This is a genomic window from Salmonella sp. NW38 (genome assembly GCF_051807745.1).
Classification (GTDB): Bacteria; Pseudomonadota; Gammaproteobacteria; order Enterobacterales; family Enterobacteriaceae; genus Salmonella; species Salmonella enterica.
Map to the genome: position 1 here is coordinate 1 of NZ_JAMMTO010000002.1, position 114,006 is coordinate 114,006.

The window sequence follows — 114,006 nt, forward strand, 5'->3', positions numbered from 1 at the left end:
GCGGGAATAGCTCAGTTGGTAGAGCACGACCTTGCCAAGGTCGGGGTCGCGAGTTCGAGTCTCGTTTCCCGCTCCAATTCTTATCTACAGTGAAATTATCCACAACGAATATCGCGTTGGGGCACGTTTTGTTCCGCTTTCGTCAGATCCTTGTAAACAGACTTATCCACAGGACGGCCCATTACTCCTGGAATGCAAAAAATCATACCTGACGCGTAGAATTTCTATAATTTACTGAAAAGTATAGAAAAAATAAGATTTCAAAACGTTAGCGTTATTGTCTGTTCCTTTTTTCCCTCTTGAATCGCAATGTGTTTTTATTTTTATACACAGCCTGTGAATAATTCAGGCATCGCGCACCAGCCCTTTTTCAATCACCCTGACCAGACGCTGTTTTTTCGGTAGCTGCACTTCAATGATGCAGGCGTTGCGCTTTTCAATTTGTTGCGCAATCGCCCATTCGATATGCTCATCAAGAAGTGGATGCTCACCCTTGCGGCTTTCCAGCGCCGTAATGACGGCATTACTCCACGGCGCATTCCCCAGCGCGACGGCAACATTGCGCAGCCAGCGTAAATGGCCAATGCGCCGAATCGCAGAACCTTCAGTGACTTTCAGAAACTGCGCTTCGCTCCAGCTAAACAACTCAAGCAAATCTGGGTTATGCAGCGCCTTGCGTGGGCTAAAATCTGCTTCGTCGGTCAACTGAGAGTAACGATTCCACGGACAGATAAGCTGGCAGTCATCGCAGCCGTAAATACGGTTGCCTATCAGTGGGCGAAATGCTTCCGGAATAGCGCCTTCCAGCTCAATGGTGAGATAAGAAATACAGCGCCGCGCGTCCACCGTATACGGTTCGACAATCGCCCCGGTCGGGCAAATGGTCATACAGGCGACGCATTTGCCGCAACCTTCCTCGACCGGCTGGTCGACCGGCAGCGGTAAATCAATCAACAATTCCCCCAGGAAAAAGAATGAGCCTGCCTCCCGATTAAGGATAAGTGAGTGCTTACCCGTCCAGCCAAGTCCGGCTTTTTCCGCTAATGGGCGTTCAAGAATAGGCGCAGAGTCGACAAACGGTCTAAAATTCAGCGAACCGCAGTACTGTTGGATCTGCTCGCCCAGTTTTTTAAGGCGGCTGCGTAACAGCTTGTGATAATCACGCCCCAGCGCATATCGGCTAACGTAGCCCAGCGTGGGATCCTTCAACGTACTGGCAAACGCGGCGTTGGCGGGCAGATAGTTCATGCGCACGCTGATGACACGTAGCGTACCGGGTAAGAGTTCATGAGGCCGGGCGCGCATCATACCGTGGCGCGCCATCCATGCCATCTCGCCGTGGTATTGTTTGTCCAGCCACGCCTGCAGCGCAGGTTCGGATGCGCGCAGATCGGTATCAGTAATACCGACCTGCTGAAAGCCCAGCTCCAGCCCCCACTGCTTAATATTTTGCGCTAACTGATTGAGATCGAGGGGCTTTGACATGATGGACCATAACATGAAGAAAAACCCTGTAAGTATACCACACTCCATTTGGCCCGCCGATGACATCAAACGGCTGGAACGCGATGCGGCGGATGCCTTCGGACTCACACTCTATGAATTGATGCTGCGCGCTGGCGACGCGGCATTTCGGGTAGCCCGTGACAGTTATCCTGACACCCGACACTGGCTGGTGTTGTGTGGTCATGGCAACAACGGCGGCGATGGTTACGTCGTGGCGCGACTAGCGCAAGCGGCGGGCATTAGCGTAACGTTGCTGGCGCAGGAGAGCGACAAACCGTTGCCTGAAGAAGCGGCGCAGGCGCGCGATGCCTGGCTGAATGCCGGCGGCATTATCCATGCTGCCGATATTATCTGGCCGGAAGCGACGGATCTAATTATCGACGCGCTGCTTGGCACCGGTATAGCCCAGGCGCCGCGCGACCCGGTAGCCGGTCTGATTGAACAGGCGAACGCCCATCCTGCGCCGGTTGTCGCCGTCGATATCCCGTCAGGCCTGCTGGCGCAAACGGGCGCCACGCCTGGCGCGGTGATAAGCGCCGCGCATACGGTCACGTTTATCGCCCTGAAACCAGGCCTGCTGACCGGCAAAGCGCGTGACGTTACCGGCATATTGCATTATGACGCGTTGGGACTGGAAGGCTGGCTGGCGAGCCAGACGCCGCCGCTCCGGCGTTTTGACGCGACGCAGTTGGGGCAATGGCTAACGCCGCGTCGACCGACCTCGCATAAGGGCGATCATGGTCGTCTGGCGATTATTGGCGGCGACCAGGGAACAGCGGGCGCAATTCGGATGGCTGGCGAGGCGGCGCTGCGTACGGGGGCTGGGTTGGTCAGAGTTCTGACTCGCGGTGAAAACATCGCGCCGTTGCTGACGGCCCGCCCGGAACTGATGGTACATGAACTCACGCCTCAGTCGCTGGAAGAGAGCCTGACCTGGGCTGACGTTGTGGTGATCGGCCCGGGGCTTGGGCAGCAGGAATGGGGCAAAAAAGCCTTACAGAAAGTAGAAAACGTCCGTAAACCTATGCTGTGGGATGCGGATGCGTTGAACCTACTGGCAATCAATCCTGATAAACGTCACAATCGCGTGATTACGCCGCATCCGGGAGAGGCTGCCCGCCTGTTAGGATGTTCTGTGGCAGAAATTGAAAGTGATCGCTTACTTTCAGCGCAGCGTCTGGTAAAACGGTATGGAGGCGTGGTCGTGTTAAAAGGCGCAGGAACGATTATCGCCGCTGAACACCACCCTCTGGCTATCATTGACGCTGGTAATGCAGGGATGGCGAGCGGCGGGATGGGCGATGTCCTGTCCGGCATCATCGGCGCATTGCTCGGACAGAAGTTTACCCCGTATGATGCGGCATGTGTGGGATGTGTGGCTCACGGCGCGGCGGCGGACTTACTGGCAGCGCGTTATGGCGCTCGCGGCATGTTGGCGACCGATCTTTTTACTACGCTGCGGCGTATTGTTAACCCTGATGTGATTGACGTAAACCATGATGAATCGAGTAATTCCGCTACCTGACGAACAGGCGACGCTAGACCTGGGGCAACGGGTAGCCAACGCCTGCGATGGCGCGACCGTTATTTATCTGTATGGCGATTTAGGTGCCGGTAAGACGACGTTTAGCCGGGGATTTTTACAGGCGTTAGGCCATAACGGTAATGTAAAAAGCCCCACCTATACGCTGGTAGAGCCTTATGCGCTTGATAACATGATGGTATATCACTTCGACTTATACCGTCTTGCGGACCCGGAGGAGCTGGAGTTTATGGGCATTCGCGATTATTTCGCCAACGACGCCGTTTGTCTGGTGGAGTGGCCGCAACAAGGTAAAGGCGTTCTCCCCGACCCGGACGTCGAAATCCATATTGATTACCAGGCGCAGGGGCGTGAGGCTCGCGTAAGCGCGGTATCCTCATCGGGTCATTCGTTACTGGCGCGTTTAGCCGATTAGCTATAAAGGTGGCGGGATGATTTATCGCATCAAAAATGCCGTAATAGCAGCCTTAATCCTGCTGTGCGCGCAGGCGGGCGCCGCCAGTCTCTCTGATATTCAGGTGTCCAACGGCGAGCAGCAGGCGCGCATTACGCTGAGTTTTATCGGCGAGCCGGAATATGCTTACTCACAGGACGGTAAACGTACCGTGGCGCTGGATATCAGGCAGACCGGCGTGATTCAGGGGCTGCCGCTTCAGTTTAGCGGTAACAATCTGGTGAAAACGATCCGTGCCGGAACGCCGAAAGATGCGCAATCTTTACGGTTGCTTGTCGATCTGACGGAAAATGGTAAAACCGAGGCTGTGAAGCGGCAAAACGGCGGCAACTATACGGTCATTTTCACCATTAATGCCGATGTTCCGCCGCCGCCGCCACCGCCTGTCGTCGCGAAACGGGTTGAAAGCGCGCCCCGCCCGACGGAGCCGGCCCGTAATCCGTTTAAATCTTCTGATGATCGCCTGACCGGCGTAACCAGCAGCAATACCGTTACGCGGCCTGCGGCGCGCGCGTCGGCAGGCGCTGGCGATAAAGTGGTGATTGCTATTGATGCCGGACATGGAGGCCAGGACCCCGGTGCGATAGGCCCGGGCGGTACGCGCGAGAAAAATGTCACCATCGCCATCGCGCGTAAGTTACGCACATTGCTGAATAACGATCCGATGTTTAAAGGCGTGCTGACGCGTGACGGCGACTATTTTATTTCGGTGATGGGGCGGTCTGACGTGGCGCGTAAGCAAAACGCTAACTTCCTTGTCTCTATTCATGCGGATGCCGCGCCAAATCGCGACGCCACCGGCGCCTCCGTCTGGGTATTGTCCAATCGTCGCGCGAACAGCGAAATGGCAAACTGGCTTGAGCAGCATGAGAAGCAATCCGAACTGTTAGGCGGCGCTGGCGATGTGCTGGCGAACAGTCAGTCAGACCCTTACCTGAGCCAGGCGGTACTGGATTTGCAATTCGGTCATTCGCAGCGGGTAGGGTATGATGTGGCGACGAACGTACTAAGCCAACTCGACGGCGTGGGGTCGCTGCATAAACGCCGCCCGGAACACGCTAGCCTGGGCGTGTTGCGTTCGCCGGATATCCCGTCCATTTTGGTGGAGACGGGCTTTATCAGTAATCACGGCGAAGAGCGATTGTTGGCGAGCGACCGCTATCAGCAGCAGATTGCTGACGCTATATACCGGGGGTTGCGTAAGTACTTTGCAGCGCATCCGATCCAGTCTGCGCCGCAGGGCGGCCCAGGCCAGACGGCCAGTACCAACCAGCCTGGCGCCATAACCGCCGCGAATTAAGGAGATTTCATGCCGATTCAGGTTCTGCCGCCGCAGCTTGCGAACCAAATCGCCGCTGGCGAAGTGGTGGAACGCCCTGCGTCGGTTGTTAAAGAGCTGGTAGAGAATAGTCTGGATGCAGGCGCCACCCGCGTTGATATCGACATCGAGCGTGGCGGCGCGAAGCTTATTCGTATTCGCGACAATGGCTGCGGCATTAAAAAAGAGGAGCTGGCGCTGGCGCTGGCCCGTCATGCCACCAGTAAGATCGCCTCGCTTGACGATCTGGAAGCGATTATCAGTCTGGGATTTCGCGGCGAAGCGCTGGCCAGTATCAGTTCGGTCTCGCGTTTGATGCTAACGTCGCGCACGGCGGAGCAGGCGGAAGCCTGGCAGGCGTATGCGGAAGGGCGTGACATGGACGTAACGGTAAAACCCGCCGCGCACCCGGTCGGCACCACCCTGGAAGTTCTGGATCTCTTTTATAATACGCCCGCCCGGCGCAAATTCATGCGTACCGAAAAAACGGAATTTAATCACATCGATGAGATCATCCGTCGTATTGCATTGGCCCGTTTTGACGTCACTTTTAACCTGTCGCACAACGGCAAATTGGTACGGCAGTATCGCGCTGTCGCAAAGGACGGGCAAAAAGAGCGCCGGTTAGGCGCCATCTGCGGCACGCCGTTTCTCGAACAGGCACTGGCGATCGAGTGGCAGCATGGCGATCTGACCCTGCGCGGCTGGGTCGCCGATCCGAATCACACCACCACGGCGTTAACGGAGATCCAGTACTGTTATGTGAATGGCCGCATGATGCGCGACCGCTTGATCAACCATGCCATTCGCCAGGCCTGTGAAGATAAACTGGGCGCGGACCAACAGCCTGCGTTTGTGCTGTATCTGGAGATTGACCCGCATCAGGTGGATGTCAATGTTCATCCCGCCAAGCACGAAGTGCGTTTTCATCAATCCCGGCTGGTGCACGACTTCATCTATCAAGGGGTGCTGAGCGTTCTGCAACAGCAGACGGAAACGACGCTGCCGCTGGAGGAGATTGCGCCAGCGCCGCGGCATGTCCCGGAAAACCGTATCGCCGCGGGGCGCAACCATTTTGCTGTACCCGCCGAGCCAACTGCGGCGCGCGAGCCCGCGACACCGCGTTATTCCGGCGGCGCATCGGGCGGCAACGGCGGGCGTCAGTCCGCAGGTGGTTGGCCGCACGCGCAGCCAGGTTATCAGAAGCAGCAGGGCGAGGTTTATCGCGCGCTTTTACAGACGCCGACGACGAGCCCCGCGCCGGAGCCGGTTGCGCCTGCGCTTGACGGACATAGCCAGAGTTTTGGTCGCGTACTGACGATAGTCGGCGGTGACTGCGCGTTGCTGGAACACGCGGGGACTATCCAGCTCTTGTCGCTGCCGGTTGCGGAGCGTTGGCTGCGTCAGGCGCAGCTTACACCGGGTCAAAGTCCGGTTTGCGCGCAGCCGTTGCTGATTCCGCTGCGTTTAAAAGTGAGCGCCGATGAAAAAGCCGCGCTGCAAAAAGCCCAATCTTTGTTGGGAGAATTGGGTATTGAATTTCAGTCGGATGCGCAGCATGTGACCATTCGGGCGGTGCCTTTACCCTTACGACAACAAAATTTACAAATCTTGATTCCTGAACTGATAGGCTACCTGGCGCAACAGACCACATTTGCAACGGTCAATATTGCACAATGGATAGCGCGTAATGTGCAGAGTGAACATCCGCAGTGGTCGATGGCGCAGGCCATATCGCTGCTGGCGGATGTTGAGCGGCTATGTCCGCAGCTGGTAAAAGCGCCGCCGGGTGGCCTGTTACAACCTGTTGATTTACATTCGGCGATGAACGCCCTGAAGCATGAATGATGTAAGCAAGGCGAGCCTGCCTAAGGCGATATTTTTGATGGGGCCGACGGCCTCCGGCAAAACGGCGCTGGCGATAGAACTGCGTAAAGTTTTGCCAGTAGAGTTGATAAGCGTTGATTCCGCCCTCATTTATCGGGGAATGGATATTGGCACGGCTAAGCCGAATGCCGATGAGCTGAAAGCGGCGCCGCATCGACTGCTGGATATACGCGACCCGTCGCAGGCGTATTCGGCGGCGGATTTTCGCCGCGACGCGTTAGCGCAAATGGCGGAGATCACCGCTGCGGGGCGTATCCCGCTGTTAGTGGGCGGTACCATGCTGTATTTTAAGGCATTGCTGGAAGGGTTATCGCCGCTGCCTTCAGCAGATCCGGAAGTCAGATCCCGGATTGAGCAGCAAGCAGCGGAGCTTGGATGGGAGGCGTTGCATCAGCAACTTCAGGAGATAGATCCGGTTGCCGCCGCGCGAATTCATCCAAATGATCCGCAAAGACTTTCCCGGGCACTGGAAGTTTTTTTCATTTCGGGTAAAACTTTAACGGAGCTAACGCAAACGTCAGGAGACGCGCTACCGTACCAGGTGCATCAGTTCGCTATCGCCCCGGCGAGCCGTGAACTGCTCCATCAGCGCATTGAACTGCGTTTTCATCAGATGTTGGCTTCAGGTTTTGAAGCAGAAGTCCGGGCGCTTTTTGCCCGAGGAGATTTGCATACGGACTTGCCTTCCATCCGTTGTGTGGGATACCGCCAGATGTGGTCATACATTGAGGGCGAAATCTCATATGATGAAATGGTTTATAGAGGTGTTTGCGCCACGAGACAGTTGGCGAAGCGCCAGATGACCTGGTTGCGCGGTTGGGAAGGGGTGCGCTGGCTTGACAGTGAGAATCCCGATCGGGCGCGAAAAGAAGTATTACAGGTTGTTGGTGCTATCGCAGACTGAATGTGTACAATTGAGACGTATCGTGCGCAATTTTTCAGAATCGAAAGGTTCAAAGTACAAATAAGCATATAAGGAAAAGAGAATGGCTAAGGGGCAATCTTTACAAGATCCGTTCCTGAACGCATTGCGTCGGGAACGTGTTCCAGTTTCTATTTATTTGGTGAATGGTATTAAGCTGCAAGGTCAAATCGAGTCCTTTGATCAGTTCGTGATCCTGTTGAAGAACACGGTCAGCCAGATGGTTTATAAGCACGCGATTTCTACTGTTGTCCCGTCTCGCCCGGTTTCCCATCACAGCAACAATGCCGGTGGCGGCGCCAGCAATAACTACCATCACGGTAGCAACGCGCAGGGTTCTACTGCGCAACAGGACAGCGAAGAGACTGAATAAGTTCACGCGCTGTTTATCCATGTCGGGGGCGTCGGATAATCGCCCCCGCTGGTTATTAAGAGGGTTTACGCTTGTTTGACCGTTATGATGCCGGTGAGCAGGCGGTACTGGTACACATCTATTTTTCGCAAGACAAAGATATGGAAGACCTCCAGGAGTTTGAATCTCTGGTCTCTTCCGCCGGTGTCGAAGCAATGCAGGTGATTACCGGTAGCCGTAAAGCACCGCACCCGAAGTACTTTGTAGGTGAAGGTAAGGCAGTTGAAATTGCGGAAGCCGTGAAAGCGACTGGCGCAGCGGTCGTATTGTTTGATCATGCATTGAGTCCAGCCCAGGAGCGAAACCTGGAACGTTTGTGCGAGTGCCGGGTTATCGATCGCACCGGTCTTATCTTAGATATTTTTGCCCAGCGTGCGCGTACCCATGAAGGTAAGTTGCAGGTTGAGCTGGCGCAGCTACGCCATCTGGCTACGCGTCTGGTGCGTGGCTGGACCCACCTTGAACGTCAGAAAGGCGGGATTGGTTTGCGCGGTCCGGGTGAAACCCAGCTCGAAACCGACCGTCGTTTACTGCGTAATCGCATTGTGCAGATTCAGTCGCGCCTGGAGAAAGTTGAGAAGCAACGTGAGCAGGGGCGGCAGTCGCGCATCAAGGCCGACGTTCCGACGGTATCGCTGGTGGGCTATACCAACGCCGGAAAATCCACCCTTTTTAATCAGATCACTGAAGCGCGGGTCTATGCGGCAGATCAGCTATTTGCGACGCTGGACCCCACGTTACGTCGTATTGATGTAGCGGATGTCGGTGAAACCGTTCTGGCGGATACGGTAGGCTTTATCCGCCATTTACCGCACGATCTGGTGGCTGCCTTTAAAGCTACCCTGCAGGAGACGCGTCAGGCGACGCTGCTGCTGCATGTGGTCGATGCGGCGGATGTTCGTGTGCAGGAAAACATCGAGGCGGTAAACACCGTTCTTGAAGAGATTGACGCTCACGAAATCCCCACCTTAATGGTGATGAACAAAATCGATATGCTGGACGACTTTGAACCGCGTATCGACAGAGATGAAGAGAATAAACCCATCCGCGTTTGGCTTTCAGCGCAAAGCGGCGTGGGAATACCACAGCTTTTTCAGGCTTTGACGGAGCGTCTTTCCGGCGAGGTGGCGCAGCATACGCTGCGTTTGCCGCCGCAGGAAGGGCGTCTGAGAAGCCGGTTTTATCAGCTTCAGGCAATAGAAAAAGAGTGGATGGAGGAAGACGGTAGCGTCAGTCTGCAGGTACGAATGCCGATTGTCGACTGGCGTCGCCTCTGTAAACAAGAACCGGCGTTGATCGAATACGTGATCTAGACGCGAAGTCATTCAGGTCGTATTGAGGCGGTAGCTGAGAGAATCTCAGGAGCTCACAACGAAGTGACCTGGGGTAAAAAAGCCGCCACTCAAGACGCAGCCTGAAAGATGATGTCTGTAACGGCGGTTCGTCTGAAGCATGGAGTAATTTCGCCTTATCCTCTGAGGTCGAAAGACAACGGGGATCACCGCATAACAAATATGGAGCACAAACATGGCGTGGAATCAGCCCGGTAATAACGGACAGGACCGCGACCCGTGGGGAAGCAGCAAACCTGGCAGCAACTCTGGGGGAAATGGAAACAAAGGTGGCCGCGATCAGGGACCTCCCGATCTGGATGATATCTTCCGTAAGCTGAGTAAAAAACTCGGTGGTTTTGGGGGCGGTAAAGGCACCGGTTCCGGCGGCGGTAGCTCATCGCAAGGCCCGCGTCCGCAACTGGGAGGCCGTATTGTCGCCATCGCCGCGGCGGCAGTAGTCATTATCTGGGCGGCCAGCGGTTTTTATACCATTAAAGAAGCCGAGCGCGGCGTTGTGACGCGTTTTGGTAAATTCAGCCATCTGGTAGAGCCAGGTCTGAACTGGAAGCCGACATTTATTGACGACGTCACGCCGGTGAACGTCGAAGCGGTGCGCGAACTGGCGGCGTCAGGCGTGATGCTGACGTCTGATGAAAACGTCGTGCGCGTTGAAATGAACGTGCAATACCGCGTCACCGATCCGCAGAAATATCTGTTTAGCGTGACCAGCCCGGACGATAGCCTGCGTCAGGCTACCGACAGCGCCCTGCGCGGGGTTATCGGCAAATACACCATGGACCGCATTCTGACGGAAGGTCGTACCGTTATTCGTAGCGATACCCAACGCGAGCTGGAAGAGACTATCAAACCGTACAACATGGGGATTACCCTGCTGGACGTGAACTTCCAGGCTGCGCGTCCGCCGGAAGAGGTGAAAGCCGCCTTTGACGACGCGATTGCCGCACGTGAAAACGAGCAGCAGTACATTCGTGAAGCGGAAGCGTATACCAACGAAGTTCAGCCGCGCGCCAACGGTCAGGCGCAGCGTATTCTGGAAGAGGCACGCGCCTATAAAACCCAGACTATCCTGGAAGCGCAGGGTGAAGTCGCCCGGTTTGCGAAGATTTTGCCGGAATATAAAGCCGCGCCGCAGATTACACGCGAGCGTCTGTATATTGAAACGATGGAAAAAGTGCTGAGCCATACCCGTAAAGTACTGGTTAACGACAAGAGCGGTAATTTAATGGTGCTGCCGTTAGATCAGATGCTGAAAGGCGGGAATGCGCCGGCGGCAAAGAGCGACAATAGCGCCAGCAACCTGCTGCGCCTGCCGCCGTCCACAAAGTCTAACGCCAGCGGAGCAAGCAACACGTCGTCCTCAAATCAGGGCGATATTATGGACCAACGCCGCGCGAATGCGCAGCGTAACGACTACCAGCGTCAGGGGGAATAACGATGCGTAAGTCAGTTATTGCGATTATCATCATCGTGCTGGTAGTGCTCTACATGTCCGTCTTTGTGGTCAAAGAGGGCGAGCGTGGCATTACGCTGCGTTTTGGTAAAGTTCTGCGTGACGATGAGAACAAACCGCTGGTTTACGCGCCGGGTCTGCACTTTAAGATCCCGTTTATTGAATCAGTGAAAATGCTTGATGCGCGTATCCAGACGATGGATAACCAGGCCGATCGCTTTGTGACTAAAGAGAAGAAAGACCTGATTGTCGACTCCTACATCAAATGGCGTATCAGCGACTTTAGCCGTTACTATCTGGCGACCGGCGGCGGCGATATTTCGCAAGCCGAAGTGCTGTTAAAACGTAAATTCTCGGACCGTTTGCGTTCTGAGATTGGTCGCCTGGACGTAAAAGACATCGTGACCGATTCTCGTGGTCGTCTGACTCTGGAAGTGCGCGACGCGCTGAACTCCGGTTCAGCCGGTACCGATGATGAAGTGGCGACCCCGGCGGCGGATGACGCGATTGCCGAAGCGGCGGAACGCGTCACGGCGGAAACCAAAGGTAAAGTACCGGTCATCAACCCGAACAGTATGGCGGCGTTGGGTATCGAAGTGGTCGATGTGCGTATTAAGCAGATCAACCTGCCGACCGAGGTTTCTGAGGCGATTTACAACCGTATGCGCGCCGAGCGTGAAGCGGTCGCGCGTCGTCATCGCTCACAAGGTCAGGAAGAAGCGGAAAAACTGCGTGCGGCTGCTGACTATGAGGTGACGAAAACTCTGGCGGAAGCCGAGCGTCAGGGGCGTATCATGCGTGGTGAAGGTGATGCTGAAGCCGCGAAGCTGTTTGCCGACGCGTTCAGTCAGGACCCTGATTTCTACGCGTTCATTCGTAGTCTGCGCGCTTACGAGAAGAGCTTCGAAGGTAATCAGGACGTGATGGTACTGAGCCCGGACAGCGATTTCTTCCGCTACATGAAGACACCGAGTTCGACGGCACGCTAAAATAGCGTCAGCAGTTTTAGACCAGCAAAACCACCGCATCCAAAGGATGCCGGTGGTTTTCTTTTATAAGGGCGATAAATGAATTCAACAATCTGGTTGGCGCTTGCTCTGGTATTAGTCCTCGAAGGGCTGGGACCGATGCTGTATCCCGGCGCATGGAAAAAAATGGTTTCGGCACTGGCGCAACTGCCGGAAAATGTTTTACGTCGTTTTGGCGGCGGACTTGTGGTCGCGGGAGTTGTGGTCTACTACATGTTGAGGAAAACGATTGGCTGAGCAAAAAGTGGTCGGATTTGCCGCAGATTGAGTGCAAAAAGTGCTGTATATCTGAAAAAGCGATGGTAGAATCCATTTTTAAGCAAACGGTGATTTTGAAAAATGGGTAACAACGTCGTCGTACTGGGCACCCAATGGGGTGACGAAGGTAAAGGAAAGATCGTCGATCTTCTGACTGAACGGGCTAAATATGTTGTACGCTACCAGGGCGGTCACAACGCAGGCCATACTCTCGTAATCAACGGTGAAAAAACCGTTCTCCATCTTATTCCATCAGGTATTCTTCGCGAGAATGTAACCAGCATCATCGGTAACGGTGTTGTGCTGTCTCCGAGCGCGCTGATGAAAGAGATGAAAGAACTGGAAGACCGTGGCATCCCCGTTCGTGAGCGTCTGCTGCTGTCTGAAGCCTGTCCGCTGATCCTTGATTATCACGTTGCGCTGGATAACGCGCGTGAGAAAGCGCGTGGCGCGAAAGCGATCGGCACCACCGGTCGTGGAATCGGGCCTGCTTATGAAGATAAAGTGGCACGTCGCGGTCTGCGTGTTGGTGACCTTTTCGACAAAGAAACCTTCGCTGAAAAACTGAAAGAAGTGATGGAATATCACAACTTCCAGTTGGTTAACTACTACAAAGTTGAAGCGGTTGATTACCAGAAAGTTCTGGATGATACGATGGCTGTTGCCGACATCCTGACTTCTATGGTTGTTGACGTTTCGGACCTGCTCGACCAGGCGCGTCAGCGTGGCGATTTCGTCATGTTTGAAGGTGCGCAGGGTACCCTGCTGGATATCGACCACGGTACTTATCCGTATGTAACTTCTTCTAACACCACTGCAGGTGGCGTGGCGACCGGTTCCGGCCTGGGCCCGCGTTATGTTGATTACGTTCTGGGTATCCTCAAAGCTTACTCCACTCGTGTAGGTGCAGGTCCGTTCCCGACTGAGCTGTTTGATGAAACCGGCGAGTTCCTCTGCAAGCAGGGTAACGAATACGGCGCCACTACCGGCCGTCGTCGTCGTACCGGCTGGCTGGACACCGTTGCCGTTCGTCGTGCGGTACAGCTGAACTCCCTGTCTGGCTTCTGCCTGACCAAACTGGACGTGCTGGATGGCCTGAAAGAGGTGAAACTCTGCGTGGCTTACCGTATGCCGGATGGTCGCGAAGTGACTACCACTCCGCTGGCAGCTGACGACTGGAAAGGTGTAGAGCCGATTTACGAAACCATGCCGGGCTGGTCTGAATCCACCTTCGGCGTGAAAGATCGTAGCGGTCTGCCGCAGGCGGCACTGAACTACATCAAGCGTATCGAAGAACTGACCGGCGTGCCGATTGATATTATTTCTACCGGCCCCGATCGTACTGAGACGATGATTCTGCGCGATCCGTTCGACGCGTAATTGATGGATGATGCCCGGTAACGCTACGCTTACCGGGTCTATGATGAGTACGCATTTGTTGGCCGGATAAGATGCTTTGCATCACCCTTCGGCTCAAATGCGTCATTGTTCCCCGCTTTTTTCCTTCCTGAACCGAAATAAATTAGCAGCCTGACAGGTGGCTGGTTTATCATCAATACAGATAAGTTATATCCCGTTTTCCCTTTTCCTGAGGTTGATGTGCAGTTAACGAGTTTCACCGATTACGGCTTACGTGCGCTAATCTATATGGCGTCGTTACCAGATGGACGAATGACCAGCATTTCTGAGGTGACAGAAGTCTACGGCGTGTCCCGTAATCATATGGTCAAAATTATCAATCAGCTTAGCCGGGCGGGCTTTGTCACCGCCGTTCGGGGAAAAAATGGCGGTATCCGCCTGGGTAAACCGGCTAATACTATTTGTATTGGCGATGTGGTGCGTGAGCTGGAACCCTTATCACTGGTCAACTGTAGCAGCGAATTTTGCCACATCACCCCTGCCTGTCGTCTGAAACAGGCGCTTTCTAAGGCCGTGCAGAGTTTTCTCAAGGAGCTGGATAACTACACGCTTGCCGATTTGGTTGAAGAGAATCAACCGCTTTATAAATTATTACTGGTGGAGTGAAGTAAACTTCATTAGAGATGACAATGGAGGAACCTCAATGTCACAAGATCCTTTCCAGGAACGCGAAGCAGAAAAATACGCGAATCCTATCCCGAGCCGGGAATTTATCCTCGAACATTTAACGAAACGTGAAAAACCGGCCAGTCGCGAAGAACTGGCCGTAGAACTGAATATTGAAGGCGAAGAGCAGCTTGAAGCCTTGCGTCGCCGCCTGCGCGCGATGGAGCGCGACGGACAACTGGTCTTTACCCGCCGCCAGTGCTATGCGCTGCCGGAACGCCTCGACCTGCTGAAAGGCACCGTGATCGGTCATCGTGATGGTTACGGTTTCTTACGTGTCGAAGGCCGCAAAGACGATTTGTATCTTTCCAGCGAGCAGATGAAAACCTGTATTCATGGCGATCAGGTGCTGGCGCAGCCGCTGGGCGCCGATCGTAAAGGTCGCCGCGAAGCGCGTATCGTCCGTGTACTGGTACCGAAAACCAGTCAGATAGTCGGACGTTATTTCACCGATGCGGGCGTCGGCTTTGTAGTGCCGGACGACAGCCGTCTCAGCTTCGACATTCTTATCCCGCCAGAAGACGTCATGGGCGCGCGGATGGGGTTCGTGGTCGTGGTTGAACTGACCCAACGTCCAACTCGCCGTACTAAAGCGGTAGGGAAAATCGTCGAAGTGCTGGGCGACAATATGGGCACCGGTATGGCGGTTGATATGGCGCTGCGTACCCATGAAATACCTTACATCTGGCCGCAGGCGGTAGAGCAGCAGGTCGCCGGGCTGAAAGAAGAGGTGCCGGAAGAGGCGAAAGTCGGTCGTGTTGATCTGCGTGATTTGCCACTGGTCACTATTGATGGCGAAGATGCCCGTGACTTTGACGACGCGGTTTACTGTGAGAAAAAACGCGGCGGCGGCTGGCGTTTGTGGGTCGCTATTGCTGACGTGAGCTATTATGTACGGCCGCCAACGCCGTTGGATCGCGAGGCGCGCAATCGCGGCACGTCGGTTTACTTCCCGTCACAGGTTGTCCCAATGTTGCCGGAGGTGCTCTCCAACGGCCTGTGTTCGCTAAACCCGCAGGTTGACAGGCTGTGTATGGTCTGTGAAATGACCATCTCGGCGAAAGGTCGGCTGACCGGCTACAAATTCTATGAAGCGGTGATGAGCTCCCATGCGCGTCTGACCTATACCAAAGTCTGGCATATGCTGCAGGGCGATCAGGATCTGCGTGAACAATATGCGCCGCTGGTGAAGCATATTGAAGAGCTGCACAACCTCTACAAAGTGCTGGATAAAGCGCGTGAAGAGCGCGGGGGGATCTCGTTTGAGAGCGAAGAGGCGAAGTTTATCTTTAACGCCGATCGTCGCATTGAGCGTATCGAACAGACCCAGCGTAATGACGCGCATAAGCTTATCGAAGAGTGCATGATCATGGCGAATATCTCGGCGGCGCGCTTTGTCGAAAAAGCTAAAGAGCCGGCGTTATTCCGTATTCATGATAAGCCCACCACCGAAGCGATCACCTCATTCCGCTCCGTACTGGCGGAGCTGGGGTTGGAGCTGCCGGGCGGAAACAAACCGGAACCGCGCGATTATGCCGAACTGCTTGAATCGATTGCCGACCGGCCGGACGCCGAAATGCTGCAAACTATGCTGCTGCGTTCAATGAAGCAAGCGATTTACGATCCGGAAAACCGCGGGCACTTTGGCCTGGCGTTGCAGTCTTATGCGCACTTTACCTCGCCGATTCGCCGCTATCCGGATCTTTCTTTGCACCGCGCCATTAAGTACCTGCTGGCGAAAGAGCAAGGGAACAAGGGCAACACCACAGAAACGGGCGGTTATCACTACTCGATGGAAGAGATGTTGCAGCTCGGCCAGCACTGTTCGATGGCGGAACGCCGCGCTGATGAAGCGACGCGTGATGTCTCCGACTGGCTGAAATGTGACTTTATGCTGGATCAGGTAGGCAACGTCTTTAAGGGCGTGATTGCCAGCGTCACCGGTTTCGGCTTCTTTGTCCGTCTTGATGAACTGTTTATCGATGGGCTGGTACACGTTTCCTCACTGGATAACGATTACTATCGCTTCGATCAGGTAGGGCAACGTCTGATTGGCGAGTCCGGCGGGCAGACATATCGCCTGGGCGACCGGGTCGAGGTACGCGTCGAAGCGGTGAATATGGACGAACGGAAAATTGACTTTAGCCTGATCTCCAGCGAGCGCGCACCGCGTAACGTCGGCAAAACGGCGCGTGAAAAAGCGAAAAAAGGTGAAAGTAAAAACGCCGGTAAACGTCGTCAGGTAGGTAAAAAAGTTAACTTCGAGCCTGATAGCGCCTTCCGCGGCGAGAAAAAAGCGAAGCCGAAAGCAGCGAAGAAAGACGCGAGAAAAGCAAAAAAGCCATCGGCTAAAACGCAGAAAATAGCCGCAGCGACCAAAGCGAAGCGTGCGGCGAAGAAAAAAGCGGCAGAGTGAGCAATACCCTCTTCAAACAGAAGAGGGTGAATTATCTGTAGGCCGGGCAAGCGTAGCGCCCCCGGCAAAACGTAAACAATGAGTACATTAATGAGCGAAATGATTTACGGCATCCACGCAGTGCAGGCCCTGCTGGAGCGCGCCCCTGAACGTTTTCAGGAAGTCTTTATTTTAAAAGGCCGTGAAGATAAACGTCTGTTGCCGCTGATCCACGCCCTTGAGTCCCAGGGCGTGGTTATCCAGCTGGCAAACCGCCAATATCTCGACGAGAAAAGCGACGGTGCCGTGCATCAGGGCATTATCGCTCGCGTGAAACCAGGCCGGCAGTATCAGGAAAACGATCTGCCGGATCTGATCGCATTACACGATCGCCCCTTTTTGTTGATCCTCGATGGCGTCACCGATCCGCATAATCTTGGCGCCTGTTTGCGCAGCGCCGATGCCGCAGGCGTACATGCGGTAATCGTGCCGAAAGACCGCTCCGCGCAACTTAACGCGACGGCGAAGAAAGTCGCCTGCGGCGCAGCGGAAAGCGTGCCGTTGATCCGCGTCACCAACCTGGCGCGCACGATGCGCATGTTGCAGGAAGAGAATATCTGGATTGTCGGGACGGCGGGCGAGGCTGACCATACGCTGTATCAGAGCAAAATGCCTGGCCGCATGGCGCTGGTCATGGGTGCTGAAGGTGAAGGTATGCGTCGTCTGACCCGTGAGCACTGCGATGAGCTGATCAGCATTCCTATGGCCGGTAGCGTGTCGTCGCTGAATGTCTCTGTTGCGACCGGGATTTGTCTGTTTGAAGCCGTTCGCCAGCGCACCTGACGCTAATAGTATTTTTTAAGAAAAAACCATCCATAATCGGATGGTTTTTTTTTATCTTTGGCTGGTAATATATAAAACAAAACCTACCCTGTAATTTCCTTTATTTATAAAAAAGAGATAGAGATAATAATATGGCATGGACTCCACGGACGCTGGCGGATGCATTAAACAACATCGCTGAATTAAATATTGATATAGAAAATAATGAATCTTCATTAATAATAAAAATGAATGATTATGGCGATTTACCACTGGCGGTTTTATTTACCTCGCAACAAATAGTTATCGAGACTTATATCTGTCCGGTAAATACGATTAGAGATACCGCGGAATTTAATCTTTTCTTGCTGAGAAATCAGAAGGTTTTACCGCTGTCTTCGGTCGGTATTACCTAGGTAAAACAGGAGGAATATTATGTCGCTTTTGGCGCGTTGTCGTTAAATTCGTCGCTTGCCGACGTGATGCTGGAAATCACCACGCTTGTAGAAAATGCGTTGGATATCGCTGAAATAACACAAGTCTATTCACAGGAATAATACAGGCGGCTTACATGGGAATTTTAAAAAGTTTGTTCACGTTAGGTAAATCATTCGTTGCTCAGGCAGAAGACGCCATTGATGAAGCACAGGGTGTACGTATGCTGGAGCAGCATATTCGCGACGCAAAAGCCGAGCTGGATAAAGCAGGTAAATCCAGAGTGGATTTATTGGCGCGGGTGAAGCTAAGCCATGACAAGCTGAATGATTTACGTGAGCGTAAAGCCAGCCTTGAAACACGGGCGTTGGCGGCAATGAGTAAGAATGTCGACGCCGCTTTACTCAACGAAGTGGCGGAAGAGATAGCCCGTCTGGAAAATACCATTCTTGCCGAAGAACAGGTGCTGACTAATCTGGAAGCCTCTCGCGATGCGGTGGAGAAGGCCGTAACGGCAACAGGCCAGCGGATTGCGCAGTTTGAGCAGCAACTTGAAGTGGTTAAGGCGACAGAAGCCATGCAGCGCGCCCAGCAGGCGGTGACGACTTCGACCGTCGGAGCCGCGTCGAATGTGTCTACGGCGGCGGAGTCGCTTAAACGTTTACAAACGCGTCAGGCTGAACGCCAGGCCCGGCTGGATGCCGCCGCGCAGCTGGAAAAAGTCGCCGATGGACGCGACCTGGACGAAAAACTGGCGCAGGCCGGTATTGGCGCAACCAATAAAAGCAATGCTCAGGATGTGTTGGCGCGTTTATAGCGTCAACAAGGCGAATAATGCTCTTTACATGGATGGTCAAAACCTGCCAGCGTCATTTGTCCAGACTGACCTGGCCTGTTTATCGGGCAGTATCTGCTTTGTTATCGGTAGCGCGAAAGCGCGCTACCGTGCTGAGCTCGTCGCTTTCATACGAGACGGCACATGAATGCGCGATCTCAAATGGCATTATGCCTAACGACAATCGCATTCTGGCTGAAGAGGTCGCATGGCAAGAGATAGAGGTTCCCCTATGATGCAATTTTTTCAGCGTTTGCTCGGTAAAACAAGCGCGCCAGCGCCGATTCGCGGACCATTAGGACTACATCTTAACGCCGGTTTCACGCTGGATACGCTGGCATTCCGGCTACTGAAGTCGTCGTTGCTGGTAGAGCTACCGGGTGAAAAATACACTGTCGCGGCAGCGAGTCGCATAGATTTAGGCGGCGGCAGTCAGATTTTTCGCTACTACACTTCTGGCGATGAGTTTCTGCAAATTAACACCACTGGCGGCACGGATGTTGACGACATTGATGACATCAAACTCTTTGTATATGAGGAAAGTTTCGGTATTAACGAGGAACGTCACTGGCGTTCAGCCATTGCGCCAGCGGCAATAGGGCCGATGACGCTCAATTGGCAAGAACGGCGCTGGCAGCGCTTTTTTAACCATGAAGAGCCGGGCAATATTGAACCTGTCTACATGCTGGAAAAGGTTGAAAATCAGCAGGCAGAGAAATGGGACGTTCACAATTTTACGATGGGCTTCCAGCGCCAGGTGACGGATGACGCCTGGGAGTATCTTCTATTGAACGGGGAAGAATCATTTAACGAACGCGGTGAGCCTGAATGGGTGTTTTCGCGCGCGCTCGGCGTGGATATCCCGCTCACCTCACTGACGGTTATTAGTTAAGCACATACAGGACAATTATGCATATACTGGACGCATTACTGGCTTTCTGCGCCTATTTTTTTATTGGCGCGGCAATGGTCATCGCATTTCTTTTTATTTACTCAAAGATAACGCCGCATAATGAATGGCAGTTGATAAAAAATAACAATACTGCGGCATCGCTGGCCTTTAGCGGTACGTTGCTGGGCTATGTCATCCCCTTATCCAGCGCGGCGATAAACTCGGTCAGCATCCCGGACTATTTTGCCTGGGGCGGCATTGCGCTGGTGATTCAACTGCTGATTTATGGCTGCGTAAGGTTATACATGCCTACGCTGAGCGAAAAAATTATTCATCACAACGTGGCGGCGGGGCTATTTATGGGAACCGCAGCGCTGGCTGGCGGTATTTTTAACGCTGCCTGTATGACATGGTAACGGAAGATCATGGCAAAAAAACGAAAATCCAGAAGAACATCCGGCGTAGGCCATTCGGCAATAAGACGGATAGCCGAACCGGTTAATCCCTTTGAGCGGCAACGAAATCGCTACACGCCAAAATGCCTGACGCTGGCGATTATGGGCGGAGCGGCCTTTTTTCTCCTGAAAGGGTGCGGTGATGGCGGCAATACTGACAACGACGGCGATGGGACGTTTTACGCCACGGTGAACGACTGTATTGACGATGGCAATAGTGCCAGCGTTTGCGCTGACGGCTGGAATAATGCGAAAACAGAATTTTACGCGAATGTGCCTAAGCAATTGACGCAGGAGAGCTGTCAGTCGCAGTTTGGCGTTTGCTACTTTGATAGCACCGATCGGAGTTGGGTTCCGGTATTAAGCGGCTTTTTGCTCAGCCGCGCGATTCGTCAAAACCGTGACGAACAATACATCTATAGCAGCGGCGGTTCATCTTACGTCTCCCGTCCCGTCTGGCGCACTACGTCCGGCGACTATGCGTGGCGCAGCGGCACAGGGAAAAGCGATACCGCGACCAGCCCTGGTTATACGACACGGAAAGCGTCCACCGTCTCCCGCGGCGGCTATGGCCGTTCTTCCAGCGCCCGCGGGCACTGGGGAGGCTAACCATGCTACGACATAACGTACCGGTACGCCGGGATCTGGATAAGATCGCCTGCGATCACGGTTTTGACTTTCATGTTATCGATAACGAAATTTACTGGGATGAAAGCCGGGCCTACCGTTTTACATTACGGCAAATTGAAGAACAGATCGAAAAACCGACCGCAGAGCTTCATCAGATGTGTCTGGAGGTTGTCGAGCGGGCCGTCCGGGATGAGCAGATCATGCAGCAGTTGGCGATCCCGCCATTGTACTGGGATGTCATCGCCGAAAGTTGGCGCAGCCGCGATCCTTCGCTTTACGGACGGATGGATTTCGTCTGGTGCGGCAAAGATCCAGTTAAATTGCTGGAATACAACGCGGATACGCCGACATCGCTCTATGAATCCTCCTACTTTCAATGGCTATGGCTGGAGGATGCTCGTCGTAGCGGCGCCATTCCGCGTGATGCCGATCAATACAACGCGATACAGGAGCGGCTGATCGCCCGCTTCAGCGAGCTGTACAGTCGGGAACCGCTCTACTTTTGCTGTTGTGAAGATACCGACGAAGATCGTACGACGGTGCTGTACCTTCAGGATTGCGCGCAGCAGGCGGGCCAGGAAACGCGATTTATCTATATTGAAGAACTGGGGCTTGGCGTAGGCGGCGTGCTGACCGATCTGGACGATAACGTGATTCGCCGCGCCTTTAAGCTCTACCCGCTGGAATGGATGATGCGCGACGACAACGGCCCGCTACTGCGAAAACGGCGTGAGCAATGGATTGAGCCATTGTGGAAAAGTATTCTGAGTAACAAAGGGCTGTTGCCGTTATTGTGGCGCTTTTTCCCAGGCCATCCGAATCTGCTGCCGGCCTGGTTTGAGGGCGAAAAATCGCTCGCAGCGCCAGGTGAAAGCAGCGTGCGGAAGCCGATTTATTCACGTGAAGGCGGCAACGTCACGATTTTCGACGAGCGGCAAAATGTTATCGATCATGCCGACGGCGACTACGCTGACGAGCCGATGATTTACCAGGCGTTTCAGCCTTTGCCGCGCTTTGGCGATAGCTATACGCTGATTGGCAGTTGGATCATTGACGATGAAGCCGCCGGGATGGGGATTCGCGAGGACAATACGCTAATTACCAAAGACACTTCCCGTTTCGTCCCACATTATATTGCCGGTTAATCATACTTTTGTGATCTTGCTCCGGCGTCAATGGCGCAGTCATGACCATACTTGACTTCAGCGCCATTGAAGGAGGGAGACACCATGTCCTGGCAAACACATACCGTCTTTAATCAACCTGCTCCGCTCAATAACAGTAACTTATTCCTGTCTGATGGCGCGCTGTGTGAAGCGGTTTCCCGGGAAGGCGCGGGATGGGATAGCGATCTTCTCGCCAGCATTGGCCAACAACTGGGAACGGCGGAATCACTGGAACTGGGTCGTTTGGCGAATGCGTATCCTCCTGAGTTGCTGCGTTACGATCCCCAGGGGCAACGTCTGGATGACGTTCGCTTTCATCCCGCCTGGCACCTGTTGATGCAGGGGCTTTGCGCTAATCGGGTACATAACCTGGCCTGGGAGGAGGAGGCAAGGGCGGGAAGTTTTGTCGCCCGGGCGGCGCGTTTTGTATTACATGCTCAGGTAGAAGCGGGAACACTCTGTCCTGTCACGATGACCTTTGCCGCGACGCCGTTGCTATTGCAGATGCTTCCCGCCACTTTCCATGACTGGCTGGCGCCGCTGCGCAGCGATCGCTACGATTCGCATTTGCTGCCGGGCGGGCAAAAACGGGGCCTGCTCATCGGCATGGGAATGACGGAAAAGCAGGGCGGATCGGACGTACTCAGTAATACGACCCACGCGGAGCGGCTGGCGGATGATTCATATCGGCTGGTGGGACATAAATGGTTTTTCTCTGTGCCGCAAAGTGATGCGCACCTCGTGCTGGCGCAGGCAAAAGGAGGATTATCCTGTTTCTTTGTGCCGCGTTTCCTGCCAGACGGGCAACGGAACTCTGTTCGTCTTGAACGCCTGAAAGATAAACTCGGTAATCGATCTAATGCCAGCGCCGAAGTCGAGTTTCAGGATGCCGTCGGCTGGCGTCTGGGAGAAGAGGGCGACGGGATTCGGCATATCTTAAAGATGGGCGGTATGACGCGTCTTGACTGCGCGCTCGGGAGTCATGGCTTAATGCGGCGTGCGTTTTCAGTCGCGATTTACCATGCTCATCAGCGTCAGGCTTTTGGTAAGCCGCTGATCGAACAACCGTTGATGCGACAAACCTTAAGTCGTATGGCGCTATGCCTGGAGGGGCAGACGGCGCTTTTGTTTCGGCTGGCGCGCGCCTGGGAGCAACGTCGCGAGGCGAAAGAGGCATTATGGGCGCGATTATTCACGCCAGCGGCGAAATTCGCCATCTGTAAGCAGGGAATCCCTTTTGTGGCTGAGGCGATGGAGGTTCTCGGCGGGATGGGGTATTGCGAAGAGAGCGAACTCCCTCGCCTGTACCGTGAAATGCCGGTGAACAGTATCTGGGAAGGTTCCGGCAATATCATGTGTCTGGATGTACTTCGGGTGCTGACAAAACAACACGGCGTCTATGACGTATTGAGTGAAGCTTTTGCGGAAGTCAAAGGTCAGGATCGCCATTACGACCGCGCGGTACGTCAGCTACAGCAACGTTTACGCAAACCGGACGAAGCAATGGGCAGAGAGATTACGCAGCAGCTTTTCCTGCTGGGATGCGGAGCGGAAATGCTGCGTCATGCCTCGCCGCCGCTGGCGCAAGCGTGGTGTCAGATGATGCTGGATACACGCGGCGAAATGCCGCTGCCTGCCCAGGTGCAAAATGATTTACTGTTAAGGGCGACCGGGGGACTGCGGTAACGTTTGGCCTGTGGTACATGCCATCCGGCGCGAGCCACGCGGCATCAGGCATAGAGTATCGCCTGTACGCGCCAGTTATCCGACTGTTGTTCTTCATACATTTGAATAATTCTGTACCAGGACGCACCCTGTTCATCGGCTTTCAGGGCGATAATCCGCTCTACATCCTGTGGGTTTCCTGCAACATTACTGACCGAGATCAGGCCGATTTCATTCAGACCCGTTACGCAGTCAGCACTGGCGAATTCGGCAGACTGTGCCGTCGTACTCACCAGTCCGGCAGAAAGCAGCAGTGAGGATAAGGCAAGTTCTTGTTTCATCGTCAGCTCCTTATTACATACCCCGCATTTAACAGGACGCTCCATCACGGTAAACCTGTTTGTGTATTGTGCACAGGTAAACGCATAGGGACGCAAAGCAATGTAAAACTGACTAAAAATCAATCTACTGTTATTGACGATACAAAATGGCTTGTGAATACCACTGGCCGGTTACAACCGTTTCATCAACCATTAAGATAACGTAATAATCGGCTTTCGCAGCGACGGCTTTCGCTCTGATTTCATCTATAGCATCATCCGGGGAGCCCCGAACCAGCGCGCTTACGGTCCCCATCCGCTGTAGTCCTTGCGTTTGATCGCGACGGATTTCCTGCGGGTGATCGGCGACAGGCGGCGCAGGTTGCGGCGTACCCTGCAGCACGCTACACGCGCTTAATAACAGCGCTGCTATCAATGAAGCAAACCGACGCATAACTCTATCTCGTTTCCTGATAATCATAGTGTAATGCCTTATTGATTTCCCTTTAGGGGGAATGTTCCCGAAGTGTTACCTGTCACGCGATTTTCGAATGAAAACGTTGCGAAAGCGTAACCCAGTTCTCAAACATTATGAATTATTGCGCTATCCATAAACTTGCGTTAAGTATTTCTCCGTGGCATACCGGATAAAAAGGAGAGAATAATGATAGCGATTGAAACACGACAATTAGCCGGAGGCGTCGTACTACATGCCTTTCCGGAAGGGAAACGCGCCGTGTCGCTTCCCTGTGTGGTGTTCTATCATGGCTTCACCTCCTCCAGCCTGGTTTATAGTTATTTTGCCGTTGCCCTGGCACAGGCAGGATTCCGGGTAGTCATGCCGGATGCGCCGGAGCATGGCGCTCGCTTCGGCGGCGACTCACAGGGACGGATACACCGATTCTGGCAGATTCTGCACCAAAACATGCAGGAATTTACGACGTTACGTGCGGCGATTCAGGCGGAAAACTGGCTACTTGACGGGCGGTTGGCGGTGGGCGGCGCATCCATGGGCGGTATGACGGCGCTGGGCATTATGACGCGTCACCGGGAGGTAAAATGCGGGGCCAGTTTAATGGGGTCGGGCTATTTTACCGGGCTTGCCCGGACGCTTTTCCCGCCGTTATCCCCGCAGAACCCGGCACAGCAGGCGGAATTCGACAATATCATTGCGCCGCTACGTGAATGGGAAGTCACACACCAGTTAGAGCGACTGGCCGACAGGCCGCTTCTGTTGTGGCATGGTCAGGAGGATGACGTGGTGCCTGCTATCGAAACCTTCCGGCTCCAGCAGGCACTCGCCGGGGCGAAGCTGGATAAGCATGTGACCTGTTTATGGGCCGCAGGCGTGCGGCATCGCATTACGCCAGAAGCGTTGTCGGCGACGGTAGCGTTTTTCCGACAGCATCTTTAAACGCGGAGTATGCTTACACCCTGGGCTTCAAGCTGTTGCAAAACTTGCGGATTGGCATTTTTGCCGGTAATCAGCATAGCGATCTGATCGGCGCGGCTGAACAGCATTCCCGCGCGCTCGCCAATTTTACTGCTATCGACCAGCGCGACCAGTTTCCCGACGACGCTGAGCATTTTTTGTTCCGCCATGGCGGTTAGCATATCGGTCTTGTACAGGCCATCCGCGGTTAAGCCCTTTCCGCTGGTAAACATCCAGTGGCCAGCATAGAGACTGTTTTCACTTCCCTGCGGGCTCAGGGTAATCGACTGGCTTTTGTTGTACTGACCCCCCATGATAATCACGCTGTCATGCTCTTGATCGATCAGATAATTCGCCAGCGGCAGATAGTTGGTAATGATCTGTACCGGCTTCCCGCACATTTCACGCCCCAGCAGGAAAGCGGTGGAGCCGCAGTTAATCACTACGCTTTCACCCGGGTTCACCAGCTGCGACGCCGCTTTCGCGATGCGTACTTTTTCATCGTGGTTTTGCGCCTGGTGCAGATTCATCGGCGTCCAGCGGGGCCGCTGTTGGGTAATGGCCTCTGCGCCGTTGCGCACTTTTTTAAGTTTCCCGCTTTCGTCGAGCTTGTTGATGTCGCGGCGCGCTGTCGCCGGGGAGATCCCCAGACGCTCAATCACGTTTTCGACGGTAACAAAGCCCAACTGTGCCAGCATATCCAGCAGTATTTGATGTCTTTGTGCTTCAGTCATGAGCTATTCCGATACAAATTGATTTGAAAAGATGATATTTGAAATAGCCTGGAAATACTAAAGTAAATGGAAAAAATGCCGGGTAATCCCGGCATGATATCGACTCACAGGAAGGATTTGAACGGTAGATCGGGTTCAATGGTAAAGCAATCGTCAAACCCACGCGGATAGTGGTATTCGAAATTGTCTTTATCCAGCGGCCAGGTAAACTTGCCGCCAACCTGCCAGATAAACGGTTTAAAACCATACTTCAGGCGATCTTTCTTCATTTCCCATAGCACGCGGATCTCTTGCGGATCGGCCTGGAAGTTCGACCAGATATCGTGATGGAACGGGATCACCACTTTGGTATTCAGCGATTCCGCCATGCGTAAAATATCCGCGCTGGTCATTTTGTCCGTAATACCGCGCGGGTTTTCACCGTAAGAACCGAGCGCGACATCAATTTGATGTTCGTTGCCGTGTTTCGCGTAGTAGTTGGAATAGTGAGAATCGCCGCTGTGATAGAGATTGCCGCCCGGCGTTTTAAACAGATAGTTAACCGCGCGTACATCCATGCCGTCCGGCAGTACGCCAGCGGCTTTCTGATCGGCGGGCAGGGTGATTAATGCGGTACGGTCAAAGGCATCAAGCGCATGAATTTCAATATCTTTCACTTTCACGACATCGCCCGGTTTTACCACGATGCAGCGTTCTTTAGGCACGCCCCAGCCAACCCATAAATCCACGCAGGTCTGCGGGCCGATAAACGGAACATCATCGGCGCAATTCTGCATTACGGCAGCCGCGACATTGACGTCAATGTGATCGTTATGGTCGTGGGTCGCTAGTACGGCGTCAATTTGACGGATAGCGAAAGGATCGAGAACAAACGGCGTGGTGCGCAGGTTAGGCTGTAATTTTTTGACGCCAGCCATACGCTGCATCTGATGGCCGGTTTTCATCAACGGATTACCGTGGCTCTGTTTACCGGTACCGCACCAGAAATCGACGCATACGTTAGTGCCGCCTTCAGATTTTAGCCAGATACCGGTACAGCCCAGCCACCACATAGCGAACGTACCCGGCGCGACCTGCTCTTGCTCAATCTCTTCGTTCAGCCAGCTTCCCCACTCCGGAAACGTGCTCAGAATCCATGATTCACGCGTGATGCTTTGTACTTTACTCATCGCATTTACCTTCATGTTTGTTCAAAATGGTTCAAAACGTGATTTGTTTTGATTAATCCTGACACTATTTTATCAAGAAGGCAATGGGCTATTTTTTGACTTTTGAGTAGAGGAGAACGCAGCCAGAAGAAAATTTAATCTTTTCTGGCGTCATGGCGATGTATTCATCTTTATGATTTTACTTATTTTAATGAAGAAATGAGTTATTTATAAGTAAACCATGTATTAAGTGTGCTAATTATTTGCGCGCTACGTCACATTTAATCAAATTCAATCTTGTTGTGATTACTTTTGAAAATTACAGTGGAGGGACATTATTCTGAGCGCCTGTGACTCAGCAACCTTGTCTACCGGAGATCGTTATGGAGATCCTCTACAACATCTTTACCATTTTTTTTAATCAGGTAATGACCAATGCCCCGCTATTACTGGGTATTGTGACCTGCCTGGGCTATATCCTGCTGCGTAAAAGCGTCAGCGTGATCATCAAAGGGACGATCAAAACCATCATTGGCTTCATGCTGCTACAGGCCGGGTCCGGCATTCTGACCAGCACCTTTAAACCGGTGGTGGCGAAAATGTCTGAGGTTTACGGCATCAACGGCGCGATTTCCGATACCTATGCTTCGATGATGGCAACGATCGAACGGATGGGTGATGCGTATAGTTGGGTAGGCTACGCGGTGTTGCTCGCGCTGGCGCTGAATATTTGTTACGTCTTGTTGCGACGCATTACCGGTATTCGCACCATCATGTTGACCGGGCACATCATGTTCCAGCAGGCGGGGCTGATTGCGGTCTCTTTCTATATCTTCGGCTATTCCATGTGGACCACCATTATCTGCACGGCGATACTGGTTTCCCTGTACTGGGGTATTACCTCCAACATGATGTATAAGCCGACTCAGGAAGTGACCGATGGCTGTGGTTTCTCCATCGGTCACCAGCAGCAGTTTGCTTCCTGGATTGCCTATAAAGTCGCGCCGTTCCTGGGCAAAAAAGAGGAAAGCGTTGAAGACCTCAAACTGCCGGGCTGGCTGAACATTTTCCACGACAACATCGTCTCCACGGCGATTGTAATGACCATCTTCTTTGGTGCCATTCTGCTCTCCTTCGGTATCGACACCGTGCAGGCGATGGCGGGCAAAGTGCACTGGACGGTCTACATCCTGCAAACCGGTTTCTCCTTTGCGGTGGCGATCTTCATCATCACTCAGGGCGTGCGCATGTTTGTGGCAGAACTCTCTGAGGCCTTTAACGGTATCTCCCAGCGTCTGATTCCGGGCGCAGTACTGGCGATTGACTGTGCGGCTATTTATAGCTTCGCGCCGAACGCGGTGGTCTGGGGCTTTATGTGGGGCACCATTGGTCAGCTGATTGCGGTTGGCATCCTGGTTGCCTGCGGCTCCTCGATCCTGATTATTCCTGGCTTTATCCCGATGTTCTTCTCTAACGCCACTATCGGCGTGTTCGCTAACCACTTCGGCGGCTGGCGTGCGGCGCTGAAAATTTGTCTGGTGATGGGGATGATTGAAATCTTTGGTTGCGTCTGGGCGGTGAAACTCACCGGTATGAGTGCCTGGATGGGTATGGCGGACTGGTCGATTCTGGCACCGCCGATGATGCAGGGCTTCTTCTCCCTCGGTATCGCCTTTATGGCCGTCATCATTGTAATTGCACTGGCTTATATGTTCTTCGCTGGCCGCGCACTGCGCGCAGAAGAAGATGCAGAAAAACAACTGGCAGAACAGTCTGCTTAATAAGGAGTTTTGATTATGACCGTACGTATTCTGGCTGTGTGTGGCAACGGACAAGGCAGTTCCATGATCATGAAAATGAAAGTGGACCAGTTTTTAACCCAATCAAACATTGACCACACGGTAAACAGCTGCGCGGTTGGCGAGTACAAAAGCGAGTTGAGCGGCGCGGATATCATCATCGCTTCTACCCATATTGCAGGCGAAATCAGCGTGACCGGCAACAAATATGTGGTTGGCGTGCGCAACATGCTCTCTCCAGCTGACTTCGGCCCGAAACTGCTGGAAGTGATCAAAGAACATTTCCCGCAAGATGTGAAGTAAGGATGCAACATGAAATTACGTGATTCACTGGCGGAGAATAATTCTATCCGCCTGCAGGCTGAAGCGAATACCTGGCAGGAAGCCGTCAAGATCGGCGTCGATTTACTGGTGGCTGCCGACGTGGTGGAGCCGCGCTATTACCAGGCCATTCTCGATGGCGTTGAGCAGTTTGGCCCCTATTTTGTGATTGCCCCCGGCCTGGCGATGCCGCATGGCCGCCCGGAAGAAGGGGTCAAGAAAACCGGTTTTTCTCTGGTGACCCTGAAAAAGCCGCTGGAGTTCAACCACGAAGATAACGATCCGGTGGATATTCTGATCACCATGGCGGCAGTAGACGCCAATACCCATCAGGAAGTAGGCATCATGCAGATCGTTAATCTGTTTGAAGACGAAGCCAATTTTGACCGTTTACGCGCCTGCCGTACCGCGCAGGAAGTCCTGGATCTCATTGACCGCACCAACGCGGCAGCTTAAGAAGGAATTGAATATGTCATTACCAATGTTGCAGGTCGCGCTGGACAACCAGACTATGGATAGCGCCTATGAAACCACCCGCCTGATTGCCGAAGAAGTCGATATCATTGAAGTGGGCACCATTCTGTGCGTGGGCGAAGGCGTGCGCGCCGTTCGCGACCTGAAAGCGCTCTATCCGCACAAAATTGTGCTGGCGGACGCCAAAATTGCCGATGCCGGCAAAATCCTTTCTCGTATGTGCTTCGAAGCCAACGCAGATTGGGTGACCGTGATTTGCTGTGCGGATATCAACACTGCGAAAGGCGCGCTGGATGTGGCAAAAGAGTTTAACGGCGATGTGCAAATCGAGCTGACCGGTTACTGGACCTGGGAACAGGCGCAGCAGTGGCGCGATGCGGGCATTCAGCAAGTGGTTTACCACCGCAGCCGCGACGCGCAGGCCGCAGGCGTGGCGTGGGGTGAAGCGGATATTACTGCGATTAAGCGGCTGTCCGATATGGGCTTTAAAGTGACCGTGACCGGCGGGCTGGCGCTGGAAGACCTGCCGCTGTTCAAAGGCATTCCGATCCATGTCTTTATCGCGGGGCGCAGCATTCGCGATGCCGAATCGCCGGTAGAAGCCGCACGGCAGTTCAAACGCTCCATTGCCCAACTGTGGGGCTAAGGAGCGGCTATGCTGTCGAAACAAATTCCGCTCGGCATCTATGAAAAAGCGCTCCCTGCGGGGGAGTGCTGGCTGGAGCGCCTGCGGCTAGCGAAAACGCTGGGTTTTGACTTCGTTGAAATGTCGGTGGACGAGACCGACGCCCGACTGGCGCGGCTTGACTGGAGCCGCGAGCAGCGTCTGGCGCTGGTGAGCGCGGTTGCTGAAACCGGCGTGCGCGTGCCGTCCATGTGTCTGAGCGCGCATCGTCGTTTTCCGCTCGGTAGCGAAGATGACGCGGTACGGGCGCAGGGGCTGGAGATTATGCGTAAAGCGATTCAGTTTGCGCAGGATGTCGGGATTCGCGTCATTCAACTGGCGGGGTACGACGTTTACTATCAGCAGGCCAACGACGAAACGCGTTGCCGCTTCCGCGATGGGTTAAAAGAGAGCGTTGATATGGCCAGCCGCGCCCAGGTGACGCTGGCGATGGAGATCATGGACTACCCGCTGATGAATTCCATCAGTAAAGCGCTGGGCTATGCTCACTACCTCAATAACCCGTGGTTCCAGCTCTATCCGGATATCGGCAATCTGTCTGCCTGGGATAACGACGTACAGATGGAGCTACAGGCGGGAATCGGGCATATCGTCGCGGTACACGTCAAAGATACTAAACCCGGCGTGTTCAAAAATGTGCCGTTTGGCGAAGGCGTTGTCGATTTCGAACGCTGCTTCGAAACGCTCAAACAGAGTGGCTATTGCGGGCCCTATCTGATTGAGATGTGGAGCGAAACAGCAGAGAACCCGGCGGCAGAGGTAGCGAAAGCGCGTGACTGGGTGAAAGCGCGCATGGCCAGCGCCGGTCTGGTGGAGGCAGCCTAATGCAAAAACTCAAGCAGCAGGTATTTGACGCTAACATGGATTTGCCCCGTTATGGACTGGTGACGTTTACCTGGGGCAACGTCAGCGCTATCGATCGCGAACGCGGGCTGGTGGTAATTAAGCCAAGCGGTGTCGCCTATGAAACCATGCAGGCAGATGACATGGTGGTGGTGGATATGGATGGCAAAGTGGTGGGGGGAGGTTATCGTCCTTCTTCCGATACCGCTACCCATCTGGCGCTGTATCAACGCTATCCGTCGCTTGGCGGCGTCGTTCATACCCACTCCACCCACGCCACGGCATGGGCGCAGGCGGGGATGGCTATTCCAGCGCTCGGCACCACGCACGCGGACTATTTCTTTGGCGATATTCCTTGTACCAGAGCGTTAAGCGAAGAAGAAGTGCAGGGCGAGTACGAGCTGAACACCGGTAAGGTGATTATCGAAACGCTGGGCGAGGTGGAACCGCTGCATACGCCAGGCATTGTCGTGTATCAACACGGGCCGTTCGCCTGGGGGAAAGATGCGCACGATGCGGTACATAACGCGGTCGTCATGGAGGAAGTGGCGCGAATGGCGTGGATTGCGCGCGGTATTAACCCTGGCCTCAACCCCATCGACGATTATCTGATGAACAAGCACTTCATGCGTAAGCATGGCCCGAATGCGTATTACGGGCAGAAGTAAAACAACGCTCCGGGATCCTATCCCTCAGGGATGTAATTGGTCAGATTCCGGAGCTTCTTTCATAACACTCTATAGAATCATACTACTGTGTCTATCAACGGATTGTTTGTTAAAACTGACCCACAGCGGCGTCGGTATGGAGTAGCTGCGTTAATTGGTTTTGCAGCGGGTATTATTTCAGCATTTGTAAAATGGGGCGCGGAAGTTCCTTTACCGCCGCGAACGTTTTCCGGCGGGCGCGATGAGTTTAATCCACCGTATATTTTTTTGCGGGATTATTTAGGCATTGACCCAACACAAACGGTTTATACCTTTTCTGAGCATGTTATTAACCCTGTGATGGTAACTCACATTATCTTTTCGCTGGTGTTCGCAATAGGTTACTGCGTCGTCGCGGAAATTTTCCCGAAAGTTAAATTATGGCAGGGGATACTGGCGGGGCTGATTGTTACGGTTGTCGTGCATGGCATATTCTGCCCGGCGCTGAACTTAACGCCTCCGCTTACACAACTTCCTTTTGACGAGTACGCTTCTGAAATTCTGGGACATGTATTTTGGTTTTGGGTGATTGAATTAATGCGCCGCGATCTGCGAAACCGCATAACGCATGAGCCGGATGCCGAAGTGCCATTAACAACCCGATAAGCGAAAAAAATGCCCCCTGACCAGGGGGCAAAACTATGGCATTTTCCTGATACTAGCGATAAATCTCCGCGCTGGCATGCATGTTGCCGTTACTACCGGGCTCCCGTAACAAAATCGGGTGGTAGTAAGTTGCGCCTCGCGCATCAGTTTCTTCTTTCAGCGCCTGGCGGGCCTCGCTTTCAGTCGCGAAATTATGGTTTATGTAAATCACGCCTAAGCTCTGTATATCGTCCATATTTCTGGCCTGACGATTATCAATTTCAATGGCTGCCATTGTATTTACGCTGAGCAAAAATCCAGCCAGAAGGGGGAAAATACGGAAGAACATAGTGACCTCCTCGGCGGCGGTTGCTGACCTGGCCCTGCCTCCTTTTTTGTGAACCTCTGATGTTATTTTAATCGCTACCAGCAGGAGCGATAGCGACCATTTCTGATGCAGTTGTTCAAAAAATTACCGCATTTCCCGCTGATGCCTGATAAATCGTCAACTCGCTAGCTGTTATGGTGGTTAACAGGTCGGTATCTCATCCTTAATCTTTTACATTTCAGAACTGATCGGCAGGCACATAAATAATCGAACTATTGCCTTGAGTTTCGCCGGGCGTGTCAGTATTATAACGCGTCATTTTTCAGCCGACCTTTAACACGTTCCTTGCCTCCATGGGCCGCGGCTGACCCAGACAGGAGGCTGAATAATCCGTAAGGAGCAATTCGATGCGTCATTACGAAATCGTTTTTATGGTCCATCCTGACCAGAGCGAACAGGTTCCGGGTATGATCGAGCGTTACTCTGCCGCCATCACTGGCGCAGAAGGCAAGATCCACCGTCTGGAAGACTGGGGCCGCCGTCAGCTGGCTTACCCGATCAACAAACTGCACAAAGCGCACTACGTTCTGATGAACGTTGAAGCGCCGCAGGAAGTGATCGATGAGCTGGAAACTACCTTCCGCTTCAACGATGCCGTTATCCGCAGCATGGTTATGCGTACTAAGCACGCTGTTACCGAAGCTTCTCCGATGGTTAAAGCGAAAGACGAGCGCCGTGAGCGTCGCGATGATTTCGCTAACGAAACCGCAGATGATGCTGAAGCTGGGGATTCTGAAGAGTAATTTCTGATGACCAACCGTCTGGCGTTGTCCGGCACCGTGTGCAGGGCCCCCCTTCGAAAGGTCAGTCCATCAGGAATTCCGCATTGCCAGTTCGTGCTTGAGCATCGTTCTGTGCAAGAGGAAGCCGGCTTTCACCGGCAGGCGTGGTGCCAAATGCCCGTTATTGTTAGCGGACACGAAAACCAGGCCATTACTCACAGTATAACGGTCGGCAGCCGCATAACCGTTCAGGGGTTTATCTCTTGCCACAAGGCAAAGAACGGTCTGAGCAAAATGGTTCTGCATGCCGAGCAGATTGAATTGATAGATTCTGGAGACTAGCCATATGGCACGTTATTTCCGTCGTCGCAAGTTCTGCCGTTTCACCGCGGAAGGCGTTCAAGAGATCGACTATAAAGATATCGCTACGCTGAAAAACTACATCACCGAAAGCGGTAAGATTGTCCCAAGCCGTATCACCGGTACCCGTGCAAAATACCAGCGTCAGCTGGCTCGCGCTATCAAACGCGCTCGCTACCTGTCTCTGCTGCCGTACACTGATCGCCATCAGTAATCGGTCACGGTCCATTAATACGACTTTGAGAGGATAAGGTAATGCAAGTTATTCTGCTTGATAAAGTAGCAAACCTGGGTAGCCTGGGTGATCAGGTTAACGTTAAAGCGGGCTATGCTCGTAACTTCCTGGTACCACAGGGTAAAGCTGTTCCGGCTACCAAGAAAAACGTTGAATACTTCGAAGCACGTCGCGCTGAACTGGAAGCTAAACTGGCTGACGTTCTGGCTGCTGCAAATGCACGCGCAGAGAAAATCAACGCCCTGGAAACCGTTACTATCGCGTCTAAAGCAGGCGACGAAGGTAAACTGTTCGGTTCCATCGGTACTCGCGACATCGCTGACGCTGTGACTGCAGCTGGCGTTGACGTGGCTAAGAGCGAAGTTCGTCTGCCGAACGGCGTTCTGCGTACCACTGGCGAACACGAAGTGAACTTCCAGGTTCACAGCGAAGTATTCGCAAAAGTTATCATCAACGTGGTTGCTGAGTAATCAGGCATTCTCGTTTTTGCTAGCAACGAAACGTCGGCCCAGCGCCGACGTTTTGCTTTTTTAACCCCATCGCTTTTCGACTGGCTATCTCCCCCTCTTTTCGCGATAATCAAAAATAAAACATTATTTTAATTTCTTGGTGAAAGAATGGATACCCAACGCCAGGCCTCCCCGTTTGCCCGCAAAAACGTCGTTTATGTGTGTGCCGCATTTTGTTGCCTGCTATGGGGCAGCGCTTATCCAGCCATCAAAAGCGGTTATGACCTCTTTCAGATAGCCACCGACGATATCCCTTCTAAAATTGTTTTTGCTGGTTATCGTTTTTTGTTTGCGGGTGGGTTGCTGCTACTGTTCGCGCTGCTTCAGCGTAAACCGATTGGTCGGTTTCGTCCGCGCCAGTTTGCTCAGTTAACGTTACTGGGGCTGACTCAGACGTCGCTACAATATCTCTTTTTCTATATCGGCCTTGCGTTCACCTCCGGCGTGAAAGGCTCAATCATGAACGCGACAGGCACATTCTTCAGCGTATTGCTGGCGCACTTTATTTATCAGAACGACCGATTGAGCTACAACAAAACGCTCGGCTGTATTCTGGGCTTTGCGGGCGTCATGGTGGTGAACGTCAGCAACGGCCTGGATTTCAGCTTTAATCTGCCGGGAGAAGGCTCCGTGGTGCTGGCGGCGTTTATTCTTTCTGCGGCCACGTTGTATGGCAAACGTCTCTCGCAGACGGTCGATCCGATGGTCATGACTGGCTATCAATTGGGGATTGGCGGTCTGGTACTGGTCATTGGCGGCTACGTTTTTGGCGGTACGCTGACGATACATGGCTTCTCGTCGGTGGCGATTTTAGTCTACCTGACGTTGCTCTCGTCGGTCGCTTTTGCGCTATGGAGCATTTTACTCAAATATAATCGCGTGGGGATGATTGCGCCGTTTAACTTTCTGATCCCGGTTTCCGGCGCGGCTCTTTCGGCTATTTTCCTCGGCGAGAATATTCTGGAGTGGAAATACATGATTGCGCTGGTGCTGGTGTGTTCGGGGATCTGGTGGGTGAATAAGGTGAAGCGGTAATGCTTCACCTGAACGAATAGGGTATAGGCGGGGTAAGGCGTAGCCGGCGTTACTGTGCGCGAATAAAACTGCCGTCAGGCTGACGCGTAAACAGCACCTGTTGGCCGTTATCGCCATCTATCGTTAAACCTGTCACCACCCCGCTGGCATTCTGGCGAATTTTAATCATTTGACCATTTTTGAGATTACTCAGCGGCTTGCCAGCGCCTTCTACCTGCGCCATTGCATAAACGTCTGTTGGGGGCAGTCCGTGGTCACGGAACAGTTGCGCCAGAGTTTTACCAGGCTCTACCCGGTACGAGCGCCACTGTTGACCGATGCCGCTATCCTGCTGGAAAGGCTGCGTTTGCGGCTGGTTTTGTTCTTCCGGCTGGCCTTCCTGGATAGGTTCCGGCGCAACGGGCGCCACCTGATCCGGATCGTTTTGCGGCGCGACCAGTTGCGCCTGAAGCTGGGCCTCCGTCGGCGGCTGTGATTGCGATTGCAGATCCAATTGCGCTTCCCGCGTGACGACAGGCGAGTCGCTGGTCTCGCTGGCGGGCAGCAGGAAACCGATCACCAGCACGATAGCGGCAATGATAATGCCACGACGATGCATAGGCGGCAGCGGCTCCATGATGCGAAAATTATCCGGCGCGTGCCAGATTTTCGCCAGGGTTGGTTTTAATTCAAAGCGCCCGGGCATGGTTTACCTCCTGCTCCGCATCTCGTTCCTTAATCATAGAGTATAGATGGCTAACGTTATGATACTGGTAGTGCTATCCGCTTTCGTGACATCAATACGGATAATCTATTGTTTCTTTTTCCCTGCGATTTGTCATCCTCCCTGAGACAAAGTTTTACCAGAAGAAGCGTGGCTGTTATGCTGCCCGCTACTTTTTTGATATCCGATGAAGGAAAAATAATGGCCACCCCGACTTTTGACACTATTGAAGCGCAAGCGAGCTACGGCATTGGTTTGCAGGTAGGGCAGCAGCTCAGCGAATCCGGTCTTGAAGGGCTGTTGCCTGAAGCGCTGGTTGCAGGCATTGCTGATGCGCTGGAAGGTAAACACCCGGCGGTTCCTGTTGATGTGGTGCATCGTGCGCTGCGTGAAATTCATGAGCGTGCGGACGCGGTGCGTCGTGAGCGTTTCAAAGCGATGGCGGCCGAAGGCGTGAAATACCTGGAAGAAAACCGCGAAAAAGACGGTGTGAACAGTACTGAATCTGGTTTACAGTTCCGCGTTCTGACGCAGGGCGAAGGCGCGATTCCGGCGCGTACCGACCGCGTACGCGTGCATTACACCGGTAAGCTTATTGATGGCACCGTATTTGACAGCTCCGTCGCGCGCGGCGAACCGGCTGAATTCCCGGTAAATGGCGTGATCGCCGGCTGGATTGAAGCGCTGACTCTGATGCCAGTAGGTTCCAAATGGGAACTGACTATCCCACAGGAGCTGGCCTATGGCGAGCGTGGGGCCGGGGCATCTATTCCGCCATTCAGCACCCTGGTGTTTGAGGTGGAACTGCTGGAAATTCTCTAAGCGCTCCGGGTTTGCCGGATGACGGCGTAAACGCCTTATCCGGCAACCCTGACTTCAGCAGATGCCAATATTTTATTTTGCAAATGGCGTCGTTACGTGTATTTTTGTGAGCTAATTCGCATTATCAAAGTGATATAACACTCATTTTAAACATAAAATTAACATTGTATTTGAATCTTAGTATTCATCCCGCCGATTCTTACCTAATATCGATGAGTCCTGATAACAGGATCGTCGTATCATAGACCAAAGGCCGTAGAGCCCGCACAACACAGACAGGTACAGGAAGAAAAACATGGTAGATCAGGTAAAAGTCGCAGCCGACGAACAGGCTCCGGCTGAACAGTCGCTACGGCGCAATCTTACAAACCGTCATATACAGCTTATCGCTATTGGCGGCGCTATTGGTACCGGTCTGTTTATGGGATCGGGTAAAACGATCAGTCTCGCCGGACCGTCGATCATTTTTGTGTATATGATCATCGGTTTTATGCTTTTTTTCGTGATGCGCGCCATGGGGGAATTGCTGCTCTCGAATCTGGAATATAAATCGTTTAGCGATTTTGCTTCCGACCTGCTTGGCCCCTGGGCGGGATATTTCACCGGCTGGACGTACTGGTTTTGCTGGGTAGTGACCGGTATGGCTGACGTGGTGGCGATTACCGCCTACGCGCAGTTCTGGTTTCCCGGCCTTTCCGATTGGGTCGCCTCGCTGGCGGTAGTGATCCTGCTGCTAAGCCTCAACCTCGCCACCGTTAAAATGTTTGGTGAAATGGAATTTTGGTTTGCTATGGTCAAAATCGTCGCCATCGTGGCGTTGATTGTGGTCGGGCTGGTCATGATTGCGATGCACTTTAAATCGCCGACAGGCGTTGAAGCGTCTTTTGCGCATCTGTGGAATGACGGCGGCTGGTTCCCGAAAGGTATTAGCGGGTTCTTTGCCGGTTTCCAGATTGCGGTGTTCGCCTTCGTGGGCATTGAGCTGGTCGGTACTACCGCCGCAGAAACTAAAGATCCGGAAAAATCGCTGCCGCGCGCGATTAACTCAATACCGATCCGTATCATCATGTTCTACGTCTTTGCGCTGATTGTCATTATGTCGGTGACGCCGTGGAGTTCCGTGGTGCCGGATAAGAGCCCGTTTGTTGAGCTGTTTGTACTGGTGGGTCTGCCTGCCGCCGCTAGCGTGATCAACTTTGTTGTGCTGACCTCGGCGGCGTCTTCCGCCAACAGCGGCGTCTTCTCGACCAGCCGTATGCTGTTTGGCCTGGCGCAAGAAGGCGTGGCGCCAAAAGCGTTCGCTAAGCTATCGAAACGCGCGGTACCGGCGAAAGGCCTGACCTTCTCCTGTATCTGCCTGCTGGGCGGCGTGGTTATGCTGATGGTCAACCCGAGCGTGATTGGCGCATTCACCATGATCACTACGGTTTCGGCTATCCTGTTTATGTTTGTCTGGACCATCATTCTGTGTTCATACCTGGTGTACCGCAAAAAGCGTCCCCACTTGCATGAAAAATCCATCTATAAGATGCCGCTCGGTAAGCTGATGTGCTGGGTCTGTATGGCGTTCTTTGCGTTCGTGCTGGTATTACTGACGCTGGAAGACGATACGCGCCAGGCGCTGATCGTGACGCCGCTGTGGTTTATCGCGTTGGGTCTGGGCTGGCTGTTGATAGGTAAGAAACGGATGGCGGGAATGCGTTAATTGTTTTGCCCGGTAGCGCTGGCGCTTACCGGGCTTACAGCGTAGCGTTGATTTGTAGGCCGGATAAGGCGCGGTTTACAGCCGCCACCCGGCAAAATGCCTGGCTGGCGATTATTCCCCGGCCAGCGCGCGTGGGAACAGCACGTTATTCTCCAGGCTGATGTGCTCCATCAGATCATCAATCATCTCATTAATGCCGTTATACATCGCTTTCCAGGTGGTGCAGGCTTCTGGCGGCGGCGTTACATTTTGGGTGACGTGTTTGATGACGTCTACCAGCTCTCCCGCCTCGTCATGCTCGATTTCCATTACGCTTATCGGGCCCGTTGCCTGGCGACCCATACCCTGTTTGATCATGGGGAACAGGATCTGTTCTTCTTTCATCATATGGCTGGAAAGCTCTTCATGCAGCGCGGTGAGATATTTTGTCAGGCCGCGTGGGACGTTTGGCTTATCCGCGTGAACGCGTTCCACTTTGGTTGCCTGCAGGATAAGCTCCGGCAGTTGTTCGCGGTGTCGATCATGATAGCGCACCACGATATGGTCAATAATGTCCGCCAGCGGAACGGCGCGCCAGTCTTTTTCGATGGGCTGTTCAGCCAACTGCGCGAGTTGCGCTTCAATGATGTCAATATCGACGTCGTGACGCGCGGCGGCGCGCGCCAGCGTCTGTTTTCCGCCGCAGCAGTAATCCATATCGTACTGGCGAAACAGCGCCGATGCGCGGGGAATAGAGAGCGCCAGTTCGCCTAAAGGTTGATCGCGATAAGCCATTGCCGTTACCTCATTTGCAATAATATAAGTTGTATTTTAAATGCATCTTTAAGGCGAGGCTATAACTCTTTCGGGGTGCGTATAATTTAAGCCAGGATGAGATTAGCGTTCCGTGACCGGAACGACGGTCGCTTTTTCCGGTTTCGCTCTCACGGCAATGACCACGCCCGCCACCAGGAGCGCAATGCCGCTTAACGTCAGGAATGGCGGGATTTCCTGGCGCAGAATGAAGGTATAGAGCAGTCCCGCCAACGTCTCAAAAACAATCAGCGGCCCTAAAATAACGGTTGGCAATTTTTGGCTGGCGATATTCCAGCACAGCGCGCCCACCCAGGAACACAGCACCGCGATGGCGATCATCAGACCGATAAACAGCGCGGGATGCGGGCCAAAGGGCAGGGTAAATAGCGGTTTCTGGATACTCAGCCACAGACAGACCGCCGCGTAGCCGATTAACGAGACCGGCAGTGTAACCAGCGCCTGCGCCGTTGCCCACATCATGGGATGTTTGTCGGGATTTTCCCGCAGCCAGCGGGCGTTGCGCAGCGCATACCATGCCCAGCACGCTACGGAAATCAGCGCCAGCACAATGCCTGAACCATAGCGCCAGCCGCTAACATCGGATAATCCCTGACTAAGTTCAGCAATATTGACGCACAGCAGGCCAAAACCGATAAGCGCCAGCGCGGGCGCTAAACGCCGCCAGGATAATCTGCCGTCTCGTTGGCTATAGAGAACGTTAGCGAAAAGCGGAATGACGACCGGCAATGTCCCGATGATCATCGTCGACACCGGCGCGCCGGTTCGCTGAATAGCGCTGGCGAGGCAGGCGTAATAGATTACATTGCCCATCAGGGTCAGCGACAGGGCGGTGGACCAATCTTTGCGCGTCAACTGGCGTAACCGCGTGCGGCCTAACCAGGCAATCGGCAGGGCAATCAGCCCCAGCGCCAGATAGCGTCCCATTGACTGTAAGAGGGCCGGGTAATCCGGCACGATTAACGGGCCGACGAAAATCAATCCCCACATTAGCCCTGCCAGCAGGGCGTATAGCACGCCGCTAATCATCAGATTCTCCTCATAAACCGTTCTGTCATTATCAGAGAAGGTCTATGAGGATGCTACATAAATTAACTAAATTTTAACACTTACAGTACGGAGCGAAGGCTTTCTGTGAGCGTCGTCGTCGGGCGACCGATGAGTTTACGCAGCGTATGGCTGTCATCAAACAGGCCGCCTTTCGCCGCGCCAGCGTCAGAATTGGCTAACATATCCGCCAGTCCGTCAGGCAGGCCTGCGCCTTTCAGCGCGGCGGCAAAATCGACTTCACTCAGGTTCTGGTAGACGATTTTTTTTCCGCTCTGATGAGTAAGTTCATCCGCCAACTGGCTTAATGTCCAGGCGTCATCACCCGCCAGTTCGTAGACATTCCCGGCGTGACCCTCTTCACGGATGACGCGCGCGGCGGCGGCGGCATAGTCAGCGCGCATTGCGGAGGCGATTTTCCCTTCTCCCGCTGCGCCAATAAAGACGCCATGCTTCAGCGCGGCAGGGACGCTCGCCAGGTAGTTTTCCGTATACCAGCCGTTACGTAATAGCGTGTGAGGAATACCTGACTCAGCCAGCATTTTTTCCGTTTCAATATGTTCATCGGCGAGCGCCAGCGGCGATTTATCCGCATGTAGCAGGCTGGTATAGGCGATGAATTTCACCTTCGCGGCAATGGCGGCCTGAATGACGTTGCGGTGCTGCGCGGTGCGTTGTCCCACTTCGCTGGATGAAATGAGCAGCAGTTTATCAACGCCCTGTAAGGCGGTGGTCAGCGCGGCTTCGTTAGCGTAATCCGCCTGGCGAACGGCAATCCCGCGCTGACTGAGCGGGGCGGCTTTTTTCGGGTTACGGACGATCGCGACGAGGTGACTGGCGGGCGTCGTTTTTAGCAGGTTTTCAATAACGTGTTGGCCCAGTTGGCCTGTTGCGCCAGTGATAGCAATCATGGTGAACTCCTCAGTGTTGGTCTTGTGTTTTATTACGCTACCACCTAAACTTACTTTTAGTAAGTACGTACAAAAAGGTAAGTATCAATGCGCGCTCATACTCTTTCCCGGCAGTTGCGTGAAGGCAATCTCTTTGCTGAACAGTGCCCGTCCCGTGAGGTGTTAAAACATGTCACCAGTCGCTGGGGCGTACTGATTCTGGTCGCGTTACGCGACGGTACACACCGTTTTAGCGACCTGCGTCGCAAGATGGGAGGCGTGAGTGAAAAGATGCTGGCGCAGTCGTTACAGGCGCTTGAACAGGACGGATTTCTCAACCGGGTGTCATATCCAGTTGTTCCGCCGCATGTGGAGTACAGCCTGACGCCGCTTGGCGAGCAGGTGAGTGATAAAGTCGCCGCGCTGGCGGACTGGATAGAACTGAATTTGCCGCAGGTATTGGCGCAGCGGGACCGTTTATCAGATGGCGGCTAGCGCTTTATTCGGCCTGCCAGTCAGGCCGAATAAACGCAGCGCCATACGGGACACACGTTACTTGCTCAAATCCACCTGATAAATGGCAAAACCAATATCATCGACGGCAACCTTCTTCATCGGATACTGTCCTTTCGCTTTAATGAAGGCAGCGGCTTTATCGCCTGGCGATGTTTCAAAGCGGATATCCAGCGCCGTATTGCTGTGGATTGGCGCCAGACGCCAGTTATTATCCGCCGCCGGATGGATTTCGCCCGCGCGTTTTGACTCTGCGCCAATCCATGCCGCCAGCACGGCGCGATTTTCATCCGGAGACGCAAAGGCGATATGGCTGTCGCCCGTGCCGGCAAACTTGCCGCCGTAAGCGCGATAGTTATTCGTGGCGACCAGGAACGTAGCGTTCGGGTCGACAGGCTTACCGTTAAAGGTCAGGTTTTTAATACGTTCCGCCTGCGGATTCACCATCTGACATTCGCCATCATAGCGGGCGGGCTGTGACACATCGATTTGATAATTCACGCCGTCAATGACATCGAAATTATAGGTGCGAAAGCCATCCCAATTGATCAACGATTGCGGTTTGTTGCTATGAATATCAATCTGATTAAATTGTCCGGCAGAACATTCCAGCCACTCTTTTACCTCCTTGCCGCTGGCTTTCACCACCACCAGCGTATTCGGATAGAGATAAAGATCGGCGGCGTTACGGAAGGTCAACTGGCCTTTTTCCACCTCGACAAAGCTGGCAGGATCGTTCTTACGCCCGCCAACTTTAAACGGCGCGGCGGCGGACAGCACCGGCAGTTTCGCCAGATCCGGATCGCCCTGAATAAAGTGTTCCACATACGCTTTTTGCGCGTTATTCACCACCTGTACGGTAGGATCGTCCTGCACCAGAGCAAGATAACTGTACATATTATCGGCGGATTTACCGATGGGCTTGCTGACAAACTCGCGGGTGGCATCGTGATCGGCTTTCAGAATACCGACCAGCTTACTGTCTTCCGCCGCCAGCGACTTTTTAGCGGCGGCGTCGTAAATAGGCCGCGCTTCCGCTTTCGCCTGCGTAACCTGCCATTTGCCGTTGTCGTTGTTGAGCACCAGATCGACCACTCCCAGATGGTCGCCCCACATGCCAGGCATTACCGCAGGAATGCCGTTAAGCGTACCTTTGGCGATATCCGCGCCTTTGATGTCGGCAAAATCTTTACCGGGGAAGACGGCGTGGGCGTGACCAAACATAATCGCGTCAACGCCGGGAACTTCGCTGAGGTAATAAACCGAGTTTTCCGCCATGCTGTGGTACGGATCGGCAGAAAGGCCTGAGTGAGCAATGACTACCACGATATCTGCGCCTTTCTCGCGCATTTCGGGCACATATTTCCGGGCGGTTTCCGTAATGTCATTGACGGTAACTTTGCCGCTCAGATTCGCTTTATCCCAAATCATGATTTGCGGCGGAACAAAGCCGATATAGCCGATTTTCAGAGTTTGCGGGTGGCCGTCTTTATCAATAACGCTCGTCTCTTTAATCAGATAAGGCGTAAAGAGCGGCTTTTGGGTTTTAACGTCGATAATATTGGCGTTAACATAAGGGAATTTCGCGCCGGCCAGCGCGTTATGCAGATAGTCCAGACCATAATTAAACTCATGGTTGCCGAGGTTTCCAACCGCGTAATCCAGAGTGTTGAGCGCTTTATAGACCGGGTGAACATCACCGTCTTTGAGCCCTTTTGCCGTCATATAATCGCCCAGAGGGCTCCCCTGAATCAGGTCGCCGTTATCCACCAGCACGCTGTTTTTGACTTCATTTCGGGCGGCATGAATCAAACTTGCGGTACGTACCAATCCGAATTTTTCGGTTGCGGTATCCTTGTAATAATCGAAATCCATCATGTTGCTATGTAAATCAGTAGTTTCCATGATACGGAGATCGACGGTGGCCGCATTCACGCTGGCGGCGATCAGCGTAGCCAGAAGCGTTGCACTAAACTTAATCATCAGAGGCACCTTTTAAGAACGCAATAGAAAAGCCGGATAGTGAAAAATAGCGATGATAAACAGTGAAACCCGATATCGTTCCGACCGTCGCCAGAAGAAGGCGAAACCGCCCCATCCGGCCGATTTTTTGCGAGTGTTCACAGAAGGGTGAATCATGCCATGAAAGGTATTATCAAAACCGCAGACGGTATCACAGTTGGCGGAACCCTTAACGATCGGGTATAAGTAAAACAACGAGTTAACGCCCCCGTCATAAAGAGGTGGAGAATGTTAGAACAAGTATGCCAGCTTGCACGGAACGCGGGCGATGCCATTATGCAGGTTTATGATGGAGCCAAACCGATGGAGTACGCCCGCAAGCAGGACGATTCTCCAGTCACTGCGGCGGATATCGCCGCACATACCGTGATTCTCGAAGGGTTACGCACGCTCACGCCGGATATTCCGGTGCTTTCAGAAGAAGATCCGCCTGCCTGGGAAGTGCGCCAGCACTGGCAGCGCTACTGGCTGGTCGATCCGCTCGACGGCACCAAAGAGTTCATCAAGCGCAATGGCGAATTCACGGTCAATATCGCGCTGATTGAGCAGGGCAAACCGGTGTTGGGCGTGGTCTATGCGCCGGTGCTGAAAGTGATGTACTACGCGGCGGAAGGTAAGGCCTGGAAAGAGGAGTGCGGAGTGCGTAAGCAGATTCAGGTCCGGGATGCCCGCCCGCCGCTGGTGGTGATTAGCCGTTCGCATACGGATGATGAACTCACCGAATATCTCCAACAGCTTGGCGAACATCAGACAACTTCTATTGGTTCCTCGCTGAAATTCTGTCTTGTGGCGGAAGGCCAGGCGCAGCTTTACCCCAGATTTGGGCCGACCAGCGTCTGGGACACTGCCGCAGGTCATGCCATTGCCGTTGCAGCCGGGGCGCACGTTCACGACTGGCAGGGAAAAACGCTGGACTATACCCCTCGTGAATCGTTCCTTAACCCCGGCTTCCGGGTGACTATTTACTGAGGAGCTTATGCAGCAGGTCGACCACCTGCTGTACCTCTTGCTGGGTTAACGCGCCATCTTTCACCCATTGAACCCGACCGTCTTTGTCAAGCACAATGACGGCGGACCCCTCTTCTTTTAATTGCCAGGCGTTACGCGCCACGCCATTGCTGTCGACAATAAATTGCGACCACGGATAGAGCTTTTTATTACTTTCTATACTGCTACGCACGAACATACCGGAGCCTGGGATCGCATCATCAGTGTTCACAATTGTGGTCGTCTGGTATCTGTCATGCGGGAGCTTGGCTGATTTAATCGCTTCAATCAGCGTGGCGTTTTTTTCCTTCGCTGACGTTCGACCCGCAATGTGCAGCAGGACGCGCACTTTTCCCGCCAGCTGCGCGCTATTCCAGTTTTTATAACTAAACTCATCTTTATTCAACGTCAGTTCGCCACGATCGGCAATGCCTACCGGCGGCACCCGTTGGTTAACTTCAAGGTTATGCGCACAAGCCATTATGGGGAGTAGCAGACACGACATCGCCAGAATTTTACGTAGGGTCATGGTCATTCCTTCTTTATTTTTTTGCAGGTGATCCGACCACTTTGGGCCGATAGTTAATCATATGTGCGATTGATGCTTTTTCCCGCAAAGGGGATGCCAGTTTGCGGGCGGGCGCACACTTCCTGTGAAAAATGAAGGCATATACTGAGAAAAATGAGCTGATGTTTAGATAATTCTGAATAACTGTAATCAAAAGGTAAATATACTTATGCACACTGGAAACGACGTAGATATGGTCTATAGTCATATGGCATTAAAATTTGCGCCTTAAAACTGTTGGGCCGATTGTGGCACCGCAAGGGCGTAATACTCTGCAGGAGACAACAATGAAAATTTTCCAACGCTACAACCCGCTACAGGTGGCGAAGTACGTGAAGATCCTGTTCCGTGGACGGTTATATATCAAGGATGTTGGCGCTTTTGAGTTCGATAAGGGTAAGATTCTTATCCCAAAAGTGAGAGACAAGCAGCACTTGTCTGTGATGTCTGAAGTTAACCGTCAGGTTATGCGTCTGCAAACTGAGATGGCGTAACCAAAAGTGCTATGCAGTAGGTTAAAAAAGTAAAAAAAACGGCTCCTGAATCAGGAGCCGTTGATGTTTCTGGCAAACGGATTTCAGGCCGCGCTGTCTTCTTTACCTTGCGCATCGGGCAGTTTCGGTGCCGGTACGTTGCTTTTATTGTCGAGACGCGTCACCAGCAACTGATCGATACGGTAGTTGTCGATATCCACCACTTCAAATTTGTAGCCGGAAAACTTCACCGAATCAGTACGTTTTGGAATCTTGCGCAGCATAAACATCATAAAGCCGCCAATGGTTTCATAGTTGCCGGATTGCGGAAACTCATCGATATCCAGCACGCGCATGACGTCGTCAATCGGCGTGCCGCCGTCAACCAGCCAGGAATTTTCATCGCGTGCCACAATTTGCTCTTCCAGTCCCTGGCCGACCAGGTCACCCATTAGCGTGGTCATCACATCGTTCAGCGTAATGATACCGACGACCAGTGCGTATTCATTCATAATGACCGCGAAATCCTCGCCCGCCGTTTTGAAACTTTCCAGCGCCTCAGAAAGGGTCAGCGTATCCGGCACAATCAAGGTATTGCGAATTTGCACGCCGCCATTCAGCGCCATACTTTGGTTCGCCAGCACGCGGTTCAGCAGATCTTTGGAGTCTACATAGCCGATGATGTGGTCGATATCTTCATTACACACCAAAAATTTTGAGTGCGGATGTTCGGCGACCTTTTTCTTCAGGCTTTGCTCGTCTTCGTGCAGATCAAACCAGATGATACTTTCGCGCGGCGTCATGGAAGACGGTACGGTGCGGGATTCAAGTTCAAACACATTTTCAATCAGTTCGTGCTCTTGCTTGCGCAAGACGCCCGCCAGCGCGCCGGCTTCCACCACTGCGTAAATATCATCAGAAGTAATGTCGTCTTTCCGCACCATTGGAATTTTGAACAGGCGGAAGATGTTGTTTGCCATGCCGTTAAACAGCCACACCAGCGGGCGAAAAACGAACAGGCAGAAGCGCATCGGGTTGATGATACGCAAAGCCACAGCTTCTGGCGCAATCATACCGATGCGTTTCGGGGTTAAATCCGCGAACAGGATAAACAGCCCCGTCACCAGCGAGAAAGAGAGAATAAAGCTCAGCTGCTCGGAGAGTTCTGGCGACATATAGTGCGAGAAAAGGGCGGAAAAGGCGGGCGAAAATGCCGCATCGCCGACGATACCGCCAAGAATAGCGACGGCGTTCAGGCCAATTTGCACAACGGTGAAAAACATGCCGGGATTTTCCTGCATTTTCAATACGCGTTGTGCGTTGATACTGCCTTCATCAGCTAATAACTTAAGTTTAATCTTACGTGATGCGGCAAGCGAGATCTCGGAGATGGAGAAGAACGCACTTACAGCGATCAGGCAGAATATAATGAATATACTGTTTAACATATCTTATCCGGCGAAACGCCAGATCCTCGGAAGGGAAGTTTATAAATCCGTGTGGTAACGTTTAATGAAAACCGGCTCGTAGCAGTGAGCCGATAAGTTCAGGGCTAGTATAGCGTAAGCTACTGTAAAGTCGCCAGAGGGTTCATTTTCAACTCCGACAAGTTCCCCCTACGCCAGCGTCGTCACGCGTCAGGCGGCAGGCAAACGCCGATCCCGCCAATCCCACAGTAACCGTATGGATTTTTGTGCAGATACTGTTGGTGTTCATCTTCGGCGTAGTAAAACGGCGTCGCATGGGTGATTTCCGTGGTAATAGGGCGATGGTTTCCGGCGGCGGCCATTGCCGACTGAAAGCGCTCGCGACTGGCGTGAGCAGCGGCACTCTGTTCCGGCGTTAAGGGATAAATCGCAGAACGGTATTGCGTACCGTGATCGTTACCCTGTTGCATCCCCTGCGTTGGATCGTGATTTTCCCAGAAAATCTGTAAAAGCTGCTCATAACGGATAACGGCAGGATCGTACACTATCCGTACCGCTTCGGCATGACCGGTCTGCCCGGAGCAGACTTCCCGGTAGGTTGGATTAGGCGTGTAACCGCCCGCATACCCTGCCGCGGTGCTATATACGCCGGGCAATTGCCAGAATAAACGTTCTACGCCCCAGAAACAGCCCATAGCGAAGTAGGCGATCTCCATCCCGGCAGGGACATTGGTCATAGAGTGTTCATTTACCGCATGCAGAGTGGCGATCGGCATCGGGGTGTTGCGTCCTGGTAACGCATCTGCTTGAGTAACCAGATGTTTTTTATCAAATAAACTCATGAGCTATTCTCCCGAAAGCGTTAATTGGCGTTAAGGTTGTAACGAGACGCATCTTTGCACACAATAACAACATTAATGTATCTGGATTTAACCATAAGAAATATTTGGGCAGTCGTCTGCTTTTCAATCGCAATTGTTGATTTTATGTTAAGCCGCGGAGCGGTAGTGTGATTTTTTCCAGGGGTGGGAATAGGGGATATTCAGGAGAAAATGTGCCACATATCCGTCAGTTATGTTGGGTTAGCTTACTGTGCCTGAGCAGTTCTGCGGTAGCCGCAAATGTTCGTCTGAAAGTCGAAGGGCTATCCGGAGAACTGGAAAAAAACGTTCGCGCACAGCTCTCTACGATTCAGAGCGATGAGGTGACGCCGGATCGGCGCTTTCGCGCCCGAGTTGATGATGCGATTCGCGAAGGGCTTAAAGCGTTAGGCTATTACGAACCCACTATCAAATTCGACTTGCTTCCACCGCCTGCGAAAGGACGGCAGGTATTAATCGCCAGGGTTACGCCCGGCCAGCCGGTGTTGATTGGCGGTACAGAAGTCATTTTACGCGGCGGCGCGCGCACGGACAAAGATTATCTGGCCTTACTGAAAACGCGTCCGGCAATCGGCACGGTGCTGAACCAGGGAGACTATGACAATTTTAAGAAGTCGTTAACCAGCGTGTCGCTACGTAAAGGCTATTTCGACAGCGAATTCGTTAAAAGTCAGTTGGGAATTGCTCTGGGCCGTCATCAGGCGTTTTGGGATATTGATTATGATAGCGGTGAGCGCTATCGCTTCGGACCTGTCACCTTCGAAGGTTCGCAGATTCGTGATGAATATTTACAAAATCTGTTGCCGTTTAAAGAGGGCGATGAGTACGAGTCGAAAGATTTGGCGGAACTAAACCGCCGACTTTCCGCTACCGGATGGTTTAATTCTGTCGTGGTGGCGCCGGAATTTGAGAAATCGCGTAAAACAAAAATTCTGCCGTTAAAAGGCGTGGTATCGCCGCGAACCGAAAACACGATTGAAACTGGGGTGGGGTACTCCACCGACGTCGGGCCGCGCGTGAAAGCGTCGTGGAAAAAACCGTGGATGAACTCCTACGGTCATAGCCTGACCACCAGCACCAGTATTTCTGCGCCGGAACAGGTGCTGGATTTTAGTTATAAAATGCCGCTGCTGAAAAACCCGCTGGAGCAATACTATCTGGTACAGGGCGGTTTTAAACGTACCGATTTGAATGATACGGAGCAGGACTCGACCACGCTTGCCGTGTCGCGTTACTGGGACCTTTCCAGCGGTTGGCAGCGGGCGATTAACCTGCGCTGGAGTTTCGACCACTTTACCCAGGGGAACGTCACCAATACCACCATGCTGTTCTACCCGGGCGTGATGATCAGCCGAACCCGCTCGCGAGGGGGACTGATGCCAACCTGGGGCGATTCGCAGCGCTACTCGGTAGACTATTCGAATACGGCCTGGGGCTCCGATGTGGATTTCTCCGTGCTGCAGGCGCAAAACGTCTGGATTCGGACTTTGTACGATCGCCACCGTTTTGTGATGCGCGCCAATTTGGGCTGGATAGAAACCGGTGATTTCGACAAAGTTCCGCCGGATTTACGTTTCTTCGCCGGGGGCGACCGCAGTATTCGCGGCTATAAATACAAATCTATTTCGCCTAAAGATAGCGACGGCAATCTTAAAGGCGCCTCAAAACTGGCAACCGGATCGCTGGAGTACCAGTATAACGTCACCGGCAAATGGTGGGGGGCAGTGTTTGTCGATAGCGGCGAGGCGGTGAGTGATATTCGCCGTAGCGATTTCAAAACCGGGACCGGGGTCGGCGTGCGCTGGGCGTCGCCGGTTGGGCCTGTCAAACTCGATTTTGCCGTACCGGTCGGCGACAAAGACGAACACGGTTTACAGTTTTATATCGGTCTGGGGCCTGAATTATGAGTTTATGGAAGAAAATAAGCCTCGGCGTGTTGATTTTCATTGTGGTGTTACTGGCGAGCGTTGCGTTTCTGGTCGGGACGACGACGGGGCTGCATCTGGTATTCAGTGCGGCGAACCGCTGGGTGCCGGGGCTGGAGATTGGGCAGGTCACCGGCGGCTGGCGGGACTTATCGTTAAAAAATATCCGCTATGAGCAGCCGGGCGTTGCGGTGAATGCGGGCGAAATTCATCTGGCCGTCGGGCTTGATTGCCTGTGGCGCAGTAGCCTGTGCGTCAATGATCTGGCGCTAAAAGACATTAATGTCGCTATCAACAGCAAAAAAATGCCACCCTCCGAACCGGCGCAAGAAGAGGAAGAAAGCGGACCGCTGAACCTCTCCACCCCCTGGCCCATCACGCTGTCGCGCGTGGCGTTGAATAACATCAATATCAAGATTGATGACACTACCGTTTCGGTGCTGGATTTTACCTCCGGGCTGGCATGGCAGGAGAAAAACCTGACCCTGAAACCGACGCGGCTTCAGGGACTGCTGATCGCTCTGCCGAAGGTCGCTGATGTGGCGCAGGAAGAGGTGGTTGAACCCAAAATCGAGAAACCTCAACCGGATGAAAAGCCGCTTGGCGAAACGCTAAAAGATCTGTTTGCAAAACCGGTAATGCCGGAGATGACCGATGTTCACCTGCCGCTCAATCTGAATATCGAGTCATTTCGCGGCGAGCAGCTACGCATCACCGGCGATACCGATCTGACGGTGCGCACGATGCTGCTTAAAGTCAGCAGTATCGACGGTAATATGAAGCTGGATACTCTGGATATCGACGCCAACCAGGGCACGGTGAAAGCCTCCGGTACGGCGCAGCTCGCCAATAACTGGCCGGTTGATATTACGCTCAACAGTACGCTGAATATCGATCCGCTAAAGGGTGAAAAGATAAAACTCAAGGTCGGCGGCGCGCTACGCGAACAACTGGAGGTCGGGGTGAACCTTTCCGGGCCGATGGATGTCGCGCTTCGCGCCCAGACGCGGCTGGCGGAGGCCGGTTTACCGCTCAATCTTGAAGTCGTCAGCCAACGCATTGCCTGGCCATTGACGGGTGATACCCAGTTTCAGGCTGACGATCTGAAGCTCAAACTGAGCGGTAAGATGACCGACTATACGTTGTCGATGCGAACCGCCGTGAAAGGACAAGATATTCCGCCGGCGACCATCACGCTGGATGCCAAAGGGAATGAGCGGCAGATTAATCTCGATAAACTCACCGTCGCCGCTCTGGAGGGAAAAACCGAACTGAAAGCGCTGGTGGACTGGCAGCAGGCGATTAGCTGGCGTGGCGAACTGACGCTGAATGGCATCAATACCGCTAAAGAGATCCCGGACTGGCCCGCGAAGCTTAACGGCGTCATGAAAACCAAAGGCAGCCTCTACGGCGGCACCTGGCAGATGGATGTCCCGGAGCTCAAGCTGACCGGCAATGTGAAGCAGAACAGCGTTAACGTCAACGGGACGCTAAAGGGCAACAGCTACATGCAGTGGACGATCCCGGGGCTGCACCTTGCGCTGGGCCCAAACAGCGCCGATATAAAAGGCGAGCTTGGCGTTAAGGAGCTGAATCTTGACGCCGCCATCGATGCGCCAGGGCTGGATAATGCGCTGCCAGGGCTGGGCGGCATGGCAAAAGGAATCGTTAAAGTCCGCGGTACGGTAGAAGCGCCGCAGCTGTTGGCGGATATCACCGCCCGCGGCTTGCGCTGGCAGGAGCTGTCTGTCGCCCAGGCGCGCATTGAGGGCGATATTAAATCCACCGATCAGATAGCGGGCCATCTCAACGTTCGCGTAGAGCGGATTTCGCAGCCCGACGTTAACATCAATCTGGTGACGCTTGACGCCAAAGGCAGCGAGAAGCAGCATCAGCTACAGCTCCGTGTTCAGGGAGAGCCGGTATCCGGTCAACTCTCCCTGACAGGCAGTTTTGATCGCGAGGCGGCGCGCTGGAAAGGGACGTTAAGCGACACCCGTTTCCAGACGCCAGTGGGGCCATGGTCGTTGACCCGCGCGATTGCGCTGGACTACCGTAATAAAGAACAGAAAATCAGTATCGGGCCGCATTGTTGGCTGAACCCGAACGCCGAGCTGTGCATCCCGCAAACCATTGATGCGGGCGCCGCAGGACGGGCGGTGGTCAATCTCAACCGCTTTGATCTGGCGATGCTGAAGCCATTTATGCCTGATACCACGCAGGCCAGCGGGGTCTTTAGCGGGAAAGCGGACGTGTCGTGGGACACCACTCAGGAGGGATTGCCGCAGGGGAAGGTCACGCTTTCCGGTCGTAATGTGAAGGTCACGCAGACCGTCAATGACGCGCCGTTACCGGTCGCGTTTGAGACGCTGAACCTCAGCGCCGATCTGCACAATAATCGCGCCGAGTTGGGATGGCTGATTCGCCTGACGAACAATGGTCAATTTGATGGCCAGGTGCAGGTAACCGATCCTCAGGGGCGGCGCAATCTCGGCGGTAACGTCAACATGCGCAATCTCAATCTGGCGATGGTCAATCCTGTCTTTTCGCGCGGCGAAAAAGCGGCGGGAATGTTAAACGCCAGGCTACGTCTGGGCGGCGATGTGCAAAGCCCGCAGTTGTTTGGTCAGTTGCAGCTTAGCGCGCTGGATATTGACGGTAATTTTATGCCGTTTGAGATGCAGCCGAGCCAGCTCACCATGAACTTTAGCGGTACGCGTTCGACGCTCGCCGGTATCGTGCGAACACAACAAGGGCAAATTAACCTGAACGGTAACGCCGACTGGAGCCAGATTGACAACTGGCGCGCGCGGGTGACGGCGAAAGGCAGCCGGGTGCGGATTACCGTTCCGCCGATGGTGCGCCTGGATGTCTCGCCGGATGTGGTCTTTGACGCGACGCCTTCGCTGTTCACGTTGGATGGGCGTGTGGACGTTCCGTGGGCGCGAATTGTGGTGCACGACCTGCCGGAGAGCGCGGTTGGCGTCTCCAGCGATGTGGTTATGCTCAATAATGACCTGCAACCAGAAACGCCGCAGACAGCGTCTATTCCCATCAACAGTAATCTGACGGTCCACGTCGGCAACAACGTGCGCATCGACGCCTTCGGGCTTAAAGCGCGTTTGACCGGCGATTTGAAAGTCGCGCAGGATAAGCAGGGACTGGGGCTGAATGGTCAAATCAATATTCCTGACGGCCGATTCCGCGCCTACGGCCAGGACCTGCTTGTCCGTAAAGGCGAGCTGCTGTTCTCCGGCCCGCCGGATCAGCCGCTGCTCAATATCGAAGCGATCCGTAACCCTGACGCCACCGAAGACGATGTCATTGCGGGCGTGCGTGTCACAGGCACTGCTGATGAACCCAAAGCGGAAATCTTCTCCGATCCGGCGATGCCGCAGGCTGAAGCGCTTTCTTATCTGCTGCGTGGGCAGGGGTTGGACAGCAATCAGAGTGATAGCGCAGCAATGACCTCCATGCTTATTGGTCTGGGGGTTGCGCAAAGTGGTCAGGTTGTGGGTAAAATCGGAGAGACATTCGGTGTAAGTAATCTGGCGCTGGACACGCAAGGGGTGGGCGATTCGTCTCAGGTCGTGGTCAGCGGCTATGTACTGCCGGGTCTACAGGTGAAGTATGGTGTAGGGATATTTGACTCTCTGGCGACGCTCACGTTACGTTATCGCCTGATGCCTAAGCTATATCTGGAAGCAGTGTCTGGCGTAGATCAGGCACTTGATTTGCTCTATCAGTTTGAGTTTTAGCAATGCGAATATTTGTCTATGGCAGTTTACGACAGAAACAAGGCAACAGTCACTGGATGACCAATGCCCAATTGCTTGGCGATTACCGTATCGATAACTACCAGTTGTATAGTCTGGGCCACTATCCAGGCGCAGTTCCGGGAAACGGAGCGGTATACGGTGAAGTTTATCGAATTGATAACGCCACGCTGGCCGAACTTGATGCTTTGCGCACCAGGGGCGGTGAATACGCACGCCAGTTAATCCAGACGCCTTACGGCAGCGCATGGATGTATGTATATCAACGTCCTGTTGATGGGTTAACTCTGATTGAAAGCGGTGACTGGTTAGACAGAAACCAGCCCTGAACTGAACACGCCACCCTCGGGTGGCGTTGTTTTTTACATTCTGGCTGATGGCGCTAGCGCCGGGCATGGTGAGCTCTTATTCTGCCGTAGATCAATAATGACGCGCCGCCCAGGATAACAATGCATCCGAGAACCATAAATCCCTGCATGTAGCTGCCGGTTGTCCGGTAAAAATAGCCGACCATTAGGCCTGCCAGCGTACCGCCGCCGCCGGCGCCGATGCCATTAATAATACCGGAGGCTGGGCCAATCGCATGGGGTTTAACGTTCGACTGGATAATCGACCAGATATTGGGGGTAAAGCTGGCGGCATAATAACCCATCGCCAGGGTAATGAGCGTGATTTTAAATCCCGGCGCATCGACAAATGGCAAGAGAAATAACATTACGCCGGGGATTAGTAGGCCCAGTGAAGCAATAAGTACACGCTTTTGTGTCTTATCACTGATCCATGAGATAGGGATTGCCAGTATAACCGCAGTCAGATAAGGCAGAGAACTGACCAATGCTTTACTGAATCCGGTATAGCCGAGAGAATTGACAACCATGGGGATCCATAACGTAATTCCCCAGAACAACATCCCTTGAGTGATGTAGGTAAAAATAAGGAGTAGGAAAGGGGTTCCGCCCAGCGATTCCAGGGTAAGTTTAGTTTTCTCTGTTGGCGCCGGCGCACGATAATAAGGCGCTTCTTCCTGTTTTTTCAGCATTGTTATATAAAGTGGAACCACAACAAAAATGCCGATCACACCAGTGATAATAAAAACATTTCGCCAACCGAAGGCAGCATCCAGCGGGGACAAAATCATAAATCCCAGGCCTAATGCCAGGAACTGTCCATAATACTGGATAATGCTGTTCGCCTGCGTCCGTTCTTTGTCTGAAAACCAGTCGCTGGCGAAGCGGGACTGCTGCGGCCAATAAATGCCTTCGGTAATGCCAAGCACCAACCGGCAAATCAAAATAACGTACACTGACGAGGTAAATCCGACAAAAACGGTCGCAATCGACCAGATTAGCACCATCAGAATGACTATTTTTTTCGGATCGTATCGCTGGGTAAATACGCCGCCAAAAATATTTGAAAAGGCATAGCCAATAAGAAATATGGTTAATACAATGCTGGCCGTTGCGCCATCAATATTCAGGTCGTGTGTAATCGTAGGTAACGTAACGGAAAGATTAGAACGGTCAAGATAAGCAACAAAAAGGCCGAACATTAATGTCGCGCCGATCCGTAGCCATTTTTGCATTGAGGTCATTTTTCAACTCCGTTTGGCCGCGCGCCAAAATCAATTTGACGAAATAATATCTCACCGGATTTTATGGTCATTTGTGGTACCAGCACATGCGTCCCCGTGAGCGTTTCACCATGAATATCGGCAAATTCAACATGCCTGTTTTTTAATTTAAAGATGGCGATATCGGCAAATGCCCCAGGGGCCAGCGTACCAATTTCTGCTGCCATACCCATTAAAACTGCTGGGGTATGGGTACAGGCGTTAATGACATCGGTAAGCGCGACGCCGAGTGCTAAATATTTCGATAAAATCCATGGTAAGGCGTAAACAGGCCAGGCGAGTTTAGTGATGGTTGAGAGATCGCTACTGATGATATCCGGAAGAAAGCCATTGGCGATGGCCCGGCGTGCCGTGTTCATTGAAAAATGGCTGCGACCATTGGCGGCATCAAATATAACGCCTCTTTCCCTTGCCTGACGGACTTCGGCTAAGACAGCGCCTTCATCAGTAAGAATGGTGCTACCTTTGCCGTGAAACGCATGAGCGATAATATCGCCGTGGCGTAGCAAGGAGACAAGTTCTTTCATGGGAACGACGGGATGAGTCGAGTGTATTGCCACGGGGCACCTTAAATCGTTGGCAATACGAAGGGATTCAGTCAGCGGTTTTAAGCCATATTCAGCAATGTCCTCAGTCTGAACCTTGAGTTTTAATCCCTGAAGAACATTGCGATACTGGCGAAACAGCGCGTGGATCTTATTTTCATCAATATTGTCAGGATCATAATTTTCTTGTGACCAGGTTTGGCCCGGCGGCGACACGGTCAGAAACGCTTTGATTCGAACTTTACTGGCGCAAATCACCGTTCGGTAGAAGGCATCAAAGTTTGCCGTACCGGCAGAACCTGCATCCACGACGGTGGTGACGCCATTCGGCGGCATGTACATATCAGGCCTGACGCCGCCTTCCGTCGCGTCATAAAAAACATGCGCGTGATAATCGATAAGACCGGGAGTGACGATCATGCCGTCGGCATGAATAATCCGGGTCTCCGAAGTTACAGGATATTTATCGGCATCAACGATAATATCGTTAACGATGCGTAAATTGTTAATCTCATTAATATTACGAGCGGGATCGATGATATGTCCACCGGTAATTAATATATCATTTTTCATCATAATCTCTTAAAATAGTAAATAATTATGGCAGCCCTTAAAAATATATTAAAAAGTGTGTTTTGAGCGGATGTTATGTTGGATTAAAAATACAATTATTGGTAGGGAGAGCTTAGGATACCTTATTAAAAAGGTAATCGGGCTTATGCACTAAATAAGAATTTAGCGCTTGCTAATATTTAGGGCGTAAGTCCAGGGGAGTCTGGGGGCATTCACAAAATAATTATTATCTTAAGCTTTTTAGAGAAACCGTGAGCGTATTCAACCCTTTTTAATAAAAAATAAGGTAAAGTCTTATTCATTCCGTGAATGTTAAACTAATAATGATAAAAATTGTGTTCTATTCATTAGCCAATAAAAAGGCCCTCATTACTATGAGAGCCTTTATCTTGACGATTATGTAAAAGCGAACTTATTTCTTCGCTGCGCGCTCGAAGGAGGCAACGATTTCCGCTTTAGCCGCTTCGGCGTTGTCCCAACCGTCAACTTTCACCCATTTGCCTTTTTCGAGATCTTTATAATGCTCGAAGAAATGAGTGATCTGCGCTTTCAGCAGTTCCGGCAGATCGTTCACATCTTTAATGTGATCGTACTCTTTGCTCAGTTTGGTGTGCGGTACGGCAACCAGTTTCGCATCTTCACCGGATTCGTCGGTCATTTTCAGTACGCCAACCGGACGGCAACGGATGACGGCGCCTGGCTGCAGCGGGTACGGCGTCGGGACCAGAACGTCTACCGGGTCGCCGTCCAGAGACAGGGTATGGTTGATGTAACCGTAGTTGCACGGATAGAACATCGCGGTGGACATGAAGCGGTCAACGAACAGCGCGCCGCTCTCTTTGTCAACTTCGTATTTGATCGGATCTGCGTTAGCCGGGATCTCGATAACGACGTAGATATCTTCCGGCAGTTCTTTACCCGCCGGGACGTTGAGTAAGCTCATGTCTGTTTCCTTTGAATTTATGACAAACAAGTGGCGAGTATTATAGCCAACTCACGCCGAAAGTCTTCGCTTGTTTTCGTTTCCGCCTCATCTGGCGCGTCGTTGCGGAGCATGAATGACAAAGGTTAAGAACCGAAAAAATCACGGGCCTGATAAGGCAACGCCGCCATCGGACATGTTATTGCCCAATGGCGGCTTCATGCGTTATTCCGCATGGTGGTAAAGATTACGCGTCCGGGTATTCGCGGATAAAGCGTTCCACATCGTCAACCATATGGCGGTTGCCGACGAAGAACGAGCGGCGCTGGTGAAGGCTTTCCGGAATGATATCCAGAATACGTTCTTTACCATCGCTTGCTTTGCCGCCGGCCTGTTCCGCGAGGAACGCCATCGGGTTGCACTCATACAGCAGACGCAGTTTCCCCTGCGGATGGCTGGCGGTGCTGGGGTAGAGATAGATGCCGCCTTTCAGCAGGTTGCGGTGGAAATCGGCCACCAGAGAGCCAATGTAACGTGAGGTATAAGGGCGACTTGTTGAACTATCCTCTTCCTGGCAGAATTTGATGTACTTCTTCACGCCATTCGGGAATTTAATGTAGTTGCCTTCGTTAATGGAGTAGGTTTTACCCTTTTCCGGGAAACGCATACGTTCCTGGCACAGACAGAACACGCCCAACGACGGATCGTAGGTGAAAGCGTGGACGCCGCAGCCGGTGGTGTAAACCAGCATGGTGGACGAGCCATACACGACATATCCCGCAGCGACCTGTTTGTTGCCGGGTTGCAGGAAATCTTCTTCGGTGACCGGCGTGCCGACGGGCGTCACGCGGCGATAAATCGAGAAAATCGTACCGACAGAGACGTTAACGTCGATGTTAGAAGAGCCATCCAGAGGGTCCATCAGCACCACATATTTCGCGTGTTCGCAGCCTTCAAAGACGACAATTTCGTCCTCTTCTTCCGATGCGATGCCCGCTACAATATCGCGCGCTTTTAGTGCAGCTTTCAGTTTCTCGTTCGCGAACAGATCGAGTTTCTGCTGAACCTCGCCCTGTACGTTCTCAGCACCGCTGGCACCCAGGATATCGACCAGACCGGCCTTATTGATATCGCGGTGGATGATCTTGGCGCCCAATTTTATTGCCGACAGCAAAGCAGTGAGCTCACCGGTAGCCTGAGAGAACTCGTGCTGCTTTTCGACAATAAATTCACCTAACGTTTTCATAACACTTTCCCTGCAATTGATTGGAGTAAAGCGACCGTAACAATCTTAACAAACATTTCAGATGATGCGCTCAGGTGAATCGCGCCAGCAAAGTACAGATTTACCTGAAATGCGTTTCTCACTTGCCAGACATGTGCGTAAAATGGCTCGCAGATAAAAAAAGGATAGTGACGTATGCGCATTCATATTTTGGGAATTTGTGGCACTTTCATGGGGGGGCTGGCGATGCTGGCTCGCTCGCTTGGTCATGAAGTAACGGGTTCGGATGCCAATGTGTATCCGCCGATGAGTACCTTACTTGAGAAGCAAGGCATTGATCTGATCCAGGGTTATGACGCCAGCCAGCTCGATCCGCAGCCGGATCTGGTGATTATCGGCAATGCGATGACGCGCGGGAATCCGTGCGTGGAAGCGGTGCTGGAAAAAAACATTCCCTTTATGTCTGGTCCACAGTGGCTGCATGACTTTGTGTTGCGCGACCGCTGGGTACTGGCGGTCGCCGGTACCCACGGTAAAACCACGACCGCAGGCATGGCGACCTGGATACTGGAAGCGTGCGGGTACAAACCGGGCTTCGTGATCGGCGGCGTACCGGGCAACTTTGAGGTTTCCGCGCGCCTGGGCGAGAGCCCGTTCTTTGTTATCGAAGCGGATGAGTACGACTGCGCGTTCTTTGATAAACGTTCTAAATTTGTGCATTACTGCCCGCGGACGCTGATCCTCAACAACCTTGAGTTTGATCATGCCGACATCTTCGACGATCTGAAAGCGATCCAGAAGCAGTTCCACCATCTGGTGCGCATCGTGCCGGGGCAGGGGCGCATCATCTGGCCGGAAAACGACATCAACCTGAAACAGACCATGGCTCTGGGCTGCTGGAGCGAGCAGGAGCTGGTGGGCGAGCAGGGACACTGGCAGGCGAAGAAGCTGACTACGGATGCTTCCGAGTGGGAAGTGTGGCTGGACGGCGAAAAAGTCGGCGATGTGAAATGGGGCCTGGTCGGCGAGCACAATATGCATAATGGGCTGATGGCGATTGCCGCCGCGCGCCACGTGGGCGTCGCGCCTGCAGAAGCGGCCAGCGCGCTGGGGTCATTTATTAACGCCCGCCGCCGTCTGGAACTGCGCGGCGAAGCGAACGGCGTGACGGTGTATGACGATTTTGCTCATCACCCGACGGCAATTCTGGCCACGCTGGCGGCGCTGCGCGGTAAAGTGGGCGGCACCGCGCGCATTATCGCAGTGCTGGAGCCGCGTTCTAACACGATGAAGATGGGGTTATGCAAGGATGACCTGGCACCGTCGTTAGGGCGTGCGGATGAAGTGTTCCTGCTGCAGCCTCCGCATATTCCGTGGCAAGTGGCGGAAGTCGCCGAAGCCTGCGTACAGCCTGCTCACTGGAGTGGCGATGTCGATACGCTGGCGGAAATGGTGGTGAAAACCGCACAGCCTGGCGATCACATCCTGGTGATGAGCAACGGCGGTTTCGGCGGCATCCATCAGAAATTGCTGGATGGGCTGGCGAAAAAAGCACTGGTTGTGGAGTAAAAAATGCCCGGTGGCGCTGTGCTTACCGGGCCTACAATACGTACATTCCCGTAGGCCGGATAAGGCGCCAGCGCCGCCATCCGGCAGACGCTACCAACGTGTAAAATTACCCTTCGTTTTCCGCCAGCTCGCGCAGATACTGGAAAATCTGACGCGCTGATTTCGGCGGTTTGTTGCCTTCTTTCTCTTTCTTCGCATTGCGGATCAATGAACGAAGCTGTTGACGATCGGCGTGCGGCCACAGGGTCAGTACTTCGGCTACCGCGTCATCGCCTTCGACGATCAGACGATCGCGCAGATGCTCAAGCTTGTGAAACAGCACCACCTGCTGATTATGGCGGTTCTTCAGCTTGTCCAGCGCCTGGCGAATAGGTTCAACGTCGCGTTGGCGCAGCATTTTTCCGATAAGCTGCAACTGGCGGCGGCGTCCTTCCATTTTGATTCGCTGGGCCAGTTCAATGGCGTCGCGCAGATCGGCGTCCAGCGGGATCTTATCCAGCGCGTTTTTCCCCAGATCCACCAGTTCCGCGCCCAGGCGTTTTAATTCCTCGGCATCGCGTTTAATTTCACTTTTACTGACCCAGATAATTTCATCGTCTTCGTCTTCGATGTCATCACCGGGAACGTCGTCGAGCCAGTCTTCGGGCTGCTTTGTCATGTCAGGCTCCTTAAAAAAAGAGGCTAATGTTACCAGTTAAGATGCGCACTGAAAAACGGTTCTCTGTTAGACTTCAGAGAAACTCTCTCTACATTATGGCATTTGCAATGAAAGTAATCTCACAAGTTGAAGCGCAGCGTAAGATTCTGGAAGAAGCAGTTTCGACAGCGCTGGAGTTAGCCTCAGGCAAATCGGATGGGGCGGAAGTCGCCGTCAGCAAGACCACCGGCATTAGCGTCAGCACCCGTTATGGTGAAGTAGAGAATGTCGAATTTAATAGCGACGGCGCGCTGGGCATTACGGTGTATCACCAGAACCGCAAAGGCAGCGCCTCTTCGACGGATTTAAGCCCGCAGGCGATTGCCCGTACCGTGCAGGCCGCGCTGGATATCGCGCGTTACACGTCGCCGGACCCGTGCGCAGGCGTGGCGGACAAAGAACTGCTGGCGTTTGACGCGCCGGATCTGGACTTGTTCCACCCGGCAGAGGTTACGCCAGACGAAGCCATTGAACTGGCCGCGCGTGCGGAACAGGCTTCTCTAAAGGCGGATAAACGCATCACCAATACCGAAGGCGGTAGCTTTAACAGCCATTACGGCATTAAAGTGTTCGGCAACAGCCACGGCATGTTGCAGGGCTATTGCTCCACGCGCCATTCGCTATCAAGCTGCGTCATCGCTGAAGAGAACGGCGATATGGAGCGTGATTACGCTTACACCATCGGTCGGGCAATGGCGGATCTGCAAGCGCCGGAATGGGTCGGGGCCGAGTGCGCGCGCCGTACCTTATCCCGCCTGTCGCCGCGCAAGCTCTCCACCATGAAAGCGCCGGTCATTTTCGCCAATGAAGTGGCGACAGGGCTATTTGGTCATCTGGTCGGGGCGATTGCCGGCGGCGCGGTATACCGTAAATCCACTTTTCTGCTCGACTCGCTGGGCAAACAAATTCTGCCGGAATGGTTAACCATCGAAGAACACCCGCATCTGCTAAAAGGGCTGGCGTCTTCACCGTTCGACAGCGAAGGCGTGCGTACAGAGCGCCGGGACATTGTGAAGGATGGCGTACTGACGCAATGGTTGCTGACCAACTATTCCGCCCGCAAACTGGGGCTGAAAAGTACCGGTCATGCTGGCGGCATTCATAACTGGCGTATCGCCGGGCAGGGGCTGAACTTTGAGCAGTTACTGAAAGAGATGGGCACCGGCCTGGTGGTGACGGAACTGATGGGCCAGGGCGTCAGCGGTATTACCGGCGACTACTCCCGCGGCGCTGCGGGATTCTGGGTTGAAAATGGTGAAATCCAGTACCCGGTAAGTGAAATTACCATTGCCGGTAATTTAAAAGAGATGTGGCGTAATATTGTCACCGTGGGTGATGATATTGAAACGCGCAGTAATATACAGTGCGGTTCGGTATTGTTACCGGAGATGAAAATCGCCGGACAATAATACCCGTCATACTTCAGGCTGCAGGCGCGTTGGCTGCCTGCAACTCGAATTATTCAGGGTATTACACTTATCGTTAATAATAAAAAAGGAAGTGAGCAATGCGTAAAAGCCTGTTAGCTATTCTTGCTGTGTCATCGCTGGTATTCGGTTCGGCTGTTTTTGCTGCCGATCTTGAAGATAATATGGATATTCTCAATGATAACCTGAAAGTTGTTGAGAAAACGGATAGTGCCCCTGAACTGAAAGCGGCATTAACCAAAATGCGCGCGGCCGCGCTGGATGCTCAAAAAGCTACGCCGCCAAAGCTGGAAGATAAAGCGCCGGATAGCCCGGAGATGAAGGATTTTCGTCACGGTTTTGACATTCTGGTCGGCCAAATTGATGGCGCGCTGAAGCTGGCGAACGAAGGTAACGTTAAAGAAGCGAAAGCGGCGGCGGAAGCGCTAAAAACCACCCGCAATACGTATCATAAAAAGTATCGTTAATTTTTGTGGGATGGCGGCTTCGCTTTATCCGCAGGTCGCCATCCGGCAAAATGTAATACCCATCACACTTTCTCACTTTATACGGCAACGTCATTGTTTCGCCATTTCCTCTTTATGCCGCGATAGATCTCACACTTTCCCGGCGATAATTCATTAATGCCGCCTTTTCTGTGGCGCAGATCACCTATCCCACTCGCGTTTCCACTTCGAGGTGGAAAATAACTCGCTACAAACTTTTAACCCTTGCCGCTAGTTTTATCTCATTGCCATTAACGGGGTGAGACGCGTGGATAACGGAGCAGTAAAACACGATGCCGGTGAGCGAATTAACGAACTGGCTGAACAGGTGTTAACGCAGGTGGATGGCCTGCTGGGGAGGCATCACATTGTCCCCAATGCGGTACAGACGCAAATGCTGACCTCGCACGTTCGCGCGATGGCGCACCGGTCAATTACCGGCGAGCCTTTACCGGAAGTCGATGCCAGCTTGTTTGATGAAATCTCAGCCGAATCAATGGCGCTCGCCCGCGAAATCGTGGCGGCGTTTGGCAACCTTCCTGACGAAGAAGCCTGGCTATTATCGGTACATTTTGAAGTCGCGAAAGACAACCTCTAAGGAGCAAAAAATGGAACAGATTACCGTCGTGATTGGCGATCGCCTGGGTAAAGGCCAGAAAGTGGCGGCAGGCGTGGAAAAAGCGGGCGGTCGCGCGGTCGTCGTACCGGGCGTCGCGGCAGACATGAAGCTGGGCGATGTGATGAAAGCGGAAAACGCCACCTTCGGCATTTCATTTTGCGGCAGCGGCGGCGCGGGCGCTATCACCGCGCAAAACAAGCATGGCTACAAAGCCAAATATGGAATGCGGTCAGTGGATGAAGGCGTCACCGCTATCAATGAAGGCTGCAACGTGTTGGGTTTTGGCTTTATGGATAAAGAAGAGCTCGGCGAGCGCCTGGTGCAGGCGTGGCAAAAGAAATACGGCGCCTGATGATGAAAGAGCAATTCACCACCACGGTGAGAGTAAAAGGCAAGGGCGACGCCAAAGCACGCGCCTTTGCCGATGCGCTGAACCATGTTCAGTCGGCGGTGATGAGAGAGTCGCCGTATATCTTACTGCGTATTGAGCCACAGGATGTGCGGATTGTTCAGGCGCATGAGTCGGTGCGTAAAGAGGCCTTTCTGTTTTTCTTTTTGCGCCGGGAACGACGCACTTACAGCGTGGAGCTGGATGTGACCGTCAACGTGACCGCCATCAATCTCGACAGGGTGGATTTCGTCGCGAAACGCTGATTTTTATTAAAAAGGCATAGTTATGTTCCTGATAATACTAATTAAATCGCTCATTATCGGTGCGCTGGTCGGCGTAGGGGTGGGCGCTGGGGCTGCACGCATGTTTCACGCGCCAACCACGCAGGGGATGGGCGCGTTCCGTACGTTGGGCGAACTCAACTCTTGTGAAGGCGACCCGGCATCTCACTTCTCCTTTGGACTGGGTTTCTTCTTTAACGCCTGGGCGTCGTCTGTGGCGGCCGGATCGTTCACCCAGGATGTCGATCACCGCATCATCCCTAACTGGGGCGCGGCGGCGCTAATGATCAAAAACCGTAACGTTGGCGAGACGCTGCACGACCCGAAAAAAATGGCGATCGCCTGCGCCGTCATCGGCATGATCGTCGTGACGTTCCTTAACCTGACCGCCTCATCCGTGCCAGAAGCGCTACAGGTGACAGCGGTTAAGGTGCTGGTACCGGCGGCAAACCTGCTGGTCAACATCGTCATGCCTGTGATCTTCTGGTTAGCGGCGATCGACGCTGGTAAAAAATCGGGCTTCTGGGCCACCGTTTTCGGCGGCGCGGCGCAGCTCATCATGGGGAACGCCGTACCGGGGCTGGTACTGGGTATTTTGATCGGTAAAGGCGTAGAAGAGAGCGGCTGGAACCATGTCACCAAAGTGATGATGGTCGCCATCGTTTTGCTGTTTGTGTTGAGCGGCTTCTTCCGCGGCTTCGACATGAAAATGATCGAGTCTTTCAACATGACGGTACCGAACTGGCTTGAACTGATCCACAACTCGCTCAGCGGCAAATAACGGAGGCCACAATGGAAGAGAATAAAGGTTTTTGGTATGCCGACTGGTCGTTCCCGATCTTTGTTGGCCTGCTCTCCTCCGGCGTTTTCGCCGGGACGCATATGTACTATCTGTACGGTATCGGCGCATTTAACGAAGTCGCTTTTGTGGCGATGTTGAAAGCGGGGATGGATACCGGCGTCTACGGCGCGGTCGCCGCTTTCGGCGCCAGCTTTTTATTTGCCCGCATTATCGAAGGTTCGCTGGTCGGGATTCTGGATATCGGCGGGGCAATTCAGACTGGCGTGGGCTTAGGGGTTCCGGCGTTACTGCTGGGGGCTGGCTTTGTCTTCCCGGTGGCGAACTTTATCGCTTCGCTGATAACCGGTCTGGTGATTGGCCTGGCGATTGGCTACATCATTGTTCTGGCGCGTAAGTTCACCATTAATCAGAGCGACTCCACGTACGGGGCGGACGTCATGATGGGGGCTGGTAACACTTCAGGCCGTTTTCTGGGGCCGTTGATTATCCTCAGCGCCATGACGGCATCGATTCCTATTGGTCTGGGCTCTCTGGTGGGCGCGCTGCTGTTTTATATCTGGCAGAAGCCGATTACCGGCGGCGCGATTTTAGGCGCGATGATCCTCGGTTCCATCTTCCCGATTGCGATTAGCTAACTGTTGATTTGTAGGCCGGATAAGGCGGTTGCGCCGCCATCCGGCAAAGGAGAGAACGATGTTTGATTTACTCCTGCGCCATGCGCGTCTGGTCGATGACACGCTGACTAATATTGCCCTGCAAGATGGCAAAATCGCGGCGTTGGGTGACGTTGATGGCCCGGCGGTGAAAACCATTGACCTGCGCGGCGAGTGTTACGTTAGTGCGGGTTGGATTGATTCGCACGTTCACTGCTACCCGACATCGCCGATTTACCACGACGAACCGGACAGCGTGGGTATTGCCACTGGCGTTACCACAGTGGTGGATGCCGGCAGCACTGGCGCAGATGATATTGATGATTTCTATGCTCTGACCCGTCAGGCGACCACCGAGGTTTATGCGCTGCTGAATGTTTCACGCGTTGGGCTTATTGCCCAAAACGAGCTGGCTAACATGGCCAATATTGACGCCGATGCGGTCCGGCAGGCGGTAAAACGCCACCCGGATTTTATCGTCGGCCTCAAGGCGCGGATGAGCAGCAGCGTGGTAGGCGTTAACGGCATCACGCCGCTGGAACGCGCTAAAGCCATGCAGCAAGAAAACGGCAACCTGCCGCTGATGGTGCATATTGGCAATAACCCGCCGGATCTGGACGAAATAGCGGAGCGTCTGTCGGCGGGCGATATTATTACCCACTGTTACAACGGTAAGCCGAACCGTATTCTGACGCCGGAAGGCGAGCTGCGCGCCTCGGTGACACGAGCGCTGGCGCGCGGCGTGCGTCTGGACGTCGGGCATGGTACCGCCAGCATGAGCTTTGCGGTGGCGAAACACGCCATTAGCCTGGGGATTTTACCGCATACCATCAGTTCCGATATCTACTGCCGTAACCGCATCAATGGCCCGGTGCATTCGCTGGCTAATGTGATGTCGAAATTCCTCGCCATCGGCATGTCGCTGCCGCAGGTCATTGCGTGCGTGACGGCCAATGCCGCCGATAGCCTGAATCTGAAAACCAAAGGTCGTCTTCAGCCTGGTCTGGATGCCGACCTGACCCTCTTTACGCTTAAACGCCAGCCCACCGTGTTGGTAGACGCGGAAAACGACAGCTTACAGGCTGAAGAATTGCTGACGCCGCTTGCCGCGATACGCGCAGGCAAGGGCTATATGACCGAACAGGGGAGCGCGGAACATGCCTTCGATTTTTGAGAAGTATCAATTAAAACAGGTGATTAACGCCTCCGGACGTATGACGGCGCTCGGCGTCTCCACGCCGCGCCCGGAAGTGATAGACGCGGCGATGGCCGGAATGAATCAGTATTTCGAGATGAAAGATCTGGTGAATAAAACCGGTGAGTACATTGCGAAATTGCTGGAAGTGGAAGGGGCGACGGTAGTCTCCTGCGCCAGTGCGGGCCTTGCCCAGTCGGTTGCCGCGGTCCTGGTTCAGGACAGCGACTGGCTGCTGGAAAACCTGCACGTTACACCGATTGAAAATAACGAAATCGTCCTGCCAAAGGGCCACAACGTCAACTTTGGCGCGCCGGTGGGAACGATGGTGGCGCTGGGCGGCGGCAAACTGGTGGAAGCCGGTTACGCCAACGAATGTTCCGCCGCGCAGTTGGCGGCGGCCATTACGCCGCGCACGGCGGCTATTCTCTATATCAAATCTCACCACTGCGTACAGAAAAGTATGCTCAGCGTGGAGCAGGCTGCGGTAGTGGCACGCACGCATAATCTCCCGCTGCTTGTGGACGCGGCGGCGGAAGAAGATTTGCAGTGCTACTACCGCGTGGGCGCAGATCTCGTTATCTATAGCGGCGCGAAAGCGATTGAAGGGCCGACCAGTGGGCTGGTGATTGGTAAAACGCAGTATGTTGAGTGGGTAAAACGTCAGTCAGCGGGCATTGGCCGGGCGATGAAGGTCGGCAAAGAGGGAATTGTTGGCCTGACCTGCGCCATTGAATTGTACCTGCGGGCGCAAAAAGAGAGCGGCGCGGAGATGGTAGAAAAAATGGCGCCCTTTATCGACACGTTGAACACGTTTAACGGCGTTAGCGCCCGTGTGGTGTGGGACAGCGCCGGACGCGACATCGCGCGCACGGAAATTAAGTTTGATGAAGCCGTTACCGGCATCGCCACAGGCGAACTGGTCGACGCGCTGAAGCAAGGGGAATACGCGATTTACTTTCGCGGATACAAAGCCAACGAAGGAATTATTGAAGCGGATGTCCGCAGCGTCGATCGCGCGCAGTTAGCGATTGTGGCGCGTCGTATTGGCGAGGTGATTAATCAGGAGAAACAAGCATGAAACTGACCCCTAACTTTTACCGCGATCGCGTTTGCCTGAACGTACTGGCCGGTTCGAAAGATAACGCCCGGGAAATCTACGCGGCGGCGGAAGGTCATGTGCTGGTTGGCGTGCTCTCCAAAAACTATCCGGATGTGGCAAGCGCAGTCGCGGATATGCGTGAATATGCGGCGCTTATCGATAATGCGCTCTCCGTCGGACTGGGGGCAGGCGATCCTAACCAGTCGGCGATGGTGAGCGAAATCTCGCGTCAGGTACAGCCGCAGCATGTCAACCAGGTGTTTACCGGCGTCGGGACCAGCCGGGCGCTGCTGGGGCAAAATGAGACGGTGGTTAACGGTCTTGTCTCGCCGACCGGCACGCCGGGGCTGGTGAAAATTTCCACCGGCCCGCTAAGCAGCCGCGCGCCGGACGGCATCGTACCCATAGAAACGGCGATTGCGCTACTCAAAGACATGGGCGGCAGCTCCGTTAAATACTTTCCGATGGGAGGACTCACCTGTCGCGACGAGTATAAAGCGGTGGCTGAGGCCTGCGCCCGCCATGATTTCTGGCTGGAACCGACGGGCGGCATCGATCTGGAAAACTTCGCCGAGATTCTGCACATCGCCCTTGATGCAGGTGTAAGCAAAATCATTCCTCACATTTATAGTTCGATTATTGATAAGGTGAGCGGCAACACTCGTGCGGACGATGTGCGTCAGTTACTCGCTATCGTCCGGTCGCGTGTCGGCTAATCATGAGGAGAGAGACGTGCGATTCCCCAACCAACGTTTAGCGCAGCTATTTGCGATGCTGCAAAACGAGACGCTGCCGCAGGACGAACTGGCGCAGCGGTTGTCGGTCTCCACGCGTACCGTTCGGGCGGATATCGCCGCGCTGAACATGTTGCTGACGCCGCATGGCGCGCAATTTACTCTCAGCCGCGGCAACGGGTATCAGCTCAAAATTGATGATCCGGCACGTTATCAATCCCTGCAAACGCAGCAATCCCCCGCCCTGGCGCGCGGTCCGCGCACCAGCCAGGAGCGGATACACTATTTGCTGGCGCGTTTTTTAACCTCCGCCTTCTCGCTGAAGCTGGAGGATTTGGCAGATGAATGGTTTGTCAGCCGTGCGACGCTGCAGAACGACATGGCGGACGTGCGCGAGCATTTGCTGCGTTATCATCTGACGCTGGAAACGCGTCCGCGTCATGGCATGAAACTGTTTGGTGGAGAGATGGCGATTCGCGCCTGTCTGACCGACCTTTTATGGACGCTGGCGCAGCAGGAGCCCTCCCATCCGTTAATTGTTAGTACCACGCTGAACACCGAGGTGTCTCAACGGCTGCAGTCTCTTTTGCCGGATATTTTCTCTCATTGTCAAATCCGCCTGACCGATGAGGGCGAGCTGTTTCTGCGTTTATACTGCGCGGTGGCGGTACGGCGTATTCGCGAGGGGTATCCGTTATCGGAATGCGTGGCGGAGGAGGTCGATGAAAAGGTGCGCCATGCGGCGCATGAAATTGCGGAGCTACTACAACAGCTGGCCGACAAGCCGCTGTCGGAGCCGGAAGTAAGCTGGCTGAAGGTGCATATTGCCGCCCGCCAGGTACAGGAGATTGCCCCCAGCGCCATTAATGCCGATGATGAAGAGGCGCTGGTGCGCTATATCCTCAATTTTATTAATACCCAGTACAACTATAACCTATTGAATGATAAACAGCTTCACGCGGACTTGCTGACCCACATCAAAACGATGATCACCCGCGTGCGCTACCAGATCATGATCCCCAACCCACTACTGGAAAATATTAAGCAGCACTATCCGATGGCGTGGGATATGACATTGGCGGCGATATCGAGTTGGGGAAAATACACGCCGTATACCATTAGCGAAAACGAAATCGGTTTTCTGGTGCTGCATATTGGCGTTGGGCTGGAACGTAGTTACAACATTGGCTACCAGCGGCAGCCGCAGGTACTGCTGGTGTGTGATGCTGGTAATGCGATGGTGCGGATGATTGAAGCGGTACTGGCGCGGAAATACCCGCAGATTGAGATAGCCCGCACTTTGACGCTACGCGACTATGAGGCGCGGGACAGTATTGTGGAGGATTTTGTGATTTCCACGGCGCGGATCGGTGAAAAAGATAAACCGGTCATCATGATCGCGCCCTTTCCTACCGACTATCAATTGGAGCAGATCGGTAAGCTGGTGCTGGTGGACAGAACCCGTCCGTGGATGCTGGATAAATATTTCGATGCCTCGCATTTTCGCATTGTGGAAGGGGAAATAGATCAACAGACGCTGTTTAAAACGCTGTGCGATCAGTTGCATGAGGAAGGCTTTGTTGATGCGGCGTTTCTCGATTCGGTTATTGAACGTGAAGCTATCGTCAGTACGTTATTAGGCGACGGGATTGCCTTGCCACACGCGCTGGGGCTGCTGGCGAAGAAAACGGTGGTTTATACGGTGCTCGCGCCACAGGGGATTGCCTGGGGTGATGAAACGGCGCACGTTATTTTTTTACTCGCCATCAGCAAAAGTGAATATGAAGAGGCGATGGCCATCTACGATATTTTCGTCACTTTCCTGCGCGAACGCGCCATGACGCGCCTCTGCGCATGTCAGAATTTTACGCAATTTAAAACGGTCGCGATGGAGTGCGTGAGTCGTTTTTGAGAGGCGTTATCCAGAATTCGATGTAATGCGAATGTAATGCTAAACTGCATTACACATTCGATTTTACTGGAGGCATAATGGCCACGCTGAACGTCCGTCTGGATGACAAACTCAAAAATGAGGCTTATGCCGTGCTGGAAAAACTGAACATTACTCCAACGGAGGCCGTGCGATTACTGTTCCAGTACGTCGCGGAAACGGGGCGCATGCCAGTGAAAACCGTCACTCTTAGCGACAGTGAGGATGCACTGATTCAGACAGTTCGGGAGAGGCTGTCTAGTCCGCAAAAGGGAATCAAGGTTAGTCTGGATGACTTATGAACTGGAATTCGACCCGAGGGCCTTAAAAGAGTGGCATAAGCTGGGCGATACGGTGAAGGCTCAGCTTAAGAAAAAGTTGGCTGATGTGCTATTGAACCCCAGAATTGACTCTGCCCGTTTAAACGGTCTTCCTGACTGCTATAAAATTAAGCTTAAATCGTCCGGTTATCGTCTGGTGTACCAGGTTCGGGATGACGTTGTGATTGTGTTTGTTGTCGCGGTCGGCAAGCGAGAACATTCAGCCGTCTATCACGATGCAAACAAACGGCTTTAGCGATCAACGCAAATGATGCACTACCTGGTTGCTGCTACCGCGCCAGATAAGCGCCGGGTCTTTCAGATCCTGCACAAATTTGCCATCGACCAGCACGTTGATGAGATCGACCACCTGCATCTGTGCGGCGTTAAGTTCATCGAGCTTGTAGCCGGTCCACACCCAGATATCTTTCCCCGGGCACTCCGCGTGGATACGTTGTACCAGTGTCAGGATATCCGGTACGTTTTGCGGATGCAGCGGATCGCCGCCCGACAGCGAGATCCCCTGACGGTGAATGCGCGTGTCGTTCAGATCGGCAATGATCTTATCTTCCATCTCTTTGGTAAACGGCTGGCCGGAGTTCAGCCGCCAGGTGCTTTTGTTATAGCAGCCAGGGCATTCATGCACGCACCCTGACACAAACAGGGTGCAGCGGGTGCCGGGGCCGTTAACGATGTCTACGGGGTAGTATTGGTGAAAGTTCATGTTTCCTCGTTGCATTTGGCGCTGTAGCGGCGTTGGCCGCTCTTACTTACCCAGGTCACTTACTTATGTAAGCTCCCTGGGATTCGTTCGTTTGCCGCCTTGCTACAACACCAACTGCTTAGAGGAAATTCATGAAATTGGAACTATAGCCAGCGGTTGTAGGCCGGATAAGGTGTTTACACCGCCATCCGGCATTTACGCATTGCAAACGGAGGATTAACCTATCTGCCCATTGCCTAAATGCTTCACGCGGCGCTTCACTTCTTCCTGCTTACCGGCGTTAAACGGGCGTGCGTCCGGGCTGCCTAAATAACCGCACACGCGGCGGGTGACCGAGACGCGCGCGGCGTCGTGGTTGCCGCATTTCGGGCAGGTGAAACCTTTACTGGTACATTCGAACTCGCCGGTAAAGCCGCACTCGTAGCATTCATCGATCGGCGTGTTGGTGCCGTAATACGGTACATGCTGATAGCTGTAATCCCAGACATCTTCCAGCGCCTTCAGGTTGTGCTGAATGTTCGGGTATTCGCCGTAGCAAATGAAACCCCCGTTCGCCAGCGGCGGATACGGCGCTTCGAAATCGATTTTGTCGTACGGGTTAACCTTCTTCTCCACGTCGAGGTGGAAGCTGTTGGTGTAGTAACCTTTATCGGTTACGCCCGGCACCACGCCGAACTCGGCGGTATCCAGACGGCAGAAGCGGTCACAGAGGTTTTCACTTGGCGTGCTGTACAGACTAAAGCCGTAGCCAGTCTCTTCTTTCCACTGATCCACGGCCTGGCGCAGACGTTCCACAATGGCGATACCTTTGGCGCGCAGCTGCTCGCTGTCATAGACATGTTTGTCGCCAAACAGCGCGTTGATGGTCTCATGAATGCCGATGTAGCCCAGAGAGATGGACGCACGACCATTTTTAAAGATTTCAGACACGTCGTCGTCCGCTTTCAGCCGCACGCCGCAGGCGCCTTCCATATACAGGATAGGCGCGACACGGGCTTTCACGCCTTCAAGGCGGGCGATACGGGTCATCAGCGCCTTCCGCGCCAGCGCCAGACGTTCATCCAGCAGTTTCCAGAATGCGGTTTCGTCGCCTTTTGCTTCCAGCGCGATGCGCGGCAGGTTAAGGCTAATCACGCCCAGGTTGTTACGCCCGTCGTGGATCTGCTCGCCGTTTTCGTTCTCCCACACGCCGAGGAAGCTGCGGCAGCCCATTGGCGTTTTGAACGAACCGGTGACTTTGACCACCTGATCGTAGTTGAGGATGTCCGGATACATGCGCTTGCTCGCGCACTCCAGCGCCAGTTGTTTAATGTCGTAGTTCGGATCGCCAAACTTGTGGTTCAAACCGTCGCGGATAGCGAAGACCAGTTTCGGGAACACGGCGGTTTTGCGATTTTTACCCAGACCGGCGATACGGTTACGTAAAATAGACGCCTGGATCAGACGCGACTCCCAACTGGTGCCGAGGCCAAAACCAAAGGTCACGAAAGGCGTCTGGCCGTTAGCGGTGTGCAGCGTGTTAACTTCGTACTCCAGCGACTGGAAGGCGTCGTAGCACTCTTTTTCGGTGCGAGAACGCGCATATCCTTCGGCATCCGGGATCTGCCACTCATCGGCGGTTTTGCGGTGCTTGTTATAGCTTTCGGTGACAAACGGCGCCAGCACTTCGTCGATACGGTTAATGGTGGTGCCGCCATAAATATGGCTGGCGACCTGCGCGATAATCTGCGCGGTAACGGCAGTGGCGGTAGAGATAGATTTTGGCGGTTCGATCTCGGCGTTACCCATCTTAAAGCCCTGGGTCAACATGCCTTTCAGGTCGATCAGCATACAGTTGAACATCGGGAAGAACGGCGAATAGTCGAGATCGTGATAGTGGATATCGCCGCGCTCATGCGCTTGTACTACATCACGCGGCAACAGGTGCTGGCGGGCATAGTGTTTGGCGACAATCCCGGCCAGCAAATCGCGCTGGGTGGGAATGACTTTACTGTCTTTGTTGGCGTTTTCATTGAGCAACGCGGAGTTAGTTTGCTCTACCAGGCCGCGAATTTCCTGGTTCAGACGACCACGCTTTTCACGCTGAATGTCGCGATCGTGACGGTATTCGATGTAGGCGCGGGCAAGCTGTTTGTACGGGCCGGACATCAGTTGGTTTTCAACCGCAGTTTGGATCTCGTTAATATCCACCTGACTGCGTGCGTTCATTTGGCTGCTAACGACTTCTGCGACGGTGGCACAGTAATCTGCGTCATCGACTCCCGCTGCTTTAGCTGCACGTAGAATGGCTTCCTTAATGCGCTCTGATTTGAATGGCACTTTACAGCCATCTCGTTTCATCACATGCGGTGTCATGATCACTCCATATTTGTAAGAACAGGTTATCCACAGAGGCCGGGGAAGCCATAACAGGTTTATTCATCTCTTTTCCAACGACTTCCCGCAATCCTGGCCCAGGTTATCCACAATTCACCTTGTGTCGAGTGAACAGGTGTTGTAGCAATTGTAGTCAATTAATACAACATATTGGGTTGGTGTGCATTTTAAAGTCTATATGTAGTGATTTGCATCAAGGATGTTTGCAATTTTATTGATGTAGAACAAGGTAAAAATCAGAGCGTACAGATGGCGGGCGCTGTAGCGTTTGTAAAAGATAGCAAGAAAAATCTGATTAATTATTCAACAAAAACAGACAGTAACCAGGAGCAACGCCACAGCCCGTGTCAATAGGCCTGTGGCGTTTATCCGTATAAGGACGTCGCGTTAGCGTTGTAACCACCAGATGGCTTCAAATGGGCGGAGCGTCATCGCCGCTGGCTGGCTGGCGACCTCGCCATAATTGTGCAGTAGCGCCTGCCACTGTCCTTTGATATGCGGCGCATGCCACTCCTGACACTGGTCGCTCAGATTGGCGACGACCAGCAGGGTTTGCCCCTGCCACTGGCGGCGATAACACCATACTGATGGGCTATCCGGGAGGAGATCCTGATAATCGCCCCAGATCAGTACAGGCTGGGTTTTACGTAGCGCAATCAGCTTTTGATAGGTGTAAAACACTGAGTTTTTATCGCGTAATGCCGCCGCGACGTTAACCTCCGTATAGTTATCGCACAGGCTTATCCACGGCTCGCCCTGGGTGAAACCGGCGTTTTTACCGTTGTCCCACTGCATCGGCGTGCGGCTGTTGTCGCGGGATTTACTGGCCAGGATAGCCAGTAGTTCGTCGGGGTCGCGTCCGGCGGCGCGTAGCGCGGCAAACATATTATGACTTTCCACGTCGCGATAATCGGTGATGCGGGTAAAGTGTGGGTTGGTCATGCCGATTTCTTCGCCCTGATAGATATAAGGCGTCCCTTGCATACCGTGCAGCGCCATCGCCAGCATTTTCGCGGCTGGAACCCGGTATTCACCCTCGTCGCCAAAGCGGGAAACGATGCGCGGCTGATCGTGATTACACCAGAATAACGCGTTCCAGGCGACGTTATGCATCCCCTGTTGCCAGTGGCGGAACAACGCTTTCAGCGCCACATAATCAGGTTTTGCCAGCGTCCACTTTTCGCCATTCGGGTAATCCACCTTCAGATGATGAAAATTGAAGGTCATCGAGAGTTCGTCGCCGCTAAGCGCGGCATATTGCTGGCAGTTTTCCAGCGTGGTAGAGGACATTTCGCCTACCGTCATCAGATTACGCGGCGTAAAAACGTCACGGTTCATTTCGCGTAAAAACGTATGCGCGCGCGGTCCGTCGGTATAAAAGCGGCGTCCGTCGCCCGTCGGATCGTCAGGAAAATCCTGATCTTTGGCGATCAGGTTCACCACGTCCAGACGCAGGCCATCCACGCCGCGATCGGCCCAGAATTCGCAGACCTTTTTCAGCTCGGCGCGCACGGCGGGATTTTCCCAGTTCAGGTCGGCCTGTTCAGGCGCGAAAAGGTGTAAATAATATTGTTCGCTCTGGCTATGCCAGCGCCAGGCGCTGCCGCCAAATTTGGATTGCCAGTTATTCGGGCAGACCTCCGGCGTGCCATCGCGCCAGATATAAAACTGACGGTATGGACTCTCTTTGTTCAGCGCTTCGCGAAACCAGGCGTGCTGGGTAGAAGTATGGTTAAACACCATATCCAGGATGATACGAATACCGCGTGCTTTCGCCTGCGCGACCAGCTCGTCAAAATCATCCAGCGTGCCGTAGGTCGGGTCGATGGCCGTATAATTTGCGACGTCATAACCGTTATCCACCTGCGGCGAGATATAAAACGGCGTGAGCCAGATGGCATCCACGCCGAGTCGCTGTAGATAGTCAATGTGCTGCGTGACGCCGCGTAAATCGCCGGTGCCGCTGCCGGTCGTGTCCTGAAAACTTTTTGGGTAGATCTGATAAATAACGCCGTTTTGCCACCAGAGGGGAATAGTCATTGTTGTTTCCTGCAAGTGCGTTGGGACGCAACTGCGCCCCGAAGAAGTATTAGACAATTTGTAATGTGCCCTGACGATGCTTACGCTGATAGATAAAGGTGGTCAGAATCACCGGGATCACGATCGCGATAACCATCGCCATGCCGTACACCTGCCAGTAGCGCGGCGGTATAGACAGGATGCCCGGCAGGCCGCCCACGCCGATACCGTTGGCGATGACGCCGTTCAGACCGCAGAGCAGTCCCGCCAGACCAGATCCGATCATCGCGCACAGCATCGGAAAACGATACTTCAGGTTGATACCGTACATCGCCGGTTCGGTTACCCCAAGGTAAGCGGAAATGGCGGCAGGAACGGAGATCTCGCGTTCATTGTGTTTACGGCTGGAGATGATGATGCCCACCACGGCGGAGGCCTGCGCGATATTCGACAGCGCAATCAGCGGCCAGACTGGCGTACCGCCCATGCTCTGGATCATCTGCATATCGATAGCGAGCGTTGTCTGGTGGACGCCGGTAATGACCAACGGGGCATACAGGAAGCCGAACAGCGCCGCGCCTATCGGGGCGAAACTGCCGGTCATCAGATAACGTACCGCAAAGGCCACGCCGTCGCCGATCATACGACCAAAGGGGCCGATAAAGGTGTGGGCGAGAAAGACGGCCAGTATTAACGAACACACCGGGACGACGACCAGGTAGAGATAATCCGGCACGATGCGTTTCAACCGCGTTTCAATAAACCCAAGCGCCAGCCCTGCCAGTAGCGCCGGGATAACCTGCGCCTGGTAGCCCACTTTCTCAATGCTAAATAAGCCGAAGTTCCAGACGTCCGGCGTTTGCTGGCCCAGCAGATACGCATTCATCAACTGCGGCGACACCAGCGTCACGCCGAGCACGATACCAAGAATCGGCGTGCCGCCCACTTTTTTCACCGCCGACCAGCAGATCCCCACCGGCAGATAGAAAAAGATCGCTTCGCCGATCAACCATAAAAAATCATAAAGCGTTTTTAGCGCCGGATGCATCGGCGCCAGCGTTTGGCCGTTGCTCATCGGCACATCGCCGATCACGTTACGAAAGCCTAAGATCAAACCACCGCTGATCAACGCCGGTAGTAGCGGAAAGAAGATCTCCGCGAAGTGGGAAATTAACTGCTCATGCCACTTCATGTTCTGGCGAGCGGCTTTTTTTGCCTGCTCTTTATCAGCATACGCTTTGCCGGTGGTCTCCAGCAGCGCGTTATAGTAATCGCCGACGTCGGTGCCGATCACCACCTGAAACTGTCCGGCGTTGGTGAAACAGCCTTTAACCATCGGTAATTGTTCGATCTCTTTTGGTCTGGCGCTCGCGGGCTGGTGGAGTACAAAGCGCAGGCGAGTAATGCAGTGGCTCACCGTGGCGATGTTGTCGCGCCCGCCGACCAGGTCAACCAGCCGGTCGATATCGGCTTGTTTTACTTTGCTCATCGTAAAGCCTCATGGCAGAGGAGGTATGTTATGGGTTGGCGCAAGAGTATCTCTTCAACGTTGGTTTAAAAATGGGAACGTTCCCGAAACGCAGCGACGATCACAAATTACTCGTGGTATTCCGTTTAATCAGTCACTCAGGCGAGGGTAGAAGGAATGACGATCCGGCGCGGATCGCAGCGGCCATTGATCTGTTCGATCAGCTGCGAAGCCGCCTGCCGTCCGGCTTCAGCATAGCCAGGATCAACAGTGACGATCTCAGGGTGCAGGAATTTTATCAGCGGCGTGTTCCCGACGCTTGCCAGTTGCAGCGTCTCAATACGTTGCTCCTGTAAATACTTACTGGCGCCCAACGCCAGCGTATCGGTGGCGCAGACTAACGCGGTGGTATCCGGCATGATGACGCTTGCCGTATGCTCATAGCCCTGCTTCATGGCAAGACCGGGCAGGGCGGCGACGGGATGAAGTTTATGTTTTTTGCAAAACGCCAGGTATGCGTCATGCCGACGTTTGCCGGTGGTAATATCGCTATGGGGAACGCCCAGAAAGCTAATGTTGCGGTGTCCCTGCTCATACAGCCGCTGCATAAGGATATGAATTGCGCCCTCGTCGTCGTAACAGACGGAGGCAAAACCTTGCGCATCTCTTGCCAGCAGCACCAGTGAGGCTTTCCAGGGGGCGATCAACTCTTCTGTGATGCCGGTAAAGCCAAACAGCACCACGCCATCAATGTTACGTCGTCTGAGCATGCCCAGATGTTCCATTACCAGCGTCGGCGAGAACTGACTTTCCATCATAATAGGGTCGTAGCCCTGTTCATAAAACGCAGGCAGCATGGTTTGAACCGCGAGGTTTTCAGACAACGAATCAAGGCGAGTGACGATAATAGCGACCACTTTATCGCTTTGTCCCCGCATCGCACGGGCGGAGCGGGACGGAGAGAAACCGTGTTGATTCATCACCGCTTCGACACGCTCGCGGGTACGTTCGCTTACGCCGCTTTCATTGTTAAGCACGCGGGAAACGGTTGATTTCCCTACGCCGCTCAGGCGGGCGATGTCTTTGATAGTGAGCCGGTTTTGCATCCTGTTTTCCCGTGGCGTGACGCTGATGGTGATGGTGATAAAAAGAGTAACTTTACTCAAGCGAAGGGCAATGGGCAAAGTCTGGTTTATCGTTGGTTTAATTACGTAACGGTATGATACCGCCATAATTGCCACAAAACTTATGGATTTATGCGTATAATCCACGGCGCAAATCGTTTACTTACCGGAGGCGACATGGACCCTGAACCCACCCCTCTCCCGCGATGGAGAATTTTCCTTTTCCGGTAAGCCTGCCTCTGCTGTCTTACCGGTGTGTAAGACAGTGACACAATAACGTCCCTGTTTTTATTTAAACATTGCTCATCGGGCAAGGCTTTGCCGCGCCTGAAGAATTTTCTGCGCCTGACTTCGGCGCGGAGGGATTACCTATGCTAAAAACCATTACCCGCCAGCTTTTTGCCCGGCTTAATCGTCATTTGCCTTATCGTCTGGTTCACCGCGATCCGCTGCCCGGCGCGCAGACCGCGGTAAATGCGACTATCCCGCCTTCGCTGAGCGAGCGCTGTCTGAAAGTCGCGGCAATGGAGCAGGAGACTCTCTGGCGCGTTTTTGATACGCACCCGGAGGGATTAAACGCCGCCGAGGTAACGCGCGCGCGTGAAAAGCATGGCGAAAACCGCCTTCCAGCCCAGAAACCCTCGCCGTGGTGGGTGCATTTGTGGGTATGTTATCGCAATCCTTTCAACATCTTACTCACGATTCTTGGCGGCATTTCTTATGCCACGGAGGATCTGTTTGCCGCAGGCGTTATCGCCCTGATGGTCGGTATCTCAACGCTGCTGAATTTTGTGCAGGAAGCGCGCTCGACAAAAGCGGCGGACGCGCTAAAAGCGATGGTGAGCAATACCGCTACCGTACTGCGGGTTATTAATGAAAATGGCGAAAACGCCTGGCTGGAATTACCCATCGATCAACTGGTGCCCGGCGATATTATTAAGCTGGCGGCGGGGGATATGATCCCGGCGGATTTACGGATTATCCAGGCGCGCGATCTGTTTGTCGCCCAGGCGTCGCTGACCGGCGAATCTCTGCCAGTCGAGAAAGTCGCCGCGACGCGTGAGCCCCGGCAAAATAACCCGCTTGAGTGCGACACGCTGTGCTTTATGGGGACGAACGTCGTGAGCGGAACGGCGCAGGCCGTGGTGATGGCGACCGGCGCCGACACCTGGTTTGGTCAATTGGCGGGGCGCGTGTCGGAACAAGATAACGAGCAGAACGCTTTCCAGAAAGGAATTAGCCGCGTCAGTATGTTGCTGATCCGCTTTATGCTGGTCATGGCGCCGGTAGTACTGATTATTAATGGTTACACGAAAGGTGACTGGTGGGAAGCGGCGTTATTTGCGCTTTCGGTCGCGGTAGGACTCACCCCGGAAATGTTGCCGATGATCGTCACCTCCACCCTCGCGCGCGGGGCGGTGAAGCTTTCGAAACAGAAAGTTATCGTGAAGCACCTTGACGCGATTCAGAACTTCGGCGCGATGGATATTCTGTGCACCGATAAAACCGGCACTCTGACGCAGGATAAAATTGTGCTGGAGAATCATACGGATATCTCTGGTAAGCCCAGCGAGCATGTACTGCATTGCGCCTGGCTGAACAGCCATTATCAGACCGGTCTAAAAAATTTACTGGATACGGCGGTCCTGGAGGGAGTAGACGAAACCGCCGCGCGTCAGCTCTCCGGACGCTGGCAGAAAATCGATGAGATTCCGTTTGATTTTGAGCGTCGCCGGATGTCGGTGGTGGTCGCCGAAGATTCGAACGTGCATCAACTGGTCTGCAAAGGCGCGTTACAGGAGATCCTGAACGTGTGTACTCAGGTGCGCCACAACGGCGATATTGTGCCGCTGGACGACAATATGCTGCGCCGGGTGAAACGCGTTACCGACACGCTGAACCGTCAGGGGCTACGCGTGGTCGCCGTCGCGACCAAATACCTGCCTGCGCGTGAGGGCGATTACCAGCGTATCGATGAATCTGACCTGATCCTGGAAGGGTATATTGCTTTTCTCGATCCGCCGAAAGAGACCACCGCGCCGGCGCTGAAAGCGCTGAAGGCGAGCGGAATTACGGTGAAAATTCTCACCGGCGACAGCGAGCTGGTAGCGGCGAAAGTTTGCCATGAAGTTGGGCTGGATGCGGGCGATGTCGTTATTGGCAGTGATATTGAAGGGTTAAGCGACGACGCGCTGGCGGCGCTGGCCGCCCGTACGACGTTGTTTGCGCGTCTGACGCCGATGCATAAAGAGCGCATCGTCACTTTACTCAAACGCGAGGGGCATGTGGTCGGTTTTATGGGCGACGGGATTAACGATGCTCCGGCGTTGCGGGCGGCGGATATTGGTATCTCGGTAGATGGCGCGGTGGACATCGCCCGTGAAGCGGCCGATATTATCCTGCTGGAAAAGAGCCTGATGGTGCTGGAAGAAGGCGTCATTGAAGGTCGTCGTACTTTTTCTAATATGTTGAAATATATCAAGATGACGGCCAGCTCAAATTTCGGTAACGTGTTTAGCGTACTGGTGGCGAGCGCCTTTTTGCCGTTCCTGCCAATGCTGCCGCTGCACTTGCTGATTCAAAACCTGCTGTACGATGTATCCCAGGTGGCGATTCCGTTTGATAATGTCGATGAAGAACAAATTCAAAAGCCGCAGCGCTGGAATCCGGCGGATTTGGGGCGCTTTATGGTCTTTTTCGGTCCGATCAGCTCGATTTTCGACATTTTGACCTTTTGTCTGATGTGGTGGGTATTTCATGCGAATACGCCAGAAACGCAAACTTTGTTCCAGTCCGGCTGGTTTGTGGTGGGATTACTGTCGCAAACGCTGATTGTGCATATGATCCGTACCCGTCGTCTGCCGTTTATTCAAAGTCGCGCCGCCTGGCCGCTGATGGCGATGACATTGTTGGTGATGGTGGTGGGAGTCTCGTTGCCGTTTTCGCCGCTGGCGTCTTACCTGCAGTTGCAGGCGCTGCCGTTAAGCTATTTCCCGTGGCTGATTGCCATTCTGGCGGGCTATATGACGTTAACCCAGTTGGTGAAAGGGTTTTACAGCAGACGTTATGGCTGGCAGTAAACACTTTCGTCGGGGATTCGCCAGCGTGCTTAATCCCCGATATCGCTAACCAGGTCAGATGCCCGTAAAGCTCGACAAGTTTAACGCGATCGGCTTTATCTTTAAATTTCAGGGCTTATTCAAGCAACTGTAGAATGCTATATGCAGGCATAAAAAAGAGGAATGTCCAGCTAAGTTTGTAAAATACATTCTCTGCCCCCAATCCGGAACGAGAGGAGGAGATGTCCCACTGCCGGATATGTTTTGCGGATATGCGACGAAAGCGGCGAATATAGCTAACGCAATAAACTAAGTAAGGAGGAATCGCTAAGGCGCCAGTGGGTTTAGGAAACATAAGGGTAAGCAATATGGCTGCGACAATGAAGCATAAAAAGACTATCGTCGCGGTAGATTCTATCTGTTTTAATTCCTGGCGTACGCTTTCAGCATGCTTCTCCTGCCAGCGACGGAGCGTGCTGTTGCTAAATCCATATTCTTCGCACAACGCCTTATTCGGTACGCCGTTTTTCGACTGTTGCAGAAAATCGGCTATTTGTTCCTCGGTAAAACGCGATCTTACCATTGCCGCCTCTCCATGGCTGTTGGTGCCCCGAACCGGGCAAACTTGCGCCGCCCGGCGGGGATGACGTCCGGCGCTTAGCGACGAACAGCGATCGCTTCAATCTCAATTTTCACGTCTTTCGGCAGACGGGCAACTTCCACGCAGGAACGCGCCGGGAAGGTCGCGTTGTGCTCGGTGAAGAAGGCTTCGTAGGTGGCGTTGACGGTCGCGAAATCGTTCAGGTCTTTCACGAATACGGTCGTTTTCACAATGTCGCCTACTTTCAGGCCAGCGGCTTCCACGATAGCTTTAACGTTTTCCAGCGACTGACGTGCCTGAGCGGATACGTCTTCCGCTACGGCACCGGTTTTCGGATCGACCGGGATCTGACCGGAAGTGATTACCATGCTACCCAGGTCAACGCCCTGTACGTATGGGCCGATTGCTGCTGGTGCATTTTCCGTCGCAATAGTTTTGCTCATGATTTCTCCTGAATTACAGCGGTAATAGAATGTCCCCGCTCATTATAGGGAGCCGGGATCTCATAACCAACCCCCATTAGTTGGCCAGCACCACATTATGCGAAAACTCTTTTTCACAGTATTTGCATTTGAGGGCGATATCATTGGCGCGTTTTTTCACTGCAAAGCTGGAGGATACCGGTTCCGCGTGGCTGATGCAGTTGCTGTTCGGGCAAACCAGCACATTATTAATACGCTCCGGCAGGCTGGGACGTGATTTCCCGACTACGTCGTAGTTGTCGATGCGGTTAACGGTGGCCTGCGGCGCGTACAGAGCAAGTTGGTTAACCTGCTCATCGGTGAGGAAGGTGTTTTCTATTTTGATTAAGTCTTTACGCCCCATCTCGCCAGACGGGAGATTCAGACCGATAGTGATTCGCTGATCGGTCTCGGTCAATTTAAACAGACTCAGCAGTTTAAAGCCTACCTGCGCAGGGATATGGTCAATCACGGTGCCGCATTTAATGGCTTCAACCTGCAGTTTGTTATCGTGTGTCATCGCTTTTCTCCCTTACAGACTCAGTTCGCTATTCAGTACCAACGCCAGTAACGCCTGGCGAGCGAAAATACCGTTGCCCGCCTGTTGGAAGTACCAGGCGTGTGGCGTTTTATCCACATCCGTGGTGATTTCATCAATGCGCGGCAGCGGGTGCAGCACTTTCATATTTTCACGCGCGCCGTTCAGGTCGCTGGCGCGCAGAACAAACTGCGCCTTCACATTGGCGTACTCCGACGGATCGAGACGCTCTTTCTGTACGCGAGTCATATAGAGGATGTCGACGTCGGCCATGACCTCTTCAATAGAACCATGCAGGCTCCAGGCCATTCCTTTTTCATCAAGCATATCCAGAATGTACTGCGGCATCGCCAGCGCGTCCGGCGCGATAAAATAAAAACGGTTGCCGCTAAATTTCGCCAGCGCCTGGGTTAGCGAATGCACGGTGCGGCCATATTTCAGATCGCCGACCATCGCGATATGCAGGTTATCCAGACGGCCCTGCGTTTCCTGGATGGTGAACAGATCCAACAGGGTCTGCGTCGGATGCTGGTTCGAACCGTCGCCCGCATTGAGCACCGGCACCTGACCGGAAAACTCCGTCGCCAGACGTGCCGCGCCTTCTTGCGGATGGCGCATCACAATCGCGTCCACGTAAGTGCTAATCACTGAGATCGTGTCGGCTAACGTTTCTCCTTTTTTCCCCAGCGACGTGTTGGCGCTGTCGGAGAAGCCCACTACGCTGGCGCCCAGGCGATGCATTGAAGTTTCAAACGACAGGCGGGTACGCGTGGAGGCTTCGAAAAAGCAGCTGGCGATCACTTTATGTTTCAATAGCTCCGGCTGCGGGTTGGCTTTTAATTTCGCCGCCGTCGCCAGTACCAGATTAAGATCGTCGCGGCTGAGGTCGTTTATGGAAATGATATGTTTTTGATATAGCGGGTTAGCCATGTTTATCTCCTGACGCCTGGGCAAAAAAAAGCCCCTCAATTGAGGGGCTTGGTATTGGTTTTCAACGGAAAGAAAAACGGCAGGCCTGCGTCCTTTTTCAGACGCGGTAAGACAGAATGTCGTACACACTGAACCATGCTTCCTCCCGGCAAATTGTCCGCGATTATACTCAGCTCTGTTTGGGGATCAAGCAATTAATGCATGATTTACTCATCGCAAACGGTTCTTATGAATTTAAATTCATTTTAAGCAAATAATTAATTTGTTTGTGTACCAGCGCCGTGCGCTGAACGACCCGTGGTGCGACCCAGACAATACTGCTACCGGCAACGACGCCGAGAATTTCCGGCAATGCGTGGTAATCCAGAATTCTCGCGACGGCGCGACCATAACCTGCCGCCGTATGGATAAGGATAAATTCGCTATTATGTTCAACGCTGACGACCATTTCGGCTATTGAACGTCCGGCATCCGGCGAAGGACGCCGCTGGGGATTTACGGAATAAATCTTTTGTCCCTTCGTATTTCTGATTTTTATTGCGCCCAGCAGCTTGAGCAGGCGCGAAACCGTAGACTGACTAATACCTTCAAATCCCTCATTTTGTAAATCGCGGCGAATCTCCTCCTGGGACAGGTAACTTTTTTCACTAATCAGGCGCTGACAAACCGCCAGTTGCTGTTGTTCTTTGGCGGAGTAATCATCGTATTCCTTCATAAATGCACCTTATCTTTATTATTGATATCAACGGACTGGCGAAATTCATCACATTTGTCACATTGATTGCGGATCAATCGGGCGGTTTTGCAGGAAAATGAGAAGCCGATCAAAAAAGGTGACGGCGTGCCTGATGGCGCTGTGCTTATCAGTCCTGTCGGATAAGGCGCGTCGCCATCTGGCTCGTTACATCATCGCTCCGATGCTCAGTACCGCCATATTCAGCAATGTCAGGATCAGCAACAGCGGCGCGACCCATTTCAGATAGCGGACATAGGGAACCCGCGCGATTGCCAGACCGCCCATGACCACGGCGGAGGTGGGAGTAACCAGATTCACAATCCCGGAGGCCGACTGGTAGGCGGTTACGACCAAATCCCGTTGTACGTGGGCAAAATCCGCTAACGGCGCCATAATGGGCATCGTCAATACGGCAAGACCGGAAGAGGAGGGCACCAGGAAGGAGAGCAATACTTCCAGCCAGTAGGTTACGTTTATGAAAATGGTGGTAGAGAGGCCGGAAACCAGACTTTCCGCGCTGTGCAAAATGGTGTGGGTAATCATACCGTTATCCATGACCACCACAATGCCGCGCGCGATACCAATAATTAGCGCCACGCCGAGCAAATCCCGCGCGCCGTCGATAAAGGTACTGGTGAACGCTTCCTCACCCATCCGCGTTATCACGCCAACGATAATCGCCGCCGCCAGAAAGACGCCGGAGATTTCCGCCATCCACCAGCCGAGAACCGCCACGCCGTAAATCATCACCGCGAAAGAGGCGGCGAAGATCAGCAGCACCCATTTCCGGGTAGCCGTAAACTCCAGCAGTGTATTGGCGCGATTGCCGAGAAAATGAGCGCGATTTTCCTCCATTTTATCCGCCACGATAGAAAGCTCAGGATGGGCGCGGACTTTGCGCGCATAGCGCATTACCCAAAACACGCACAGTACGTAGCCGACAATTAACAGCAGTACGCGCATCAGCATTCCCTGAGTAAAAGGGATGCCGGCGGCGTTGGCGGCAATGACCGTGGCGAAAGGGTTAATGGTCGAACCGAGCGTGCCTATCCCTGCGCCGAGCAGTACGGTTGCCGCCGCCACTAACGGATCGAAGCGGGCCGCCATCATGACCGGCACCAGCAGCGTGTAGAAGGGCAACGACTCCTCCGCCATGCCATAGATAGTGCCGCCTGCGGCGAACAGCGCCATCAGAATGGGGATCATCCACTCATCTTTGCCGTTGAGTTTGATAGTTACCCGTTCAATACCGGCATCAATCGCCCCCGTTTTATTCACCACCCCCAGAAAGCCGCCGATAATCAAGACAAACAGCGCGACGTCAATGGCGCCGGCGGTGTAGGTTTCGTGGTTATAGAGGCCGTCAATCGGCGCCAGTAAAACAGCGGTAATCCCTTGCGGATGCGCTTCCACGGGGGCATACGTTCCCGCCACCGGCACCTCTTTTCCCAGCGTGGCGTTCATCGCCATTTGGTATTTTCCCGCCGGCACAATCCAGGTCATCACTGCGACCAGGGCAATAAGAATAAACAGGATGGTATAAGCGGTGGGAAATTTAAATTTACCCATGATGTTCTCTCCTGATATCACGGATATGCGCCGCGAGGGCGCATATCCTGTGGGATTAGTCGCCGAGCGTCGCCACCATGACCGCTTTGATGGTGTGCATCCGGTTTTCCGCTTCATCGAAGACTATCGAGCCTGCGGACTCGAACACCTCTTCCGTGACCTCCAGTCCTTTCAGGCCGTAAGCCATTTCGATTTCGCGTCCCACTTTGGTGTGCTCGTTATGGAAGGCGGGCAGGCAGTGCATAAACTTCACATCAGGATTACCGGTAGCGTTTACCACCTGCTGGTTGACCTGATATGGCGTCATCAGACTGACGCGCTCCGCCCAGGCTTCTTTGGGCTCTCCCATCGAGACCCAGACGTCGGTATAGAGGAAATCCACACCGTGAACGCCGTCTTCAACGCTCTCCGTTAAGGTGATACGAGCGCCGGTAACGCTGGCGATTTCCCGGCACTGCGCGACCAGCGCGGCATCAGGCCAGAAGGACTTTGGCGCTATCAGGCGGATATCCATGCCCATCTTCGCCGCGCCCACCATCAGCGAGTTGCCCATGTTGTTGCGCGCGTCGCCCAGGTAGGCGAAGCTCAGTTCCGGCAGCGTTTTACCCGGCGCGTGTTCCAGCATGGTCATCAGATCGGCCAGGATCTGGGTGGGGTGAAATTCATCGGTCAGGCCGTTCCAGACGGGAACGCCCGCGTATTCCCCCAGCTCTTCCACAATGTGTTGACCAAAACCGCGATATTCGATGCCGTCATACATCCGCCCCAGGACGCGAGCAGTATCTTTCATGGACTCTTTATGGCCGATCTGCGAGCCGCTTGGGCCGAGATAAGTCACCTGCGCGCCCTGGTCGAAAGCGGCGACTTCAAACGCGCATCGGGTGCGGGTAGAGGTTTTTTCAAAAATCAGCGCGATGTTTTTGCCGATCAGCGTTTGCTTTTCGCATCCGGCTTTTTTTGCGGCTTTCAGCTCAATAGCCAGATCGATGAGGTGTTGGATTTCCGCCGGGGTGTAGTCAAGCAGCTTCAAAAAGTTACGATTTTTCAGTGAAATAACCATTACAATATCCTTGTTAAAATGAATTGCCTGATGGCGCTGCGCTTATCCGGCCCACGGTTATGCGCGCGCTGTAGGCCGGATAAGGCGGAAGCCGCCATCCGGTAAAAAGCCTTATGCGTCAACGTCGGCGGTTTCACACCGAATCAAAGTACCTTTCTCGCCCGCGAGAATGGCTTGCCCATCCGCCAGCGAGCCGATTCCGGCAATGCCGCGGCAATGGCTGACAAACTCAGCGCAGGCGGTCACTTTCGGGCCCATCGAACCGGCGTCGAACTGCATTTCACGAAGCAGCTCCGGCGTAACTTGCGCCAGCGGGCGTTGGGTGGGCTTACCCCAGTCGAGATACACCGCGTCGGCATCGGTCAGAATGAGCAGCGCGTCGGCGTGAATTTGGCTGGCAAGCAGGGCGGCGGACAGATCTTTGTCGATCACCGCCTCGATACCGTGGTAGCCATCGGCTTTTTCCACGACCGGCACACCGCCGCCGCCGTTACAGATAACCAGGTGATCGCGGCTAATCAGCGCGCGGATGGCATCGTTTTCCACAATGCGTTTCGGCTGCGGGGAGGGCACAACGCGGCGGAAGGCGTTACCGTCGGCTTTGAATACCCAGCCCTTTTCTGCCTGTAACGCACGGGCCTGCGCTTCGTCGTAAATCGGTCCGATATATTTGGTTGGATTGAGGAATGCCGGGTCGTTGGCATCGACTTCGACCTGGGTGAGCAGGACGCTGATTTCACGCTCCGGCAGATGATTCTTCAGCGCCTGTTGCAGCATGTAGCCAATCATGCCCTGGCTTTCCGCACCGAGAATATCGAGCGGGTAGGGCGTAACGTTAGCGTAGGCGCTATTTTGTAGCGCCAGCAGTCCTACCTGTGGGCCGTTGCCGTGCACTAACACCACGCGCCATTGCCGGGTAAGCTGGGCGATGGTTCTGGCCGCCAGTTCGATATTTTTACGCTGAATATCAGCCTCCAGCGGTTCGCCGCGTTTGAGCAGCGCATTGCCGCCCAGCGCGACGACCAGTGTGCGTTTGTTTTCCATAACGTCTCCTTTAAATACCATCGCGTTCCAGTGGACAGCTCATGCAGCGTGCGCCCCCGCGCCCGCGACCCAGTTCATCGCCGGGAATGGGAAGGACGGTAATGCCGGCTTTGTCGTATTTTTCGTTGGTCCAGATGTTGCGCTCATAGCCCACCACCACGCCGGGACGCAGGGTGAGCACGTTATTGGCGTCATTCCACTGTTCGCGCTCAGCTTCAAATGCGTCGCCGCCAGTGGTGATTAAGCGCACCTGATCGATGCCAAGCGCTTTTTCAAGAGCATGAACCAGCGTGCTCTCCTGGGTTCGTTTCAGACCGCCGCGTCCGTCTGGCGTCAGCGTCCAGCACTGAACGTCCGGGCGAACGACTTCCGGATAGACGGAGAAGGTGTCGATATCAATGTGGGTCATGACGGTGTCAAGGTGCATACAGGAGCGATGTTTTGGCAGTTCAACGGCAATGACGCGTTCCGCCTGACGATGTTTAAACAATGCCTGCGCCAGGAACTCGACACCCTGCGGCGTAGTACGTTCAGACATACCGATCAACACCGCGCCGCGGCCAATCACCAGCACATCGCCGCCCTCTAAAGTGGCGTGGTCGTAATTAATGTCCTCGTCGCCGAAATATTTAATGAAATCACCGCCTGCGAATTGAGGATGCCAGCGATAAATAGCACGTAAATTATTCGTTTCACGTTGGCGTGCAGGTTTTGCCATGGGGTTAATTGAGACGCCGTTATATATCCAGCAGGACGTGTCACGGGTAAATAGGTGATTCGGTAATGGCTTCATAATAAAGTCATTAATATCGTGAGTATCGACCACCATATTTTTTATGGAGGCGGGGATTTCACCGTAAGTTAAACCGCCGCTTAAATGGCGAGCCAGTTCACGGTGCGGCATATCCGCCAGCCAGGCGCGAATATCTGCGGCAAAGGTGGGCCCAAGGCGATAATCGGAAATTTGCGTGTCCAGTAGCCAGGCTTTAGCGTCAGCCACATCCAGCGTTTGGGTGAGCAGGTCGGTTAACAGCAACACTTCTATCCCTTGCTGGCGCAGCGTGTTGGCAAAAATGTCATGCTCTTCGCCAGCGCGCTCTACGGATAATACATCGTCAAAAAGTAATTCCTGACAATTTGAAGGGGTAAGTCTTTTTAGGCTGAGATTGGGACGATGCAACATTACGCTGCGTAATTGACCAATTTCAGAACCGACAAAATGCTTTTCCATCATTATACCTTTTACATAATTTCAAGAATAAAGAAGGAGTGGCTGCAAATATTTAGCGTGCTTGCAGTCGCGGCGTTTCAGTTAAATTCGGGAGCAATGATTGAATTTTATTTGGGTTGTTAATGTGATGAGATTCACATCAATCAAGGAGTGCTATTTTTCTTATTTAATATATGAGCCGGGTCAGAGAAATTCAAAAAACAATAAGGCATTAAATGAATTACTACGCAGCTATATGGTTTGTTATTTTTTTATTGTTAATTATTTGTTTGTTGTATTGAATTATATTTAAATCTTAACTAATTGAAAATAAAGTGATTATTTTTAAGTGTTGCATAACTATGCGTGAAGGGGATTTTATTATCGGAGATATTTAAATAATTTAAAAATAACTATGGATAGAGAAGTCATTTATGCGGGGAGAGCGAATTGTGATCGCTAAAACGTTTTTATGTTAACGCCTTTAATATCAAAGGGTTGTTAGTGATGGCGGTTTGGCGCCGCTGGGGTTTATGCATAGGTACTGCATAAAGTTGGGCGAACTATTAACAATATATAAACACCGCTGGCGATAAACATGCGCTGGCGCAAAATCGATGAGAGTAAGGGTAGTATGGCAGCCATTTTTCTCGTATAAAGAGAAAAATAAAACGCTGTTTTAACTAAGGGGATGCGATGATTATTGGCAATATTGAACATCTGGAGGCCTGGCTGCCGACGGCGTTACGGCAGGCGATTGAGCACGTCAATGCGCATGTCACGGCAACGACCGCGCCAGGTAAGTATGACATTGACGGCGACAGGCTGTTTTATATGATTTCTGAAAATATGACGGAGCCGGGCGAATCGCGCAGCGCAGAGTATCACGCCCGTTATCTTGATATTCAGATTGTGCTACAAGGTCAGGAAGGGATGGCATTCAGTACCCGGCCTGCAGGAACGCCGCACACGGACTGGCTGACGGATAAAGACATTGCATTTTTACCGACGAGCGTCGACGAGAAAACCGTCGTCCTGAACGAAGGCGACTTTGTGGTGTTTTATCCCGGCGAAGTGCATAAGCCCCTGTGCGCGGTGGGAGAACCGGCGCGGGTACGTAAAGCGGTTGTGAAAATGCTGATGGCGTAATATTTTGTTCGGATGGCGGCGCCTGCACGTTGCGATTTTGTAGGCCAACCGCCATCCGGCATCATAACGACATTATTTAGACAGCGTCGCTACCATTACTGCTTTGATGGTATGCATTCGGTTTTCCGCTTCATCAAAGACAATGCTGGCCGCAGACTCAAAAACCTCGTCGGTCACTTCCATCCCGCCATGTAAACCGTACTCTTCGGCCATTTTTTTGCCAAGCGTGGTTTCGTCATCATGGAACGCAGGCAGACAATGCAGGAACTTAACCTGCGGATTGCCGGTTAACGCCATCATCTGGCTGTTGACCTGATAATCACGCAGCAGGGCAATACGCTCCGCCCATTTCTCTTTGGGTTCGCCCATAGAGACCCAAACATCGGTATAGATAAAATCCGCGCCTTTTACGCCCGAGGCGATATCTTCGGTCAGGGTGATGGCGCCACCGTTCTTTTTCGCCATGGCGCTGCACTCCGCCACTAACGCGGCTTGCGGCCAGCAGGCTTTTGGCGCGACCAGACGGAGATCCAATCCTGTTAACGCGGCGGCTTCCAGCATGGAGTTACCCATGTTATTACGCGCGTCTCCGGCATAGACCAACGTCATCTCGTTAAAGGCTTTACCCGGCAGATGTTCCTGCATGGTGAGCAGATCCGCCAGTAATTGCGTTGGGTGATACTCATCGGTTAAACCGTTCCATACCGGCACACCGGAATATTCAGCCAGCGTTTCGACGATCTCCTGGCCATATCCTCGATACTGAATACCGTCAAACATCCGGCCCAGGACGCGGGCAGTATCTTTGATGGACTCTTTATGGCCGATCTGGCTCCCGCTGGAGCCCAGGTACGTCACGCGCGCCCCCTGATCGTATGCGGCAACTTCGAAAGAGCATCGTGTCCGGGTCGAGTCTTTTTCGAAGATGAGCGCAATATTTTTACCCACCAGCTTTTGTTCTTCTTTACCGTTTTTCTTATCGGCTTTCAGTTTGGCGGCAAGCTGCAACAGAGCAGTGAGTTCGCTGGCGGTGAAATCAAGTAACTTTAAAAAAGGTTTTTGGTAAAACGTAGACATACTTCCCTCACATGGCTTAGGCCTCTCATTGAATTAAAATTCACTTTATATGGATGATTATTCATTTGCAACCCTGTTTGATAAAACTTTTCTCGATAAGGTGGAGGCAACGTCGGCGGTATGTGACAATAAGAGTATCGGCAGGACATCTATGAGGAACGAGCTATGGCAAACCCGGAATTACTGGAAGAGCAGCGTGAAGAAACGCGGTTAATTATTGAAGAGTTACTTGAGGACGGCAGCGATCCGGATGCGCTGTACACTATCGAGCATCACCTTTCCGCTGACGATTTCGAAACGTTGGAAAAAGCCGCGGTAGAAGCCTTTAAACTCGGCTATGAAGTGACGGAGCCGGAAGAGCTGGAAGTGGAAGAGGGCGATACGGTTATTTGTTGCGACATCCTCAGCGAGTGCGCGTTGAACGCCGAACTCATCGACGCTCAGGTTGAGCAACTGATGAACCTGGCGGAAAAATATGATGTTGAATACGACGGCTGGGGAACCTATTTCGAAGACCCTAATGGCGAAGAGGGTGACGACGACGATTATGTCGATGAAGATGACGACGGCGTGCGTCACTAAAGCTGTATAGTATGACGGTACGGCAGCGTCTGCTGTCGTATTTTTTTAACAGGTTACGTATGAATTACCCGCAAATACTCTCTCCGGTGCTTAATTTCCTGCATTGCCCGACGCCGCAGGCGTGGATTGTCCAGGCCCGCGATCCGCAAAATCTTCCTCTTCTGCTTACCGATCACTTGATCTGCGAACTGAAGGCTGCGCAAACCGCGTTGCTGTTGGTGCGTAAATATGTCGCTGATAAATCGGGCGCCGACGCGCTGCTCGCCTGGCTGCAACCTTACGAGGCGTTCGCGTTTCGTCAGGGGCCGGAGCCGGATTTTGTTGCCCTGCATAGACAGATTAGCAAAAGCGCCATGCCGCAAACTGATGACCCCTGGGGACGTCAGCTTATCGACCGTATGGTGTTATTGATTAAAGAGGAGTTGCACCATTTTTGGCAGGTACGCGAGGTTATGCAGGCCAGAAACATTCCTTATGTGAAAATCACCGCCAGCCGCTACGCGAAAGGAATGTTGAAAGCGGTACGCACGCACGAACCGCTCACCTTAATTGATAAGCTGATTTGCGGGGCGTATATCGAAGCCCGCTCCTGCGAACGTTTTGCCGCTCTGGCGCCCTGGCTGGATGAGGATTTACAGACGTTTTATCTCTCGCTTCTGCGCTCCGAAGCGCGGCATTATCAGGATTACCTGGCGCTGGCGCAGCAGATTTCCACCGAGGACATTTCTGCGCGCGTGCGCTATTTTGGCGACGTGGAAGCTGACCTTATCTTGTCGCCAGACCGCGAGTTTCGTTTTCATAGCGGCGTGCCAGCCGCCGGATAAAGGGTAAAATTAAAGATTAGCGTTTTTATCTTTTACGCTGTCGCCACCTGCGTGGTCATCCGCCCGACATCAAACTGCTGGCGAGCAGAAAAAGTCATTTTCATGATATTCTGTCCTGAGTAAAGCCTGCCCTGCGGCAGGCAAAAAGAACTCACTCAGTGTTATATTCCCGAAAGGTGACCTTGAACAATGCCATTTTTGCATCATCACTACGGGTTCTTGTGTTGAAATACTTACTGTTTCACGCCTTTTGACGCTTCAGAGCAGGTCTTGCCAACAAAGGTTTGTTTAATTTTGTTGATGGAGGTTGTTTTATTACCTCCTGCATCGACATCCGATTTCATGGTCATCGCAAATTCTGTATCGCTTATTTTCGTCGTTTCTACAATAGAGTGCGATTTGACATCAGGATTATTACAGACAGTCTCATTGATCAGTTTGGTATCCGTACTTTCTACAAATGTTGTCGTGCAACCGCCTGCACTGGTAGAAAAACCCTTCACCATTTTTTTAGAATCTCCAGACATTTTAGGGGTATAACACATAAGCGTCGCTATGCCCGAATTTTTTTCATCCATTAATACTTCTTTTGTATCTGGATTGATGGTGCGCATTTCTATATTTTCCATTTTCCATTCGCCGGGCTGTATATCTAATGCATATACATTAGAGATACTAATAAACATAGCGGGGAAAACAATTGCTGATAATAGGCGTTTCATTTATAACTTCCTTGAATAATAAGTGATTCCCGGATAACAGGATGTTTCCGGGATTACTTATATCAGCAAAAATAATACCTGGCGAGGATAAATAAACGCCTGATTTTCAGAGATCCTTTAACATCCTCACTTCGCAATCGACATGTCCGGTGCAGCCGAGCGGTTCGCTAATATGTTCAAATCCTAAACGTTCGTATAGCGCAATCGCCTCGCGTAAAAAAGCCGTTGTTTCCAGATAGCAGCGTTTAAAACCCTGTTCACGGGCATGATCCAGCGCCATCAGCGCCAGCTTTTTCGCCAGTCCCTGACCACGAATCACCGGTAAAAAATACATTTTTTGCAGTTCACAAATGTCTGGTTCGCTACAGGATAACGGCGCCACGCCGCCGCCGCCCACCACACAACCGTTTTGCTCTACCACCCAGTAGGCCGCGCCCGGTTGGCTATAAACCTGATACAGTTCATCCAGATTGGGGTCGGCAACGGTATAACCTTTATCGGCGGTAAGTCCGTATTCCGCTGAAACCTGACGGATGACACGGGCAATAGCGGCATTGTCGGCGGTAGTGATTCGGCGCACCGTGAGCGTTGGCGAGGCGACATTATTCATAATATGGCTCAATTTTTAAAATTTATTTATAGATTACTTTAATACCACCGTCTTGAGTCACGCGCAAGGAGATCCTGAATCAGACAAAATAAAAGGCGGAAAAATTAAACAAAAATAGTATCGTAGTCAAATCAGTAACAATTTACTGGTTTTTATTATTAATTCTAATAGATTGTAATTCAGGGATATGATTCATGAATAACGTTATCAGTAGTAAAGATAACCATAATCACACGTTGGTGTTTACAGGCAAGGGCGGAAAGTATTTTGTTATTTGCCTTGTGAATTTCTTGTTGACGTGTATCACGTTGGGAATCTATGCGCCGTGGGCGATGGTGAAATGTCGACGTTATATTTATACTAATATGACGCTAAACAATCAGCCTTTTGCTTACAAAGCCACGGGCGGCGCATTATTTATTAGTGTGTTGTTAGTTTTTATTATTTATATTGTTAGCCTCTCTCTTATTGAACACGGTCATCCCGGTCTCGGTTTTACGCTATTCGGCTTATTAATTGCGATTATTCCTTTTATGGCGGTGAAAGGATTACAGTATCAGGCGATGATGACTTCGCTTAATGGCGTACATTTTGGATTCCAGTGTTCCATGCGGCGCGCCTGGTGGTACATGTTCGCTCTCCCGGTACTCCTGATGGTGGCGCTTTATATTGTTCTTTATATTATCTCACTGGTAACCATCGCCGTCGGCGGTTTAGTGTTCAATATCGTTTTTCTCGGTTTGCTGGCTATTATTGGGATAGGGGTCATTAACGGTATTACCTACAGCAAATGGATGACCTTGTTTGGCAATGGCGCAAACTTTGGCATTCATCGTTTCTCGATTCAGGTTAATGTTAAAACGTGCATCAGAGGGTGCGTGTTGGCAATGTTGACCCTTTTCCCTTTTGCTGTCGTGATTGGTTATCTAATCGCGCCGGTGTTCACCGACATGATTCTTTTGAGTATGATGGGGAATGCGCAGGCAGGAGGGGCGCTTATTCTGCAATATTATGGCCAGATAATGGCATGTTATTTCCTCTATTTTCTCGCGATTATGGTGGTAACCAGTTACTTATATGTGGCGTTACGCAACCTGTTTTTAAACAATTTGTCACTGGCGAACGATTCGATTCGTTTTCATTCCTCTGTCACTGCACACGGTATGCTGTGGCGGTTACTGGTGGTGTTTGTGATTTCCGGCGTGACGTTAGGGCTGGCTTATCCGTGGTTGAAAATTTGGCTGGTGAGCTGGCTGGCGCAGAATACACAGGTCCAGGGCGATCTGGATTCGCTTGAGTTAACCAATGATGAGAAGCCGCTGGAAAACAGTCTGCTAATGTGGATTTCTCGTGGCATCATGCCTTACTTCCCGTTTATCTGATGTAAAAAGGCCGACGTTTACGTCGGCCCATAATTCATGTTGTCGGATGGCGGCGTGAATGCCTTATCCGGCCTACCGATCGCGCCATGTCAATAAGCGAACGTGTAGGCCTGGTAAGCGAAGCGCCATCAGGCTTTCAGATTACAGCGCGCTAATAACCGCCTGCTGCTCAATCAGCTTCGCTTTCGCTTCTGCGTAACCGTCCAGCTTCTCACGCTCTTTGGCAATGACCGCTTCCGGCGCGCGGGCAACGAAACCTTCGTTGGACAGTTTGCCTTCGATACGGGCAATCTCGCCTTCGATTTTCGCCACTTCTTTCGCCAGACGCGCCAGCTCATCTTCTTTGTTGATGAGGCCAGCCATCGGGATCAGCAGTTCGGCGCCGTCGATGATTTTGGTCACGGAAACCGGGCCTTTGTCATCGGCTGGCAGCACGGTGATGCTTTCCAGACGCGCCAGGGTTTGCAGGAAGCTACGGTTGTCGTTAACACGACGAACGGCTTCTTCACTACAGCCGCGCAGCAGCAGTTCCAGCGGTTTGCCCGGGGCGATGTTCATTTCCGCACGAATGTTACGTACTGCGACGATCGCCTGCTTCAGCCACTCGGTATCGGCCAACGCGGCTTCATCCACCTGTGCGGCGTTATATTCCGGGAACGGCTGCAGCATGATGGTGTCGGCGGTAATGCCACAGATAACCTTCACGCGCTGCCAGATGGTTTCGGTAATGAACGGGATGATAGGATGCGCCAGGCGCAGCAGACCTTCCAGAACGGTGACCAGCGTATGGCGGGTGCCGCGCAGTTCAGACTCGGAACCCCCGGTCATTACCGGCTTGGTCAGCTCCAGATACCAGTCGCAGAACTGGTTCCAGGTGAATTCATACAGAATGCCCGCGGCGATATCGAAGCGGAAGCTGTCCAGCGCGTCGCGGTAGGCTTTAACGGTCTGGTTGAATTCCGCCAGGATCCAGCGGTCCGCCAGCGACAGCGTCATTTCGCCGCCGTTGAAGCCGCAATCCTGCTCTTCGGTGTTCATCAGCACAAAGCGGCTGGCGTTCCACAGCTTGTTACAGAAGTTACGATAACCTTCCAGACGCTTCATATCCCAGTTGATATCGCGGCCGGTCGAAGCCAGTGCCGCCAGGGTAAAGCGCAGGGCGTCGGTGCCGTGCGGCTCGATGCCATTCGGGAACTGCTTCTCGGTACGCTTGCGAATTTTCTCCGCCATCTGCGGCTGCATCATGTTGCCGGTGCGTTTTTCCAGCAGTTCCGGCAGGGAGATGCCGTCCACCATATCCAGCGGGTCGATAACGTTACCCTTGGATTTGGACATCTTCTGGCCTTCGTCGTCGCGAATCAGACCGGTCATATAGACGGTATGGAACGGCACCTGCGGCTTGCCGTTTTCATCTTTGATGAAGTGCATGGTCATCATGATCATGCGGGCAATCCAGAAGAAGATGATATCGAAGCCGGACACCATCACGCTGGTGGGGTGGAACTGACGCAGGGCGTCGGTGTTTTCCGGCCAGCCGAGGGTGGAGAAAGTCCACAGCGCGGAGGAGAACCAGGTATCGAGAACGTCTTCGTCCTGACGAAGCTGAACGTCGGCACCAAGGTTGTTTTCCTGACGCACTTCGTCTTCTGTACGGCCAACGTAGACGTTGCCGTCGTTGTCATACCATGCCGGGATACGGTGACCCCACCACAGTTGACGAGAGATACACCAGTCCTGGATATCACGCATCCAGGAGAAGTACATGTTTTCGTACTGCTTCGGCACGAACTGAATGTCGCCGTTTTCAACCGCTTCCACCGCCGGTTTCGCCAGCACGTCTGCACGCACATACCACTGGTCGGTTAGCATCGGTTCGATAACCACGCCGCCACGGTCGCCGTAAGGGACGGTCAGGTCGTGCGGTTTAATTTCTTCCAGCAGGCCCAGCGCGTCAACGGCAGCAACGACTGCTTTACGGGCAGCAAAGCGTTCCAGCTTCTGGAACTCAGCCGGAATCTCGCTGGAATAAACGTCAGACTCTTCACCTTTGGTATCGAACACTTCCGCGCTTTCGCGGATGTCGCCGTCAAAGGTCAGGATGTTGATCATCGGCAAGGCGTGACGTTTCCCGACTTCGTAGTCATTAAAGTCGTGCGCCGGGGTGATCTTCACGCAGCCGGTGCCTTTTTCCATATCGGCATGTTCGTCGCCAACGATTGGAATGCGGCGGTTAACCAGCGGCAGAATAACGAATTTGCCAATCAGATCTTTATAACGCGGATCTTCCGGGTTCACGGCCACGCCGGTATCGCCCAGTACGGTTTCCGGACGGGTGGTGGCGACGACCAGGTAATCTTTACCGTCTGCGGTTTTCGCGCCATCGGCCAGCGGATAGCGGATGTGCCACATCGAGCCTTTGGACTCGCGGTTTTCCACTTCCAGGTCAGAGATGGCGGTGCGCAGCTTCGGGTCCCAGTTCACCAGGCGTTTGCCACGGTAAATCAGGTCTTCTTTGTACAGGCGGACAAAGACTTCTTTCACGGCATTGGAAAGGCCTTCGTCCATGGTGAAGCGCTCGCGCTCCCAGTCAACGGAGTTGCCGAGACGGCGCATCTGACGGGTAATGGTGCCGCCGGATTCCGTTTTCCACTGCCAGATTTTGTCGATAAACGCATCGCGGCCGTAGTCGTGACGGGTTTTACCTTCTTCAGCGGCAATCTTGCGCTCAACCACCATCTGGGTTGCGATCCCGGCGTGGTCGGTGCCGACCTGCCACAGGGTGTTTTTACCCTGCATACGCTGGTAACGGATCATGGTATCCATGATGGTTTGCTGGAAAGCATGTCCCATATGCAAACTGCCGGTGACGTTCGGCGGCGGGATCATGATGCAGAAGGACTCTTTGCTTTCGTCGCCGTTAGGCTTGAAATAGCCCTGCTTTTCCCAGTGCTCGTAAAGCGGCTGTTCGATATCTTGGGGGTTATATGTCTTTTCCATTATTTCCAGGTTGCCGTATTCAGGTTAAAACCAGCCACGCGGTAGGCTTTGTAGCGTTCGCGCGCCAGTTGTTTCAAAGTTTCTTCGTAAGGGACGAAGTCTACCACTTCTGTGAAAGCGGTGGCAAAATCTGCAAAGCTTGTACGCAGGCTGATTAAAATATCGCGCGGGCTGCTGTTGCGTTTTTGCGGCCAGGCAATTTCAACCGGCGCGCCGCCGCGTGGGCCTTCGCCTGCCAGATTGTGCGGGACAAAACTTTCCGCCGGTCTTGCCCACAGCGCTTCATCCAGCCGAATGGCCTGCTTCTCATCTTCGCAGGCGATCAGCACGCGCTTGCCGGCGCGCCAACGTTCTGCGGCAATTTCACACACCAGTTGTTCAACGGCGCTTAAACCATTGACGGTAGTGTCATTATCCAGAAGATAGAACGTCGCATTTTTCATATATGGGGCTTCTTGTGGTGGATTTAAATGCGTTGCCATGATGCCTCCCGTAGGCCGGATAAGCGCAGCGCCATCCGGCAAAACGCCTGATGGCGGCGCTAATGCGCCTTATCAGGCCTACGGGGTAATCTCAAACTTACTCTTCGCCGTTAAAGCCCGCGCGATTGAGCAGGAACTGCGACAGCAGCGCTACCGGACGCCCCGTCGCGCCTTTCGCTTTGCCGGAACGCCATGCGGTACCCGCGATATCCAGGTGCGCCCAGTTATATTTACGGGTAAAGCGCGACAGGAAGCAGCCCGCGGTGATAGCACCACCAGGACGGCCGCCGATGTTAGCCATATCCGCAAAGTTGGACTCCAGTTGTTCCTGGAACTCATCGCCCAGCGGCAGACGCCACGCGCGGTCGCCCGCCTGCTCGGACGCGCCGATCAGCTCATGCGCCAGCGGGTTATGGTTCGACATCAGACCGGTAATGTGATGGCCCAGCGCAATCACGCAGGCCCCGGTTAGCGTCGCCACGTCGATAACCGCTTCCGGTTCGAAGCGCTCAACGTAGGTTAGCACGTCGCACAAAACCAGACGGCCTTCGGCGTCGGTGTTCAGGACTTCAACGGTTTGACCAGACATGGTGGTCAGCACGTCGCCCGGACGATACGCGCGTCCGCCCGGCATGTTTTCACAGCCCGCCAGCACGCCGATAACGTTAATCGGTAGCTGAAGCTCGGCAACCATACGCATCACGCCGTAAACCGCCGCTGCGCCGCACATGTCGTACTTCATCTCGTCCATCCCTTCAGATGGCTTGATGGAGATGCCGCCGGAGTCGAAGGTCAGGCCTTTACCCACCAGCACGATCGGGCGCGCGTCTTCGGATGGATTGCCCTTGTACTCAATCACCGACATCAGCGATTCATTCTGCGAACCGTGGCCGACCGCCAGATAAGCGTTCATACCCAGTTCGCGCATTTGCTGTTCGCCGATTACGCGGGTGATGACATTTTTGCTGTAGCTGTCGGCCAACTGGCGCGCCTGTGACGCCAGGTAGGCGGCGTTACAGATATTGGGCGGCATGTTGCCGAGATCTTTCGCTGCCTTAATCCCGGCGGCGATGGCCAGACCGTGCTGAATGGCGCGTTCGCCGCTGGTGAGCTCACGGCGGGTCGGCACATTAAAGACCATCTTACGTAGCGGGCGGCGCGGCTCGCTCTTGTTGGTCTTGAGTTGATCAAAGCTATAAAGCGTCTCTTTGGCCGTTTCGACGGCCTGACGCACTTTCCAGTAGTTGTTGCGGCCTTTGACGTGCAGTTCGGTCAGGAAACAGACGGCTTCCATCGAACCGGTATCATTCAGAGTATTTATCGTTTTCTGAATAACCTGCTTATACTGACGTTCATCAAGCTCGCGCTCTTTGCCGCAACCAATGAGGAGGATTCGCTCGGAAAGAACGTTAGGAACATGGTGCAGCAACAGAGTCTGCCCCGGTTTTCCTTCCAGTTCGCCGCGACGCAGCAATGCGCTGATGTATCCGTCGCTAATTTTGTCGAGCTGTTCTGCAATCGGAGAAAGGCGACGCGGTTCAAAGACGCCCACGACAATGCAGGCACTCCGCTGTTTCTCCGGGCTACCGCTTTTTACACTGAACTCCATGCACTATGCTCCTGAATCTTAAAGACAACAGTGGTGGCTACAGCTATACTCGTCGTCTTTCAAGTTGCAGATGCGTTGGCTGCGCCTGCTCACCCCTGTCGCTTACCTGATGTAAGCTCCGGGGCTCCACAGTCTTGCCGCCTGCCTGCAACTCGAAATCCATTAGAGTATAGAAATTGAAAGCTTTCGTAACTCATATCCGCTGTTGCGGTGACTTCGTGTTAATCTTAACGTTATTACGGCATTGGCACGTCAGAACAAGTTCTGAGAGGTGAATCCGCTGAGTATAATGATCTTAGCGATGATTTCGACGACTCAAGAGAATAAATGACGTTTAAGCCATGAAACAAGCTAAATTCCAGCAAAAAAATGGGTTTTTACGGGCGTATTTAAAGTGATAATCATAAGATATCTGGTGCGGGAGACGCTCAAAAGCCAGCTGGCGATACTCTTCATCTTACTTTTGATCTTCTTTTGTCAAAAGTTAGTGAGGATTCTCGGCGCGGCGGTTGACGGCGATATTCCCGCAAATCTGGTGCTCTCGCTTCTGGGGCTGGGCGTACCGGAAATGGCGCAGCTCATCCTGCCTTTAAGCCTGTTCCTGGGGCTGCTGATGACGCTGGGCAAACTGTATACCGAAAGTGAAATTACGGTCATGCACGCCTGTGGGTTGAGCAAAGCCGTGCTGGTAAAGGCCGCCATGGTACTGGCGTTATTTACCGGTATCCTTGCGGCGGTTAACGTGATGTGGGCCGGCCCCTGGTCGTCAAAACACCAGGATGAAGTGCTGGCGGAGGCGAAAGCGAACCCCGGTATGGCGGCGTTGGCGCAGGGGCAATTCCAGCAGGCGACTAACGGCAGCTCGGTGCTGTTTATCGAAAGCGTTGACGGCAGCGACTTCCACGATGTTTTCCTGGCGCAGATTCGCCCTAAGGGCAATGCTCGTCCTTCTGTGGTAGTGGCTGATTCCGGACACCTTACTCAGTTGCGCGATGGTTCCCAGGTTGTCACCTTAAACAAAGGGACACGTTTTGAAGGAACGGCGTTGCTACGCGATTTTCGCATCACCGACTTCCAGAACTATCAGGCGATTATTGGCCATCAGGCCGTGGCGCTGGACCCGAACGATACCGACCAGATGGACATGCGCACGCTGTGGAATACCGACAACGATCGCGCTCGCGCCGAGCTGCACTGGCGTATCACGTTAGTCTTTACCGTATTTATGATGGCGCTGATGGTCGTGCCGCTTAGCGTGGTGAATCCACGTCAGGGGCGCGTCTTGTCTATGTTGCCCGCCATGCTGCTTTATCTGCTGTTCTTCCTGATCCAGACCTCCATTAAATCGAATGGCGGTAAAGGCAAACTGGACCCGGTTATCTGGATGTGGGCGGTCAACCTGATCTATCTGGCGTTGGCGATTGGTTTAAACCTGTGGGATACGGTGCCGGTCCGCCGCCTGCGTGCCCGTTTTCTGCGTAAAGGAGCGGTATAATGCAGCCATTTGGTGTACTTGACCGCTATATCGGTAAAACCATTTTTACCACCATCATGATGACGTTGTTCATGCTGGTGTCGCTCTCCGGGATCATCAAGTTTGTCGATCAGCTGAAAAAAGCGGGGCAGGGTAACTACGACGCGCTGGGCGCGGGTATGTACACCCTGCTCAGCGTACCTAAGGATATCCAGATCTTCTTTCCTATGGCGGCGCTGCTTGGCGCGCTGCTGGGACTGGGGATGCTGGCGCAGCGTAGCGAACTGGTGGTGATGCAGGCATCGGGTTTCACCCGTATGCAGGTGGCGCTGTCGGTGATGAAAACGGCTATCCCCCTGGTGCTGTTAACCATGGCGATCGGCGAATGGGTCGCCCCGCAGGGCGAGCAGATGGCGCGTAACTATCGTGCGCAGGCGATGTATGGCGGTTCGCTGCTTTCCACCCAGCAAGGTCTGTGGGCGAAAGACGGGAATAACTTTGTCTATATTGAACGGGTGAAGGGCGACGAGGAGCTGGCCGGCATTAGTATTTACGCTTTCAACGATCAGCGTCGTTTGCAGTCGGTGCGTTACGCCGCTTCGGCAAAATTCGACCCGGAGCATAAGGTCTGGCGTTTGTCGCAGGTGGATGAGTCCGATCTGCAAAACCCGAAACAGATCACCGGTTCGCAGACGGTGAGCGGTACCTGGAAAACGAATCTGACGCCGGATAAGTTAGGTGTGGTGGCGCTGGACCCGGATGCGCTTTCCATCAGCGGTCTGCATAACTACGTTAAATATCTGAAGTCGAGCGGACAGGACGCCGGACGTTATCAGCTCAATATGTGGAGTAAAATCTTCCAGCCGCTCTCCGTGGCGGTGATGATGCTGATGGCGCTGTCGTTTATCTTTGGCCCACTGCGTAGTGTGCCGATGGGCGTGCGCGTGGTGACGGGGATTAGCTTCGGCTTCGTCTTTTACGTTCTCGACCAGATTTTTGGCCCGCTGACGCTGGTATACGGCATTCCGCCGATTGTCGGCGCGCTGCTGCCGAGCGCGTCTTTCTTCCTGATTAGCCTGTGGCTAATGCTGCGTAAGTCGTAATCACAGGCTGCCATCCGGCAATGCAGTAAAGCGCAGTGCCTGATGGCGCTGCGCTTATCAGGCCTACTATGACCCGTAGGCCTGATAAGTCCTTTCCGCCGCCATCCGGCAGACCGCCTGGTATTCCTCGAATGATGTAGTGCGTAACCTGACGCGTGGCGCTTTTGGCTACGCGTTAAGCTCAGGCAAGCTGCGGGAAAAAGTAGATCAAAAAATTTATAACGTGCTGCCGTGATAAATCTGATAACCCAAATCAATCGTATTATGGTTGAGATCGTTATTTTTAATTTTGTTGAGCAACATCTGCGCGGCTCTGCGCCCGATCTCAAAACGAGGGGTAATTACGCTGGCGAGGCTCGGTATCATTTGCCTGCCCATCTCCAGACCGTGGAAGCCGGCGATGGAGATCTGCTCCGGTACGGCCAGTTGACGCTCGCGGCACCACAGTAGAGCGCCCATTGCGATATCGTCATTAGTACAAAAGACGCCATCCACGTCCGGGTGCGCAGCAAGCGCATCACGCATTAGCTGTATCCCCAGATGGATAGAGGAGATAGCGCGGGGATTGATGCGCAACGGTGCCAGCCCCCGGCGCGTCATCGCATCGCAGTAGCCATGATAACGCTGCTCATCACGGATATCGTCTTTTGAACCCAGATAGAGGATTTTACGCCGCTGGCGTTTATCCAGCATGGTGCTGACCATATCAAAGGCGGCCTGACGGTTATCAAACCCCACCTCCATATCTAAGCGATCGCCCTGGATGTCCATGAGTTCTACAATCGGAAGGGTAGCTGAACGCAGGAATTTGACGGTTCTGAGGGTATGATATTTTTCTGAAAGAATAATGCCGTCGATATTGTAAGACAGTAAATTGATAACGGACTCTTCTTCCGAATCGCGATTGTAATTGTAATTCGCAATGAGAGTTTGGTAGTTATGACCCGACGTTACGGATTCAATCCCGGCAAGAATGTCGGCAAACAACTGGTTCTGAAAAGAGGGGATCAGCACGCCCAGAGTGTAACTTTGCGCGTTTAACAGCATAGCTGGCGCGCGATTTGGTATGTAGTTAATTTCCTCCATGATCTGCGCAATACGCTCGCCGGTTTCCCTGGCGACTTTTTTCGGTGAGCGGATGTAACGGCTCACCGTCATTTTTGTCACGCCAGCAAGCGTAGCGATATCCTGCAAAGAAATTCTGTGATTCCTCATGTTTTCTCCAGTACCGGGGGCGGGAACGTCGCCCCCATGGTTAATTGGGCTGCGGATGATGAATTAATGCAGAACCGCATTCAGCGCCAGTACGCCCAGCAACCCCATGACAGAAATCAATGTTTCCATAACGGTCCAGGTGCGTAGGGTTTCCCCGACGCTAAGATTAAAATACCCTTTAAACAGCCAAAAACCGGGATCGTTAACATGTGATGCAATAACGCTTCCCGCGCCTGTCGCCAGTACCATTAACGCCGGATCGGCGTGGGTTACGTTAATAATCGGCAATACGACGCCCGCTGTGGTTATCGCGGCCACGGTCGCGGAACCTAACGCAATACGCAGCACGGCGGCTACCGTCCAGCACATTAATAACGGAGATAGCGAGGTGCCGGTCATTAATTGCGAGATATATTGACCCACGCCGCTATCCACCAGCACTTGCTTAAACGCGCCGCCGCCCGCGATGATAAAAACAATCATCGCAATAGCGCCAATGGACTCGCCGACGATATCCATCACCTGCTCAACCGTACGTCCATTGCGTCGGCCCAGCGTAAAAATGGCGATGATAATGGCAATAAACAACGCCACTGCTGGATTACCGATAAATTCGAAGAAAACCCGCACGGCATTCGTTTTTGGCAGCGTGATTTCACATACCGCTGCGATGGCCATCAGAATGACCGGGATCACGGCGGCAAAAATACTGTTCCAGAATGACGGCATCTCTTCTTCACTGAATAGGTGAGGATTAAATAATCCTTCAGGCGGCGCTTTTTCAAATCGCGCCAGTAATTTTGAAAACAGAGGGCCGGCAACAATCACTGTCGGTATGGTAATGATTAACCCATACAGCAGGGTCGTACCGAGATTTGCCTCAAAAATTGTCGCAATAGCGGTAGGGCCGGGATGCGGCGGCAGGAAGCAGTGCGTAACGGATAAGGCGGCGACCATTGGAACCCCGACATACAGCAAGGGCAGTCCCGATGAGGCCACAATCGTAAAAACGAGCGGCAACAGCAGTACGAATCCGACTTCAAAAAACATTGCCAGGCCGACGATAAGCCCGGTGATCACCAGCGCCCATTGCACGCGTTTTTTGCCGAACGTATTAATGAGCGTCGTCGCAATGCGCTGCGCGGCGCCGGTATCGGAAATTAATCTTCCCAGCATCGCGCCAAAACCGAGGATCATGGCGAGTCCGCCCAGAGTACCGCCAATTCCGTTTTGTATGGAGTGCAGGACGTCTTGCGCGCCCATCCCTTCGGCAAATCCCACCACGGCGGCAACCAGAACAAGGGCGATAAAGCCGTTAACTTTAAAGCCAATCATTAAGACCAACAGCAGCGCAACGCCTGCCGCAATAATTATTAATGGCATATTCGTCTCTCTTATTAGCGCCAAAATAGCAGCGCTTACGCGCTGCGTCGTATTTCCCTGGTCAGACGGCAACCAGCATACCGCCATCGACAAACAGCAGATGTCCGTTAACAAAGTCGGAAGCTTTTGACGAGAGAAACACCGCTGCGCCAATAAGCTCCTGGGGATCGCCCCAGCGTGCGGCAGGCGTACGTTTGCATAGCCAGGAGGTGAAGGCTTCATCTTCAACCAGCGCTTTGGTCATCTCCGTTTTGAAGTATCCCGGCGCAATACCGTTGACCTGGATATTATGACGCGCCAGCTCCACGCACATGCCGCGAGTCAGCATCTTCACGGCACCCTTCGACGCGGCGTATGGCGTAATCGTGTCGCGGCCCAGCTCGCTTTGCATCGAACAGATGTTGATCACTTTTCCTGCCTGCCGCGCCACCATACGGCGCGTAACGGCCTGAGAGACGAGAAAAACCGCGGTCTGATTTACGGCGATGACGTCATTCCACTCCTGCTCGGGAAACTCAGTAAACGGATGACGGCGCTGGATACCGGCGTTATTTATCAGGACGTCAATGACGCCGATATCTTTTTCGATATGTTCAACCGCAGCTTCAATATCCTGTTTATGGGTGACATTAAAGGGAGCGGCAATAGCCTTTATCCCTTCCTGCTGAAGTTTCGTCACGGCTGTTTCGGCGCGTTCCGGGGTAATATCGTTAACAATAATGCGCGCGCCATAGCGACCAAGACCGGTTGCCAGCAAATAACCAATTCCCTGAGCGGCTCCGGTGATAAGGATATTTTTATCTGCCAGTGAAAAAAGATCGTTCATGATAGTGTCCCTTATTTTACTTTCTCAGAAAACGAGCTGAACTTTTGCCGCCTGTGTTTTGTCTCCGGCAAAGATCAGCGCCGCTTCCAGGTCGGTAAATGGATATTCCGCGCTCAGTAACGGCAGCGGATTGATAACGCGGTTGGCAAGCCAGGAAACCGCAGTATTAAATTCGGTAGTAAAGCGGAAAGAGCCTTTCAGGGAGATCTCTTTGCTTATTACCATCATCATCGGGAAGTTGGGGACTGCGCCGCCCATGCCAACCTGCACCATCACGCCTTTGGCCCGTGTGACTTCCAGACACGTTGAGATAGAGGAAGGATGCCCGGAGACTTCAAAACTGATATCGAAATACCCTTTTTCTGCTTTCCAGCCATCAAGAGAGTCATGCTGTGGGTTCACCAGCGTATCCGCGCCCATCTGCCGGGCCAGCGAGAGAGAACGGGTACTGATATCGGCACATACCACTTCCGCCGCGCCCAGCGTTTTTACCGCGCTAACAATCAGGCAGCCGATAGGGCCAACGCCGGAGATAAAGACGCGTTTGCCCTGCAGATCGCCCGCCTCATGAGCCGCATGAATGGCAACCGCCAGCGGTTCGGCAAAGGCCATGGCTTTTTCGTCCGCCTGTTCCGGCCAGGGAATGCACTGAGCGGTATCGACAGCTTTAAATCGGGTAAAACCGCCATCGACATGCGGAAAATACATGGCGCTGCCAAAGAAACGCATTTCAGTACAGTGGTTTTCTTCATGCTGCAGACAGTATTTGCAATGACCGCAAGGCTTCGATGGATTAATCGCTACCGGTTGACCTTCACGTAATAAATCTGAGTCGCTATGAACGATTTTGCCAATCACTTCATGACCTAAAATCATTGGCGCTTTTACTGTAAAATTGCCGACTTTGCCTTCCTGATAATAATGTAAGTCAGACCCACAAATGCCGCCTCGGGTAATTTGTACGAGTGTTCCTTTATTATTCCATTCAATATTTTGTTCCGTAACGGCAACAGCACGCTTACCCGCAACAACGCAGGATTGAGTTTTTACTTCCATAAATTCCTCACTGGTCAGGTAGTTACCCTGAACGCATTTAAGCGGTTTTATTTGTCATTATTTGTGACTTATGTCACGCTGGAAAATTGTTACACTACAATGTTACGCATAACGTGATGTGCCTTAGAGTTCTTCTCTATGGAAATTAAAAAACGTGAAATTGTCGAACGTAGAGGCGTAATATTGTGGTGTGGAATATGACTCAGAGGTATTTAAATGGCCGGGGAAAGCTATATTTTAATGGGTGTTTCAGGTAGTGGTAAATCTTTAATAGGCAGCAAAATTGCAACATTATTTTCTGCGAAGTTTATTGACGGCGATGATCTCCATCCGGCGAAAAACATTGATAAAATGTCTCAGGGAATACCGTTAACTGATGAAGACCGTTTACCCTGGCTGGAACGATTAAATGACGCTTCATACAGTCTTTATAAAAAAAATGAGACGGGATTTATTGTCTGCTCGTCATTAAAAAAACAGTACCGCGATATTTTACGTAAGAGCAGCCCTAACGTACATTTCCTGTGGCTGGATGGCGATTACGCTACCATTCTGCAGCGAATGCAGCGTCGTGCCGGGCATTTTATGCCGCCAGACCTGCTGCAAAGTCAGTTTGACGCGCTGGAGCGACCGTGTGCCGATGAACATGATATTGCGCGTATCGATGTTAATCATGACATCGAGCACGTGACGGAGCAGTGCCGACTGGCTGTACAGGCTTTTCGTCAGGCACTCAGCGCTTCCTGATCATTGTCAAAGCGCTGAGTCAGGCGGTCAGAAGTCAGCTTTTAGCACTACACGATAGCGGGCTTTGCCGTCGCGAACGTGCTGGATAGCCTCGTTGATTTGTGACATTGCGAACAGTTCCGTGGTGGGCGCGACTTTGCTGCGTCCGGCGAATTTCATCAGTTTGCGAAGTTCATATGGCGTTCCGGTTGCCGAGCCTGAGATACTGCGATCGCCGGCAATTAATGTAAACGCCGGTACGGGCAGCGGCTTCAATACGGCCCCAACGGTATGGAAGTTGCCGCCATACGTCAGCGCTTCGAAGTAGGGCTGCCAGTCGAGATCGACGTTGACCGTGTTAATAATGAGATCGAACTGGCCCGCCAGTGCTTTTAACGCTTCCGGATCGCGGCTGTTCACCACGTTATTGGCCCCCATCGCCAGCACTTCCTGCTCTTTCGATGGATTTGAGCTGAACGCGGTGACTTCGCAGCCCATTGCATGTAACAGCTTTATGGCGATATGCCCAAGCCCGCCAATACCGATGACGCCAACGCGGCTGGTAGCAGTAATATGGTGCATCAGTAGCGGTTTAAAGACCGTAATGCCGCCACATAACAGCGGGCCTGCGGACGCCATATCCATATTCTCCGGAAGAGGAATTACCCACTGCCAGCCCGCGCGAAGCTTCTCGGCAAAACCGCCACGATTGAGGATAGTGGGCACTGCGCCTTCCAGGCAGTTAATTTGATTGCCGCTGATACAGGCATCGCAGTGTCCGCAGCTGCGCGCCGTCCAGCCGATTCCAACGCGCTGGCCGACTTTTAGCCCCTTATCCTGTGCCGCGCTGCCGAGTGCGGCCACCCGACCAATGACCTCATGTCCGGCAACCAGAGGGTATTGAGAGAACCCCCATTCATTGTCGATCATTGACAGATCGGAATGGCAGATCCCGCAGTAGTCGACCCGTACCTCGACATCTTCCGGTTGGAGTTCTCCCGCGTCATATTCATAGAGTTCGAGCTCGCCGCCCGCCTCTTTGGCGGCGTAGCTTTTTATTATCGTCATTGTGTTTCCCTTAATGTGGTGTTGAACTGAAAAGTGTAGAGCATGGAGGCAAGGGACGCCCGGCGTTAATCTGCTGGAGAAGGCGGGAAGTAGCCTGATTATTCTATTTAATACTCAACGCTGCTGAAATTTTCAGCACTTAGCGATACAGGTGTATGCTCGTGCTTGCATGGCGGCGTATGACAGGTATAATCCACAACGTTTTCCGCATACCTCTTCAGTGCCGAAGTGGCGAAATCGGTAGACGCAGTTGATTCAAAATCAACCGTAGAAATACGTGCCGGTTCGAGTCCGGCCTTCGGCACCAAAAGCATGTAAATGGACCTCAATTGAGGTCTTTTTTTATGCCTGAAATCCGCGCCACACAAAGCTTTCCGCGATTTTTCCTTCAACTGAAGTCAATCTAACTCAACCCACATCAACAAGCTTGTGAGTATACTAATGAGTATATTTTCCGATTCTATATTGCTTGTATACTCACGAGATACCAATCGAAGGAGGTCCATCATGACCTAACGGATACTAAAGTTCGTTCTGCGAAACCTGAGGATAAAGAGTATTCACTTGTTGACGGTGACGGCATGTTCCTTACTTGTAAAACCTAAATAGCTGCGCCAAATAGTAGATCACTTTGAGGGAACTCAGCCCGGATTGTGCGATCTGATCAATCGCCAAAAATCACGAATCACCAACCGGACTGAGCGATGCCGATCATAGCACCAATTCCCCGTGACGAACGACGCCTGATGTAGAAAGCTATCCATAATCTTCCGCTAAACAGACCATCAGCGCTCAGATTCCAGTTGAGTTGGCTCTTGCCGTTGAGAATCTGGCTGTAGAGCTGGATCGTTCAAAGAGCTGGGTCATAAAGGAAGCATTACTCTCCATGCTGGCTGAAAGAGAGCGACGTCACCAGAGCATCCAGGCCGGTCTTGCCGATGTGGATGCCGGTCGTGTGGTGAGTCATTCGGACATGGTGGATTTCGCTAACCGTTTAAAGGAAACATGACAGGCAAAGATATTGCTATCCGAGATAGTCGCCTCTCATTGCCATTTGCTTAAATACTCCCCATACTAGATACATGTGTTTATTACACGTGTAATTTCAGGAGGCTCTATGTCGGGTATGAGTGTACGACATAAAAAAACAGTCAGTGTCACGCTGGAACCTGCATTGCTTCAGCAAGCCCGTGATGCAGGTATTAATCTGTCTGCGGTGCTTACCGCCGCGCTGAAAGAGGAAATCAGTGCCACAGGCGTTGAACGCTGGAAAGCAGAAAATAGAGCGGGTTTGCAGGAGCTCAATCGTATTACTGATGAGCACGGCCTTTTATCGGACGATTACAGGACGTTTTAATCATGCAATACATGGTTTATCGCAATAAAGGAAACAGCAAGGCTTATCCTTATTTACTTGATGTGCAAAGCGATATTATTGATGAACTGCATACTCGCATGGTTATCCCATTGTTTCCTGTGAGCAGGTTGGTAAATAACCCAGTTAAGCGCCTCACGCCCACTCTGAATGTGGAAGGTAATGACTATCTGGTGATGACTCACGAAATGGCGAGTATCAGGCTTTCGCAGATTGGTGATGAGGTGATGGACGTTCGTTCCCACAGGCAAACCATCAAAAATGCTCTCGATTTTATCTTTGACGGGTTCTGAATGGCTTGCAGGTCAAATGGAGAGTTGTTCACCGTTCTGGAGGGGATTTGACGCGCTTGAACCTGTGGAAGAAGATGAGGCGTGATTTTAAGTTAACTGCGTTCTCAGAGAATCGTGCATGAGTATACATGTGAGTATATATAGCGGTTCTCTTGTTTTGTAATCTTATTTACTTCAATAGGTTACGTCGAGAATCGCGGTGCGGCCTTCGCACCATTAGTACTTCCAAGACCATCCGAGAAAGTCCACCAACCCCTTTAAAATCAATGCTTGCAGCGATTTTTCCGTCCTGGTCGTCCGAGGTTGTCCGTTGAAATCCGGATGTCATTGGGGGCATCTTAACTTCGATTAGAAATGTGCCCCCAAATGAAGCTCAACGCCAGACAGGTCGAGACCGCAAAGCCAAAAGACAAAACCTACAAAATGGCCGATGGCGGTGGTTTGTATCTCGAGGTTTCGGCCAGGGTCAGAAAGACGAAGATCTCTGATTTAGCACTGTACTGAATTTGGGCCAGGGTCATCTCGTCCAGCGTCAGCCACTCCTGGCGGATTTTGTGTGGGGGCATGGGGCGTTCCTTTTTGTGTTGTTGGTTGCGTGTCGTGCTTGTTGATGGTGAAAACCGGTGTGAGATGTTTTTGCTAAAACAACTAACCTGATCAGTTTAGTTAATTACTTTATTATTGGGTAAGGGCCAAAAGATATTATGGTAAAATAATGATTGAGTTAAAGTGTTATGCAGGTGAAAACAATAAGGTGATTAATTCTATATCGTTAATATGCTAATTGTTATAAATGGGTATTGGTCTATTAAATATGAACCATATTCAATGCTTGCAAATTCGACTTGAATTATTTATACCTATACTCATAGCCACTAATGGAGTGTATGTGATGTTGTCATTTGATACGAAGGCCGCGTTGGAACTGATCTCACACTCTGCTGGTGGCTTTAGCTATGACACTCTTGCCAGAGCATTGATTTCAGATAAAAAAGCACAACCTTCCCAACACCTTTTGTCTGATTGCCGTGAGTTTTGCGAATCCCTAGAGTCGCAGGGGATTATTCAGCGGTGTGCATCCTGTCGCGAAGTTCAGGATGTGTATTACGAATATCGTGCTCACTAGACTGAACGTCAGTGTATGGAAACACATTTTTATTTGTTCAGGCTTGCAACCTAATCTCTCATGTTGTAGCTTTGTGCGGGGGTTTCTGAGGGTATTACTGTGAGCCAAATTAATCTGATAACAACATGTACAAATGGTAAGCACAGTAACGGTTATCCGATACTGAATCTCGCAACGTGGTCAACTTCTCTTTCCAGTTGCCAAAATTTAATCCAGGCATGGTGTAAGGTCGTTAATTCGACTATTTCTGCTGGACATACTTTGCCTGTTGAGAAACTGTATAAAGGTGGACACTGGGCGACAGCAATCTCTATCCATGAGAAATATCCAGTTGAATTATGGGTCCTTTCTGCTGGGCTAGGACTACTAAAACGAGGCGATAAGGTTGTACCATACCAGGCAACTTTTGCGGTTGGTCATAATGACTCTATTCCATTATTCAATGAATCCTATAAAGGAAAAGAATTTCATCAGAGATGGTGGTCTGAATTAAATAAACATTCACCATTTCAGGAGAAGCATCCTGTTTCGTTGACTGAACTAATG

General features: G+C 52.9%; 116 protein-coding genes, 2 tRNA genes and 4 pseudogenes (1 of these 122 only partly in view). 76 read left to right on the top strand and 46 right to left on the bottom strand.

The features are described 5' to 3' along the window. A tRNA-Gly gene (locus NA624_RS03795) sits at window positions 1-76 on the top strand. Between the two features lie 269 nt (window positions 77-345). Here the strand turns inward: NA624_RS03795 and queG are convergent. Then, window positions 346-1,485, bottom strand: a complete 1,140-nt coding sequence (queG, locus tag NA624_RS03800; RefSeq protein ID WP_001670426.1) for a tRNA epoxyqueuosine(34) reductase QueG — start codon at window positions 1,483-1,485, stop codon at window positions 346-348. On the opposite strand from queG, the gene nnr reads away from it, so the two are divergent. From nnr to NA624_RS03910, 22 genes and pseudogenes are all read left to right on the top strand, one after another. After that, window positions 1,484-3,031 (top strand): bifunctional ADP-dependent NAD(P)H-hydrate dehydratase/NAD(P)H-hydrate epimerase, encoded by a 1,548-nt coding sequence (gene nnr, locus NA624_RS03805; RefSeq protein WP_000968675.1) that lies wholly within the window; start codon window positions 1,484-1,486, stop codon window positions 3,029-3,031. The two genes, queG and nnr, sit on opposite strands and share 2 nt — an antisense overlap. Beyond that, on the top strand, window positions 3,003-3,464 hold the full coding sequence (gene tsaE, locus NA624_RS03810) for a tRNA (adenosine(37)-N6)-threonylcarbamoyltransferase complex ATPase subunit type 1 TsaE (RefSeq protein WP_000981987.1): 462 nt from the start codon (window positions 3,003-3,005) through the stop codon (window positions 3,462-3,464). Before nnr ends, tsaE begins: the two co-directional genes overlap by 29 nt. A 16-nt stretch (window positions 3,465-3,480) precedes the next feature. Then, the gene (amiB, locus tag NA624_RS03815; RefSeq protein WP_000640354.1) at window positions 3,481-4,803 is read left to right on the top strand and encodes an N-acetylmuramoyl-L-alanine amidase AmiB; all 1,323 of its coding nucleotides are present in this window, start codon (window positions 3,481-3,483) and stop codon (window positions 4,801-4,803) included. A gap of 9 nt (window positions 4,804-4,812) precedes the next feature. Beyond that, entirely contained in the window at window positions 4,813-6,669 is a 1,857-nt protein-coding gene (gene mutL / locus NA624_RS03820; RefSeq protein ID WP_001122530.1) for a DNA mismatch repair endonuclease MutL, read from the top strand. Continuing rightward, entirely contained in the window at window positions 6,662-7,612 is a 951-nt protein-coding gene (gene miaA / locus NA624_RS03825) for a tRNA (adenosine(37)-N6)-dimethylallyltransferase MiaA (protein WP_001000734.1), read from the top strand. Before mutL ends, miaA begins: the two co-directional genes overlap by 8 nt. 82 nt (window positions 7,613-7,694) lie before the next feature. Further along, entirely contained in the window at window positions 7,695-8,003 is a 309-nt protein-coding gene (gene hfq, locus NA624_RS03830) for an RNA chaperone Hfq (protein WP_001051875.1), read from the top strand. Between the two features lie 71 nt (window positions 8,004-8,074). Further along, window positions 8,075-9,355, top strand: a complete 1,281-nt coding sequence (hflX, locus tag NA624_RS03835) for a ribosome rescue GTPase HflX (RefSeq protein WP_000460338.1) — start codon at window positions 8,075-8,077, stop codon at window positions 9,353-9,355. Between the two features lie 214 nt (window positions 9,356-9,569). Next, window positions 9,570-10,829: an FtsH protease activity modulator HflK gene (gene hflK / locus NA624_RS03840; protein ID WP_000312505.1), complete on the top strand. Its 1,260-nt coding sequence runs from the start codon at window positions 9,570-9,572 to the stop codon at window positions 10,827-10,829. A 2-nt stretch (window positions 10,830-10,831) separates the two neighbouring features. Then, the gene (gene hflC / locus NA624_RS03845; protein ID WP_001232416.1) at window positions 10,832-11,836 is read left to right on the top strand and encodes a protease modulator HflC; all 1,005 of its coding nucleotides are present in this window, start codon (window positions 10,832-10,834) and stop codon (window positions 11,834-11,836) included. 78 nt (window positions 11,837-11,914) lie between these two features. Beyond that, window positions 11,915-12,112 carry a DUF2065 domain-containing protein gene (locus tag NA624_RS03850; protein ID WP_001089290.1) on the top strand — a complete coding sequence of 66 codons (198 nt, stop codon included), beginning with the start codon at window positions 11,915-11,917 and terminating at the stop codon, window positions 12,110-12,112. Window positions 12,113-12,214: 102 nt separating this feature from the next. Then, the gene (gene purA, locus NA624_RS03855; RefSeq protein WP_000527976.1) at window positions 12,215-13,513 is read left to right on the top strand and encodes an adenylosuccinate synthase; all 1,299 of its coding nucleotides are present in this window, start codon (window positions 12,215-12,217) and stop codon (window positions 13,511-13,513) included. A 219-nt stretch (window positions 13,514-13,732) separates the two neighbouring features. Then, the gene (gene nsrR, locus NA624_RS03860; protein WP_001177632.1) at window positions 13,733-14,158 is read left to right on the top strand and encodes a nitric oxide-sensing transcriptional repressor NsrR; all 426 of its coding nucleotides are present in this window, start codon (window positions 13,733-13,735) and stop codon (window positions 14,156-14,158) included. Between the two features lie 37 nt (window positions 14,159-14,195). After that, a complete protein-coding gene (gene rnr, locus NA624_RS03865) occupies window positions 14,196-16,634 on the top strand; it encodes a ribonuclease R (RefSeq protein ID WP_000076354.1) in 2,439 nt (812 codons plus the stop codon). 90 nt (window positions 16,635-16,724) lie between these two features. Then, a complete protein-coding gene (gene rlmB / locus NA624_RS03870) occupies window positions 16,725-17,456 on the top strand; it encodes a 23S rRNA (guanosine(2251)-2'-O)-methyltransferase RlmB (protein WP_001293274.1) in 732 nt (243 codons plus the stop codon). 131 nt (window positions 17,457-17,587) lie between these two features. Further along, window positions 17,588-17,992, top strand: a pseudogene (locus tag NA624_RS03875) (YjfI family protein). 14 nt (window positions 17,993-18,006) lie between these two features. Further along, a complete protein-coding gene (locus tag NA624_RS03880) occupies window positions 18,007-18,687 on the top strand; it encodes a PspA/IM30 family protein (protein WP_000511976.1) in 681 nt (226 codons plus the stop codon). A gap of 17 nt (window positions 18,688-18,704) precedes the next feature. Then, window positions 18,705-18,792 (top strand): annotated as a pseudogene (locus NA624_RS03885) (hypothetical protein); the annotation flags it as partial. A gap of 121 nt (window positions 18,793-18,913) precedes the next feature. Next, the gene (locus NA624_RS03890; RefSeq protein ID WP_000090296.1) at window positions 18,914-19,597 is read left to right on the top strand and encodes a YjfK family protein; all 684 of its coding nucleotides are present in this window, start codon (window positions 18,914-18,916) and stop codon (window positions 19,595-19,597) included. A gap of 17 nt (window positions 19,598-19,614) precedes the next feature. Beyond that, on the top strand, window positions 19,615-20,013 hold the full coding sequence (locus NA624_RS03895) for a DUF350 domain-containing protein (protein ID WP_000547736.1): 399 nt from the start codon (window positions 19,615-19,617) through the stop codon (window positions 20,011-20,013). 9 nt (window positions 20,014-20,022) lie between these two features. Then, entirely contained in the window at window positions 20,023-20,661 is a 639-nt protein-coding gene (locus tag NA624_RS03900) for a DUF1190 domain-containing protein (protein WP_001085587.1), read from the top strand. Window positions 20,662-20,663: 2 nt separating this feature from the next. Next, window positions 20,664-21,827: a glutathionylspermidine synthase family protein gene (locus NA624_RS03905; RefSeq protein WP_000943947.1), complete on the top strand. Its 1,164-nt coding sequence runs from the start codon at window positions 20,664-20,666 to the stop codon at window positions 21,825-21,827. 84 nt (window positions 21,828-21,911) lie between these two features. Then, window positions 21,912-23,534, top strand: a complete 1,623-nt coding sequence (locus NA624_RS03910) for an isovaleryl-CoA dehydrogenase (RefSeq protein ID WP_000118990.1) — start codon at window positions 21,912-21,914, stop codon at window positions 23,532-23,534. A gap of 44 nt (window positions 23,535-23,578) precedes the next feature. Here NA624_RS03910 and yjfN read toward each other — a convergent pair whose 3' ends face one another. Both yjfN and bsmA read right to left on the bottom strand, forming a co-directional pair. Continuing rightward, window positions 23,579-23,854: a DUF1471 family protease activator YjfN gene (gene yjfN, locus NA624_RS03915; protein ID WP_001518964.1), complete on the bottom strand. Its 276-nt coding sequence runs from the start codon at window positions 23,852-23,854 to the stop codon at window positions 23,579-23,581. Between the two features lie 130 nt (window positions 23,855-23,984). Continuing rightward, window positions 23,985-24,314 (bottom strand): biofilm peroxide resistance protein BsmA, encoded by a 330-nt coding sequence (bsmA, locus tag NA624_RS03920; RefSeq protein WP_000586836.1) that lies wholly within the window; start codon window positions 24,312-24,314, stop codon window positions 23,985-23,987. Window positions 24,315-24,497: 183 nt separating this feature from the next. On the opposite strand from bsmA, the gene yjfP reads away from it, so the two are divergent. Then, window positions 24,498-25,247 carry an esterase gene (gene yjfP / locus NA624_RS03925; protein WP_000560312.1) on the top strand — a complete coding sequence of 250 codons (750 nt, stop codon included), beginning with the start codon at window positions 24,498-24,500 and terminating at the stop codon, window positions 25,245-25,247. On the opposite strand, the gene ulaR is transcribed toward yjfP, so the two are convergent. Together ulaR and ulaG are read right to left on the bottom strand one after the other, a co-directional pair. Next, a complete protein-coding gene (gene ulaR / locus NA624_RS03930; protein WP_000133618.1) occupies window positions 25,244-25,999 on the bottom strand; it encodes an HTH-type transcriptional regulator UlaR in 756 nt (251 codons plus the stop codon). The genes yjfP and ulaR overlap by 4 nt on opposite strands. A gap of 104 nt (window positions 26,000-26,103) precedes the next feature. Continuing rightward, complete coding sequence (ulaG, locus tag NA624_RS03935; RefSeq protein WP_000049161.1) at window positions 26,104-27,168, bottom strand: L-ascorbate 6-phosphate lactonase; 1,065 nt, start codon at window positions 27,166-27,168, stop codon at window positions 26,104-26,106. 362 nt (window positions 27,169-27,530) lie between these two features. Here ulaG and ulaA point away from each other — a divergent pair, with 362 nt between their 5' ends. The 7 genes from ulaA to NA624_RS03970 all read left to right on the top strand — a co-directional run bounded on the left by ulaA (window position 27,531) and on the right by NA624_RS03970 (window position 32,582). After that, the gene (gene ulaA, locus NA624_RS03940) at window positions 27,531-28,928 is read left to right on the top strand and encodes a PTS ascorbate transporter subunit IIC (protein WP_000404876.1); all 1,398 of its coding nucleotides are present in this window, start codon (window positions 27,531-27,533) and stop codon (window positions 28,926-28,928) included. A gap of 15 nt (window positions 28,929-28,943) precedes the next feature. Further along, window positions 28,944-29,249, top strand: coding sequence for a PTS ascorbate transporter subunit IIB (gene ulaB / locus NA624_RS03945; protein WP_000218358.1), 306 nt, complete (start codon window positions 28,944-28,946; stop codon window positions 29,247-29,249). Window positions 29,250-29,258: 9 nt separating this feature from the next. After that, on the top strand, window positions 29,259-29,723 hold the full coding sequence (ulaC, locus tag NA624_RS03950) for a PTS ascorbate transporter subunit IIA (protein WP_000776531.1): 465 nt from the start codon (window positions 29,259-29,261) through the stop codon (window positions 29,721-29,723). A gap of 13 nt (window positions 29,724-29,736) precedes the next feature. After that, entirely contained in the window at window positions 29,737-30,387 is a 651-nt protein-coding gene (gene ulaD, locus NA624_RS03955) for a 3-keto-L-gulonate-6-phosphate decarboxylase UlaD (protein ID WP_000056761.1), read from the top strand. Window positions 30,388-30,396: 9 nt separating this feature from the next. Continuing rightward, the gene (ulaE, locus tag NA624_RS03960; RefSeq protein WP_000949530.1) at window positions 30,397-31,251 is read left to right on the top strand and encodes an L-ribulose-5-phosphate 3-epimerase UlaE; all 855 of its coding nucleotides are present in this window, start codon (window positions 30,397-30,399) and stop codon (window positions 31,249-31,251) included. Continuing rightward, window positions 31,251-31,937 (top strand): L-ribulose-5-phosphate 4-epimerase, encoded by a 687-nt coding sequence (locus NA624_RS03965; RefSeq protein ID WP_001170774.1) that lies wholly within the window; start codon window positions 31,251-31,253, stop codon window positions 31,935-31,937. The genes ulaE and NA624_RS03965 overlap by 1 nt, the downstream gene beginning before the upstream one ends. 87 nt (window positions 31,938-32,024) lie before the next feature. Then, entirely contained in the window at window positions 32,025-32,582 is a 558-nt protein-coding gene (locus tag NA624_RS03970) for a YagU family protein (RefSeq protein WP_000026294.1), read from the top strand. Between the two features lie 52 nt (window positions 32,583-32,634). Here the strand turns inward: NA624_RS03970 and yjfY are convergent, their stop codons facing one another. Beyond that, window positions 32,635-32,910 carry a DUF1471 family protein YjfY gene (yjfY, locus tag NA624_RS03975; RefSeq protein WP_000466076.1) on the bottom strand — a complete coding sequence of 92 codons (276 nt, stop codon included), beginning with the start codon at window positions 32,908-32,910 and terminating at the stop codon, window positions 32,635-32,637. Window positions 32,911-33,296: 386 nt separating this feature from the next. On the opposite strand from yjfY, the gene rpsF reads away from it, so the two are divergent. From rpsF to NA624_RS04000, 5 genes are all read left to right on the top strand, one after another. After that, window positions 33,297-33,692 (top strand): 30S ribosomal protein S6, encoded by a 396-nt coding sequence (rpsF, locus tag NA624_RS03980; RefSeq protein ID WP_001216673.1) that lies wholly within the window; start codon window positions 33,297-33,299, stop codon window positions 33,690-33,692. Between the two features lie 6 nt (window positions 33,693-33,698). Next, window positions 33,699-34,013, top strand: coding sequence for a primosomal replication protein N (priB, locus tag NA624_RS03985; RefSeq protein WP_001519453.1), 315 nt, complete (start codon window positions 33,699-33,701; stop codon window positions 34,011-34,013). A gap of 4 nt (window positions 34,014-34,017) precedes the next feature. Then, a complete protein-coding gene (rpsR, locus tag NA624_RS03990; RefSeq protein WP_000135199.1) occupies window positions 34,018-34,245 on the top strand; it encodes a 30S ribosomal protein S18 in 228 nt (75 codons plus the stop codon). A gap of 41 nt (window positions 34,246-34,286) precedes the next feature. After that, a complete protein-coding gene (rplI, locus tag NA624_RS03995; protein ID WP_001196065.1) occupies window positions 34,287-34,736 on the top strand; it encodes a 50S ribosomal protein L9 in 450 nt (149 codons plus the stop codon). Window positions 34,737-34,883: 147 nt separating this feature from the next. Next, on the top strand, window positions 34,884-35,810 hold the full coding sequence (locus NA624_RS04000; RefSeq protein WP_000381075.1) for a DMT family transporter: 927 nt from the start codon (window positions 34,884-34,886) through the stop codon (window positions 35,808-35,810). 49 nt (window positions 35,811-35,859) lie between these two features. Here NA624_RS04000 and NA624_RS04005 read toward each other — a convergent pair whose 3' ends face one another. Continuing rightward, a complete protein-coding gene (locus NA624_RS04005; protein ID WP_001119446.1) occupies window positions 35,860-36,495 on the bottom strand; it encodes an OapA family protein in 636 nt (211 codons plus the stop codon). A 219-nt stretch (window positions 36,496-36,714) separates the two neighbouring features. On the opposite strand from NA624_RS04005, the gene fklB reads away from it, so the two are divergent. Then, window positions 36,715-37,335, top strand: a complete 621-nt coding sequence (gene fklB / locus NA624_RS04010; protein WP_000235161.1) for an FKBP-type peptidyl-prolyl cis-trans isomerase — start codon at window positions 36,715-36,717, stop codon at window positions 37,333-37,335. A 295-nt stretch (window positions 37,336-37,630) separates the two neighbouring features. Further along, window positions 37,631-39,040 carry a D-serine/D-alanine/glycine transporter gene (gene cycA, locus NA624_RS04015; protein WP_000228322.1) on the top strand — a complete coding sequence of 470 codons (1,410 nt, stop codon included), beginning with the start codon at window positions 37,631-37,633 and terminating at the stop codon, window positions 39,038-39,040. A 111-nt stretch (window positions 39,041-39,151) separates the two neighbouring features. On the opposite strand, the gene ytfE is transcribed toward cycA, so the two are convergent. The 3 genes from ytfE to NA624_RS04030 form a co-directional block, all read right to left on the bottom strand. Continuing rightward, the gene (gene ytfE, locus NA624_RS04020) at window positions 39,152-39,814 is read right to left on the bottom strand and encodes an iron-sulfur cluster repair protein YtfE (RefSeq protein ID WP_000331467.1); all 663 of its coding nucleotides are present in this window, start codon (window positions 39,812-39,814) and stop codon (window positions 39,152-39,154) included. A gap of 102 nt (window positions 39,815-39,916) precedes the next feature. After that, window positions 39,917-40,882, bottom strand: a complete 966-nt coding sequence (locus NA624_RS04025) for a DMT family transporter (protein ID WP_000623290.1) — start codon at window positions 40,880-40,882, stop codon at window positions 39,917-39,919. 80 nt (window positions 40,883-40,962) lie between these two features. After that, window positions 40,963-41,811 carry an SDR family oxidoreductase gene (locus NA624_RS04030; RefSeq protein WP_000560616.1) on the bottom strand — a complete coding sequence of 283 codons (849 nt, stop codon included), beginning with the start codon at window positions 41,809-41,811 and terminating at the stop codon, window positions 40,963-40,965. 87 nt (window positions 41,812-41,898) lie between these two features. Here NA624_RS04030 and NA624_RS04035 point away from each other — a divergent pair, with 87 nt between their 5' ends. Further along, window positions 41,899-42,285: a winged helix-turn-helix transcriptional regulator gene (locus NA624_RS04035; RefSeq protein ID WP_001201295.1), complete on the top strand. Its 387-nt coding sequence runs from the start codon at window positions 41,899-41,901 to the stop codon at window positions 42,283-42,285. 57 nt (window positions 42,286-42,342) lie between these two features. Here the strand turns inward: NA624_RS04035 and NA624_RS04040 are convergent, their stop codons facing one another. Further along, window positions 42,343-44,286, bottom strand: coding sequence for a bifunctional 2',3'-cyclic-nucleotide 2'-phosphodiesterase/3'-nucleotidase (locus NA624_RS04040; RefSeq protein ID WP_000589403.1), 1,944 nt, complete (start codon window positions 44,284-44,286; stop codon window positions 42,343-42,345). A 267-nt stretch (window positions 44,287-44,553) separates the two neighbouring features. On the opposite strand from NA624_RS04040, the gene cysQ reads away from it, so the two are divergent. Next, a complete protein-coding gene (cysQ, locus tag NA624_RS04045) occupies window positions 44,554-45,294 on the top strand; it encodes a 3'(2'),5'-bisphosphate nucleotidase CysQ (protein ID WP_000893398.1) in 741 nt (246 codons plus the stop codon). Here cysQ and NA624_RS04050 read toward each other — a convergent pair. Beyond that, window positions 45,284-45,841: a YtfJ family protein gene (locus NA624_RS04050; protein WP_000175305.1), complete on the bottom strand. Its 558-nt coding sequence runs from the start codon at window positions 45,839-45,841 to the stop codon at window positions 45,284-45,286. The two genes, cysQ and NA624_RS04050, sit on opposite strands and share 11 nt — an antisense overlap. Window positions 45,842-46,167: 326 nt before the next feature. Between NA624_RS04050 and NA624_RS04055 the strand changes: the two genes are divergently transcribed. Further along, a complete protein-coding gene (locus tag NA624_RS04055) occupies window positions 46,168-46,374 on the top strand; it encodes a DUF1107 domain-containing protein (RefSeq protein WP_000689229.1) in 207 nt (68 codons plus the stop codon). Window positions 46,375-46,457: 83 nt separating this feature from the next. Here NA624_RS04055 and NA624_RS04060 read toward each other — a convergent pair whose 3' ends face one another. Then, window positions 46,458-47,801 (bottom strand): hemolysin family protein, encoded by a 1,344-nt coding sequence (locus tag NA624_RS04060; protein WP_000934970.1) that lies wholly within the window; start codon window positions 47,799-47,801, stop codon window positions 46,458-46,460. A gap of 182 nt (window positions 47,802-47,983) precedes the next feature. Further along, on the bottom strand, window positions 47,984-48,622 hold the full coding sequence (msrA, locus tag NA624_RS04065) for a peptide-methionine (S)-S-oxide reductase MsrA (protein ID WP_000051465.1): 639 nt from the start codon (window positions 48,620-48,622) through the stop codon (window positions 47,984-47,986). Between the two features lie 212 nt (window positions 48,623-48,834). Here msrA and tamA point away from each other — a divergent pair, with 212 nt between their 5' ends. Genes tamA through NA624_RS04080 form a run of 3 tightly spaced genes read left to right on the top strand, consistent with a single transcriptional unit; the run spans window position 48,835 to window position 54,691 of the window. Next, window positions 48,835-50,568 carry an autotransporter assembly complex protein TamA gene (gene tamA, locus NA624_RS04070; RefSeq protein ID WP_001120237.1) on the top strand — a complete coding sequence of 578 codons (1,734 nt, stop codon included), beginning with the start codon at window positions 48,835-48,837 and terminating at the stop codon, window positions 50,566-50,568. Further along, window positions 50,565-54,344 carry an autotransporter assembly complex protein TamB gene (gene tamB / locus NA624_RS04075; RefSeq protein WP_000060835.1) on the top strand — a complete coding sequence of 1,260 codons (3,780 nt, stop codon included), beginning with the start codon at window positions 50,565-50,567 and terminating at the stop codon, window positions 54,342-54,344. Before tamA ends, tamB begins: the two co-directional genes overlap by 4 nt. Window positions 54,345-54,346: 2 nt before the next feature. After that, the gene (locus NA624_RS04080; RefSeq protein WP_001219167.1) at window positions 54,347-54,691 is read left to right on the top strand and encodes a gamma-glutamylcyclotransferase family protein; all 345 of its coding nucleotides are present in this window, start codon (window positions 54,347-54,349) and stop codon (window positions 54,689-54,691) included. 53 nt (window positions 54,692-54,744) lie between these two features. Here the strand turns inward: NA624_RS04080 and NA624_RS04085 are convergent, their stop codons facing one another. The 4 genes from NA624_RS04085 to fbp all read right to left on the bottom strand — a co-directional run bounded on the left by NA624_RS04085 (window position 54,745) and on the right by fbp (window position 59,278). Beyond that, window positions 54,745-55,953, bottom strand: a complete 1,209-nt coding sequence (locus NA624_RS04085) for an MFS transporter (RefSeq protein WP_000203125.1) — start codon at window positions 55,951-55,953, stop codon at window positions 54,745-54,747. Then, the gene (locus NA624_RS04090) at window positions 55,950-57,113 is read right to left on the bottom strand and encodes a metallo-dependent hydrolase (protein WP_000977212.1); all 1,164 of its coding nucleotides are present in this window, start codon (window positions 57,111-57,113) and stop codon (window positions 55,950-55,952) included. Before NA624_RS04090 ends, NA624_RS04085 begins: the two co-directional genes overlap by 4 nt. Before the next feature lie 409 nt (window positions 57,114-57,522). Beyond that, window positions 57,523-58,053, bottom strand: coding sequence for an inorganic diphosphatase (gene ppa, locus NA624_RS04095; RefSeq protein ID WP_000055079.1), 531 nt, complete (start codon window positions 58,051-58,053; stop codon window positions 57,523-57,525). Window positions 58,054-58,279: 226 nt separating this feature from the next. Beyond that, window positions 58,280-59,278 carry a class 1 fructose-bisphosphatase gene (fbp, locus tag NA624_RS04100; protein ID WP_000853764.1) on the bottom strand — a complete coding sequence of 333 codons (999 nt, stop codon included), beginning with the start codon at window positions 59,276-59,278 and terminating at the stop codon, window positions 58,280-58,282. 174 nt (window positions 59,279-59,452) lie between these two features. On the opposite strand from fbp, the gene mpl reads away from it, so the two are divergent. Further along, window positions 59,453-60,826, top strand: a complete 1,374-nt coding sequence (gene mpl / locus NA624_RS04105) for a UDP-N-acetylmuramate:L-alanyl-gamma-D-glutamyl-meso-diaminopimelate ligase (protein ID WP_001219832.1) — start codon at window positions 59,453-59,455, stop codon at window positions 60,824-60,826. Window positions 60,827-60,932: 106 nt separating this feature from the next. Here mpl and yjgA read toward each other — a convergent pair whose 3' ends face one another. Then, window positions 60,933-61,484, bottom strand: a complete 552-nt coding sequence (yjgA, locus tag NA624_RS04110) for a ribosome biogenesis factor YjgA (protein WP_000166287.1) — start codon at window positions 61,482-61,484, stop codon at window positions 60,933-60,935. A gap of 95 nt (window positions 61,485-61,579) precedes the next feature. Between yjgA and pmbA the strand changes: the two genes are divergently transcribed. The 13 genes from pmbA to NA624_RS04175 all read left to right on the top strand — a co-directional run bounded on the left by pmbA (window position 61,580) and on the right by NA624_RS04175 (window position 71,718). Then, a complete protein-coding gene (gene pmbA / locus NA624_RS04115; protein ID WP_000852994.1) occupies window positions 61,580-62,932 on the top strand; it encodes a metalloprotease PmbA in 1,353 nt (450 codons plus the stop codon). A gap of 98 nt (window positions 62,933-63,030) precedes the next feature. Beyond that, the gene (gene cybC, locus NA624_RS04120) at window positions 63,031-63,417 is read left to right on the top strand and encodes a cytochrome b562 (RefSeq protein WP_001232231.1); all 387 of its coding nucleotides are present in this window, start codon (window positions 63,031-63,033) and stop codon (window positions 63,415-63,417) included. A gap of 277 nt (window positions 63,418-63,694) precedes the next feature. Further along, entirely contained in the window at window positions 63,695-64,033 is a 339-nt protein-coding gene (locus tag NA624_RS04125; protein WP_001255103.1) for a glycine dehydrogenase, read from the top strand. A 10-nt stretch (window positions 64,034-64,043) separates the two neighbouring features. Then, window positions 64,044-64,406, top strand: a complete 363-nt coding sequence (locus NA624_RS04130) for an SFCGS family glycine-rich protein (protein ID WP_000435389.1) — start codon at window positions 64,044-64,046, stop codon at window positions 64,404-64,406. After that, window positions 64,406-64,708: a DUF4312 family protein gene (locus NA624_RS04135; RefSeq protein ID WP_000975187.1), complete on the top strand. Its 303-nt coding sequence runs from the start codon at window positions 64,406-64,408 to the stop codon at window positions 64,706-64,708. Before NA624_RS04130 ends, NA624_RS04135 begins: the two co-directional genes overlap by 1 nt. Before the next feature lie 22 nt (window positions 64,709-64,730). Beyond that, on the top strand, window positions 64,731-65,507 hold the full coding sequence (locus tag NA624_RS04140) for a DUF4311 domain-containing protein (RefSeq protein WP_000478578.1): 777 nt from the start codon (window positions 64,731-64,733) through the stop codon (window positions 65,505-65,507). 11 nt (window positions 65,508-65,518) lie between these two features. After that, window positions 65,519-66,163, top strand: a complete 645-nt coding sequence (locus NA624_RS04145) for a DUF4310 family protein (RefSeq protein ID WP_000392130.1) — start codon at window positions 65,519-65,521, stop codon at window positions 66,161-66,163. A 58-nt stretch (window positions 66,164-66,221) separates the two neighbouring features. Continuing rightward, the gene (locus tag NA624_RS04150; RefSeq protein WP_000459954.1) at window positions 66,222-67,355 is read left to right on the top strand and encodes an amidohydrolase/deacetylase family metallohydrolase; all 1,134 of its coding nucleotides are present in this window, start codon (window positions 66,222-66,224) and stop codon (window positions 67,353-67,355) included. Beyond that, entirely contained in the window at window positions 67,339-68,457 is a 1,119-nt protein-coding gene (locus NA624_RS04155; RefSeq protein ID WP_001139190.1) for a DgaE family pyridoxal phosphate-dependent ammonia lyase, read from the top strand. Before NA624_RS04150 ends, NA624_RS04155 begins: the two co-directional genes overlap by 17 nt. Continuing rightward, complete coding sequence (gene dagF, locus NA624_RS04160; protein WP_000779263.1) at window positions 68,454-69,194, top strand: 2-dehydro-3-deoxy-phosphogluconate aldolase; 741 nt, start codon at window positions 68,454-68,456, stop codon at window positions 69,192-69,194. Before NA624_RS04155 ends, dagF begins: the two co-directional genes overlap by 4 nt. A 16-nt stretch (window positions 69,195-69,210) precedes the next feature. Then, window positions 69,211-71,124, top strand: coding sequence for a BglG family transcription antiterminator (locus tag NA624_RS04165; RefSeq protein ID WP_001212131.1), 1,914 nt, complete (start codon window positions 69,211-69,213; stop codon window positions 71,122-71,124). 77 nt (window positions 71,125-71,201) lie between these two features. After that, window positions 71,202-71,444 carry a type II toxin-antitoxin system RelB/DinJ family antitoxin gene (locus NA624_RS04170; RefSeq protein ID WP_000212724.1) on the top strand — a complete coding sequence of 81 codons (243 nt, stop codon included), beginning with the start codon at window positions 71,202-71,204 and terminating at the stop codon, window positions 71,442-71,444. Then, window positions 71,434-71,718 (top strand): type II toxin-antitoxin system RelE family toxin, encoded by a 285-nt coding sequence (locus NA624_RS04175; RefSeq protein ID WP_000220578.1) that lies wholly within the window; start codon window positions 71,434-71,436, stop codon window positions 71,716-71,718. The genes NA624_RS04170 and NA624_RS04175 overlap by 11 nt, the downstream gene beginning before the upstream one ends. Before the next feature lie 3 nt (window positions 71,719-71,721). On the opposite strand, the gene nrdG is transcribed toward NA624_RS04175, so the two are convergent. From nrdG to treR, 5 genes are all read right to left on the bottom strand, one after another. Next, the gene (gene nrdG, locus NA624_RS04180) at window positions 71,722-72,186 is read right to left on the bottom strand and encodes an anaerobic ribonucleoside-triphosphate reductase-activating protein (protein WP_001009178.1); all 465 of its coding nucleotides are present in this window, start codon (window positions 72,184-72,186) and stop codon (window positions 71,722-71,724) included. A 216-nt stretch (window positions 72,187-72,402) separates the two neighbouring features. Next, a complete protein-coding gene (nrdD, locus tag NA624_RS04185; protein ID WP_000187815.1) occupies window positions 72,403-74,541 on the bottom strand; it encodes an anaerobic ribonucleoside-triphosphate reductase in 2,139 nt (712 codons plus the stop codon). A 408-nt stretch (window positions 74,542-74,949) separates the two neighbouring features. Next, window positions 74,950-76,602, bottom strand: coding sequence for an alpha,alpha-phosphotrehalase (gene treC / locus NA624_RS04190; protein WP_000155035.1), 1,653 nt, complete (start codon window positions 76,600-76,602; stop codon window positions 74,950-74,952). Between the two features lie 49 nt (window positions 76,603-76,651). Beyond that, the gene (gene treB / locus NA624_RS04195; protein WP_000048847.1) at window positions 76,652-78,070 is read right to left on the bottom strand and encodes a PTS trehalose transporter subunit IIBC; all 1,419 of its coding nucleotides are present in this window, start codon (window positions 78,068-78,070) and stop codon (window positions 76,652-76,654) included. A gap of 137 nt (window positions 78,071-78,207) precedes the next feature. Then, on the bottom strand, window positions 78,208-79,155 hold the full coding sequence (gene treR, locus NA624_RS04200; protein WP_001181297.1) for a trehalose operon repressor TreR: 948 nt from the start codon (window positions 79,153-79,155) through the stop codon (window positions 78,208-78,210). Window positions 79,156-79,350: 195 nt separating this feature from the next. On the opposite strand from treR, the gene mgtL reads away from it, so the two are divergent. Continuing rightward, complete coding sequence (gene mgtL / locus NA624_RS04205; protein WP_099374030.1) at window positions 79,351-79,404, top strand: mgtA regulatory leader peptide MgtL; 54 nt, start codon at window positions 79,351-79,353, stop codon at window positions 79,402-79,404. Window positions 79,405-79,544: 140 nt separating this feature from the next. Beyond that, window positions 79,545-82,253, top strand: a complete 2,709-nt coding sequence (mgtA, locus tag NA624_RS04210; RefSeq protein ID WP_000920858.1) for a magnesium-translocating P-type ATPase — start codon at window positions 79,545-79,547, stop codon at window positions 82,251-82,253. Window positions 82,254-82,368: 115 nt separating this feature from the next. Here the strand turns inward: mgtA and NA624_RS04215 are convergent, their stop codons facing one another. The 5 genes from NA624_RS04215 to pyrL form a co-directional block, all read right to left on the bottom strand. Next, window positions 82,369-82,815, bottom strand: coding sequence for a transposase (locus NA624_RS04215; RefSeq protein WP_000252558.1), 447 nt, complete (start codon window positions 82,813-82,815; stop codon window positions 82,369-82,371). A 74-nt stretch (window positions 82,816-82,889) separates the two neighbouring features. Then, entirely contained in the window at window positions 82,890-83,276 is a 387-nt protein-coding gene (gene ridA, locus NA624_RS04220) for a 2-iminobutanoate/2-iminopropanoate deaminase (RefSeq protein ID WP_000047544.1), read from the bottom strand. Window positions 83,277-83,352: 76 nt separating this feature from the next. Beyond that, window positions 83,353-83,814 carry an aspartate carbamoyltransferase regulatory subunit gene (pyrI, locus tag NA624_RS04225; RefSeq protein WP_000148566.1) on the bottom strand — a complete coding sequence of 154 codons (462 nt, stop codon included), beginning with the start codon at window positions 83,812-83,814 and terminating at the stop codon, window positions 83,353-83,355. Between the two features lie 12 nt (window positions 83,815-83,826). Continuing rightward, a complete protein-coding gene (gene pyrB, locus NA624_RS04230) occupies window positions 83,827-84,762 on the bottom strand; it encodes an aspartate carbamoyltransferase (protein WP_000013055.1) in 936 nt (311 codons plus the stop codon). Between the two features lie 35 nt (window positions 84,763-84,797). Further along, window positions 84,798-84,899, bottom strand: a complete 102-nt coding sequence (gene pyrL / locus NA624_RS04235; RefSeq protein WP_000249504.1) for a pyr operon leader peptide — start codon at window positions 84,897-84,899, stop codon at window positions 84,798-84,800. Here pyrL and NA624_RS04240 point away from each other — a divergent pair. Next, complete coding sequence (locus NA624_RS04240) at window positions 84,879-85,019, top strand: hypothetical protein (RefSeq protein WP_077905461.1); 141 nt, start codon at window positions 84,879-84,881, stop codon at window positions 85,017-85,019. The two genes, pyrL and NA624_RS04240, sit on opposite strands and share 21 nt — an antisense overlap. Here the strand turns inward: NA624_RS04240 and NA624_RS04245 are convergent. The 3 genes from NA624_RS04245 to argF (NA624_RS04255) all read right to left on the bottom strand — a co-directional run bounded on the left by NA624_RS04245 (window position 84,989) and on the right by argF (NA624_RS04255) (window position 88,127). Then, the gene (locus tag NA624_RS04245) at window positions 84,989-85,477 is read right to left on the bottom strand and encodes an arginine repressor (protein WP_000666051.1); all 489 of its coding nucleotides are present in this window, start codon (window positions 85,475-85,477) and stop codon (window positions 84,989-84,991) included. The genes NA624_RS04240 and NA624_RS04245 overlap by 31 nt on opposite strands. A gap of 186 nt (window positions 85,478-85,663) precedes the next feature. Further along, window positions 85,664-87,067 carry a YfcC family protein gene (locus NA624_RS04250; protein ID WP_000514441.1) on the bottom strand — a complete coding sequence of 468 codons (1,404 nt, stop codon included), beginning with the start codon at window positions 87,065-87,067 and terminating at the stop codon, window positions 85,664-85,666. A gap of 55 nt (window positions 87,068-87,122) precedes the next feature. Then, window positions 87,123-88,127: an ornithine carbamoyltransferase gene (argF, locus tag NA624_RS04255; RefSeq protein ID WP_000237031.1), complete on the bottom strand. Its 1,005-nt coding sequence runs from the start codon at window positions 88,125-88,127 to the stop codon at window positions 87,123-87,125. A 23-nt stretch (window positions 88,128-88,150) separates the two neighbouring features. Here argF (NA624_RS04255) and NA624_RS04260 point away from each other — a divergent pair. Further along, window positions 88,151-88,233: pseudogene (locus NA624_RS04260) on the top strand (hypothetical protein); the annotation flags it as partial. Window positions 88,234-88,238: 5 nt separating this feature from the next. Here the strand turns inward: NA624_RS04260 and arcC are convergent. Together arcC and arcA are read right to left on the bottom strand one after the other, a co-directional pair. Further along, entirely contained in the window at window positions 88,239-89,171 is a 933-nt protein-coding gene (arcC, locus tag NA624_RS04265; protein ID WP_000428751.1) for a carbamate kinase, read from the bottom strand. A gap of 10 nt (window positions 89,172-89,181) precedes the next feature. Further along, the gene (gene arcA / locus NA624_RS04270) at window positions 89,182-90,402 is read right to left on the bottom strand and encodes an arginine deiminase (RefSeq protein ID WP_000410844.1); all 1,221 of its coding nucleotides are present in this window, start codon (window positions 90,400-90,402) and stop codon (window positions 89,182-89,184) included. A gap of 675 nt (window positions 90,403-91,077) precedes the next feature. On the opposite strand from arcA, the gene NA624_RS04275 reads away from it, so the two are divergent. Next, a complete protein-coding gene (locus tag NA624_RS04275; RefSeq protein ID WP_000583457.1) occupies window positions 91,078-91,530 on the top strand; it encodes a YhcH/YjgK/YiaL family protein in 453 nt (150 codons plus the stop codon). A 72-nt stretch (window positions 91,531-91,602) separates the two neighbouring features. Here the strand turns inward: NA624_RS04275 and argF (NA624_RS04280) are convergent, their stop codons facing one another. Next, complete coding sequence (gene argF / locus NA624_RS04280) at window positions 91,603-92,607, bottom strand: ornithine carbamoyltransferase (protein ID WP_000103041.1); 1,005 nt, start codon at window positions 92,605-92,607, stop codon at window positions 91,603-91,605. Then, a complete protein-coding gene (gene argL / locus NA624_RS04285; protein WP_371045364.1) occupies window positions 92,577-92,756 on the bottom strand; it encodes a putative translational regulatory protein ArgL in 180 nt (59 codons plus the stop codon). Before argL ends, argF (NA624_RS04280) begins: the two co-directional genes overlap by 31 nt. Before the next feature lie 16 nt (window positions 92,757-92,772). Between argL and rraB the strand changes: the two genes are divergently transcribed. Both rraB and miaE read left to right on the top strand, forming a co-directional pair. Further along, window positions 92,773-93,189: a ribonuclease E inhibitor RraB gene (gene rraB / locus NA624_RS04290; protein ID WP_000002940.1), complete on the top strand. Its 417-nt coding sequence runs from the start codon at window positions 92,773-92,775 to the stop codon at window positions 93,187-93,189. Between the two features lie 11 nt (window positions 93,190-93,200). Beyond that, window positions 93,201-94,013 carry a tRNA isopentenyl-2-thiomethyl-A-37 hydroxylase MiaE gene (gene miaE / locus NA624_RS04295; protein WP_000218453.1) on the top strand — a complete coding sequence of 271 codons (813 nt, stop codon included), beginning with the start codon at window positions 93,201-93,203 and terminating at the stop codon, window positions 94,011-94,013. A 233-nt stretch (window positions 94,014-94,246) separates the two neighbouring features. On the opposite strand, the gene NA624_RS04300 is transcribed toward miaE, so the two are convergent. Together NA624_RS04300 and NA624_RS04305 are read right to left on the bottom strand one after the other, a co-directional pair. Beyond that, on the bottom strand, window positions 94,247-94,735 hold the full coding sequence (locus NA624_RS04300) for a DUF3617 domain-containing protein (RefSeq protein ID WP_000826197.1): 489 nt from the start codon (window positions 94,733-94,735) through the stop codon (window positions 94,247-94,249). Between the two features lie 106 nt (window positions 94,736-94,841). Then, entirely contained in the window at window positions 94,842-95,345 is a 504-nt protein-coding gene (locus NA624_RS04305) for a GNAT family N-acetyltransferase (protein WP_001519079.1), read from the bottom strand. A 194-nt stretch (window positions 95,346-95,539) separates the two neighbouring features. Here NA624_RS04305 and NA624_RS04310 point away from each other — a divergent pair, with 194 nt between their 5' ends. After that, complete coding sequence (locus NA624_RS04310) at window positions 95,540-96,727, top strand: YjgN family protein (RefSeq protein WP_001066980.1); 1,188 nt, start codon at window positions 95,540-95,542, stop codon at window positions 96,725-96,727. A 141-nt stretch (window positions 96,728-96,868) separates the two neighbouring features. Here the strand turns inward: NA624_RS04310 and NA624_RS04315 are convergent, their stop codons facing one another. The 3 genes from NA624_RS04315 to pepA form a co-directional block, all read right to left on the bottom strand. Further along, complete coding sequence (locus NA624_RS04315; RefSeq protein ID WP_000416353.1) at window positions 96,869-99,724, bottom strand: valine--tRNA ligase; 2,856 nt, start codon at window positions 99,722-99,724, stop codon at window positions 96,869-96,871. After that, complete coding sequence (holC, locus tag NA624_RS04320; protein WP_001523689.1) at window positions 99,724-100,167, bottom strand: DNA polymerase III subunit chi; 444 nt, start codon at window positions 100,165-100,167, stop codon at window positions 99,724-99,726. Before holC ends, NA624_RS04315 begins: the two co-directional genes overlap by 1 nt. Before the next feature lie 136 nt (window positions 100,168-100,303). After that, on the bottom strand, window positions 100,304-101,815 hold the full coding sequence (pepA, locus tag NA624_RS04325; RefSeq protein ID WP_000397158.1) for a leucyl aminopeptidase: 1,512 nt from the start codon (window positions 101,813-101,815) through the stop codon (window positions 100,304-100,306). Between the two features lie 280 nt (window positions 101,816-102,095). On the opposite strand from pepA, the gene NA624_RS04330 reads away from it, so the two are divergent. The 3 genes from NA624_RS04330 to lptG all read left to right on the top strand — a co-directional run bounded on the left by NA624_RS04330 (window position 102,096) and on the right by lptG (window position 104,392). Next, on the top strand, window positions 102,096-102,146 hold the full coding sequence (locus tag NA624_RS04330; RefSeq protein ID WP_212724070.1) for a hypothetical protein: 51 nt from the start codon (window positions 102,096-102,098) through the stop codon (window positions 102,144-102,146). Window positions 102,147-102,209: 63 nt separating this feature from the next. Next, window positions 102,210-103,310 (top strand): LPS export ABC transporter permease LptF, encoded by a 1,101-nt coding sequence (gene lptF / locus NA624_RS04335; protein WP_000584132.1) that lies wholly within the window; start codon window positions 102,210-102,212, stop codon window positions 103,308-103,310. Then, window positions 103,310-104,392, top strand: a complete 1,083-nt coding sequence (gene lptG / locus NA624_RS04340) for an LPS export ABC transporter permease LptG (protein WP_001182242.1) — start codon at window positions 103,310-103,312, stop codon at window positions 104,390-104,392. Before lptF ends, lptG begins: the two co-directional genes overlap by 1 nt. A gap of 216 nt (window positions 104,393-104,608) precedes the next feature. Here lptG and idnR read toward each other — a convergent pair whose 3' ends face one another. From idnR to idnD, 4 genes are all read right to left on the bottom strand, one after another. Beyond that, window positions 104,609-105,607 carry a DNA-binding transcriptional regulator IdnR gene (gene idnR / locus NA624_RS04345; protein ID WP_001244061.1) on the bottom strand — a complete coding sequence of 333 codons (999 nt, stop codon included), beginning with the start codon at window positions 105,605-105,607 and terminating at the stop codon, window positions 104,609-104,611. A 63-nt stretch (window positions 105,608-105,670) separates the two neighbouring features. Next, the gene (gene idnT / locus NA624_RS04350) at window positions 105,671-106,990 is read right to left on the bottom strand and encodes a gnt-II system L-idonate transporter (protein WP_001128356.1); all 1,320 of its coding nucleotides are present in this window, start codon (window positions 106,988-106,990) and stop codon (window positions 105,671-105,673) included. 61 nt (window positions 106,991-107,051) lie between these two features. Further along, window positions 107,052-107,816 carry a gluconate 5-dehydrogenase gene (idnO, locus tag NA624_RS04355; RefSeq protein ID WP_000998680.1) on the bottom strand — a complete coding sequence of 255 codons (765 nt, stop codon included), beginning with the start codon at window positions 107,814-107,816 and terminating at the stop codon, window positions 107,052-107,054. Between the two features lie 24 nt (window positions 107,817-107,840). Next, window positions 107,841-108,872, bottom strand: coding sequence for an L-idonate 5-dehydrogenase (idnD, locus tag NA624_RS04360; protein WP_000453354.1), 1,032 nt, complete (start codon window positions 108,870-108,872; stop codon window positions 107,841-107,843). A 216-nt stretch (window positions 108,873-109,088) separates the two neighbouring features. On the opposite strand from idnD, the gene idnK reads away from it, so the two are divergent. After that, complete coding sequence (gene idnK, locus NA624_RS04365; RefSeq protein ID WP_000896756.1) at window positions 109,089-109,619, top strand: gluconokinase; 531 nt, start codon at window positions 109,089-109,091, stop codon at window positions 109,617-109,619. A gap of 27 nt (window positions 109,620-109,646) precedes the next feature. On the opposite strand, the gene ahr is transcribed toward idnK, so the two are convergent. Further along, complete coding sequence (gene ahr / locus NA624_RS04370) at window positions 109,647-110,666, bottom strand: NADPH-dependent aldehyde reductase Ahr (protein ID WP_000152558.1); 1,020 nt, start codon at window positions 110,664-110,666, stop codon at window positions 109,647-109,649. A gap of 222 nt (window positions 110,667-110,888) precedes the next feature. Here ahr and NA624_RS04375 point away from each other — a divergent pair. The 6 genes and pseudogenes from NA624_RS04375 to NA624_RS04400 all read left to right on the top strand — a co-directional run. Then, a tRNA-Leu gene (locus NA624_RS04375) sits at window positions 110,889-110,973 on the top strand. Window positions 110,974-111,450: 477 nt separating this feature from the next. Next, window positions 111,451-111,675, top strand: a complete 225-nt coding sequence (locus NA624_RS04380; protein ID WP_031233173.1) for a CopG family ribbon-helix-helix protein — start codon at window positions 111,451-111,453, stop codon at window positions 111,673-111,675. 108 nt (window positions 111,676-111,783) lie between these two features. Then, the gene (locus NA624_RS04385; protein ID WP_000016244.1) at window positions 111,784-112,023 is read left to right on the top strand and encodes a type II toxin-antitoxin system CcdA family antitoxin; all 240 of its coding nucleotides are present in this window, start codon (window positions 111,784-111,786) and stop codon (window positions 112,021-112,023) included. A gap of 2 nt (window positions 112,024-112,025) precedes the next feature. Then, window positions 112,026-112,334 carry a CcdB family protein gene (locus tag NA624_RS04390; RefSeq protein ID WP_001199743.1) on the top strand — a complete coding sequence of 103 codons (309 nt, stop codon included), beginning with the start codon at window positions 112,026-112,028 and terminating at the stop codon, window positions 112,332-112,334. 366 nt (window positions 112,335-112,700) lie between these two features. Next, window positions 112,701-112,808: pseudogene (locus tag NA624_RS04395) on the top strand (hypothetical protein); the annotation flags it as partial. A gap of 751 nt (window positions 112,809-113,559) precedes the next feature. Continuing rightward, window positions 113,560-114,006, top strand: partial view of a DUF5069 domain-containing protein gene (locus tag NA624_RS04400; RefSeq protein WP_223196638.1) — the 5' portion only. It continues 510 nt past the right edge of the window; only the first 447 of its 957 coding nucleotides appear in the window; its start codon is at window positions 113,560-113,562; its stop codon lies beyond the right edge, outside the window.

Coding starts and splice junctions, on each gene's coding strand:
- nnr (WP_000968675.1), top strand. CDS start 1,484: ATGATGGACCATAACATGAAGAAAAACCCTGTAAGTATACCACACTCC.
- queG (WP_001670426.1), bottom strand. CDS start 1,485: ATGTCAAAGCCCCTCGATCTCAATCAGTTAGCGCAAAATATTAAGCAG.
- tsaE (WP_000981987.1), top strand. CDS start 3,003: ATGATGAATCGAGTAATTCCGCTACCTGACGAACAGGCGACGCTAGAC.
- amiB (WP_000640354.1), top strand. CDS start 3,481: ATGATTTATCGCATCAAAAATGCCGTAATAGCAGCCTTAATCCTGCTG.
- mutL (WP_001122530.1), top strand. CDS start 4,813: ATGCCGATTCAGGTTCTGCCGCCGCAGCTTGCGAACCAAATCGCCGCT.
- miaA (WP_001000734.1), top strand. CDS start 6,662: ATGAATGATGTAAGCAAGGCGAGCCTGCCTAAGGCGATATTTTTGATG.
- hfq (WP_001051875.1), top strand. CDS start 7,695: ATGGCTAAGGGGCAATCTTTACAAGATCCGTTCCTGAACGCATTGCGT.
- hflK (WP_000312505.1), top strand. CDS start 9,570: ATGGCGTGGAATCAGCCCGGTAATAACGGACAGGACCGCGACCCGTGG.
- hflC (WP_001232416.1), top strand. CDS start 10,832: ATGCGTAAGTCAGTTATTGCGATTATCATCATCGTGCTGGTAGTGCTC.
- NA624_RS03850 (WP_001089290.1), top strand. CDS start 11,915: ATGAATTCAACAATCTGGTTGGCGCTTGCTCTGGTATTAGTCCTCGAA.
- purA (WP_000527976.1), top strand. CDS start 12,215: ATGGGTAACAACGTCGTCGTACTGGGCACCCAATGGGGTGACGAAGGT.
- rnr (WP_000076354.1), top strand. CDS start 14,196: ATGTCACAAGATCCTTTCCAGGAACGCGAAGCAGAAAAATACGCGAAT.
- rlmB (WP_001293274.1), top strand. CDS start 16,725: ATGAGCGAAATGATTTACGGCATCCACGCAGTGCAGGCCCTGCTGGAG.
- NA624_RS03880 (WP_000511976.1), top strand. CDS start 18,007: ATGGGAATTTTAAAAAGTTTGTTCACGTTAGGTAAATCATTCGTTGCT.
- NA624_RS03890 (WP_000090296.1), top strand. CDS start 18,914: ATGGCAAGAGATAGAGGTTCCCCTATGATGCAATTTTTTCAGCGTTTG.
- NA624_RS03895 (WP_000547736.1), top strand. CDS start 19,615: ATGCATATACTGGACGCATTACTGGCTTTCTGCGCCTATTTTTTTATT.
- NA624_RS03900 (WP_001085587.1), top strand. CDS start 20,023: ATGGCAAAAAAACGAAAATCCAGAAGAACATCCGGCGTAGGCCATTCG.
- NA624_RS03905 (WP_000943947.1), top strand. CDS start 20,664: ATGCTACGACATAACGTACCGGTACGCCGGGATCTGGATAAGATCGCC.
- NA624_RS03910 (WP_000118990.1), top strand. CDS start 21,912: ATGTCCTGGCAAACACATACCGTCTTTAATCAACCTGCTCCGCTCAAT.
- yjfN (WP_001518964.1), bottom strand. CDS start 23,854: ATGAAACAAGAACTTGCCTTATCCTCACTGCTGCTTTCTGCCGGACTG.
- bsmA (WP_000586836.1), bottom strand. CDS start 24,314: ATGATTATCAGGAAACGAGATAGAGTTATGCGTCGGTTTGCTTCATTG.
- yjfP (WP_000560312.1), top strand. CDS start 24,498: ATGATAGCGATTGAAACACGACAATTAGCCGGAGGCGTCGTACTACAT.
- ulaR (WP_000133618.1), bottom strand. CDS start 25,999: ATGACTGAAGCACAAAGACATCAAATACTGCTGGATATGCTGGCACAG.
- ulaG (WP_000049161.1), bottom strand. CDS start 27,168: ATGAGTAAAGTACAAAGCATCACGCGTGAATCATGGATTCTGAGCACG.
- ulaA (WP_000404876.1), top strand. CDS start 27,531: ATGGAGATCCTCTACAACATCTTTACCATTTTTTTTAATCAGGTAATG.
- ulaB (WP_000218358.1), top strand. CDS start 28,944: ATGACCGTACGTATTCTGGCTGTGTGTGGCAACGGACAAGGCAGTTCC.
- ulaC (WP_000776531.1), top strand. CDS start 29,259: ATGAAATTACGTGATTCACTGGCGGAGAATAATTCTATCCGCCTGCAG.
- ulaD (WP_000056761.1), top strand. CDS start 29,737: ATGTCATTACCAATGTTGCAGGTCGCGCTGGACAACCAGACTATGGAT.
- ulaE (WP_000949530.1), top strand. CDS start 30,397: ATGCTGTCGAAACAAATTCCGCTCGGCATCTATGAAAAAGCGCTCCCT.
- NA624_RS03965 (WP_001170774.1), top strand. CDS start 31,251: ATGCAAAAACTCAAGCAGCAGGTATTTGACGCTAACATGGATTTGCCC.
- yjfY (WP_000466076.1), bottom strand. CDS start 32,910: ATGTTCTTCCGTATTTTCCCCCTTCTGGCTGGATTTTTGCTCAGCGTA.
- rpsF (WP_001216673.1), top strand. CDS start 33,297: ATGCGTCATTACGAAATCGTTTTTATGGTCCATCCTGACCAGAGCGAA.
- priB (WP_001519453.1), top strand. CDS start 33,699: ATGACCAACCGTCTGGCGTTGTCCGGCACCGTGTGCAGGGCCCCCCTT.
- rpsR (WP_000135199.1), top strand. CDS start 34,018: ATGGCACGTTATTTCCGTCGTCGCAAGTTCTGCCGTTTCACCGCGGAA.
- rplI (WP_001196065.1), top strand. CDS start 34,287: ATGCAAGTTATTCTGCTTGATAAAGTAGCAAACCTGGGTAGCCTGGGT.
- NA624_RS04000 (WP_000381075.1), top strand. CDS start 34,884: ATGGATACCCAACGCCAGGCCTCCCCGTTTGCCCGCAAAAACGTCGTT.
- NA624_RS04005 (WP_001119446.1), bottom strand. CDS start 36,495: ATGCCCGGGCGCTTTGAATTAAAACCAACCCTGGCGAAAATCTGGCAC.
- fklB (WP_000235161.1), top strand. CDS start 36,715: ATGGCCACCCCGACTTTTGACACTATTGAAGCGCAAGCGAGCTACGGC.
- cycA (WP_000228322.1), top strand. CDS start 37,631: ATGGTAGATCAGGTAAAAGTCGCAGCCGACGAACAGGCTCCGGCTGAA.
- ytfE (WP_000331467.1), bottom strand. CDS start 39,814: ATGGCTTATCGCGATCAACCTTTAGGCGAACTGGCGCTCTCTATTCCC.
- NA624_RS04025 (WP_000623290.1), bottom strand. CDS start 40,882: ATGATTAGCGGCGTGCTATACGCCCTGCTGGCAGGGCTAATGTGGGGA.
- NA624_RS04030 (WP_000560616.1), bottom strand. CDS start 41,811: ATGATTGCTATCACTGGCGCAACAGGCCAACTGGGCCAACACGTTATT.
- NA624_RS04035 (WP_001201295.1), top strand. CDS start 41,899: ATGCGCGCTCATACTCTTTCCCGGCAGTTGCGTGAAGGCAATCTCTTT.
- NA624_RS04040 (WP_000589403.1), bottom strand. CDS start 44,286: ATGATTAAGTTTAGTGCAACGCTTCTGGCTACGCTGATCGCCGCCAGC.
- cysQ (WP_000893398.1), top strand. CDS start 44,554: ATGTTAGAACAAGTATGCCAGCTTGCACGGAACGCGGGCGATGCCATT.
- NA624_RS04050 (WP_000175305.1), bottom strand. CDS start 45,841: ATGACCCTACGTAAAATTCTGGCGATGTCGTGTCTGCTACTCCCCATA.
- NA624_RS04055 (WP_000689229.1), top strand. CDS start 46,168: ATGAAAATTTTCCAACGCTACAACCCGCTACAGGTGGCGAAGTACGTG.
- NA624_RS04060 (WP_000934970.1), bottom strand. CDS start 47,801: ATGTTAAACAGTATATTCATTATATTCTGCCTGATCGCTGTAAGTGCG.
- msrA (WP_000051465.1), bottom strand. CDS start 48,622: ATGAGTTTATTTGATAAAAAACATCTGGTTACTCAAGCAGATGCGTTA.
- tamB (WP_000060835.1), top strand. CDS start 50,565: ATGAGTTTATGGAAGAAAATAAGCCTCGGCGTGTTGATTTTCATTGTG.
- NA624_RS04080 (WP_001219167.1), top strand. CDS start 54,347: ATGCGAATATTTGTCTATGGCAGTTTACGACAGAAACAAGGCAACAGT.
- NA624_RS04085 (WP_000203125.1), bottom strand. CDS start 55,953: ATGACCTCAATGCAAAAATGGCTACGGATCGGCGCGACATTAATGTTC.
- NA624_RS04090 (WP_000977212.1), bottom strand. CDS start 57,113: ATGATGAAAAATGATATATTAATTACCGGTGGACATATCATCGATCCC.
- ppa (WP_000055079.1), bottom strand. CDS start 58,053: ATGAGCTTACTCAACGTCCCGGCGGGTAAAGAACTGCCGGAAGATATC.
- fbp (WP_000853764.1), bottom strand. CDS start 59,278: ATGAAAACGTTAGGTGAATTTATTGTCGAAAAGCAGCACGAGTTCTCT.
- mpl (WP_001219832.1), top strand. CDS start 59,453: ATGCGCATTCATATTTTGGGAATTTGTGGCACTTTCATGGGGGGGCTG.
- yjgA (WP_000166287.1), bottom strand. CDS start 61,484: ATGACAAAGCAGCCCGAAGACTGGCTCGACGACGTTCCCGGTGATGAC.
- pmbA (WP_000852994.1), top strand. CDS start 61,580: ATGGCATTTGCAATGAAAGTAATCTCACAAGTTGAAGCGCAGCGTAAG.
- cybC (WP_001232231.1), top strand. CDS start 63,031: ATGCGTAAAAGCCTGTTAGCTATTCTTGCTGTGTCATCGCTGGTATTC.
- NA624_RS04130 (WP_000435389.1), top strand. CDS start 64,044: ATGGAACAGATTACCGTCGTGATTGGCGATCGCCTGGGTAAAGGCCAG.
- NA624_RS04135 (WP_000975187.1), top strand. CDS start 64,406: ATGATGAAAGAGCAATTCACCACCACGGTGAGAGTAAAAGGCAAGGGC.
- NA624_RS04140 (WP_000478578.1), top strand. CDS start 64,731: ATGTTCCTGATAATACTAATTAAATCGCTCATTATCGGTGCGCTGGTC.
- NA624_RS04145 (WP_000392130.1), top strand. CDS start 65,519: ATGGAAGAGAATAAAGGTTTTTGGTATGCCGACTGGTCGTTCCCGATC.
- NA624_RS04150 (WP_000459954.1), top strand. CDS start 66,222: ATGTTTGATTTACTCCTGCGCCATGCGCGTCTGGTCGATGACACGCTG.
- NA624_RS04155 (WP_001139190.1), top strand. CDS start 67,339: ATGCCTTCGATTTTTGAGAAGTATCAATTAAAACAGGTGATTAACGCC.
- dagF (WP_000779263.1), top strand. CDS start 68,454: ATGAAACTGACCCCTAACTTTTACCGCGATCGCGTTTGCCTGAACGTA.
- NA624_RS04170 (WP_000212724.1), top strand. CDS start 71,202: ATGGCCACGCTGAACGTCCGTCTGGATGACAAACTCAAAAATGAGGCT.
- NA624_RS04175 (WP_000220578.1), top strand. CDS start 71,434: ATGACTTATGAACTGGAATTCGACCCGAGGGCCTTAAAAGAGTGGCAT.
- nrdG (WP_001009178.1), bottom strand. CDS start 72,186: ATGAACTTTCACCAATACTACCCCGTAGACATCGTTAACGGCCCCGGC.
- nrdD (WP_000187815.1), bottom strand. CDS start 74,541: ATGACACCGCATGTGATGAAACGAGATGGCTGTAAAGTGCCATTCAAA.
- treC (WP_000155035.1), bottom strand. CDS start 76,602: ATGACTATTCCCCTCTGGTGGCAAAACGGCGTTATTTATCAGATCTAC.
- treB (WP_000048847.1), bottom strand. CDS start 78,070: ATGAGCAAAGTAAAACAAGCCGATATCGACCGGCTGGTTGACCTGGTC.
- treR (WP_001181297.1), bottom strand. CDS start 79,155: ATGCAAAACCGGCTCACTATCAAAGACATCGCCCGCCTGAGCGGCGTA.
- mgtA (WP_000920858.1), top strand. CDS start 79,545: ATGCTAAAAACCATTACCCGCCAGCTTTTTGCCCGGCTTAATCGTCAT.
- NA624_RS04215 (WP_000252558.1), bottom strand. CDS start 82,815: ATGGTAAGATCGCGTTTTACCGAGGAACAAATAGCCGATTTTCTGCAA.
- ridA (WP_000047544.1), bottom strand. CDS start 83,276: ATGAGCAAAACTATTGCGACGGAAAATGCACCAGCAGCAATCGGCCCA.
- pyrI (WP_000148566.1), bottom strand. CDS start 83,814: ATGACACACGATAACAAACTGCAGGTTGAAGCCATTAAATGCGGCACC.
- pyrB (WP_000013055.1), bottom strand. CDS start 84,762: ATGGCTAACCCGCTATATCAAAAACATATCATTTCCATAAACGACCTC.
- NA624_RS04240 (WP_077905461.1), top strand. CDS start 84,879: ATGTCGTACACACTGAACCATGCTTCCTCCCGGCAAATTGTCCGCGAT.
- pyrL (WP_000249504.1), bottom strand. CDS start 84,899: ATGGTTCAGTGTGTACGACATTCTGTCTTACCGCGTCTGAAAAAGGAC.
- NA624_RS04245 (WP_000666051.1), bottom strand. CDS start 85,477: ATGAAGGAATACGATGATTACTCCGCCAAAGAACAACAGCAACTGGCG.
- NA624_RS04250 (WP_000514441.1), bottom strand. CDS start 87,067: ATGGGTAAATTTAAATTTCCCACCGCTTATACCATCCTGTTTATTCTT.
- argF (WP_000237031.1), bottom strand. CDS start 88,127: ATGGTTATTTCACTGAAAAATCGTAACTTTTTGAAGCTGCTTGACTAC.
- arcC (WP_000428751.1), bottom strand. CDS start 89,171: ATGGAAAACAAACGCACACTGGTCGTCGCGCTGGGCGGCAATGCGCTG.
- arcA (WP_000410844.1), bottom strand. CDS start 90,402: ATGGAAAAGCATTTTGTCGGTTCTGAAATTGGTCAATTACGCAGCGTA.
- NA624_RS04275 (WP_000583457.1), top strand. CDS start 91,078: ATGATTATTGGCAATATTGAACATCTGGAGGCCTGGCTGCCGACGGCG.
- argF (WP_000103041.1), bottom strand. CDS start 92,607: ATGTCTACGTTTTACCAAAAACCTTTTTTAAAGTTACTTGATTTCACC.
- argL (WP_371045364.1), bottom strand. CDS start 92,756: ATGTCCTGCCGATACTCTTATTGTCACATACCGCCGACGTTGCCTCCA.
- rraB (WP_000002940.1), top strand. CDS start 92,773: ATGGCAAACCCGGAATTACTGGAAGAGCAGCGTGAAGAAACGCGGTTA.
- miaE (WP_000218453.1), top strand. CDS start 93,201: ATGACGGTACGGCAGCGTCTGCTGTCGTATTTTTTTAACAGGTTACGT.
- NA624_RS04300 (WP_000826197.1), bottom strand. CDS start 94,735: ATGAAACGCCTATTATCAGCAATTGTTTTCCCCGCTATGTTTATTAGT.
- NA624_RS04305 (WP_001519079.1), bottom strand. CDS start 95,345: ATGAATAATGTCGCCTCGCCAACGCTCACGGTGCGCCGAATCACTACC.
- NA624_RS04310 (WP_001066980.1), top strand. CDS start 95,540: ATGAATAACGTTATCAGTAGTAAAGATAACCATAATCACACGTTGGTG.
- NA624_RS04315 (WP_000416353.1), bottom strand. CDS start 99,724: ATGGAAAAGACATATAACCCCCAAGATATCGAACAGCCGCTTTACGAG.
- holC (WP_001523689.1), bottom strand. CDS start 100,167: ATGAAAAATGCGACGTTCTATCTTCTGGATAATGACACTACCGTCAAT.
- pepA (WP_000397158.1), bottom strand. CDS start 101,815: ATGGAGTTCAGTGTAAAAAGCGGTAGCCCGGAGAAACAGCGGAGTGCC.
- lptG (WP_001182242.1), top strand. CDS start 103,310: ATGCAGCCATTTGGTGTACTTGACCGCTATATCGGTAAAACCATTTTT.
- idnR (WP_001244061.1), bottom strand. CDS start 105,607: ATGAGGAATCACAGAATTTCTTTGCAGGATATCGCTACGCTTGCTGGC.
- idnT (WP_001128356.1), bottom strand. CDS start 106,990: ATGCCATTAATAATTATTGCGGCAGGCGTTGCGCTGCTGTTGGTCTTA.
- idnO (WP_000998680.1), bottom strand. CDS start 107,816: ATGAACGATCTTTTTTCACTGGCAGATAAAAATATCCTTATCACCGGA.
- idnD (WP_000453354.1), bottom strand. CDS start 108,872: ATGGAAGTAAAAACTCAATCCTGCGTTGTTGCGGGTAAGCGTGCTGTT.
- idnK (WP_000896756.1), top strand. CDS start 109,089: ATGGCCGGGGAAAGCTATATTTTAATGGGTGTTTCAGGTAGTGGTAAA.
- ahr (WP_000152558.1), bottom strand. CDS start 110,666: ATGACGATAATAAAAAGCTACGCCGCCAAAGAGGCGGGCGGCGAGCTC.
- NA624_RS04385 (WP_000016244.1), top strand. CDS start 111,784: ATGTCGGGTATGAGTGTACGACATAAAAAAACAGTCAGTGTCACGCTG.
- NA624_RS04390 (WP_001199743.1), top strand. CDS start 112,026: ATGCAATACATGGTTTATCGCAATAAAGGAAACAGCAAGGCTTATCCT.